Here is a 109812-nt window from a genome sequence, read left to right as displayed (position 1 = left end):
GCGTCAGCCAGAACAGCAGCACTCCGCCGGTCAGGGCGATCACAAGCCCGGCAACGATGTTGCTGCGGATCATCTCGTCGATGACGGTCAGGAAGTCCGATTGCTTGATGCCGACATAGAGAATGCCGATCACCGCATTGTTCGATGTCTGGACGATCGGCTCGTAGATGGTGAAATAGGGAATGCCGAGGATATCGGCGGCGCCCGAGTAAGTCCGGCGCTCCTTGAAGACGGCGTCATAGGCTGGACCTTGCGCGAGCTTCGTTCCAATCGCACGCGAGCCGTCCGGCTTCTGGACATTGGTCGAGACGCGAGTGTCGCCCATGAACACGGTCGCGGTGCCGCCCGAAAGCGCCTTGACCTTGTCGACGGCAGCAAAATTGCCGTTGATCAGCTCCGAGCCGAATTGAAGCTTTTCACCCTCCAGCCGGGGCTCACCCTTGGTGGTGAGAATATCCCGCAGCAGGTTGATGTTGACGTTCAGGCTGGCCTGGGCGCGCTCGCGCATCGCGCTGTCGGCAGCGCGGATCGAGACGATCACGGAGGCCGCGATCACGGCGGCGAAGATGGCGATGCCGACTATCGCGAGCCGGTTGGAGATGGGTAGCCAGAGGGAGGTGAGCTTCTTCACGGACGGCTCCTTGAGGCGGCCGAGATCGGCCAGCACTCAAGAACCCGTCTAAACTGGTAAATTTCGCTTTAAAAGACGTCGAATTCGACCCGAAACCGCTTGTTTCGGGCGGAGTTCGTTCCATTCTGTACGAATTGCACCACGATATGCGTGTACTTCGCAGGGCGCTCTTCTAGAGGTTGAAGACGCGGTGCGGGACGAATTCCCCCTGCGCGATCGAGCCAGTGGCGATGAGTACGCCGCCACTGACCGCGTAGACCGCCTCCGCCTCCAGCGGCGCGTCGCGGCCACGCAGCAGCACGCTTTGGCCGCGCTTGAGCCTTAGCGCCGCGTCGCGATGCACGGTGATCTCGGGGATCAGCGCCAGCGCGGCCGAGACCGGCAGCAGCGCCTGTGCGGCATCGTCGCCATCGCGCAGCGCCTCGACCGTCGCCGCCTCCGTGACCGCGAACGGCCCGACGCGGGTCCGGCGCAGATGCGCGACATGGCCGAGGCAGCCGAGCGCCAGGCCGAGATCCCTGGCGATGGCGCGGACATAGGTGCCCTTGCCGCATTCGGCTTCGAAGGTGGTGGTCGGGCCGTCATGCCGCACGATGCGCAGCGCGGTGATCTCGACCGGGCGCGCCTGCAGCGTCACCTCCTCGCCGTCGCGGGCGAGGTCATAGGCGCGCTCGCCGGCGATCTTGATCGCCGAGAACTTCGGCGGCACCTGCTGGATCGTCCCGGTGAAGCGCGGCAGCAGTGCCGCGATCGCGGCTTCGTCGGGACGATCCTCCGAGGTCGCGACGACGCGGCCCTCGGTGTCGTCGGTGTCGGTCTGCGAGCCCCAGGCGACGGTGAACTCATAGGCCTTGCGCCCGTCCATCACGAAGGGGACGGTCTTGGTCGCCTCGCCGAGCGCGATCGGCAGGAGGCCTGACGCCAGCGGATCGAGCGTACCGGCATGGCCGGCCTTCTTGGCGCAGAAGGCACGCTTCACCACGGCGACGGCGTGGGTCGAGGTCATGCCGACCGGCTTGTCGAGCACGATCCAGCCATGCACGTCGCGCTTCTTCGGGCGCGGGAGCCGGCCGCCATCGGTCTCGGCCGGGCGGTTCTCGTCAGTCATCGTCATGGTTCTTGTCTTGCTGGTCCGGTAGATCCTGATCGATGCGCAGTGGCTGCTTCAGGATGTCCTGGCGCACTTTCTCCGAATAGAGCAGCGCATCGACGCGCTCGGCCTCGGCGAAGCTCTCATCCTGCAGGAAGCGGACGTTCGGCGCGTATTTCAGGTTTACGCGATGGGCGATCTCGCCGCGGATATAGCGCGTATGCGAGGCCAGCGCCTTCAGCACCGGCGCGACGTCCTGGCCGCCGAGCGGCATGATGTAGCAGGTCGCGAGTTTGAGATCGGGCGAGAGCCGGACCTCCGGCACGGTGATGACGTATTTGGCCAGCACATCGTCATGGATGTCGCCGCGCGCCAGCATCTCCGCCAAGGCGTGGCGGATGAGCTCGCCGACGCGGAGCTGGCGTTGTGACGGGCCGGTTGATTTTATTGCCTTAGCCATTGGCGTCAGCCTTGCTTATTGGCGCCGACCCAAGTCGCTCTTGAAACAGCGCAAGGGCAGCAAAAGTCGCAGCAGCAACGGAATGAAGAATTACATCCGCTAGCGTGGTCGGGCGAACACAGCCCTCCCGCATCGCGGCCTGCCAGATCGGTTCCCCTGGAGTTTCAAACCAAAGAAGCACCAGGCTAAGCATCGCGAGAACGCAGAGAATCCCCGAAAGCCAAGAGCGTTTTGCCAGAATCGCTATTGCAGCCAGTCCGGCAAACCAAAACAGCTTGGCTTGGAGCGAAAGTCCCGCTGGCCCCTGATCTGGTGTCCACCCCTCACCGACGATCTTGTCGCAAACCTCTGCAAATGCGGGTGTAACTTGCGCGCACAGCCATAGGCCAGCGAACAAGGCCAAGCCTGCCGAAAACGGGATGGGAGTGTGCTTCGCCATAAATCTCGTTCTCCGGGATCGGACCGGACGGACGGGTTTGAAACGTCATGGCCGGGCGAAAGCCCGGCCATCTGGACTATCCGGGGAGCAAGCGAGCCGATCAGAGCGTCCGCTTGATCTCCTCGACGCGATAGCACTCGATCACGTCGCCCGCGCGCATGTCCTGGTAGTTCTCGAAGGACATGCCGCACTCCTGGCCCGCCACCACTTCCTTGGCGTCGTCCTTGAAGCGCTTGAGCTGGCCGAGCTTGCCCTCGTGGACCACGACGTTGTCGCGGATCAGGCGGACATTGGCGCCGCGCTCGATCGTGCCGTCGGTGACGCGGCAGCCGGCGATCTTGCCGACCTTCGAGACATTGAAGATCTCGAGGATCTGGGCATTGCCGAGCATGGTTTCGCGTAGGGTCGGGGCCAGCAGGCCCGACATCGCCGCCTTCACATCGTCCACGAGATTGTAGATGATGTTGTAGTAGCGGATTTCGACGCCGGCCCGTTCGGCCGCCTCGCGCGCTTCCTTGTGGGCACGGACGTTGAAGCCGATCACGGCAGCGCCCGAAGCCTGGGCGAGCGTGATGTCGGATTCCGTGATCCCGCCGACGCCGGACGAGAGCACGCGGGCGCGGACCTCGTCATTGCCGACCTTCTCGAGCGTGCCGACGATGGCCTCGACCGAACCCTGCACGTCGCCCTTGACGACGAGCGGGAATTCCTTGCGGCCAGCGCCTTCCTTGAGGTCGCGCATCATCTCGGCGAGCGAGCGGCCTGCGCCCGATCCGCCGCCGCGTGCGGCGATGCGGTCGCGCTTCTGGCGCTCGCGGTAATCGGTGATCTCGCGGGCGCGCGCCTCGGATTCGACGACCGCGACGCGGTCGCCGGCCTCGGGCGTGCCGTTGAAGCCGAGCACCTCGACCGGGAGCGACGGCAGCGCCTCCTTGATGTGGGCGCCGGTATCGCCGATCAGGGCGCGGACGCGGCCCCATTCCGAGCCGGCGACGATGATGTCGCCGGTGCGCAGCGTGCCGCGCTGGACGAGTACGGTCGCGACCGGGCCACGGCCGCGGTCGAGCTTGGCTTCGATCACGGTGCCTTCGGCGGCGCGCTCGGGATTGGCCCTCAGGTCGAGCAGCTCGGCCTGCAGGGCGATCGCCTCGAGCAGCTTGTCGAGGTTCTTGCCGGTCTTGGCCGAAACCTCGATCTCCAGCGTCTCGCCGCCGAGCGGCTCGACCTGGATCTCGTATTGCAGCAGCTCGGAGCGCACGCGATCGGGGTTGGCGTCCGCCTTGTCGATCTTGTTGATCGCCACGATCAGCGGCACCTTGGCCGCCTTGGCATGGTTGATGGCCTCAACCGTCTGCGGCATCACGCCGTCATCGGCCGCGACGACGAGCACCACGACGTCGGTCACCTTGGCGCCGCGGGCGCGCATCGCCGTGAAGGCGGCGTGGCCGGGCGTGTCGATGAAGGTCACCTTCGAACCATTCGGCGTCGTCACCTGATAGGCGCCGATATGCTGGGTGATGCCACCGGCTTCGCCGGTCACGACATGGGTCTGCCGGATCGCGTCGAGCAGCGAGGTCTTGCCGTGGTCGACATGGCCCATGATGGTCACGACCGGCGGACGCGAAACCAAAGCCTCGTCGGTGTCCGGCGTGTCGAACAGGCCTTCCTCGACGTCGGATTCGGCGACGCGCTTGACGGTGTGGCCCATTTCCTCGGCCACGAGCTGGGCGGTGTCGGCGTCGATCACATCGGTGATCTTGTGCATCGCGCCCTGCTTCATCAGCAGGCGGATGACGTCGACGCCCCGCTCGGTCATGCGGTTGGCGAGTTCCTGGATGGTGATCGTCTCCGGGATGATCACCTCACGCATCACGCGTTCCTTGGCGACGTCCGAAGCGCGATGGCCCGTCATGCGCTGCACGCGGCGGCGGAAGGAGGCGAGCGAGCGGGTCCGCTCATCGTCTCCGCCGGTCGCAGTCGACAGCGTCAGGCGGCCGCGGGGCTTTTCACCGACCTTCGGGGTCTTGGGCGCAGGGGCGGGCGCGCCTCGGGGCGCGCCGGGAGCGCCACCGGGACGGCGGAAAGCGGGACGCGCCTCGCCGTCATCGGGACGGCTGCGCGGTGCGCCGGCTGAAGAGGGGGCCTGCCGAGCGGGCCGCGCGACGAGCGGCTCGGCCGTTGCATTGGCGTCGGGGCGCGGCGGCCGCGGCGTGTCGGCGCGCGGACGGCGGACATCAAGGCTCGGCGGCCTTGCGCCGACATCGCGCATCGGCGGACGGGGCCCGCCGAATTCGCGCGATTCCCGCGGGCCCGAAGGAGCGGGGCGCGGCGTCTGTGCGTAGGTCGAGGCCGGGGGAGCGCTGGCAGATGCTGCATCGCGCACCGGCGCGGGCCGCGGCGGCGCAGCTTCCTCGTTCATGCGCTGGCGGGCTGCGCTTTCGGCCCGGCGCTTGTGCTCGTCTTCCTGCCGGCGGCGGTCTTCCTCCTCGCGCTGGCGGGCCTGGGCGGCGTCGCGCTCGGCGCGCTCACGCTGTTCGCGAGCGGCGCGCTGGCGCGCTTCCTCCTCGGCGTGGGAGCGGGCCTCGGCCTCGCTGGCGCGCGCATCGGAGAGGGCGCGCTGACGCGCATCCTTCTCGTCGTCCGAGAGCGTGCGCAAAAGCATGCCGCTGGCCGGCCGGTTGACCTGGGGGGCCGCCTGAGGCGGTTGTGGCCGCGTCGGCGCCGGAGCAGCCTGAGGCGGCTGGGGCGCGCGCGCTACCGGAGCCGGAGCCGGCTCGTGGCCGGCGGCGCGGCGCTTGACCTCGACGACGACCTGCTTCGAGCGCCCATGCGAGAAGCTCTGCCGGACCGTGCTCTGTTCGACAGGCCGCTTCAGCGACAACGTCTTGGGAGGCGTCACGCTCAAGGTCTTGTCGCCTGGGGTCTTGGTATCACTCATTCCGCGTTCGGTCCTACCGGTTCGGTCTTCGTCTGGTCACGTGCGTCGGATTCAGTCGGGTCCATGAACGCCGTTTCGCCAGCATCGTTCGTCCGATAGCGGACGAGCCGACGCCAGCGCGCGAGGAAACCCTCAGTCGCCGGACCCGGAGCAAGCGCTGCATGTATCACATGCTCACGCCCGAGCGCCAGTTCCAGTTCAGTCGCAGCGAAAATCGCTACGACCGGTATCTCTTTCGGCGTCGCCGCCCGCCGGAGTGCCTGGCCGATCTTGCGTCTGCCGTCCTCGGCGCCGTCGCTGGCGGCGATCACCGCAGCAGGGCGTCCAGATTCCGCCTGTGCCTCGACTTTGGCAAAGCCGGTCGAGACCAGTCCCGCCTTGTTCGCCATGGCCAGCGCCTGGATCGCATCCCTGGTCAGAAGGGCGTCGACCTCGGCGGCCAGATCAGGCGACACCGTCACCTTCGTCTTCAGCGAGCGCTCGAAGGCGCGCCGCTTCACCGCTTCGCCGACCGCAGCGGCGCTGAGCGAGACCCAGACGCCGCGCCCCGGAAGCTTGCGCCTGATGTCCGGCACCAGCACATCGCCAGGGCCGACCACGAAGCGGATCAGATCTTCCGGCGCCCGCGCCTGCCGCGTCAGCGCGCAGGTCCGCTCCGGACCCTCGCGCAGGCCGCGCCGGCTCATCTCGCGCCGTTCGGGGCTCAGGCCTGCGACTCCTCGGCCTCGGCTTCAATCTCGGCATCGGGCTCCGGTGCCTCGACCCAGCCCGCCTTGATGCGTGCCGCCATCACGATCGCCTCGGCGTCCTGCCGCGACAGGTCGAAGCCGTCGAGATAGCCGGCATGACGGGTGTTCTCGCCATCCTTGCGCTCGGTCCAGCCGACGAGGTCGTCGGTGGCACAGCCGGCGAGATCCTCGACGTTCTTCACATCGTTCTCGCCGAGCGCCACCATCATCGCGGTGGTGATACCCTCGATCTCACGCAGCTCGTCTTCGACACCGAGCGCCTTGCGCTTCTCGTCGAACTCGGCCTCGATCGCGGCAAGATACTCCTGGGCGCGATTCTGAATCTCGGCAGCGGTGTCCTCGTCGAAGCCCTCGATCGAGGACAATTCGGTCGGCTCGACATAGGCGACCTCCTCGACCGAGCGGAAGCCTTCCGAGGCGAGCAGCTGGCCGACCGTCTCGTCGACGTTGAGCGCGTTCATGAACAGCTCGGTGCGCTGCAGGAATTCCTTCTGGCGGCGCTCCGATTCCTCGGCCTCGGTCAGGATATCGATATCCCAGCCGGTGAGCTGCGAGGCGAGGCGGACGTTCTGGCCGCGGCGGCCGATGGCGAGCGAGAGCTGCTCGTCCGGCACCACGACTTCGATCTTGTCGGCTTCCTCGTCGAGCACGACCTTGGCGACCTCGGCCGGCTGCAGCGCGTTGACGACGAAGGTCGCGACATCGGGCGACCACGGGATGATGTCGATCTTCTCGCCCTGCAGCTCGCCGACCACGGCCTGCACGCGCGAGCCGCGCATGCCGACGCAGGCGCCGACCGGGTCGATCGAGGAATCACGGCTGATCACCGCGATCTTGGCGCGCGAGCCCGGGTCGCGGGCGACGGCCTTGACCTCGACGATCCCGTCATAGATCTCCGGCACTTCCTGGCCGAACAGCTTGGCCATGAACTGCGGATGGGTGCGCGACAGGAAGATCTGCGGGCCACGCGGCTCGCGGCGCACGTCGTAGACATAGGCGCGGGCGCGATCGCCGACCTTGAAGGTCTCGCGCGGGATCATCTCGTCGCGGCGGATGATCGCCTCGCCGCGGCCGAGATCGACAAAGACATTGCCGTATTCGACGCGCTTGACCGCGCCGTTGACGATCTCGCCGATGCGGTCCTTGTACTCGTCGTACTGCCGGTCGCGCTCGGCCTCGCGCACCTTCTGCACGATGACCTGCTTGGCCGATTGGGCGGCGATACGGCCGAAATCGAACGGCGGCAGCGGATCGGCGATCACGTCGCCGACCTGGGCGGCCGGGTTATGGCGCTTGGCTTCGTCGACCGTGATCTCGACGGCGCCGTTCTCGACGAGATCGACGACCTGGAGATGGCGCGCCAGCCTGAGCTCGCCTGATTTTGCGTTGATCTCGGCGTGGACGTCGGTCTCGGCGCCGTAGCGCGAGCGCGCCGCCTTGGCGATCGCGTCCTGCATCGCGTCGATCACGATCTGGCGGTCGATCGACTTCTCGCGGGCGACCGCCTCGGCGATCTGCAACAGCTCGAGCCGGTTGGCGCTAACAGCCATGGCGCTCACTCCTCTTCCTGTGTGTTCTGCACTGGCCCCTTGGCACCCTTGCCCGGCTTGCGGGCCTTGGGATCGCGGGGGCCGAGCGACTTGCCGCGCCCGGGCACGGGCTGGGCGATCTCGTCGGCAGGCGGCATATGCGGCGCCAGGCCGGACTTGCCGCGCCTGAGCGATTCGGTGATGAGCGCGTCCGTCAGCATCAGGCGCGCCTCGACGATCAGCCGCATCGGGATCGCGACGTCGCGTTCCTCTTCCGTCTTGGCATCGTCGCGCGTCAGCAGGGCATCGGTGCCACTGGCGCCGCGCAGGATGCCACGGAAGCGCTTGCGGCCGGCATGGGGCTCGCTGGTCTCGATCTTGGTCAGATGGCCGGCCCAGCGTTCGAAGTCGCTGGGCCTGACCAGCGGCCGGTCGATGCCTGGCGACGACACTTCGAGATGATACGCTGCCTGGATCGGATCGTCGACATCGAGCGCCGGAGAAACCGCCTGGCTCACGGCCTCGCAACCTTCGACGTTCATGGTGCCATCGGGCAGCTCGGCCATGATCTGGACCGTGCAGCCGTTTTGGGCGGTGACGCGGACGCGCACCAGCCGATAGCCGAGATCCATGATCGCCGGCTCGATGATCGTGGCGACGCGTGCGGCAACGCCGCTCTCGACGACGATCCGTGCTTCCTGGTCCTGGCCGTTCTGCTCGCCCATCCGTATGGCTCGCCCATCTCCCGCGGCGCGCGCGTTCTCTAGCAAAAAGTTTAGCGGCGGATTCGCCAATCAGATTGTTCCAACCTGATTGGATCCGGCTCCAGGCTCGTGGAAGGGTTCGGCCAATAAAAAAGAGCGGGCCGGTGGGCCCGCTCTTGATCGCCGGCTTACACCGAAACCAGAGCTGTTGGCCGCTATCTAGTCCTGTTTCGACGATCTTGCAAGCGTCTCCGCGATTGCGGCGATCCCGCTAACCCACTGGTCATTCTTCGCTGTTACGACAGGGGGATGGTGTGTCGCGAGGTTGCGTGATGAGTCCTGTCGGTACATTGCTGCGCGATCTCGAGACGACGATGGCGCGGGGCTCGAACAGCGAGCGCGCCGCGATCCTGGCGCGGCTGACGGATCTTTTCCTTAGCACGGCCGAAAATATGGGCGAGGACCAGGTCGGCGTCTTCGATGTGGTCATTGGCCGCCTCGCGCGTGCGATTGAGATCAGGGCGCGCATCGAACTGGCTGAGCGGCTGGCACCCGTCCCCAATGCGCCGAGCGGCGTCGTCCGCCAGCTCGCCCTCGACGAGATCGCGGTCGCCCGACCGGTTCTCGTCGGCTCGCCCCGCCTCAGTGACCATGATCTCGTCGCCGTCGCGGCGGCGAAGGGGCGCGACCACATGCTCGCCATCACCGAGCGCCCCGATCTCGGCGAGCCGGTCACCGATTTCCTGATCCTGCGGGGCGGTCGTGTCGTGACGCATGCGGTCGCTGCCAACCAGAGCGCCCGCTTCTCTCGGCATGGCATGGGCGTCTTGGTCATGCGGGCTGCTCAGGACGATGCCCTGCAGGCGACGCTCGGCGCCCGCGCCGATATTCCGGCCGATCTCGCCGAGCAGCTGATGGCTGCGGCCAAGACGTCGGTCCGCCGCCGGCTCGAAGCCTCGCTTGAACCGGCCCTGGCGGGTGCGGTCGCCGGCGCGGTCGAACGCGGTGCCGAGGCGGTCTCGGTCCAGGCGACCATCGGGGACGAGCTCGGCCGGTTCGGTAAAGCACTGGCCGACGTCAAGGCCCTCGACGAGGCCGCCAAGCTCGACGAATCCGTGATCGCGCAATATGCGACGTCCGGCGCGGTGGAGCATGCCATTTGCGGCGTCGCCACTCTGGCTCGCCTGACCCTGCCGGCGACCGAGCAGATCGTGTTCGGCCCGGATCGCGACGCCGTCCTGCTGGTCTCGCGCGGCATGGGCTGGTCCTGGGAGACGACCAAGGCGCTGATCGGCCTGCGCAAGGGTGATGGCAAGTCGGCGGCATTGCTTGAGCGGGCCCGTCAGAGCTTCCGCAACCTCACGCCGACGACGGCCCAGCGCGTGCTCGGCTTCCTCAGGATGCGCGACGGTGCGCAGTCAGATAGCTCGGCACCCGCCCGGCCTTGACCGCCTTGGCCTCGTAGCGCGTGCGGACCCAGCCGGGATAGGGCCGGCGCCAGTCCTCGGCGCTCTCGTCAGCCCAATCGAAATCGGGCGAAGCGATGAGCCGCGCCAGCGTCCAGCCGACATAGTCGTCGATATCGCTGGCGAAGCGGAAGCGGCCACCCGGCCGCAGCACCCTGGCGAGCAGCGCCAGTGTCCGCTCCGAGACGAAGCGGCGCTTGCGCTGACGGCGCTTGGGCCACGGATCCGGATAGAGCAGATCAGCCGCGTCGATGCTCCCGGCCGGTAGCAGCGGCAGGAGCAGTGCGGCATCGCCGTCCCAGAGCCGGATGTTGCGCAGACCCTCCTGTTCGATCACGGCCAGGAACTTGGCCATGCCGTTGACGAAGGGCTCGACGCCGATGAAGCCGATCTGCGGACTCTCCCGCATGCGCGACAGGAGATGCTCGCCGCCGCCGAAGCCGATCTCAAGTCGGACAGCCTCGACGGGAACGGGGAAAAGCGCCTTCAGGTCGAGGATCGGTCCTTCGGGCAGGCGAAGCGCCGGCAGGGTCTCGGCGATGCGCTCGGCCTGGCCCTGGCGCAGCCCCTTGCCCTTGCGCCGGCCGAAGAAGGCCCGCTCTGAATCGTGCTGGTCTGTTGTCATGAGGGACGCCTTTACGGCGCGCGGGCCAAAAGAAAAAGGCCGGGGTGTTGCCCCGGCCTCGATTCGTGCGGTGACGGCTGGATCAGGCGACGGCCTTCTTCAGCGCATCGACCAGATCGGTCTTCTCCCAGGAGAAGCTGCCGTCGCGGCCGGCCTTGCGGCCGAAATGGCCATAGGCTGCCGACTTGGCGTAGATCGGCTTGTTGAGGGCCAGATGGGTGCGGATGCCGCGCGGCGTCAGGTCCATGACCTTGCCGAGCACGGCTTCGAGCTTGGCTTCCTCGACCTTGCCGGTGCCGTGCAGGTCGACATAGATCGACAGCGGTTCGGCGACGCCGATCGCATAGGCGAGCTGGATCGTGCAGCGATCGGCGAGCTTGGCTGCGACGACGTTCTTGGCGAGATAGCGCGCCGCGTAAGCCGCCGAGCGGTCGACCTTGGTCGGATCCTTGCCCGAGAAGGCGCCGCCGCCATGGGGAGCTGCGCCGCCATAGGTGTCGACGATGATCTTGCGGCCGGTCAGGCCGGCGTCACCGTCAGGGCCGCCGATCACAAACTTGCCGGTTGGGTTGACGTGCCAGACAGTGTCCTTCGAGATCCATCCATCGGGCAGGGTCTGCCGGATATAGGGCTCGACGATCTTGCGGACATCGGCCGATGAGAGCGTCTCGTCGAGGTGCTGGGTCGAGAGCACGATCTGGGTGACGCCGACCGGCTTGCCGTTCTCGTACTTGACCGTGACCTGGCTCTTGGCGTCGGGGCCGAGCTTGGCCGCTGCGCCCTCGCCGGCATGGCGGGCTTTGGCGAGGACCTCGAGGATCTTGTGGGCGTAGTAGATCGGAGCCGGCAGCAGCTCCGGGGTCTCGCGGCAGGCATAGCCGAACATGATGCCCTGGTCGCCGGCGCCGACGTCCTTGTTGCTTGCCTCGTCGACACCCTGAGCGATGTCGGCCGACTGCGGATGCAGCAGCACGTCGATCTTCGCCTTCTTCCAGTGAAAGCCGTCCTGCTCGTAGCCGATGGTGCGGACCGCCTTGCGCGCCGCCGACTTCACCTTCGACTTGATCTGCTTCTCGTCGAGATGGGTGCGGACCTCGCCGGCGACAACGATGCGATTGGTGGTCGCGAGCGTCTCGGCGGCGACGCGCACCTGCGCCGGATCATGCCCCGCCTTGATCGCTTCCTTGAAGAACAGATCGACGATCTCGTCGGAGATCCGGTCGCAGACCTTGTCCGGATGGCCTTCGGAGACGGATTCGCTGGTGAAGAGATAGTTCTGGCGGGACACGGGTGGGGGATCCTTCCCAGGCTGCGATGCGACGCCGACGGATCGCCGGGTGCAAATAAAAAGCGCAGCGTCTTTTGCAGCGGAAAGGTTCGCCGTCAAGGCAAGAAATTCTTTTCATCGACATTTTGTTCGTCGAGGCGAACAAAAAAAGGCGGAATCAGGCAATTTCCTCGGAGTCATGTGCCAGAGCTTCGACCAGGTCGATGACCCGTCGACGTACGCGCGGGCTCTTGATGCGCACAAACGCCTTCGACAGCTGTATGCCCTCGCTCGTGGCCAGGAAGTCCGCGACATAGGCAGTAGCGGCAGTGTCGGTGAAGCCGCCTGCTATCGCCTCTCCGGCTGGGGCACCCTCGAAAAAGAAGGCGACGGGCACGCCCAGCATCTTGGCGATCTGCTGCAGTCGGCTGGCACTGATTCTATTGGTGCCCTTCTCGTATTTCTGCACCTGCTGAAAGGTCAGGCCGAGCGCATCGCCGAGTTTCTCCTGGCTGATTCCCGCCAGCATGCGTTGCATGCGCACACGGCTGCCGACATGGCGATCGATCGGGTTCGGGAGTTTCTTCAGCATGGGCCGTTCACCTCGTCACACAGTCAATCGCACTTCCGATCGCGCGTCTACCGCCGCCCCTTGAAGGAAATAGACGGGTATTCGTTGGTATGCGTTGATTCTTGGCCGCTCTGGGCCGAAGCTGGCATCGTCAGGGAAGGCGGGACATGTCGGGACGGCATTTCAACGCGGGACGGGACGCGCTCGATTTCATCGACCGGCTGAGCGGCCTCACCGATCCGACCACGGTCGTCGCCGCCCTGCGCGACAAGCTCGCAGGCTATGGCTTCCACGCCTTCCTGATCACCGGACTACCGGAGATCGGGGACCGGATCGATCCGCTCGTCCTCCTCAATGGCTGGCCGCCGGGCTGGTTCGAGCTCTATCTGGAGAAGTCTTTCTCGGACTGGGATCCGATCGCGGCCTATTGCAAGACAACGATCGATCCCTTCGCCTGGGGCGACGTTTATCACGAAGATGAAGCATCCTCTCGGCAGCGCGAGGTGATGCATCGGGCGCGCGACTTCAACATGATCGAAGGCTTCTGTGTTCCGATCCATGGTGAAGCGGGCTTCCAGGCCGTCGTCACCATGGCGGGCGATCGGCCCGACCTGTCGCGCCAGGCCCGCTCGGCCATCCACCTGATGTCGATCTACGCGCATGGCAAGGCGGCGGATTGCTTGCGACCGGCGCGGCTCGATCACGTCCTGACCGTCCGCGAGCGCGAGGTCCTGACCTGGTTTGCGACCGGCAAGACGACCGAGGGCGTCGCGGAACGCCTCGGTGTTTCGCCGGGGACCGCAGAAGCACATTTCGAGAACGCCGCCAGGAAGCTCGGTGTCCGCGGGCGCACGCGCACGGTCATCGAAGCCTACCGCCGCGGCGAAATCAGCATCTGAACTGAAATCCGACCGCATTCTTCCGGGATTCCGGAATACCCAGCCCTAGAAAAAGGCGGCAGCCTGCACTCCTTCAAGGGAGGGAAGGCGGCAATGATCCATATTGTCGATGCCGGCAATCGGCATCTCTACGGGGCAGAAATCGAGCAGCATTTCAGGATTCGGCACCAGATCTATGTCGGCGAGCGCAAATGGATGGCGCTCGAACGGCCCGATGGTCGGGAGATCGACCAATTCGACAACGAGGATGCGACTTATCTGCTCGCGCTCGAGAACGGGCGCGTGATCGGCGGCACGCGGCTGGTTCCGACGCTGTCCCCGCATCTGATGGCAGATGTGTTCCCGTTTCTGGCCGATGTGCGCGGGCTTCAACGCGGCAGCGACATCGTCGAGTGGACGCGCATCTTCGTCGTGCCGGACCGGCGCGGCGCCGACAGCAAGGTCCTGCACACCGTTCTGGCCGGCATGTTCGAGCATTGCCTCGCCAACGACGTCGCCGCGATCACGGTCGTGATGGAAACCTGGTGGATGCCGCGCTTTCTGGAGCTGGGCTGGGAGGTCCGGCCGCTCGGCCTGCCGGCGATGATCGACGGCATGAGCTGCGTCGGCACGATCATCACTGTGAGCGAAGAGGCGTACCGTCGCACGCTTGCGTTCAAGGATATTGCTGCACCGGTGATCCAGCCACGCCGCGAAGCAAAGCGGGCTCCGGGTGAGCGGAGGATTCCGCATGGCTAGTCAGCACGATGCCGACAGCAGCCGCGCCAAGATCGAATACGCGCTGGGACTACTCACAAACCTGCTTCGTAACCAACCGATGCATCAGGAGCTGGTGGATGTCGCCTACCGCATGGACTTGCCGGACGAGCTCTGGCTTGCGGTCCAGATCCTCTCAATGTCGGGGCCGGATCAGGTGAAGCTCCGGGATTTCCTGCTGGTGAATCCCAATCCACAGCTACAGCGGATCAGTCGGAGCACGCTTGTTCTGACTCAGGAGGCGGCGCCGGTTCTGCACTGAAGCGGCGCGAGAACAATTCTCATCCGCATATGCAAGGCAGATTTGCCGGTCAGGTCCTCCCAGCCTGACCGGTCCGCTACCGCGTTCCGAGTAACCGAGTGCTATTGCTCGATGGTCTCGGCCGGGAGGTCGGCGAGCGAATCGACCAGATCGACGATCCGGCGGCGCACGCGCGGGTTCTTGATGCGCACGAAAGCCTTGGTCAGCTGCACGCCCTCGCTGGTGGCGAGGAAATCGGCGACATAGGTCGTGGCCGACGCATCGGCGAAGCCGCTTTCCATGGTATCGTCGTTCGGAGCGCCGTCGAAGAAGAAGGCAACAGGAACGCCCAGCATCTTCGAGATCTGCTGCAGACGGCTGGCGCTGATCCGGTTGGTGCCCTTCTCGTACTTCTGCACCTGCTGGAAGGTCAGGCCGAGCGCTTCCCCGAGCCTTTCCTGGCTGACGCCGGCAAGCATGCGACGCATCCGGACGCGGCTGCCGACATGACGATCGATCGGGTTGGGTACTTTCTTCAACATGGCTCGCCGGTCCCCTTAGTTTTTCTTCGTCCAGACCTGTCGGCGGCCTATTGAAGGCCAGGCGCCACCGACCATTCGGCGGTCTTCCCGTAAGAAAGTTCCAAATGGGATCACCGTCGTCGCATTAATACTCCAGCGAGCATTAAGCTGGCAACTACACCTGCGAAGAAAAGGTCGCCGAAGCGTGAATAGGGCGTAGCCGGCCCTGCCCGCGGCAGTGAGGTGTCGAGGACGCCCGTCTCGCCGAGGGGCAGGGCCGCGCGGATTCGCCCATAGTGATCGAGGACCGCCGAGATTCCGGTATTGGCGACGCGTACCAGCGGCAGCCCTTCCTCGATGGTGCGCAGGCGCGCCTGGGCGAGATGCTGATAGGGCCCGCTCGTCTGCCCAAACCAGCCATCATTGGTCAGGTTGAGGATGAAGCCCGGCCGTGGACCGCTCGGCATCGCCTCGCCCGGAAAGATCACCTCGTAGCAGATCAGCGCCGCAGCGGGCGGCAGGCCGCGGATTGCCAACGGCGTGCGCCGGCTGCCCGAGGCGAAGCCGCCGGGAACCGAGACGAACTCCGACAGGCCCACGGTGCGGATCAGCCGTTCGAGGACGGGCGGCAGGTATTCGCCGAAGGGGACGAGATGCACCTTGTCGTAGCTGCCGGTGATCACCCCCTCGTCATTCACCACCTGGATCGAATTGTAGATCGGCGGCCGGCTCTCGCCCGGCAGGGTCTCGCCGGCGCGGGCGGCGCCCGTGATCAGCGTCGCGTTCGGCGGCAGCAGCGCAGCGATCCGTGCCAGTGCCTGCGGTGTGCGCCCGAGCAGGAAAGGGAAGGCCGATTCGGGCCAGATCAGATGCGTGGCGTCCTGCACGCCGGTCGTCGCCGGGCTGGTCGCGCGATCGCTCAGAGCGAGGTAGTGCGACAGGATCATCTCGCTGTTGCGTGGGCTGAACTTGGCGTCCTGCGGCAGGTTCGGCTGCATCAGGCGCAGCTTCACACCGCTGACCGCCGCGACCGGCTCGCCGGGAACCCGCCAGGCGCCCAAGCCGGCCATGGCGGCGAGCGCCAGGGCCGCCAGCGCCGGAGCCCGCCAGCGCGCCCCTCCGCCCTCGCCGGTGCCGAGCACTGCCGGCGCCGCGCCGATCGCGACCGCGAGCGCCGTCAGTCCGTAGAGCCCGATCAGGCTGGCGCTCTGGGCGAACCAGGTCGGTCCGGCCAGCATCATGCCGTAGACGTTCCAGGGGAAGCCGGTGAGGATATGGCCGCGCAGCCATTCGCTCAGGGCCAGCACGGCGGCCAATACCAAGATGCGGCCGGCCCCGGTGGGCCAGATCGCACGCGCCAGCATGAAGCCGAATGCCGGGAAGAGCGCCAGGAAGGCGGGCAGCGCCACGACGCCGAGCGGCATCGCCCAGGCGAATTTGTCGGCCTCGACCAGGAAGGCGGCGCCGAGCCACCACAAGCCGGCGAGGTGATAGCCGAAGCCCCACCACCAGCCCGCCGTGGCAGCCGCCCAGAGGCGACCGCGACGGCTTTCCGCGACGGAGCCGTCGATCAGCCAGATTGCGGCCGTCATCGGCACGGCCATCAGCGGCCAGAGGTCGAGCGGCGCCAGCGCTAGCGCTCCACAGGCCCCGCAAAGAAGCGCAATCAGTCTGCGCGGCCAGCCCCAGGCGAGGATGGCACGGTCGGCCAGCGCCGGCAGGCTTGTCATGCGGCGTCCGGCGTTGCTGGCGGTTCGGCGGTGACCGGGTCTCGGCGATGGATGCGCAGGCGCTTGACCCGGCGCGGATCGGCGTCGAGCACCTCGAATTCGAGCTCCTCGGGCCCCTGGATCAATTCGCCCCGCACTGGAACGCGGCCGGCCAGGGTCACGATCAGCCCGCCGAGCGTATCGACCTCTTCGGCGACCTCGGCGCTCGACAGATCGATCCCCGTCGCCTGCTTCAGCTCGTCGAGCGTAGCGCGAGCATCGGCGATGAAGCGGTTCTCGCCGGCGGGCGCGATCGCCGGGGCTTCGTCGAGGTCGTGCTCGTCCTCGATGTCGCCGACGACGATCTCGACCAGGTCCTCGATCGAGATCAGCCCGTCGGTGCCGCCATATTCGTCGATCACCAGGGCGATATGGGTGCGCGTCGCCTGCATCCTGACCAGGAGATCGACCGCCGGCATCGAGGGCGGGACATAAAGCACCGGCCGCAGAATCTTGGCCTGGGCCAGCGTCATCGACAGGTCGATGGCCCCCAGGCTCGGCCCAGCATTGACCTCCGCCTCACCGCGCGCGCGCCGGCCCGACTTGGCTCGGGCGGCGATGAAATCGAGGAAGTCGCGGATGTGGATCATTCCGCGCGGGTCGTCGAGCGTCTCGCCATAGACCGGCAGCCGCGAATGGCCGGCGGTGCGGAATAGCGCGAGCAGGTCGCCGAGCGTCGCCTCCGACGAGACGGCGATGATGTCGGCGCGCGGCACCATCACGTCGGCGACGCGGCGCTCGCGCAGGCTCAGCACGTTGGAGAGCATCGCCCGCTCTTGCGGGGAGAGGTCGGTGATCTGGCCGCTGTTCTGCGCCAGCGCCTCGGTGATGTCCTCGCGGATCGAGCCGCCTTGGCGCAGGCCGAGCTTGTCGAGGAACTGGCCGAGCCAGTGTGACAAGCCGCGGCCGCTTGGCTCCGACGGTGAGGAGGATCGAGACTCGTCGCTCATGGCGCTGTTTGGGTTTCCGGGTTCTTGGCCGCTGGACGGGGCTGCATGGGTTCCGGGTCCGAGCCGGCATAGGGGTCGGCGATGCCGAGCCGGGCGAGCGCCGCGGTTTCGAGCGACTCCATGCGCTCGGCCTGATCCTCGGTCTCGTGGTCTTCGCCGAGAAGGTGCAGCAGGCCGTGGATCACGAGATGGCTGAGATGATCGCCGAAGGACTTCTCCTCGGCTTCAGCCTCGCGGGCGACCGTCTCGAAGGCGAGCACGATGTCGCCGATGACCGGGCTTGCGGCGATCTTCTCCGGCGGCGCAGCCGGAAAGGAGAGCACGTTGGTCGCCTTGTCGAAGCCCCGCCAGTCGCGGTTGACGATGCGGATGCGCTTATCGTCGGTCAGGAGCAGGCTGAGCTCCGCTCCCGGCAAGGTCTTGACCGGGGCGAGCGCCAGCCCGGCCTCGACGGCGGCGACGATACGAGGCCGCAAGTCCGCGACCTCGCGCCAGCGTCGCGACTGGGTACGGATATCGAGCGAAGGCCCGCTTATGGCGGGCTCCGATGTCCCGGTTCGCGGCGCCGCGCGCCGCGATCGAGGTCGGTCCTTCATCGCGGACGCTCCCGCGACAGCATGCGCTTCAGCCCGTCGGCATCGCCCTCGACAGGCGCGTCCGGTGCAGGCAAGGCGGCGAGGCGGGCTTCGCGCTCGTCGCGCTCCCTTCGGGAGGCGTCCTCATAGGCCATGACGATGCGGCGCACGAGCTCGTGGCGCACCACGTCGCCTTCTTCGAAGCGGGCGTGCCCGACCCCCTCGACGCCGGACAGGAGCCTGACCGCTTCGACCAGGCCCGAGCGCTGGCCCGGCGGCAGGTCGACCTGCGACGGATCGCCGGTGATGATCATCCGCGAGCCCTCGCCCAGGCGGGTGAGGAACATCTTCATCTGCACCGAGGTGGCATTCTGCGCCTCGTCGAGCAGCACGACGGCGTTGGTCAGCGTCCGCCCGCGCATGAAGGCGAGCGGGGCGATCTCGATCATGCCGGTCTGCAAAGCGCGCTCGACATGGCGTGGCTCCATGAAGTCGTTGAGCGCATCGTAGATCGGCCGCAGATAGGGATCGACCTTCTCGCGCATGTCGCCGGGCAGGAAGCCGAGCCGCTCGCCGGCCTCGACGGCGGGCCGCGACAGCACCATGCGCTCGACCACGCCCTGCTCGATCAGCGAGACGGCATGGCCGACCGCGAGCCAGGTCTTGCCGGTGCCGGCCGGGCCCTCGGCGAGCACGAGCTCATGGCGCTTGAGCTGGCGCAGATAAGCATCCTGCGCCGCGTTGCGGGCCCGAACCGGCCCGCGCTTGCGTGTCACCACCGCGTCGAAGGCGGCCTTGCCGGCATTGTCGGAGGGAAAGAGCGAGCGCTGCACATTGCTCTCCTCGATCGCGCCGTCGACCTCACCGAGATTGACGGCGGCACCGGTCTTGGCGCGGGCATAGAGGGTCCGCAGCACGCGGCTCGCCTGCTCGGCGGTCTCGCGCGGGCCCTTGATGGTGACGTGATTGCCGTTCGGGCTGACGACGATACCGAGACGGCGCTCCAGATGCGCCAGATTCTGGTCGTAATGCCCGAAGACCAGGCCAGCGGTCTGGTTGTTGTCGAAGGTGAGCTCGACCTCGGCGCCGGGCAGACCCTCGCGCGTCAGCGGCTCGTCGCGGCGTGCGCCGCGCTCGGCTCTCGGGTTGAATTGATCGGCCTGGGCCAAAGCCATTGTCTCCATTCGGAATGAGTCGGACAGGCGCAGTCAGAAGCAATCATCGCAACGCCGACGCCATCGTACGCTACGTAACCCAACTCTCTCAGGCGGCCAGGTCCGGCCGCTCGACAGCGCGGCCGAACAGCGAATTCGACCCGGCGCGCTCGATCTCCACCATGATGCGGTCACCGATACGATGTGTCGTGCTTTCGATCTGCACGGCCTGCATATAGGGCGTCTTGCCGGCGAGCTGGCCGGGATGCCGGCCTGTGCGCTCGATCAGGATTTCGACCGTGCGCCCGACCATGGCGTGGTTGAAGGCCTGCCGGTGGTCCTCGACCAGCGCCTGCAACCGGTGCAGCCGCTCGTCCATCACGGCGAGCGGGATCTGCTCGGCGAGCTCGGCCGCAGGCGTTCCGGGGCGCGGCGAGTACTTGAACGAATAGGCCGAGGCGAAGCGCACATCGGCGATCAGCCGCAGCGTCTCCTCGAAATCCGCATCGCTCTCGCCTGGGAAGCCGACGATGAAGTCGGAGGAAAGCGCAATATCCGGCCGCGCGGCGCGGATCCTGTCGATCAGCCGGCGATACTCGTCGCCGGTATGCTTGCGGTTCATCGCTGCGAGGACCCGGTCGGAGCCCGCCTGTACCGGCAGATGCAGGAACGGCATCACCTGCGGCAGGTCGCGATGGCTGGCGATCAGCTCGTCGTCCATGTCGCGCGGGTGGCTGGTGGTGTAGCGGATGCGTGCGATGCCCGGCACCTCGGCGATGCGGTGCATCAATCGCGCCAGGGTCCAGACGCCGCCATCCGGCCCCTCGCCATGATAGGCGTTGACGTTTTGGCCGAGCAGCGAGACGTCCTGCACGCCGGCTTCCGCCAGCCGCTTGACCTCGGCGATCACCTGCGTGACGGGACGAGAAAACTCGGCGCCGCGGGTATAGGGCACGACGCAGAAGGCGCAGAACTTGTCGCAGCCTTCCTGCACGGTGACGAAGGCCGAGATGCCGCGCGCCAGGATCACCGCCGGCTTGGGCGCCGGCAAATGGCCGAACTTGTCCTCGGGCGGCAAATCGGTGTCGACGACGCGGCCGCTCTTTGCCTGTGCGAGCAGCGCCGGCAGGCGGTGATAGGTCTGCGGGCCGATGACGAGGTCGACCGCTGGCTGGCGCCGCTGGATCTCGGCCCCTTCCGCCTGCGCGACGCAGCCGGCGACGACGAGCGTGGTCTCGCGCCCCTGCGCCTTCCGCTCGCGCTTGAGGTCGCGCAGCTTGCCGAGTTCGGTATAGACCTTGTGCGCCGCCCGCTCGCGGATATGGCAGGTGTTGAGCAGGATGAGGTCGGCATCATCAGGCGTCGCAGTCTCGACATAGCCCTGCTGACCGAGGACGTCGGCCATGCGCTGGCCATCATAGACGTTCATCTGGCAGCCATAGGACTTGATGTGGACTTTCTTCATCAACGCTGATCCGGCCTCAACCGCGTCTCCTTATCCCAACCGCCGCAAGGATGGGAATCATATCGCCGCCGCTCGCAACTACGCAATATCCGGGCCGCAACAGTCCGCAGCCGATGCGAATCTGGCTCAGGTGCGTGACCGGCCGGTGACGGCCTCCTGACGCGCCCGCCGGATCGAAATCTCGGCGAGGCGGGTCGCCTCCTTGCGCGAGAGCTTGCGGCCCATCCGAATTGGCTCGCCCCAGGCGAGCTCGACATCGATGGCGCCGGAATTGATCATCGCCTGGAAATGCGGCGCGAGTTCGGTGTCGCCGTACCAGGATAGCGCCGAGCGCTCGGCCCGCCCGCCGCGCAGCCCGTGAAAACCCGTATAGGTGACGCAGAGCGGATAGACCGTGGTCTCGGCCTCGTCGGCACCGCGCACGGCTTCGTGAGCTGCCCCGAGCAGCGAGGAGCGAAGCGGCAGGACGCGTGTCCCGTCGCCGGTGGTGCCTTCGGCGAAAAGCACGACACACTGCCCGTCCTGTAGGCGGCGGCCCATCTCGCTGGCGACGCCGGCAGTGGCGCCGCGGCGCATCCGGTCGATGAAGACGGTGCGCTGCAGCGTCGAGAGCCAGCCGACTACCGGCCAGGTCGCGACCTCGGCCTTGGCGACGAAGGAGAGCGGACCGGTCGTGCCGATGACGGGGATGTCGAGCCAGGAAGTGTGGTTGGCGACGATCAACCCGCCCTGTCCGGTCGGCGGAGCCGCACCGCGCGTGCTGATGCGCACGCCGAAGCAGCGGCAGCCCAGTTTCTGGAACAAGCGGGTGAAATAGAACGGCCGCCCGAGGCGCATTGCGACGAGCTGCGGCGGAATCAGGATGAGCGTGCCGAGGACAAGCAGCGCGAGCCGAACCATGGCGCCGGGACGGAGGCCTTTCATGCTGAGCCGTTCATTCTCTGCGTTGGCGCCCCGCTAGTGCGGCACCGGCTATAGTCGCACCTCTGACGGCCGTCTACGCCGCCGGCGCGAGGAGACTCAACCGAGATCGCGCCGCATGACCAGCGCGGCGGTGCGGCTGCCGTCCGGCTTCGGATAATAGCCCTCGCGGCGACCGACGGTCTCGAAGCCCAGCCGGCGATAGAGGGCGATCGCCGGCGCATTGCCCTCCTCGACCTCGAGGAAGAGCCGTGTCGTGCCACGCGCCGCCAACTGCGCCAGATGGGCGGCGAGCAGCGCCTGCCCGAGTCCGGATCGGCGCCTGGCGCCGCCGACGACGATGCTGAGGATTTCTGCTTCGTCGGCTGCGATCCGCGACATCACGAAGCCGCAGGGCTCGCTGGCACTGCCGGTGAACACACCCTCGCTGACGACCGCGCGGTCGGCGAGCAGCGCCGCGCATTCACTGGGGTCCCAGTGCCTCGCGAAGCCACCCTGATGGTGCAGGGCTGCGACCTGCCTGGCATGACGGACGTCGAGCGGCCCGGTCCGACCCGTCGCTGGCCGGCGCCTGAACAGGGATTGGAGCCAGCTCATCGTGGTCTAGCGCCGCGGCAGCCGGGCGCGGTCCTGCGGCGTCGTTTCCGGCGCCTTAAGGTAGAGCGGGCGTGGCGGCGCGCTCTCGGGATCGGCGATCAGACCGAGCCGGGCCACCCAGATCACGTCCGGCGCCCTGGCATCGTCGACGACCAATGCGTCGAGCCCGATCGCCCAGGCCTCGTTGGCGACGGCGAGCGCGGCCGAGCCGACCAGCGAAACCGGACCCGCTCCGATGGCGCGGGCAGCGTCGCGATGGTTGACCTGGCGAATCGAAACCAGCTGCTTGCCGTGCGCATTCAGCGCTTGGAACCAGACTTGGCCGTGCCTGGCATCGACCGCAGCGGCGACGACGCGTCCGCCCTCGCGGCCGATGAAGGGCGCTGCACTCGCAGCTAGCGTCGAAATGCCGACTGCGGGGATGCCGGCAGCGAGCGCGATCGCCCGGGCGGCGCTGATGCCGACGCGCAGGCCGGTATAGCTCCCAGGGCCGATGGTCACGGCGACGCGGTCGAGCGAGGAGAAGCCGCCTTCCGCCTTGCCCATGACGCGCTCGATCATCGGCATCAGCGCCTCGGCATGGCCGCGCTCCATGGCGGTCTGCTCGATTGCCACCGGAGCAAGCTCGCCGGCGTCGAGGACGCAAGCCGAACAGGCGCCGAGCGCGGTGTCTATCGCGAGAATGCGCATCAGGGCTGGGTCCGGACGATTGCGGTGCGGCTATTTGCCAGTGTCATGCCCTGAATCTGACGGTGATCAAACCGCCTCGACCTCGCGAACCTGCGGCAGGAAATGGCGCAGCAGGTTCTGGATGCCGTGCTTCAGCGTCGCGGTCGAGGAGGGGCAGCCCGAGCATGAGCCCTTCATAACGAGGTAGACCGTGCCGTCCTTGTAGCCGCGGAAGGTGATGTCGCCGCCATCGCCGGCGACCGCCGGGCGGATGCGGGTCTCGAGCAGTTCCTTGATCGTCTCGACGGTCGCGGCGTCCTCGTCGGCGAAGAACTCCTCCTCGCTCTCGGCGAGTTCGTCGGTCGGGGCGCCCTCGCTCATCAGCGGCGCGCCCGACATGTAATGTTCCATGATCGCGCCGAGGATGGCGGGCTTGAGATGCGGCCACTCGCCCTCGGCCTTGGTCACGGTGATGAAGTCCGAGCCGAAGAACACGGCGGAGACGCCCTTGACGCCGAACAGGCGGGTGGCGAGCGGCGAGCGCTCGGCGAGGGCCGGGTCGCGCAATTCGACCGGGCCTTGCGGCGAGACGCTGCGGCCGGGCAGGAATTTCAACGTGGCGGGATTGGGTGTCGCTTCGGTCTGGATGAACATGTCTTTGTCTCCGGCGCCGGCGGGTCAAGGCCGCCGTTCCTGACACCGATATAGGCCTACAGCTGGAATCATTCCAGCGGTGGAGCATGTCCAGGCGAAGTGGAAACCGGTTCGCCGTCAGGACATGCGGCAACTCGACAGCATCCATCAGGCCAGCGCGTCAATCTCCTCGTCGGCGAGATGGCCGGGCACGATCGCGACCGGGATAGGGAAGCTGCCGGCGCCCTTGCCCGCGAGCGCGCTGACGAGCGGGCCGGGCCCATCGCGGCCGGTGCCGGCGGCGAGCACCAGCAGCGAGATGTCCTCGTCCGCCTCGATCAGCTTGACCATCTCGTCGGCCTTGATGCCGGTACGCACGACTTTTTCGGGCTCCAGCCCGGCGAGCGAGCGCACGGCGGCGGCTGCCACGTCGATCAGTTCCTCCGCTTCGGCTTCAGCGTCGGCTTGCACCATGTCGCCGACGCCGAGCCAGGTCTCATCCGGCGGCGGGGTCACCACGCCGAGCAGTACGATCGACGCGCCGAGGCGGGCGCAGCGCCGCGCCGCAAAGCGCACAGCCTTGGCGCATTCGGGACTGTCGTCGACGACAGCGAGGAATTTCGGGCGATGGCCCGTCTCGTAGGACCGCCGTCTCTTGACCATTGCTATCGCCTCGGCGCGCTTTCCGATCGACCGGTATCTGTCGATCGATCAGAATTCGCGCCCACTCTAGGGTCAGGGCATGTTCTCATCGCAAAAGCGGTCCCCACTTTTGCGGAACATGCCCGCCGATTTCAGGACGTCTCATGGTGACAGGCGTCGCAAGGTCAGCGCAAGCCTTCCCGCGTCACCTGCCGGATCAGCGCCGGCGGACGAAACCGGTGATGTCCTTGACGTCGCGCATGATCGGAGCGGCGATTGCGGCGGCGCTGTCGGCACCGTCGCTGAGAATGCCGTCGATATGGCTGGGGTCGGCCAGCAGGCGGCGCATCTCCTCGGCAATCGGCGCGAGCTTGGCGACGGCGAGTTCGACCAGAGCCGCCTTGAAGCCGGAAAACTGGCTGCCGCCGAACTCGGCCAGAACCTGGGCCTTGGTCTGCTCGGCGAGGCCGGCATAGATGCCGACCAGGTTTTCGGCCTCGGCCCGGCCCACCAGCCCCTTCTCCTCCGAGGGCAGCGCTTCGGGATCGGTCTTCGCTTTCCGGATTTTCTGGGCGATCATGTCGGCGTCATCGGTCAGGTTGATGCGCGAATAATCGGACGGATCCGATTTCGACATCTTCTTGGTGCCGTCGCGCAGGCTCATCACGCGTGGCGCCGGCCCCTGGATCATCGGCTCCGGCAGCGGGAAGAAGCCGAGCTCGCCGGTCCCGAGCCCGAGCTTGCCGATCTGCTCGGCGAAGTCGTTGTTGAACTTCTGGGCGATGTCGCGGGTCAGCTCAAGATGCTGCTTCTGGTCCTCGCCGACCGGGACGTGCGTCGCCTTGTAGAGCAGGATGTCGGCCGCCATCAGCACGGGATAGTCGTAGAGCCCGATCGAGGCGTTCTCGCGGTCCTTGCCGGCCTTCTCCTTGAACTGGGTCATGCGGTTGAGCCAGCCGAGGCGCGCGACCGTGTTGAACACCCAGGTGAGCTCGGCATGGCAGGCGACCTGGCTCTGGTTGAAGATGATGCTCTTCTTCGGATCGACGCCGGCGGCGATATAGGCGGCCGCGACCTCGCGCGTGGCGCGGGTCAGTTCGGCCGGGCCGCCCCAGACGTCGAAGCCCTGCGTGATCGCGTGCATGTCGACGACGCAATAGATGCAGTCATGGGTCTTCTGCATCGCGACCCAGTTCACCAGCGCGCCGAGATAATTGCCGAGATGGAGCGTCGAGGTCGGCTGCATGCCGGAGAAGACGCGGGGAGAGAAAGCGGCCATGGGCGCTCCGTCGTCAGGGCGAAAAATCTTAGAGCCGGGGGCGATCCGCTCCGGAACGCGGCGTTCTGACGGAAGCGCCGCGAAGGCGCAAGAGCCGTGGCGGCAGGACTGCGTCGAAGGCACCCAGCATGAAGCCTGCGGCGGCGTAAGTCGCGGCGCCTGCGCAACATAGGAGCGCCAGTGCGCCGGCCCGCCGCAATACCGGCTCGCCCGGGTTCAAAGCAGGAAGGAGCGGTCCGGTCGCGACGTTCAGCACCAGCACCATGAGCGCGGTGGCCAGCAGGATCGCAAGGATCGTCCTTGCATCCGCCCAGCGCGGCCGCCACAGCCCGGTTCGCAGGAGATCGATTGCGAGCAGCCCGGCTTGGACGATGAAAGCGAGGCTCGCGGCAAGAGCGCCGATAATCGCGGCATTGCGCCAGTCGAGCAGGAGGAACCCGGCCAGTGCCGCGATGGCGACCGCGGCGAAACCGGCGATCAGCGGCAACCGCGGCTGTCGGCGAACGAAATAAACCTGCCCGAAAACCTTGGCAGCAAGCGCGAAGGGCAATCCGAGCGCGAAGGCCGCGAGGGCAGCAGCGGTGCGCTGGCGATCGGCAACGCCGAACTGCCCGTTCTCGAACAGCACCGAGACGATCGGCTCGGCCAGCACGAACAGAGCCGTCGCGGCGGGGACCGCCAGCGCCAGCCCGAGCGCCAGCGCCCGGCCAAGCAGGGCGTCGTGATCAGCCTGCGATCGCTCACCCGCCATGGCAGAGAGCACGACCGTGCCCATGGCGACGCCGAAAAACGAGAGCGGCAGCTGGAAGACGCGGTCGGCGTAGTACAAGGCCGAGACGGAGCCGGGTTCGGTCGAGGCGATCTGCGTCGAAACCAGCAGGACAAGCTGTGCGGCGGAAGCGGCCAGCAGCGTCGCCCCACCGGTCTTGACCAGCCGCGTCATGTCCGGCGACCAGCGCAGGCTGGGGCGTGGCAGGCCGATGCCCCGCAAGCGCCACAGGATCATCGCCAGATGGGCGAGCCCAGTCAGGCTGAGGCAGGCGGCGAGCAATGTCGCGCTGGCATGGCTGTCGCTGCCACGGAAGAGCTCCATCAGCAGCGCTGCAAGCAAGATCGCATTCATCAGTGCCGGCGCCAGCGCCGCCACGGTGAAGCGGCCTTCGGCATTGAGCAGCGCAGCTAGCAGGGCGGCGAGCGTGGTCAGCAGTACGAAGGGCAGCATAAGCCGCGTGTAGAAGGCGGCGAGCGCCAGCGTCTGCGGTTCCTCGGCGAAGCCACCGGCGAGCCCAAGCACGACCCAGGGCGCAAAAATCTCCGCGAGGACGACGAACCCGATCAATAGCAGGCCAAGCTGGCTCGCTGCCGCGCCGGCGAAGCGTTTCGCGGCCTCCTCGCCGCGCTCGGTCTTGATGGCGAGGTAGAGCGGCACGAAGGGCGCGTTCAGCCCGCCTTCGCCGAGCACGCGCCGGACGAGGTTTGGTAGCCTCAACGCGGCCAGGAAAGCATCCGCCACGGGGCCGGTGCCGAGCAGGCGGGCGATCAAAACGTCGCGGGCAAAGCCGAGCAGGCGTGACAGGATCGTCGCCGCGCCGACAATGAGGGAATCGCGGGCGAGGCGGGAGGGTGGCTGGGAAGACGCGCCGCTCATGACCGCTCGTCCCCGGTCACAGCCCGAGGTCCTCACGAAGGCGGTCGATCTGGTGCATGCGCTGGTGCAGGATCGTGACGATACCGATGTCGTCATTCGCCAGCCGGCGCCAATAGATGACATGGCGCTCATGGCGCACCATGAAGCCGTCGACGCCGAATTCGGCCGGAACCGGACGCGACATCACCGCATGCGTTTCGATTCGGCTGAACGTTTCGAACAGGCCTTCGATATAGCGTTGCGCCTGCTCCTTGCCCCAGCGCTCACGCGTGTAACGATAGATCTCGTCGAGGCGGTGCGACGCCGCTTCCTGAATGCGGATCTCGGCCATGGGCCGTCAGGCTTCGTTGCGCGCGATCACTTCGGCCGCAGTGAGCGGCCGATAGGCGGAATCAGGGGCAGCGAAGGCACGTTGCAACTCAGCCTTCAGCCGTTCGAAGGTCACGCGCTCCGCCTGTTCCTTGTCGCGGCGGATGAGGTCGCGGACATATTCGCTGACATTCTCATAGTCGCCGTCCGGCCCGACATTCTCGGCGACGAAATCGCTGAGCGGGCCGCTGAGCCGGACAGTCATGGTGGTGGTGCGTGGCATTGGCTCGCTCCTTGTCTTCAACATGCACAAGAATGAAGACAAAATCCAGTGCGCGGCCGCGTCGCCTTACAGAATGAACCGGCTCAAATCCGCGTTCCGCGCCAGATCGCCGATGCGCGCTTCGACATAGGCCGCATCGATCGTCACGCTCTCGCCGCCACGGTCGGTCGCGGTGAACGAGATCTCATCGAGGATGCGCTCGATCACGGTCTGGAGCCGGCGCGCGCCGATGTTCTCGACGGTCGAATTGACCTCGACCGCGATGCGCGCGATCGCCGCGATCGCATCCGGTGTGAAGTCGATCGCGACCTGCTCGGTCGCCAGCATCGCCACGGACTGCTTGATCAGGCTCGCCTCGGTCTCGGTCAGGATGCGCTTGAAGTCCTCGACGTCGAGCGGCGAGAGCTCGACCCGGATCGGCAGGCGCCCTTGCAATTCCGGTAGCAGGTCGGACGGCTTCGAGACATGGAAGGCGCCAGACGCGATGAAGAGGATGTGGTCGCTCTTCACCGGCCCGTGCTTGGTCGCGACCGTGGTGCCCTCGATCAATGGCAGCAGGTCGCGCTGCACGCCCTCGCGCGAGACGTCGGCGCCGCCACGGCCTTCCCGGGCGCAGATCTTGTCGATCTCGTCGAGGAAGACGATGCCGCTGTTCTCGACCTCGCGGATCGCCGCCTGGATGATCGCATCCTGGTCGATCAGCTTGTCGCTCTCCTCGGCGAGGAGCGGGCCATAGGCGTCCTTGACCTGGACGCGCCGGGGCTTGCCCTTCTGGCCGAAGGCCTTGCCGAACATGTCGGAAAGGTTGATTGCACCGATTGAGGCGCCGGGCATGCCCGGCACCTCAAACATCGGCTGGGTGGAGCCGCCCGAGGCAACCTCGATCTCGATCTCCTTGTCGTCGAGCTCGTTGGCGCGCAGCTTGCGGCGGAAGGCGTCGCGCGTGGTTGCGCTCGCCGTCGGCCCGACCAGCGCGTCGAGCACGCGCTCCTCCGCGGCGACATGCGCCTTGGCCTGGACATCCTTGCGCCGGCTCTCGCGCACCAGCCCGATCGCGACCTCGACCAGATCGCGCACGATCGATTCGACGTCGCGGCCGACATAGCCGACCTCGGTGAACTTGGTCGCCTCGACCTTGAGGAAGGGCGCATTCGCCAGCTTGGCGAGGCGACGGGCGATCTCGGTCTTGCCGCAACCGGTCGGCCCGATCATCAGGATATTCTTCGGCGCGACTTCCTCGCGCAGCGGGCCCTCGAGCTGCTGCCGCCGCCAGCGATTGCGCAGCGCGATCGCGACGGCGCGCTTGGCGTCATTCTGGCCGACGATGAAGCGGTCGAGCTCGGAGACGATCTCGCGGGGAGAAAACGACGTCATCAAACAGGTTCCTGGATCATGATCAGCGCGGGACCGTCGCCGGTCTCGCGGATATCGAGGGCCATGAAGCCGGCCTTCTCATAGGCACGGATCGCGGCGGTATTCTCCGGATCGGGGTCGATCACCACCCGCGGCGCACCCTGCGCGAGCAAATGGCGGGCAAAGGCTCCGATGAAGCGCGTGCCATGGCCCTGGCCGAGCATGTCGGCCTCGCCGATGAACTGGTCGATGCCGCGCGTGCCAGCCGGCTGGTCCTGCAGCGGATAATCCGGCCAGAGCGCGGGATCCCAGCTCTGCTGGTGAGCGAAGGGGCGCCCGTCATGGCTGACGATCAGCGCCTCCATGCTCGGATCGCCGAAGATGCGCGCGATCTCGGCGAGTTCCTCGTCGGGATCGCCCCACCAGCGCCGGACATGGTCCTGTTCGAGCCAGCGCGCCAGCAGCGGAAAATCGTCGGGCGTCGCGGGCGCGAAAGCATAGCCGTCGGCGACGAAATTCATGCGCTCTCCAGGGTCTCGATGACGAGCGAGTGATTGGTGTAGACGCAGATGTCGCCGGCGATCTTCATCGCTTTCCGCACGATCGTCTCGGCATCGGCCTCGACATCGACCAGAGCGCGGGCCGCGGCGAGCGCGTAATTGCCGCCTGAGCCGATCGCCATCACCGAGCCATGCTCGGAAGCTTCCGGCTCGAGTACGTCACCGGTGCCGGAGATCAGCAGTGAGACCTCCTTGTCGGCGACGAGCAGCATTGCTTCCAGCCGGCGCAGATAGCGGTCGGTGCGCCAGTCCTTGGCGAGCTCGACGCAGGCGCGCAGCAATTGCGTCGGGAACTGCTCCAGCTTGGCTTCCAGCCGCTCGAACAGCGTGAAGGCGTCGGCGGTCGCGCCGGCAAAACCGGCGATCACCGCGCCCTTGGCGAGGCGGCGGACCTTCTTCGCATTGCCCTTCATGATCGTCGGGCCGAGCGAGACCTGGCCGTCGCCACCGATCACGACACGGCCGCCCTTGCGCACCATCAGGATGGTGGTCGCGTGCATGACGGGGGCATTGCTAGTCTCGGACATCGCGATTCGATCTCGATCAATGGCAGTCAGGAACCGCCAACATGTTCAGGCTGAAGCCCGGTATCAAGAGCGACCCGGTCAAACGCTGGAATCTGTCCGAGCGGGTCTTCTTCGCCTGCGGTGCCTGCCACATCCTCGCCTACGCCTTCCTGGAGGCCTATCCGGAGCATGGTTTCCACGCCGTCTGGATCAGGCCGGCCGAGGGCTTCACCGGAAACCATGTCTTCGTCACGGATGGTAAGACGGCCTTCGACTTTCACGGCTATCGCCGTGACGAGGCCCTGATCGCGCATCATTGGGCCAAGGGCCGGCTCTGGTGGCCGGGTTGGGATGGCACACTAGTGCCCCTGCCGCAGGATGTGCTGATCTCCAACGCCAAGTCGCAGCGATATGACGGGCTGTGGCTGCGCGAGCCCGGTCAGTTCCTCCACGACGCGATGCCGCGGGCGCAGGCGTTTTTGGCGCGCTTCGGGCCTCCGCCGTCAGGCGCCCGCCAGGCCGGCGGCACACTGCTCGACGAAACGGGCCTGCGCCGCCAGATAGGGTCCGGGGCCGTAGCTGATCCGTGACACGCCGAGCCCGATCAGGGTCTCGCGCTCGGGCGCGCCACCCATCACCATTACGTTCACGGGAAGCGTCAGCGCATCACAGATCGCCGCGATGCCACTCTCGTCGAGCAGTCCGGGAATGAAGAAGCCGCTGCAGCCGGCCTGCTGATAGGCCAGCGCCCGCTCGATCGCCGCATCGATCAGGTCCGGGTGGCGCGTCTTGTCAGCCTCCAGCAGGAAAAGATCCGTCCGGGCGTTGATGAACACGGCGATACCGAGACTATCCGCCGCGCTCCGGATCGCCTTGATCCGCTGCGCCTGGTCGGCGATGGCATAGAGCGCACCAGTCCCGACGATCTGGTCCTCGAAGTTCAGACCGACCGCGCCCGCTTTGATGATCCGTGCCGCATTCTTCGCGACGCCGTCCGGGTCTTTCGCGTAGCCGCCTTCGAAATCGACGGTCAACGGCAGCTCGACGGCGGAGGCGATGCGGCCGACGATCGTCTCGATGAGGTCGAGCGGGATCGCCTCGCCGTCGTCGAAGCCATGGGCCGCCGCCATCGACCAGCTCCCGGTGGCGATCGCCTGGCTGCCGGCCTTGGCGGCCGAGCGGGCGCTGCCGGCATCCCAGATATTGTAGAGGACCAGCGGTCGGCCTTTGACATGAAGTGCGGCGAGCTGGCCTGCTTTGTCAGCCTGTGTCATCGAACCTCTCCTTGCCTCGGCGCGCCGCTCGTAGCGGACCCTGCAGTCGCCTTCTGTCAGCAGGCCCGCCTCGATCGCCATGGCCTTCCGGCCGGTCGCCTGCTAAAGCGACGCGAAATTCCGCGAGCGACAGAGACGATCATGCGTTCTGGCGAAGTGAAGCGCCGCACCAACGAGACCGATATCGCGGTCAGGCTCGTGCTCGACGGCACGGGCAAAGCCGAGGTTTCGACCGGGGTCGGCTTTTTCGACCATATGCTCGATCTCTTCGCCCGCCATTCGCTGATCGACACCACCGTCAGCGTGAAGGGCGACACCCATATCGACGACCATCACTCGGTCGAGGATGCCGGCATCGCGCTTGGCGAGGCGCTGAAGCAGGCGCTCGGCGACAAGAAGGGCATCCGCCGCTATGCCGACGTCCACCTGCCGATGGACGAGACGCTGACCCGCGTCGCGATCGACGTCTCCGGCCGGCCCTTCCTGGTCTTCCGCACGCAGTTCAAGGCGGAAAAGATCGGGACGTTCGATACCGAGCTGGTGCGCGAGTTCTTCCAGGCTTTCGCCATGAATGCGGGCATCACGCTGCATGTCGAGACGCTCTATGGCGATAATGCCCACCATATCGCCGAGAGCTGCTTCAAGGGCCTGGCGCGGGCGCTGCGCAGGGCGATCGAGGTCGATCCGCGCGAGGGCGGCCGCGTGCCCTCGACCAAGGGCGCATTGTAAGGGATCGCTGCCATGGCGTTCTATCAGGCTCTGATCCCGCCGCCGGATGCGGGAGGCTTGCGCGAGGAGATCGAGCAGGCCCGTCTCTTGCCGGAGAGTTTCACCTGGCCCGCCCTGATCTTCGGCGGCTTCTGGCTGCTGTTCAAACGGCTCTGGCTCGCCTTCATCGTTTACGCCCTGATCTGGGCTGGGTTGATCTATCTCCAGCGTCAGATGGGCTTTTCCTTTCTCGCGGTGATGCTCTCGCATACCGCCCTTGCAGTTTTCCTCGGTCTCGAGGGCCAGAACCTGGTCGCGCGCAAGCTGTTGCGGAAGGGCTGGCGGCTGGTCGATGTGGTCGAGGCGCCCGACCTCTCCAGCGCCGAGCGCCGCTTTTTCGAGCGGGCGTTGCCGGCTGTCACGCCATCGCGCGTCGTCGAGGCGCCGTTGGCTCAAGCTCCCACCCGCTTCGCAGCCGGCCCCGCGCCGGTGATCGGCCTCTTTCCCGAGGCGAACGGACGATGAGCCAGACTGTCGCCATCGTCGATTACGGCTCGGGCAATCTGCATTCGGCCGCCAAGGCCTTCGAGCGCGCCGCCAGCGAAGCCGGCATTTCCTCGACCATCCGCGTCACCAGCGATCCCACCGAAGTCCGTGCGGCCGACCGCATCGTCTTGCCCGGTGTCGGCGCCTTCGCCGATTGCCGGCGCGGGCTCGACGCCGTCCCCGGCATGGTCGAGGCGCTGGAGGAGACGGTGCGGGGCAAGGGCCGGCCCTTCCTCGGCATCTGCGTCGGCATGCAATTGATGGCGAGCCGTGGGCTCGAATACGTCACAACCCAAGGCCTCGGCTGGATCGCCGGCGACGTCGCGCTGATCCGGCCGCAGGACGACGCCCTGAAGATCCCGCATATGGGCTGGAACACGCTGCATCCGCAGGACGAGCATCCGCTGCTCGAAGGCATCGAGACCGGTCCGTCCGGCTGGCACGCCTATTTCGTCCACTCCTATGCACTGACCGCCGAGAACCCGCAGGAGGTGCTGGCGCTGACCGATTATGGCGGCCCGGTCACCGCGATCGTGGCAAAGGGCAACATCGCCGGCACGCAGTTCCACCCGGAGAAGAGCCAGAAGCTCGGCCTGAAGCTGATCGGCAATTTCCTGAGGTGGGCGCCGTGATCCTCTTTCCTGCGATCGACCTGAAGGAAGGCCGGTGCGTGCGCCTCAAGCAGGGCGACATGGAGCAGGCGACGATCTTCAACGACGATCCCGCCGCTCAGGCCGCGACCTTCGAGACACAGGGCTTTAAGTGGCTGCACGTCGTCGATCTCGACGGTGCCTTTGCCGGCAAGCCGATGAACGCGGCCGCCGTCGAGGCGATCTTGCAGCGCGTCCGCTTTCCCGTGCAGCTCGGCGGCGGCATCCGCGATATGAAGACCGTCGAGGGCTGGCTCGCCAAGGGCGTCGCTCGCGTCATCATCGGCACGGCGGCGGTGCGCGATCCCGGCTTCGTGCGCGAGGCGGCCAAGGCCTTTCCGGGCAAGGTTGCGGTCGGCATCGACGCGCGCGACGGCTTCGTCGCGGTCGAAGGCTGGGCCGAGACTTCGGCATTGGCTGCCGACGATCTCGGCCGGCGCTTCGAGGACGCCGGCGTCGCCGCGATCGTCTACACCGACATCGCCCGCGACGGCATGCTCCAGGGCATCAACTGGGACGGCACGATCGCGCTGGCGCATGCGCTCTCGATCCCGGTGATCGCCTCGGGCGGCCTCGCTTCAATGGCCGATATCGAGCGGCTCATGGCGCCCGACGCGGCGATCCTCGAAGGCGCGATCACCGGCCGCGCCCTCTATGACGGCCGGATCGACCCGGCAGCGGCATTGGCGAGGCTCGCGGCGGCCTGAGCGAAGGCCGCCAGCCAGCATGGTCAAAGCAGCTAGGCCAGCTCGACCTTGCCGGTTGCCAGATCGTAGATGCCGCCGACCACGGAAAGCTGCTTCTGCGCCAGACGCTGCGACAGGATCGGCGTGGCCTTCCTCAGCTTGGCGACGTTGAGCCGGACATTGGCGATGGTCGCCGCCTTCAGCAGATCGGCAGCCCCTTCTTTCTGCGCCGCGAGCACGGCCGGCCTGATTGCGTTGATCAGCGCGGGCAGGTGCCCCGGCAGCTGCGTCTTCTCCTTGACGACATTGATCGTGGCCGAGACGGCGCCGCAATTGCTGTGGCCGAGGACCAGGATGAGCTGCGAGCCCAGCACCTGCGCGCCGTACTCGAGGCTCGCCAGCACGTCTTCGTTGACGAAGTTGCCGGCGACGCGGGTGACGAAGAGTTGGCCGGGCCCCTGGTCGAAGGCGAGTTCCGGCGCGATGCGCGAATCGGCGCAGCTCAGGATCGAGGCGAAGGGAGCCTGCGAGGCGGCGCGCGCTGCCCGGCCGGCCGAGAAGTCGCGCTCGTTCAGAGTGCCCGCGACATAGCGGGCATTGCCGTCCACCAGTCGCTTCAGAGCTTCATCGGCGCCGACCGCGGTCGATTGCGCCCGCACGGGCGCAGGCAGCGCGCCAGCCAGGGCCAGGCCGGCGCCGGCCGCAAACAGCCCGCGGCGCGAGAGCCCGGTCTTGCCGGCGGCCGAGACACAGTGATCGCACATCGTTGCAATCCTCGCAGGGGGCAGGATGTGTTCCGGCGCAGCCGGCCTGACGGATCAGCGCACGAACTGATTGTAGATCGTGGCGAACTCGCCGGTCGCCTTGGCGAGATGCAGCCATTGGTCGACGAAGGCCTTGAAGACGACGTCGCCGCGCGGCAGCAGATAGCCCATCTCGCCATATTGCAGCGGCTCGTCCGGGTTGATCGCGCACAGGCCCGGCTTGCTCTTCTCCTGAACCTTGGTCTCGATCGATTCGGCGATCATGATGTCGGCCTTTCCGGCCAGGATCTGGTCGAAGATCGTGACGTTGTCCGGATAGACCTCGATCTTGGCCTGCTTGAAGTTGGCGCGCACGAAGCGTTCGTTGGTGCCGCCGGGATTGACGATCACCCGGGTCTCCGGCTTGTCGATGTCGGCGACGGTCTGGAATTTCGCCTTGTCGGCGCAGCGTGCGATCGGCGCCTTGCCGTTGATCAGGTAGGGCGCGGAGAAGAAGGCGCGCTTTTGCCGGTCGAGCGTCACCGAGATCCCACCCATGGCGATATCGCATTTGCCGGCGGTGAAATCGTTCATCAGCTCGGCCCATTTCGTCTGCACGAACTTGGCTTCGACGCCGATGGCCTTCGCCAGCGATTTCGCGAGCTCGATGTCGATGCCTTCGAAGCTGCTGTCCTTGGCCAGCGTGAACGGCTTGTAGTCGCCGGTGGTGCAGACCTGCAGGGCGCCGCGGCTCTGGATCGCCTCGAGCTGGCTGGCGGGGGCCTGCGCCAGTGCGGCGGCGGTGAGGCCGAGCCCGGCAGCGGCGCTCAGCGCCGCGAGCTTCAGGACCTTGAAGGACGATGTGATCGTCATGGAATTCCCCTCGATTTTGCTTATGGCGCGCAAGAGAGCAGGGATCGTGCCGGCGATCAATCCAGCCAATGCGCGCTGCGTTTGCGTGCAGTGCAGCGGCAGCGCTATATGCGCCCGATCGCTTTTGTCGTTCCGCTCCGGGCAGGCCGCCGATGACCCTGAAGACCCGCATCATCCCCTGCCTCGACGTCAAGGACGGCCGTGTCGTCAAGGGTGTGCAATTCCTCGATCTCGTCGATGCCGGCGATCCGGTCGAGGCGGCCAAGGCCTATGACGCGGCCGGCGCCGACGAGCTCTGCTTCCTCGACATCACCGCCAGCAGCGAGGACCGCGGCATCCTGTTCGATGTGGTGACGCGCACGGCCGAGGCTTGCTTCATGCCGCTCACAGTCGGTGGCGGCGTGCGCTCGGTCGAGGATATCAGGCAATTGCTGCTGGCCGGGGCCGACAAGGTCTCGATCATGACCGAGGCGGTGAAGCGCCGCGAGTTCGTGCGTGAAGCGGCGCAGAAATACGGCGCGCAATGCATCGTCGTCGCGATCGACGCCAAGCAGGTTTCGCCCGAGCGCTGGGAAGTCTTCACCCATGGCGGGCGCAATCCGACCGGGCTCGATGCCGTCGCCTATGCCCGCGAGGTCGCCTCATTGGGAGCAGGCGAGATCCTGCTCACCTCGATGGATCGCGACGGCGCCAAGACCGGCTTCGACCTCGATCTGACCCGCCGCGTCGCCGATGCGGTCTCGATCCCGGTTGTGGCCTCGGGCGGCGTCGGCACGCTCGACCATCTCGTCGAGGGCGTGCGCGAGGGCCGCGCCTCGGCCGTGCTCGCCGCCTCGATCTTTCATTTCGGCACCTTCACCATCCCGCAGGCTAAGGCGCATATGGCGGCGGCCGGGCTGGCGATGCGGCTGGATTGACGTGATGACCAGCTTCACCCTCGCCGATCTCGAACGCATCGTCGCCGAGCGCGCCAGCGCTCCGCCGGAGGAATCCTGGACGGCGAAGCTCCTCGCCGCCGGTCCCGAGCGCGCCGCCAAGAAGCTTGGCGAGGAAGCCGTCGAGGCGGTGATCGCCGCTGTGAAGGGCGATCGCGACGAGCTTATCGCCGAGAGCGCTGATCTGCTTTATCATCTTTTGGTCGTGCTCAAGGCCCGTGATGTTGCATTGCGGGACGTCTTGAGCCAGCTTGAGGCCCGTACCGCGCGCTCCGGCCTGGCCGAGAAGGCGGCGCGGCCCCGTTGAAGTCGAGGCGAGTGTCGCGTTGAACCTCGAAGCCTGGAATACGGGGGGCATCATGGACCAGCGTCCGATTGCGGCGCCGCCTGGCCCCGACCTCGTCTCGCCCTATCGCAGCTTCACGCGCGACGAGTGGGCGCATCTGCGCGCCGATGCGCCGCTGACGCTCTCGGTCGACGACCTCACCAAGCTGCAGTCGATCAACGACCCGATCTCGCTCGACGAGATCGTCGCGATCTACCTGCCGCTCTCGCGCCTGCTTTCGCTCTACGTCGCCGCGACGCAAGGGCTGTTCAAGGCGACACAGCGCTTCCTCATGGCCGAGGCCGAGGTCAAGGTCCCCTATGTCATCGGCGTCGCCGGCTCGGTCGCGGTCGGCAAGTCGACCACCGCGCGCGTCCTGAAGGCGCTGCTTTCGCGCTGGCCGAACACCCCCAAGGTCGAACTCGTCACCACCGACGGCTTCCTTCTGCCCAATGCCGAGCTCGAGCGCCGCGGCCTGATGCAGCGCAAGGGCTTCCCCGAGAGCTATGACAGCGCCGCGATCCTGCGCTTCCTCTCGGAGGTTAAGGCCGGCAAGCGCGCCGTCAGCGCGCCTGTCTATTCGCATCTGGTCTATGACGTAGTGCCGGGCGAGCAGGTCACGGTCGAGCGGCCGGACATCCTGATCCTCGAAGGTCTGAATGTGCTGCAGCCGAGCCGGATGCCGCGCGACGGCACGATCATCCCGTTCGTCTCGGACTTCTTCGATTTCTCGGTCTATCTCGACGCCGACGAGAACGACCTGCACCGCTGGTACGTCAACCGCTTCATGACGCTGCGCCAGACCGCCTTCCGCGATCCGCGCTCCTTCTTCCGTAAATATGCCGAGATCGGCGAGGACGAGGCGCTCTCGATCGCCGAGAACCTCTGGACCGGCATCAATCTGCCCAATCTGCGCGAGAACATCGTCCCAACCCGCCAGCGCGCCGGCCTGATCCTGACCAAGGGCGCCAGCCACCGCATCCAGCAGGTCGCTTTGAGGCGGTTGTAGTGCGGGTGTGAGACGCCGGTTCTGAAAACCGCGATGACGACCTATGTCGCCCTGCTGCACTCGATCGTGCTCGGCCCCGGCAAGCGCCTGGTGATGGCGGATCTGAAGGCCATGGCGGCTGAACTCGGCTTTGGCGATCCGCGCACCTGGGTCGCCACCGGCAATCTGATCTTCGAGGGCGACGATACGCCCCTCCCAGCGATCGAGAGCCGCTTGGAAGCGGCTTTCCGCGCCCGGTTCGGCAAGCATGTCGACATCATCCTGCGCACGGCGCAGGATTGGCGGCGGGTCGCCGCTCAAAATCCCTTTCCGGACGGGAACGGTGCCGATATCGGCATCCGCGTCATGCGAAAGCCGCTCGGCCCGGATGCCCTGTCCATGCTCGGCAGGATCGCCGCGCCCGGCATCTCGCTTGCCCTTGCAGACGGCGATCTCTGGATCGATTTCAGCGCCAAACCGAGCGAGACGAAGCTGCTCTCGCACCTGACGACCAGGAAACTCGGCATCGGCACGCTGCGCAACGCCAATACCGTCAATGCCCTTGCCGCGATGCTGGGCTGATGTCCCAGTCCGCGCATTCGGTACGATAGGAATCTCTGACGGTGCTGGAGCAGCTCGATCTTTCCGCTCTCGGCCTGATGGCCGGTGCCGCCTTCGTCGCCGCGACGCTGCTGCCGGCACAGTCGGAGGTCGTCTTCGTCGGGCTGCTGGCGGCAAAATCAGTCGATCCAACGCTCCTCTTCATCGTCGCCGCGCTCGCCAATACGGCCGGCTCGGTGGTCAACTGGTGGCTCGGCCGTCTGATCGCGACGGGTGGCATCGAGCGCCTGCCGGCGCGGCTGCGGCCCGACCCGGTCCGCTTCGCCAAGGCGCAGGGCTGGTTCGCCCGCTTCGGTTGGCCGTCGCTGCTCTTCGCCTGGTTGCCGATCGGTGGCGATCCGCTGACCTTCGTGGCGGGATCGCTGAACTATCCGCTTCTGCGTTTCGTCCTGCTGGTGTTCGCCGGCAAAGCAGCCCGCTATGCCCTGCTCTGGGCCGGTTGGGTGGCTGCGTCATAAGCATTTGCGCGCCTTCGCCTATCGGGCTACCAGCAAAGCCCATTTTGATGGAGACCAGATCATGAGCATTAAGCGCATTGCCCCCGGCCCCCGCATGTCGAAGGCCGTCGTGCATGGCAACACGGTCTATCTCGCCGGTCAGGTCGCCGGTGCGGCGGCCGGCAAGAGCGTCGGTGAGCAGACCAAGGACATCCTCTCGATCATCGACGGGCTTCTCGCCGAGGCCGGCACCGACAAGTCGAAGCTGCTGATGGTCAACATCTGGCTCTCCGACATGTCGACCTTCGCCGAGATGAACGCAGTCTGGGACGGCTGGGTCTCGGCGGGCAACACGCCTGGCCGCGCCACCGTCGAGGCCAAGCTCGCCGGCCCGCAATACACCGTCGAGATCGCGGTCATCGCCGCGGTCTGACCGCTATTGCGCAGAGGTGGCGGGCTCGAAACGTGAATCCGGAACTCGCCACCATCCTGGCACGGGTCTCGCAGCGCGAGGGCGTCCCCCCCGCGCTGCTGCTGGGCGTCCTCGCCTCGATGGCAGCGCCCGGCAAGACTGATTTCAGCCGCATCGAGCACGATCTCATCCGCAAGGCGGGTGATTACAAGGCCCTGCATGCCCGGCTGCTGAAGCCGTCCGGTGTCGATCCTGAACTTGACCGCCTGCGCGCGGAGGCGGCGCGTCAGCTGGCCGAAGGGCGTCTTGCGGACGTGGATCGCATCCTGGCTCAGGCGGAGCAGCGAAATCTCGACGGCACGGTCGCGCTCGACAAGATGTCGAAGGAGCGGCTTCTGGCGGCTGCGGCTGGCCGCGGCGATCGCGCCGCCGCCGCGATACTTCAGCTCAATCCCAAGGCCTATAGCGAGGCGGCCGAGCGCTTCGCGGAAGCTGCGCTGATCGCGGCGTCGGCCGACGCCGAGAGCGGGCGCGGCTATGCCTGGATGCAGGCCGATGCGCTGGCCCGCAAGGGCGCCGACTTTTCCGACAGGTCCGCTTTCGTCGCGGCGATCGAGCAATTGCGTGGTATTCTCGCCAAGCTCGATAATTTCGATGAGACCGTGCCCTGGGCCGAGACGCAGCTCAGGCTGGCGCGCTCGCTCACCGGCCTCTCGCATTTCGACGATGGTGGCAGGCTGCTGCGGCAGGTGGCCGAGATCTATCGCACCACCCTCGACGATCTGACCCGCGCCAAGGCGCCGCGGCTCTGGGCCACCTTGCAGACCAGGCTCGGCGAGGCTTTGCTGCGCCTTGGCGAGACCGAGGACGATGCGGCACTGCTCGATGAGAGCGTCGCCGCCTTTCGCGCCGGGCTGTCCGGCCTGACGCGTGCGGACATGCCGCGCGAATGGGCGAGGCTGCAATGGGAACTCGGCAAGGCGCATGTCGCGCTCGGCTTGCGTGCCAGCGGGGGCGCCGCCTTCGAAGCCGCCGTGAACTGTTTCAAGCTCGTGCTCGAGGACCGTCCCCGCGAGAGCGTTCCGCTCGACTGGGCCGAGGTGCAGGATCGAATCGGCGCCGCGCTGGTCGGCCTCGCCGCCTATTATCGCGAGCCGGTCGTGCTGGAGGAGGCGATCGCTGCCTTCGACGCGGCGCTGGAGGTCCGGCGCCGCGAGATCGTGCCCTCGCTCTGGGCGCAAAGTGCCGCCAATCGGGCCGAGGCGCGGCTGGAACTCGCCGATCGCACGCGTGATCGCATCGAGGCCGAGAAAGCGACCACGGAACTCGTCATGGCGATCGAGACGCTGCGCGGTCATGGCCTCGCCGCCGAAGCCAAGCGACGCGAACCGAAGCTGATGCGGGCCGCAGCCCTGGTCGAGATCCTCCGGAAGGGTTGATCAGGCCTTAGAGCATTTTCGAGCGAAGTGGGTACCGGTTCGCGTGAAGAAAATGCGATAAAACAAAGAGATAGAGCATTTCAGCGATTCGGAGAAACGCGGAAATGCTCTAGATCCGCAATGCGGCGAGCCGCTCCAGCGCCTTGTCCAGCGTCGCGTCGTGCTTGGCGAAGCAGAAGCGCACGACATTGCGCACCGCGCCCTCGGCATAGAAGGCGCTGACCGGGATCGCCGCGACGCCGTGCTCGCTCACCAGCCGCTGGCAGAAGGCGACGTCGTCGGCTTCACCGAGCGGGCCGATATCGACATTGAGGAAATAGGTGCCGGCGCTCGGCAGTACGCTGAAGCCGAGATCGCTGAGGCCGCCGGCGAAGCGGTCGCGCGAGCGCTGGAAATCGGCGCGCATCCCCTCGAAATAGGCGTCGTCCTTGCCGAGGCCATAGGCGACGGCGGCCTGCAGGTTCGGCGGCGTCGTGAAGGTGATGTATTGATGCGCCTTGGCCAGCACGCGCATCAGCTCGGGCGCCGCCATAACCATGCCGACCTTCCAGCCGGTCAGCGAAAAGATCTTGCCGGCCGAGGAGATCTTGACCGTGCGCTCGCGCATGCCGGGCCGGCTCATCAGCGGGGTATGGCGGTGGCTGTCGAAGACGACGTGCTCCCAGACATCGTCGCAGATCGCGACCGCGTCGTGCCGGACGCAGAACGATGCCAGCAGGTCGAGATCGGCTTCGCTGAAATTGGTCGCCGTCGGGTTGAGCGGGTTGTTGAACAGCACCACCTTGGTCTTCGGCGAGAAGGCCCGCGCCAGGGCGTCTTCGCTGAGCCCGAAGGCGGGCGGCGTCAGCGTCACGAATTTCGGGATGCCGCCGGCGCGGCGCACCAGCGGCAGATAGGCGTCGTACATCGGCTCGAACAGCACGACCTCATCGCCGGGCGAGACGAGTGCCATCAGCGCGCCGGCGATCGCCTCGGTCGCGCCGGAGGTCACCATCACCTCGGCTTCCGGATCGAGTTCGAGGTCCTGCCAATGGCGAAAATGCGTGGCCGTCGCCTGGCGCAATTCGGGCAGGCCCATCATCGGCGGGTACTGGTTCCAGCCGTCGATCACCGCCTCGGCCGCCTTGCGGCGCACATCCTCCGGACCGGGGTCATCGGGAAAGCCCTGGCCGAGATTGACGGCCTGGTGCTCGCGCGCGAGCCGCGACATGGTTTCGAAGATCGTCGTCGGAAGAGCGGAGAAGATCGGATTCATCGCAGCTTGCTTCAGGTCCGGAAGGTGGGAACGCCGCCCATAACACGCGCAACGCCGAGGCGCATCGGTTCAGAAAAGCGGCAGAATCTGCGGAGTGATGAATATTGACATTCGTCAGCAGTCAGTATTGTCTATGGCTCAGCCGGTTCACGCCAGCTTCTGCTGCTTCTTCGCCCCTTTGGAGCAGTGGGACGCTGACGTGGATCGGTGAGCTTTTTCAGGAGGCGGAAGCGCGGTCGATCACGCTGCGTTTGGGCGGAACCGCCCAAACGCAGATAACGTGATCGATTCTAATAGTTTAGAGCATGCTTGGCGCGAAAAACCGGTGCCACTTTTTCGCAGCATGCTCTAGGCAGGACCCATGTGTTCCTCCCGCCCAACCCCTGCGCTGATGCTGCTTGGCACCGGCTCCAATGTCGGCAAGTCGCTGCTCGTCGCCGGCCTGTGTCGGCTCTTCGCCGACCGCGGCCTGAAGGTGCGTCCGTTCAAGCCGCAGAACATGTCGAACAATGCCGCCGCGACCGCGCAAGGCGAGATCGGCCGGGCCCAGGCGCTACAGGCGCGCGCCGCGCGCGTAGCGCCTGACGTCGATATGAATCCGGTGCTGCTCAAGCCCGAAAGCGAACGCGGTAGCCAGATCATCCTGCAGGGCCGCGTCGCCGGCCATCTCGCCTCCGGCGATTTCAGTCGCCGCGGCGATTTTCTGCCCAAGGTACTGGAAAGCTTCGCGCGTTTAAGCGACGGCGCCGACCTGATTCTGGTCGAGGGAGCGGGCTCGCCGGCGGAAACCAATCTGCGCGCCCGCGACATCGCCAATCTCGGCTTCGCCCGTGCGGCAGGCGTTCCCGCCGTGCTGATCGGTGACATCGACCGCGGCGGCGTCATAGCGAGCCTGATCGGCACGCATGCTGTGCTCGATGCAGATGATCGCGCCATGATCCGCGGCTTCGCGATCAATCGCTTTCGCGGCGATGTCGGATTGTTCACGCCGGCGCTCGACACGATCACTAGGGCGACCGGCTGGCCGAGTTTCGGCGTCGTGCCGTGGTTCGCCGATGCCGCTCGCCTGCCGGCCGAGGACGGGCTTGACCTGATGCAGGGTGTGCCGGTGCGCGATGGTGCGCTGAAGATCGTCGTCCCGGTCCTGCCCGGCATCGCCAATTTCGACGACCTCGACCCGCTGAAGCTCGAGCCGGGCGTGGAGCTCGTCTTCGTCGGCCCCGGCACGCCGCTGCCGGGTGACGCCGCCCTGGTGATCCTCCCGGGCTCGAAGACGACGCTGCGCGATCTCGCCCGGCTGCGGGAAGAAGGTTGGGATATCGACATCATCGCTCATCGCCGCCGCGGCGGTCATGTGCTCGGCCTCTGCGGCGGCTATCAGATGCTCGGAACGGTTGTGCGCGATCCGCTCGGCCTGGAAGGGCCGGTCGGTTGGGCTCCCGGGCTCGGCCTGCTCGACATCGAGACCGAGCTGACGCCGGACAAGACCGTGCGGGAGGTCGCGGTCGAGCATCCCGGCAGCGGCAGCATTGGCCGCGCCTACGAAATCCATCTCGGCGCCAGCGACGGGCCGGACCGGCGCTGCGCGCCTTTTCGCGTCGAAGGGCGGCCGGAAGGCGCTTGCAGCGCTGATGGCAGGGTCATCGGGACCTATCTCCATGGCGTGCTGACCTCGGATCCGCTGCGCCGTGCCTGGCTCGAAAACCTCGCAGGAAAACCGCTCGCGGTCGGAGAAGCCTATGAGCCCGCCGTGGAGGCGACGCTCGACCGGCTGGCAGAGCATCTGGAACGCCATCTCGACACCGCCGCACTGCTCGAACTGGCGCGATCGCGATCGCAATTTTGACGAGCGTTCGGCGAAAAATTGTCAGGAGCGGACAAATAAAGCTTTGCCGTTCAATTTGTTGACGACTGACGAAATTCGTCATACTCAACAATGGCGTCCGCAGACGGCCTATGGGAACAAGTCACCAGACCGGGAAGTTGCCCCTGGCATGAGCACAATAGAGCGCGATACACGGCACGAGATCATCGACGTCGCCGAGCGGTTCTTCCGCCAGATCGGCTACCAGAAGACCACTGTCGCCGACATCGCGAAGTCGCTGCGCATGAGCCCGGCGAATGTCTATCGTTTCTTCGACTCCAAGAAGGCGATCAACGAGGCTGTCGCAGAGCGCTCGATGACCGAGCTCGAGGCGACCGTTGCCGCGATCGCGGCCGAAAAGCGCCCCGCCGCCGAGCGTTTGCGCGACATTCTGGCTGCGACCTGTCGCATCAACGCCGCCCGCTATCTCGACAATCACCGCCTGCACGAGATGGTCGCCTGTGCCATGGAGGAGAGTTGGGACGTCATCCGTGGCCATATCGAGCGCTATGACTCGATCCTGCGCGCCGTCGTCACCGATGGCATCGCCAAGGGCGAATTCACCGCTCGCGATCCGGTCACTGCGACCCACTGCGTGCGCATGGCGATGTTGCGCTTCTGTCACCCGCTTCTGCTCGGCCAGTGCGCCGAATTGCCGGGTCCGAGCATCGAAGAGATGATCGACTTCATCCTCGCCGGGCTAGGTGCCAGGCGCCTGGCAGCCTGACCCACCGCCTCCGCCTGCGTTGACAAGGCGGCGAGGGAGCGGGATACCCCGCCGCACATGCTGACCCTCACCAAACAGAGCGCCAAGAAGCTTGCCGTCATCCTCCACGACCTGGCGATGACCGCGCTTGCGATCGTCTTCGTCTTCGCCGTGCGCTTCGAGGGATCGCTGTTCGACGAGCGGATGCGGCAATTGCCGAGGATCCTGCCCTTATTCGTCGCCTATGCCGGGGTGGTCTACTGGTTTTTCCAGCTCTATCGCTCGAAATGGCGCTTCGCCTCGTTGCCGGACCTGTCGAACATCGTCCGGGCGGTCACGGTGCTGACCCTGACCTTGCTGGTCGTCGACTATGTGCTCGTCGCGCCCAACCTCTATGGGTATTTCTTCTTCGGCAAGATCACCATCATCCTCTATTGGCTGGTGCAGATCGCACTGCTCGGCGGCCCGCGCCTGGCCTATCGCTACTTCAAATACTCGCGCTCCAGGAACCAGGCGGCGCGCGAAGCGACGCTGCCGGCCCTGCTCCTTGGCCGTGGTGTCGATATCGAGATGGTGATCCGCGCCATGGAATCGGGCGCGATGGGCAAGATGCGCCCGGCGGGCATCCTGTCGCCGCGGAGTGACGATCTCGGGCAATCCATCCGGGGCATCCCCGTGCTTGGTCTGCTCTCGCAGATGGAGACGGTCGCGGCTGACGCCAGCGAGCGCGGCGAGCCGTTCCGCCGCATCGTCGCGACACCGAGCGCCCTGGCGCCGGAGGCCGAGCCGGACAAATGGCTCGCCCGCACGCGCAAGCTCGCCATCCCGATCTCGCGCCTCGATACGCTCGGCGACGGCATGCGCGGCAACGAGCTGGCGCCGCTCGAGATCGAGGACCTGTTGGTACGCCCTTCGGTCAAGATCGACCGCGAGCGGCTCGAGGGCTTCCTCAAGGGCAAGCGCGTCATCGTCACCGGCGGCGGCGGTTCGATCGGCTCAGAGATCTGCCTGCGCTGCGCGGTCTTCGGTGCGACTGAGCTGCTCGTCGTCGAGAATTCCGAACCGGCGCTGTTCCACGTCACCGAGGCGCTGGCGGTGCAGGACCTGCCGATGCGGGTTACCGGCGCACTCGCCGACGTCCGCGACGAGGCCCGCATCGGCCCGCTGTTCAAGGCGTTCGCACCCGACATCGTCATCCACGCCGCCGCGCTGAAGCACGTGCCCTATCTCGAGGCCGATTGGGACGAAGGCATCAAGACCAACATCTTCGGCTCGGTCGTCGCCATCGAGGCGACGGTCGCCGCCGGCGCCGGCATCTTCGTGATGATCTCGACCGACAAGGCGATCGAGCCGGTCTCGATGCTGGGTGCGACCAAGCGTTTCGCCGAGATGTATGCCCAGGCCCGCGACGCCGAGTTCGCCGCCGGCAATCGCGGCACGCGTCTCGTCGCGGTCCGCTTCGGCAACGTGCTCGGATCAGTCGGCTCGGTGGTGCCGAAGTTCAAGGCGCAGATCGAGCGCGGCGGACCGGTCACCGTGACCAGCCCGGACATGATCCGCTACTTCATGACCATTCGCGAGGCCTGCGACCTCGTCCTGACCTCTGCCTCGCACGCGCCCGAGCACGAGGCGCAGGACGAACGCGCCGCCGTCTATGTGCTGAAGATGGGCCAGCCGCTCAAGATCCTCGACCTCGCCGAACGCATGATCCGCCTCGCCGGTTATGAGCCCGGTGTCGACATCGAGGTCGCGATCACCGGTGTCAGGCCGGGCGAGCGCATGAACGAGATTCTTTTCGCCAAGGATGAGCCAATGGCCGAGACCGGGCTCGACGGCGTCATGGCGGCCAAGCCGATCTTCGCCGGCCGCGCCCGCATGCAGGGCTGGCTCGATGAGCTGGAACGGGCGCTGGCGGCGCAGGACCGGCTCGGCGCCGAGGCCGTGCTCGAAACGGCGATCCCCGATTTCAGCCGGCGCCAGTCGGTCTCGCCGCCAGTCGCGCCAGAGCGGCCTTCGTCTCCGCAGGCGGTCGCCAGCCAGCGCTGAGCAAGGCGCCGGGTGAAGCTGCGAGGCCCTTGGCCAGGCGCTCATAGGCGGCCGAACGCCCGGAGAGCTGCGCCGCCAGCGCGAGCAGGGAAGGCGGAACCGCGATCAGCCCTGGCCCGCGTGCGAGGCCGGCCCGCATCGCGGCGAGCATCTCGGCGACCGATAGAGGCCCCGGATCAGCGACGATGTAGCTGCGCCTTGCCGGGCAGGCTTCGCTCAGCGCGAAGGCGACCGCCTCTGCGAGATTCTCGATCGCCAGCAGCGAGCGCTTTGCCGAAAGTGCGCCGAGCGGTAGTGGCACGGGCAGGCGCGCCAGCTTCAGCAGCGCCGCCATATTGGCCTTCACGCCCGGCCCATAGACCAGTACCGGCCGCAGCGCGACCCAGTCGAGATCGAGCTCGGCCAAACCCTGTTCGGCCGCCAGCTTGGAGCGGCCATAGGCGTCGGTGGGCGAAGGTGCATCGGCCTCGCTCAGCAGATGGTCGCCGACCGGCCCGCTTTGCGCGCGGATCGAAGACAGGAAGACGAAACGCGGGACGCCCGCTGCCCGCGCGGCCCGCGCCAATGCCAGCGTCGCGTCGGTGTTGACGGCCCGGTAGCGCTCTTCGGGGATCGCGCCATCGGCATGGGCTAATCCGGCGCTGTGGACGACGAGATCGACACCGTCGAGCATCGGCTGCCAGTCGACTGGCGCGCCGAGATCGCCGATCGCCGCATGCTCGACATCGGGAATGGCGGAGACCGTACTTCTGCCTGCTGTCCGCAAGCGGTAGCCGCGGGCGATGAGGTCGTGAACCAGATGCTGGCCGACGAAGCCGCGGGACCCGGTGAGCAGGACGCGTTTGCCGCTCAAGGCTGCGCTCGCTTACGTGAAAAGCGGCGGAGCAGGCCGCCGGTCAGCGTCAATGCAGCCAACAGGCAGCCGAACTGGGCCCAGAATGCAGGCAGGGCGATGCTGACCGCCGCGAGCGCGATCAGGCAAAGATTGAGCAAGGCGACCTGAGCGACGATCTCGATCACTCGGAAGCCGTTATCGGTCGCCTGCTGGTAGAAATGCGAGCGGTGCGCCTGCCAGACTTTCTCGCCGCGCGCGAGACGGCGGAAGAGCGTGATGGTCGAATCCATGACGTGATAGAGCGGCAGGATCAGCGCTGCCGTCAGCGCGCCGGTGCCCGCCAAGCGGTAAAGCAGATAGGCGGCCAACAGGCCCAGCGGCAGCGAGCCGACATCGCCGAGGAAGATCCGCGCCACCGGCTTGTTGAACGGCGCGAAGCCGAGGAGCCCGCCGAACAGCGCCGCGGCGAGGAGGCCGGTGGCAGGGTCGACGATACCGCTGTTGCCGGCGAGCGCGATCGCACCGATCAGCGGTACCAGCCCCGCGAGCGTGATCCAGTCGATCCCGTCCATGAAGTTGACGAGATTGACGAACCAGACGCCGGCGATCAAAGCGAGCCCACGCTCCGCCCAGAGCGGCAGCGCTTCGGGCAGGAGGCGGACCTCAGGTGCGGCGTAGAAGACGACGATCCCGACACAGAGAAATTGCAGCGGCAGGCGCAGGGCCGGCGAGAGCGGCCTGATGTCGTCCCAGGCGCCGACGAGGGCGAGCAGGGTGGTTGCCGCCATGACCAGGACGAGGCCTTGCTTTGCGCTCGCTTCCATCGGGATGAGAGCCAGCGCGAGCCCCAGTTCAAGGAAAGCACCGGCCAGAACGGCGATGCCGCCGCCCTGCGGCGTCGGTATGCGGTGGCTGGAGCGGGCGTTCGGCCGTGCCAGCGCATAGCGCATCATCAGGGGCCGCAAGCCCAGGCACAGCGCAAAGGCGAGGCCGGCCGCGAGGGCGATCAGCAGGAGGGGAGCGAAGCGTTCCAAGGCGCGCGGACCATAGCCATACCGGGCCTTGCTGCAAGCGGCACTTGCGTCGGTGAGCACAAAAAGAGAACATGGTAGGCATGGCCATCGCCGATTCCGTCCTCAATCCGCCACCTGCCCGGCCGGAGATTACCCGTGCTGTCTGCCGCGGCGCCTCGCGCCATCTGCGCGCGCGAGGCTATGCCATCGTCAAGGAGATGACCTTCGCCAATGGCAGGCGCGGCGACATCGTCGCGCTCTCGCCATCGGGCGAACTGTTGGTCGTCGAGGTCAAGTCGGGGATCGAAGACTACCGGGTCGACGGCAAATGGCCTGATTATCGCGATTATTGCGACGGCCTCCTCTTCGCAGTCGCGCCCGAATTTCCGCTGGAAATCCTGCCCGAGGATGTCGGTCTGATCATCGCCGACGCCTTCGGCGGCGAGATGCTGCGCGAGCCGCCGCGCCATCCACTGGCGCCGCCACGCCGAAAGATGCTGACCATCGCCTTCGCCAGGCTGGCGGCGGGCCGACTGGCGGCCATAGAGGATCCAGGCCTGGGTTGAGGTGACGGGAAACGGATTACCTCGTCAGACAGCATGACCTAGGGGAAGAGGCGGGCTAACAGTTTCGATCTCCCAACCGTTTTGCGGGTGCCGAAATGGTCAAGCTCTGGCTTCATGTCGCCATCCTGATCCATCTTGCTGCGAGCGCCGCTTCCGCGGAAACGCCAGAGGCGCTCGTGCGTGGCATTTATGCCGGTGGTTTGACGCAGGGCTCGTTTTCGCGACTCCGTTCGCCCGCACAGCGCGCGCAGTACTTCCAGCCGGGTCTCGTCAAATTGTTTGCCGCCGACGATCGGAGCGAGAACCTCTGCATCGACTTCGCCATCACGAGCAGCGGACAGGATTACGACGAGAAGGAAATCACGCGCACGCTGCGGATCGAAACCAAGGCTGGCGATAACCGCGCCGCGGTGGACGTCCGTTTCCGAAATTTCGGCGAGGCCAATCATATCCGCTATGATTTCGTTCGCGCAGGCGACCGCTGGAAGATCGCCGACATCGCCTCGCTGAGCCATCGCTGGCGCTTGTCCAAACTCCGCTGTTGAGCAGCTCAGCTCGCCTGGCGGCGCTCCGGCAGGTTGAGCGCCTTCGGCCCGATGTTCAGGCTGATCTGCAGGCTGTCGGCGATGCGATGGGCGCGGTCGAGGAACAGGAAGGCGGCCGGGCCGGTGCAGAGTTCGGTGACCGTCGCCTCAAACAGGGTGAGCCAGCGCTCGAAATGCAGCATCTCGAGCGGGAGCGGCATATGGACCTGCTGCGGCTTGCCACGATAGCGCCCGCTCATCAGCGTCACCGACGACCAGAAGGCGCACAGCTTGGCAAGATGCGGGCCCCAGTCGTCGCCAAGCTTGGCGACGAAGATCGGGCCGATCAGCGGATCCTGGCGGACGCGGCCGTAGAAGGTCCCGACCAGCTCCGCGATCAACTCTTCCGAAATCCGCTCCGGAAGTGGAGCCCCGCTCATCGCGGGGCGCGCTTGGCGAGGATGCGCTGGAGGGTACGCCGGTGCATGCCGAGCCGGCGTGCCGTCTCGGAGACGTTGCGGCTGCACAGTTCGTAGACGCGCTGGATGTGCTCCCAGCGGACGCGATCGGCCGACATCGGGTTCTCCGGCGGCACCGGGCGTGCATTGGGACCCGCGGCCAGTGCCGAATGGATTTCGTCGGCATCGGCGGGCTTGGCCAGGAAGTCGAAGGCGCCGAGCTTCACCGCACTCACCGCGGTCGCGATGTTGCCGTAGCCGGTCAGGACGACGCCGCGCGCATCCGGGCGCTTTTCCTTGAGGCGGGCGATCACGTCGAGCCCATTGCCGTCGCCGAGGCGCAGGTCGATCACCGCAAAGGCCGGCGCTTCCTCCTCGACGGCCGCGAGCCCGGCTTCGACAGATTCGGCTATGCGCACCGAATAGCCGCGTCCTTCCATGGCGCGGGCGAGGCGATTCAGGAACGGCTTGTCGTCGTCGACGAGCAGGAGGGACATGTCCCTGCCGGCATTGTCGGTGAGTTCGCCTGTCGTCGGCGCCGTGTCCATCGCCATCATCTCCTCCGAGCGACCTGCCCGGCTCACTATCCACTGTACCGATTGCGCGACGCGTTGAAACGCCGCAACGCCTCATTCTGTCGCATATGGGGCCAAAAGCTCCGGGTTTGAAGGTCCGGCCGGGCGATCGTCGCGCTCGAAGACCGCGCGCAGCCAGGTAATCCGGACGCTGGCGCCCGTCGCCGGCAGCGGCAGGTTGGAGAATTCGAGCGTCGCGCCGCTGCGCTCCAGCAGGGTCTTGGCGATGAACAGGCCGAGCCCGAGTCCGCCGCCGGCGCGCGACTCCTTGGCATGCGAGCGCGAGAGATAAGGGTCGCCCGCCCGCATCAGCACCTCGGGCGTGAAGCCCGGCCCGTCATCGGCGATGGTCAGGAGGACGGCGCCTTCCGTCCACTGCGCCGTGATCGTCACCTTCGAGCCGGCGAAGTCGACGGCATTGTCGACGATGTTGCCGAGCCCGTAGATCATGCCGGGATTGCGCCGGCAGATTGGCTCGGGCTTTTCGCCGACGAGCGCGATCTCGAACGGCACGCCGAAGGGGCGTTGCGGCCCGGCCGCTTCCTCGATCAGCAGGCTGAGCGAGAGCTGGTCGAGCGGGCCGGCATCGTCGTCCTGCAGCGAGGCGAGCTTGCCCAAAATGCCGCGGCAGCGCTCGACCTGCTCGCGCAGCAAGGTGATGTCCTCCGCCATCTCGCCCTCGGGCGGGGCGAGCCGGGAGAGCTCGCGAGCGACCAGCGCGATGGTGGCGAGCGGCGTGCCGAGCTCGTGTGCTGCTGCTGCAGCGAGGCCGTCGAGCTGCGAGAGGTGCTGCTCGCGCGCCAGCACCAGCTCGGTCGCGGCCAGCGCTTCCGAGAGGTCGCGCGCTTCCTTGGCGACGCGCCAGGCATAGATGCCGGTGAAGCCGAGCCCGAGCAGCAGCGCGATCCAGTTGCCGAGCTGGTATTGCGGCGGCAGCACCGGCCGTCCCGTTCCGGCCCAGGGCAGGGGCCAGTGCAGGATGGTGAGCAGCGTGGCGAGCCCGGCAGCGAGCAGGCCCAGCGCCAGCGTGTGCCGCGGCGGCAGCGCCGTCGCCGAGATCATCACCGGCGCCAGAAACAGGATCGCGAAGGGATTCTGCAGGCCGCCCGTGAGATAGAGCAGCGCCGCGAGCTGGAGAATGTCGAAGCCGAGCAGCGCCGTTGCTGCGCCCTCGCGCAGCCTGTGGCTGAGCGGAAAGCGGATGCGCAGCGCGATGTTGAGCCAGGCCGAGACTGCGATGACCAGGAAGCACCAGCCGAAGGGCAAGGAAAAGCCGAGGCCGAAATGGACGCCGGCGACGGCGACGCTCTGGCCGGCGATCGCCAGCCAGCGCAAACGTACCAGCGTGTCCAGCCGCAGATGCCGCGGCATGCCTCCGGGTGCGGATGGAATGAGGTCGGAGATCGTCACGGCGCGCAATCTTCGCAAAGTGCCGGGCGAATGGGGAGTAAGAAGCTGTGGCTAATTGGCATCACAAGGAAATCTTAGCCTTTTGAACGATTGAATGAGAACAAATTCTACTTAGGCTGCGTTCTCTTGTTGCGGTGCATCGTGAATGCGGCGCTGCGAAGAGCGAAAGGGCCACCATGTCGTTCGCCTACCACGCCTATGAAGCGGTTCACATGATGGTCAGCCCGGCGCGGGCTATGTCAGACGCCATGCAGCTCGCCTTCAAGAACCCGGCGAATCCGCTGACCTATACCCCGCTTGGCCGTTCTATCGCCGCCTCCTGCGAACTGTTCGAGCGCAGCACGCGCCGTTATGGCAAGCCGGCCTTCGGGCTCGACACCACCACGATGAACGGCGTCAAGGTGGCGGTCGAGGAGCGCATCGTCTGGCAGCGCCCCTTCTGCAACCTGATCTATTTCGACCGGCAGGTCGGCGCGCGCCGCAAGCCGCAGCCCAAGGTGCTGCTGGTCGCGCCGATGTCGGGCCACTACGCGACGCTGCTGCGCGGTACGGTCGAGACCATGCTGCCCGACCATGAGATCTACATCACCGACTGGATCGATGCCCGCCTCGTGCCGCTCGCGGCCGGCAGCTTCAATCTCGATGATTATATCGACTACGTCATCGCCATGCTGCAGAAGCTCGGCCCCGACACTCATGTCATGGCCGTCTGCCAGCCTTCCGTGCCGGTGCTCGCCGCGATCGCGCGCATGGAGGCCGAGGGCGATCCGTCGTCGCCGCGCTCGATGACGCTGATGGGCGGTCCGATCGACACCCGCCGCTCGCCAACCGCGGTCAACCAGCTCGCCATGGAGCGCGGCACCGACTGGTTCCGCCGCAATTGCATCACCCGCGTGCCCTTCCCGCATCTCGGCGCCTTCCGCGAGGTTTATCCCGGCTTCCTGCAGCTCTCGGGCTTCATGGCGATGAACTTCGACAAGCACCTGACCGCCCATTACGACATGTACAAGCATCTCATCGAAGGTGACGGCGATTCGGCCGAGAAGCATCGCGACTTCTATGACGAGTACATGGCGGTGATGGACCTGACCGCCGAGTTCTACCTGCAGACGGTCGACACTGTCTTCGTCAAGCATGCTCTGCCCAAGGGCGAGATGATGCATCGCGGCAATCCGGTCGACCTCAAGGCGATCCGTGGCGTCGCGTTGATGACGGTCGAGGGCGAGAACGACGACATCTCCGGCGTCGGCCAGACCAAGGCGGCCCACGATCTCTGCGTCAACATCCCTGCCGAGATGCGAGTCGAGTATATGCAGAAGGGCGTCGGCCATTACGGCGTCTTCAACGGCTCGCGCTTCCGCTCCGAGATTGCGCCGCGCATTGCGGACTTCATGCTCAGCCTCGACATGAAGGCAGCCAGTGAGCGCCGCAACGAGACGGCAGCGACGGCGCGCAAGGCCCTGAAGGTCGCGAGCTGAGTTAAGCTCGCCCCTCTTCCGCTTCCGCTGCGAATCCCGCACAATCGCCGGGATGCGGTTCTCCCTGTTCAGGCGCAAGCCCGATCCCGACCGGATCGAGGTCGGCCATGCCGGCCTGCTCTATCCGGTCACTGTCAGGCGGCGCTCGACGGCGCGGCGGCTGACGCTGCGCGTCTCGCAGGCGACCGGCGAGATCACCCTGACGTTGCCCGAGCGTGTCGATTTCGCGACGGGGCGCATCTTCGCTGAGAAGCATGGCGGCTGGATCGCGGCCCGCCTCGCCAAGCGACCGCAAGGCGTGCCCTTCGAGCCCGGTGCCGTCGTGCCGCTGCGCGGCGTGCCGCACCGCATCGTGCACTGGACCAAGGTGCGCGGGCTGACCCGCGCCGCGCTCTCCGCCGAGGGCGAGCCGATCATCGCGGTCTGCGGCGAGGCGGGCCATGTCGCGCGCCGGGTCAAGGACTTCCTGCGCCGCGAGGCTCTCGCCGATCTTGAGAAATCGGTGCGCACGCATACCGCCGTGCTCGGGATTCCTGCGCGCAAGATCACGTTGCGGGATACGACGAGCCGCTGGGGCTCATGCTCCTCGAAGGGCCATCTCAGCTTCTCCTGGCGGCTGATTCTCGCTCCGGCGTCGGTGCTCGACTATCTCGCCGCCCATGAGGTCGCGCATCTCAAGGAGATGAACCATTCGCATCGCTTCTGGGCACTGACGAACAGGCTCTGCCCGCGCACTGAGGAGGCGGAGGTTTGGCTCAAGCGCCATGGCGCGAGCCTGCACGGCTATGGCTGATCATCCGCCCTCATTGCGCCTGGCATGACACCGCGTTCTTGGGCGCTGAGGCCCGGGCGAAGACGATGAGGCTCGCCGCTGCAAGCAGCCACACGCCGATCCCGCCATAGAGCATGACCGCCCCGAAGCCGTCGGCGAGTGCCTGGCGTGCCAGCGTTGCCGAGAGGCCGGTCTCGGCCGGGACGGGAGCGCCCGCGGCCAGCTTCTCCGCCAGGCTGCGCAACGCCGCTGCATCGATACCGGTCGCGAGCTTGGTCGCGAGCGAGGCGCGCACGCCTTCGACGAGAATGAAGCCCATCAGCGCGATGTTGACGGCGAGCGAGATCATCCGGGCGCTGAGATCGATGCCCGAGGCCATGCCGGCACGCTCGGCCGGCACAGCGGCGGTCGAGGTGTTGGTGACCGGGGTGTTGGCGAGGCCGATGCCGATGCCGGAGAGCAGGCAGCCCGGCAGCATGGTCAGCCAGCTTGGCGCGGCGACGGATGTACCGAGCTTCATCGCCATGAAGCCGAGCCCGATGGTGAAGAGCCCTGCGGGGATGACGATGCCCGCCCGATAGCGCCGCGCCAGGTGTTCGGCCAATGGCGGCACGGCCAAGGTTGGCAGCGTATAGGCGAGCAGCACCAGCCCGGCGGTGAGGCCGTCATAGCCGAGCCCGGCCTCGAACCAGATCGGCAGATAGATCATGAACGGCCAATAGCTGACGTTCATCGCAGCCGCGCCGATGATCGCCCCGGAGAAGGCGCGGATCTGGAAGACCGAGACGTCGATCATCGGACGGCTGACCGTCCGTTCGACGAGGAGGAAGGCGATGAAGCTCGCCACCGCAATGGCGAGGATGGTCAAGGCCTGCGGGCTGGCAAAGCCGAGATCGGGGCCCTGCGTGATGAAGTAAGCCAGGCAGAACACCGATAGCGACAAGGTTGCGATGCCGCCGATATCGAGGCGCTCCGCTGCGGGGTCACGTGATTCCCGGATCGAAGCCAGCGCCAGGAGCGCCGTCCCCACAGCGACCGGCGCGTGGACGAGGAAGACCCACTGCCAGCCGGAGAGCGCGACGATGGCACTGCCGATGATCGGCCCGAAGCCGAGGCCGATGCCGAAGACGACCCCCCAGACGCTGAAGGCCATCGCCCGTTCGGCCGGCTCGCGGAACTGCTGCGACAGGATGGCGACACTGCAGATGAGACCCGCCCCGCCGCTCAGGCCCTGAAATACGCGGGCGACGATGAGCACCGTTGCGTTGGGCGCCAGGCCGCAGGCCAGCGAAGCGATGGCAAAAGCCAGGATCGCGATCAGGAAGACCCGCTTGCGACCATAGCGATCGGCCAATGTGCCGGCAGCCATCAGCACGCCCGTCACCGCGATGGTGTAGGCGTTCATGATCCACTGCATCTCCTTGAAGTTGGCCGGCAGCGCCTTTTCGAGCGTCGGCAGGATCGCCGGCACGCTGGAGATCTCGAGGCCGAACATCAGCGCCGTCAGGCAGGCGGCAATGAGGGCCGGCATGCCGCGCGAGCGCGGCGCTGGCAGCGTATGAGTGACGTCCATGCTGTCGGGTCTTTCCTGTCGGCGGGCGCACAAGCGGCCTTGCGGCGAGTCGCGGGCAAGCTAGCGGGCGCTCTGCAACAACAGAACCGAATGCATTGCTATTTCAGCAATAATGATTTGATATGCTTGGTACTATGACACTCGATGTCGATGCCGTCAGAGCCTTCGTCGCGATCGCGGAGCAGCGCAGCTTCACCCGTGCCGCCACGGCGCTGGGCAGCCACCAGGCGGCCGTCAGCCTCAGGCTGAAGCGGCTGGAGGAGCGGCTCGGCCACCGCTTGATCGAACGGACGCCGCGGCTCGTGCGCCTGTCTGCACAGGGCGCGATGTTTCTCGAAGAAGCCCGCGCCTTCCTCGCCGCGCATGACCGCGCGTTGTCGGCGCTTAGCAATGCGCGCCGCCGTTTCTGTCTTGGCATCGCCGCGCATGTCTTCGGGCCGGAGGTGCCGACGCTGCTGGCGCGGCTCAACGCGCACGACCCCGGCCTGATGATCGAGGTACAGCTCGGTCATTCCCGATCTCTGATCGAGGCGTTCGACAAGGGCGAGCTCGACGCAGCGATCGTCCGCCGCGACGATGATCGCCGGCCGGCCGAGGTGCTGGCGCCGGAGCTGTTCGGCTGGTTCGCCGCCCCAGGCTTTGAATACCGCCAGGGCGAGCCGCTACGGCTCGCGACGCTCTCGTCGACCTGTGGCGTGCGCGACATTGCCACCAAGGCGCTGGACGCCGCCGGCATCCCCTGGGTCGAGGTCTTCATCGGTGGCGGCTCGATTGCGGTCGATGCGGCCGTCGCCGCGGGCCTCGCCGTCTCCGCCTTCTCCTGTCGGCTCGCGCCTGCGGGCACGGTCGAGGTCAGTCGCCGTTTTGGCCTGCCTGACCTGCCGATGTCGGAGATCGTCATGGTCTCGACTCTCACCGACGCAAGATCGCGCGCCGCCCTGCGCACGCTCGCCGCCGCGTTCCGCGAGCATCGGCCGATCTCATGCTGAGGGCGTGAGCCTCAGTTCCGTGCTGTCGGCACGCCCACGCGGATCACCCGCGAGAAATCCGGGCTGTCGGGCGCAAGGCCACGCGCCTTCTCACCGATCCGGCCGAGCTTGACGAGCTCGTCGAGCGGCAGGTCCTGGCGTATCGCCCGGATATCCTTGAGATAGCCTGCCAGGTAGCCCGAAAGCAGCACGCGCGGGTCCAGGGGCAGCGAGAACTTCCAGCCGGGCGCGACCTGGCCGACGAGGTGATAGACCACGGTGGTGCAGTTGGTCGTCAGCGTATTGTACCAGCGCGGCTTCTGCGCCAGCTCGTTGATATCCTTGGCATAGGCGAGCAGCAGGTCGCGTGCCTGCGAGGGCGAGGCATTGAGCCGGAACAGGCGGGTGTCCTCGCCACGCGCCTGGGTCCTGAGGCCGATCAGGTCGCGCTCGTCGGCTGCGACATAGGCCATCTCATAGCTGCGGAAGAAGCCGGCCAGCGCCGACCATTCCTCGCCTTGCTCGCGCCGGACCTCGATCGACATGGTCAGCGGTTGCCTGTCGGCGAAGGTAAAGCTGACCAGGAGATGCGCGATCGCCTCGCCCGACCAGTAGGATAGGAAGAGATCGGCGCCCTGGATCCGTGAGAGGTCGTAGCTGCGGGTTTCCCAGCGCTGGTCGTAGTCGCTCTCGGTGCGCCAGATGAAATGGCGCAGATTGGTCACCGTGAGGCGCCCGTCAGCCACGCTCATCTGCGGCAGGCGCGCCAGTTCGGGAATCCAGTTCCGCTCATGCGAGGGCTTCAGGCTGCCCCACCAGCCGAGCAGGCTGACGAAGAGCACGGCGAAGGCGAACGGCAGGCGCGGCGCGCCGGTCCAGAGCCCGATGGCGCCGGCGAGACCGGCAAGGCCGAAGCCGATTGCAGCGGCGCTGCCGATCGCGCCCGGCAGCCGGAACACGAGCAGCCCGACGCCCCAGCTGGCGGCGCCGAGAACGACGAGGGTCAGGAGAAGCTGGAGCAAAACGAGAAGGAGGCGGCGCATCGCCGCCTCCCATAGCACGCTTCCGTGCCGATTGCGCTCAAGCTGCGAGCGAGCTCGTCGGCGCGGCGGCCTTCACTGCATCGTCGACATGAGGCTCGAACTTCGCGAAGTTCTCGGCGAACATGCCGATCAGCTTCTTCGCGGTTTCGGCGAAGGCGGCTTTGTCAGCCCAAGTCTTGACCGGATAGAGGATGTGCGGCTCGACGCCGGGCACCGAAGTGGGAACGGCGAAACCGAAATAAGGATCCCGGCGGAAATCGGCGCGGTTCAGTGAGCCATCGAGCGCCGCGGTCAGGAGGCGGCGCGTCACGCGGATCGGCATGCGACGGCCGGTGCCGTAGCCGCCGCCGGTCCAGCCGGTATTCACCAGCCAGCAGTCGACATGATGCTTGGCGATGAAGTCGCGCAGCAGGTTGGCGTATTCCGACGGGTGGCGCGGCAGGAAGGGCGAGCCGAAGCAGGTCGAGAACTCCGGTTGGACGCCGACCAGCCCGCGCTCGGTGCCGGCGACCTTGGCGGTGTAGCCGGAGAGGAAGTGGTACATCGCCTCGGCCGGGGTCAGCTTGGCGATCGGCGGCATCACGCCGAAAGCGTCGGCGGTCAGCATCACGATGTTCTTAGGCGTGCCGGCGCGGCCCGAGCGCGAAGCGTTCGGGATGGCGTCGAGCGGATAGGCCGAGCGGGTGTTCTCGGTCTTGCTCTCGTCGTCGAAATCGACCTCGCGCGAGATCGGATCCATGACGATGTTCTCGAGCACGGTGCCGAAGCGCTGCGACGCCGCGAAGATCTGCGGCTCGGCCTCGGCCGAGAGGCGGATGGTCTTGGCGTAGCAGCCGCCCTCGAAGTTGAAGATACCGTCCTTCGACCAGCCATGCTCGTCATCGCCGATCAAAGTGCGGTCGGGATCGGCCGAGAGGGTGGTCTTGCCGGTGCCCGACAGGCCGAAGAAGATCGCGGGGTCGTTCTTGGAGCCGACATTGGCCGAGCAGTGCATCGGCACCACGCCCTTGGCCGGCAGCGTGTAGTTCAAATAGGTGAAGACCGATTTCTTCATCTCGCCGGCATAGGCGGAGCCGCCGATCAGCACGATCTTGCGGGAGAAGTCGATCGCGATGACGGTCTCGCTGCGGCAGCCATGGCGGTTCGGATCGGCCTTGAAGCTCGGCAGGTCGACGATCGTCAGCTCCGGCACGTAACCTCCGATCTCGCTCGCCTCGGGCCGGATCAGCAGGTTGCGGATGAAGAGCGAGTGCCAGGCGAGTTCGGTGAAGACCCGTGCCTTGACCCGGTGGACCGGGTCGGCGCCGCCATAGAGGTCCTGCGCAAACAGCTCCTTGCCTTCGGCGTGCTTGATGAAGTCGCCGAGCAGGGTCTCGAACTGCTCCGATGAGATCGCGCCGTTATTCTCCCACCAGACGCTCTTCTCGGTCAGCGCGTCCTTGACGACGAACTTGTCCTTGGGCGAGCGGCCGGTATGGGTGCCGGTATCGGCGCAGAGCGCGCCGCCGCGGGCGAGCTGGGATTCGCCACGCCGCAGCGATTCCTCATAGAGGCGCGCCGCCTCGAAATTCCAGTAGACCGCCTTGAGCCCGCGGAAGCCGAATTTGTCGGCACCGCTGTTCGGGTTGACGTGACCGATGGTCTCCACTGGCAATTCCTCCTGCCGAGAAGCCGCCGCCTGACGATGCCGGCGCCGTGATTGGTAGCGGGGTGAACCCCCACTATGGGCCCGATGGGCCGGTGAAGTGGAGGGCTCTTTAGGCGGATGACGACGCCGGCTCAAGTCATGACGTCAGCCCGCCAATGACGATCGCAAATCTAAATCGTTTAAAATTCAATTGTGGTGAATGACGGTGCTCACGCGGCGCTGCGCGCCTTTCCGGCAAGCGCGACCAGGGTGTTGCGAAGCCCGTCCGGTGTCGTCACCGGTTCGTCAAAGGCAAGGCGCAGGGCCTTGTCGCCGAACATCAGGTCGGCACCGTCCGGATCGAGCCCGGAAAGGCGCCAGGCTCCATCCTCGCCGCCGAGGAGGTTCGTCGCATAGAGCTGAATGGCGTCGGCATGGTCCTCGTTCATATGCTCGACCGCGCCTTCCTCGGCTTCGATCAGAGCCCCAGCCTGCGAGCAATCACTGAGCACGTCGGTAGCTTCGAGCTCATAGGCCCGGCCGAAGCCGCCATTGAGGCTGGCGCGCTGGAGTTTGAGCGCGAAGAAGGAGAAGTCGGGGAAATCGACATAGAGCGAGGCTTTTGGCTGGCGCGCCAGGAAGCGGCGGCGCACACGCTGGCCGAAATCCGTGTCGCGCTCGACCTTTTCGGCTGTCGCCAGCAACGTGATCCGTGCGTGGGCGAGCGGGTCGCCCTTGCCGCCGGGCGCGATCAGCAGCGAGCAGCGCGGATCGGCGATGAGGTTGCCCGTGTGCCCCGACAGCGAAGAGACGAGGATCAGCGGCGTTCCGTCGATATCGGTCGCCAGGCTGGTCAGACTGGCGAAGGGGTGTCCGTCCGGCGTCAGCGTCGCAAGGGAAGCCGAGCGTGCGCTGCGCAGCAGTCCTCGTGCGAGTCCGCGCGCACTGGCATCGGTCGGCCTGATCGGATCGGTCGCCATGGCACTTTTCGCTGTCTTAAGTGTTTTCGAAGGCAAGACGTAGCGAAACCGCCTTGGCTTGGCTAGATTGCAGCCATGCTTTGGCCGCTCTCGCGAGAGAGTGACCCCTTTGATTGCAACGCCAGAACACAAAGAGCTGGAAAAGCTTATGCCAACCATTGCGCTGGTCGACGACGACCGCAACATCCTGACCTCGGTTTCGATAGCATTGGAAGCCGAGGGCTATCGCATCCAGACCTATACGGATGGTGCCTCGGCCCTCGACGGGCTAAAGCAGAATCCACCCGACCTTGCCATCTTCGACATCAAGATGCCGCGCATGGACGGGATGGAGCTGCTGCGCCGGCTGCGCCAGAAATCCGACCTGCCGGTGATCTTCCTGACCTCCAAGGACGAGGAGATCGACGAGCTCTTCGGCCTGAAGATGGGTGCCGACGATTTCATCCGGAAGCCGTTCTCGCAGCGCCTGCTGGTCGAGCGCGTCAAGGCGATCCTGCGCCGCGCCGGTGGCAAGGACGCGAGCGCGCCTGCCCGCACCGAGGACGCCAAGGCGCTGGAGCGCGGCCTGCTGCGTATGGACCCCGAGCGGCACACCTGCACCTGGAAGGGCGAGCCGGTGACGCTCACCGTCACCGAGTTCCTGATCCTGCAGTCGCTGGCGCAGCGGCCGGGCGTGGTCAAGAGCCGCAATGCGCTGATGGACGCGGCTTATGATGACGAGGTCTATGTCGACGATCGCACCATCGACAGCCACATCAAGCGCCTGCGCAAGAAGTTCAACCAGGTCGATGTCGAGTTCGACATGATCGAGACGCTGTACGGCGTCGGTTATCGCTTCAAGGAAGGCTGAGAAGCGTCCCGGCGCGGCCCAAGACCGCGTTTTCGCGGGCGCCGGGACAGGGTATGAGCCGCTCATGGCTACGATCGAACAGGAAGGGGCTCGCGCCGGCGGGCCGCGGACGGGGCTGACGCTGCGCCGCCGCGCCGCGCTGGTCGGTCGCCGCGTGTGGCGCGCCATCTCCGGGCGGGCTGCCTCGAGCCTGACCCGGCGCATCGTCGTCCTGAATCTCGCCGGCCTCGTCGCCCTCCTCGTCGGGTTCCTCTATCTCAACCAGTTCCGCGAGGGCCTGATCGAGGCTCGCGTGCAGAGCCTGCTGACGCAGGGTGAGATCATCGCCGGGGCCATTGCCGCCTCCGCCACGGTCGAGACCGACACGATCGCGATCGACCCGGACAAGCTCCTGCAGATGCAGGCGGGAGAGAGCGGTGCGATCGCCGAGGACCCGCTCGATTTCTCGATCAACCCTGAGAAGGTCGCGCCGCTGCTGCGTCGGCTGGTGACGCCGACCAAGACCCGCGCCCGCATCTACGACAAGGACGGGATGCTGACGCTCGATTCGCGCAACCTCTATTCGCGCGGCGATATCTTGCGGCTCGATCTGCCGCGCATCGGCGAGAGCGACGAGCCGCCGCTGCTCGAGCGCACCTGGAACCTGTTCCGCAACCGGCTCGGCCGCGCCGATGTGCCGGCCTATGACGATTTCGCCAACGCCAACGGCCGATCCTACACGGAGGTCGCCCGCGCCCTTGCCGGCTCGCCAGCCAGCGTGGTGCGGGTCAACACCCGTGGCGAGACGATCGTTTCGGTCGCCGTGCCGGTGCAGCGCTTCCGAGCCGTGCGTGGTGCGCTGCTGCTGTCGACGCAAGGCGGCGACATCGACACCGTCATCGCCTCCGAGCGCTATGCCATCTTCCAGGTCTTCGTGGTCGCGGCAGGGGTGATGATCGTGCTCTCGGTGCTGCTCGCCGGCACCATTGCCGAGCCGATCCGCAAGCTGGCCGATGCCGCCCAGCGCGTCCGCCGTGGCGTCAAGTCGCGCGAGGAGGTCCCGGACTTCTCGAGCCGCCATGACGAGATCGGCCATCTCTCCGGCTCGTTCCGCGAGATGACCCAGGCCCTGTACAATCGGATGGAGGCGATCGAGCGCTTCGCTGCCGACGTCGCCCATGAGCTCAAGAACCCGCTGACCTCGCTGCGCAGTGCCGTCGAAACCTTGCCGTTGGCGAAGAACGACGACTCGCGCAGCCGCCTGCTCGCGGTGATCCGCCACGACGTGAAACGCCTCGATCGGTTGATCACCGACATCTCGGAGGCGTCGCGCCTCGATGCCGAGCTCGCACGCGACGATGCTGCTCCGCTGGACGTGGCCCAGCTCGTCGAAGCGGTGGTCTCGGTCCAGAACGAGATTCGCCGGGAAGGCCAGCCAGCCGTCGAACTCTCGGTCGATCGGCGCGGCCAACGGCCCGGCAGCGATCTTTTCCGGGTGCTTGGCCACGATTCCCGCCTCGGCCAGGTCTTCGTCAACCTGATCGAGAACGCCCGTTCCTTTTCGCCGGCGGACAAGCCGGTCAGGGTCAAGCTATCGCGCGTCGCCGGCGATGTGCTGATCGCGGTCGAGGACGACGGTCCAGGCATTCCACCACATGCGCTGGAACGGATTTTCGAGCGCTTCTATACCGACCGGCCGGAAAGCGGCTTTGGCCAGAATTCCGGCCTCGGCCTCTCGATCTCGCGTCAGATCGTCGAAGCCCATCGCGGCATGATCCGGGCCGAGAACCGCTACGCCTCCGAGCAGTCGGAGGGCGAGGACAAGCGGTTGGGCGCGCGCTTCGTCGTGCATCTGCCGGTGGCGGCGCAGCCGGTATGAGCGCCGCTCCCCCACTTCGCCTGCATGCTGGCGCCGTCGTCGTCGGCGAGGCCGGTATCCTGATCCGCGGCGCCTCTGGCACCGGCAAGTCGAGCCTGGCCTTGGCGCTGATCGGCCAAGCCCAGCTCCAGGGCCGCTTCGCCAGGCTGGTCGCCGATGACCGCACCGAAATCACCGTCCGCGCCGGCCGCGTCATCGCCGGGCCGGTATCGCCGCTCGAAGGGCTGGTCGAGCGGCGCGGCCTTGGCCTGACCCCGGAACCGCATCTCGCCGCTGCGGTGGTCCGGCTTGTGATCGATTGCGGCACCGAGCCGGAGCGCATGCCGGAGCCGGAGGCGCTGGTCGAGACCATCGCTGGCGTCGCCCTGCCGCGGCTCTTCCTGCTTCCGAGGGCGGGCGACGAACGTCTAGTGCTCGCGGCGCTTGCGCTCTTTGCCGGAGCGGAGTGAATTGGTTTCGAGGAGTTCGAGACAAGCCTTGCCTATCTTTCGCACCTGCCGCATAAACCGCGACCTTGTCCGGGCGCCGTTGGCGCTCTCCGGTGGTACTGAATGATCGGACTCGTGCTTGTCACGCATGGGCACTTGGCGACGGAATTCCGCGCCGCGCTCGAACATGTCGTCGGCCCTCAGGCCAATCTCGCCACCATCGCCATCGCCCCCGATGACGATATGGAGGGCCGCCGACGCGACATCATCGCGGCGGTGGAGCAGGTCGAGAACGGCAAGGGCGTCATCGTCCTGACCGACATGTTCGGCGGTACGCCCTCTAACCTCGCCATCTCCGTGATGGAGCCGGGCCGGATCGACGTCGTCGCCGGCGTCAACCTGCCGATGCTGATCAAGCTCGCCAGCGTGCGTGAGGAGAAGACCCTCGACGAAGCTGTCAGCAGCGCGCAGGATGCCGGCCGCAAGTACATCACGGTCGCCAGCCGCGTACTGGCGGGCAAATGAGGTCCGGCGTGCAGGACATGCGCGAAGAAGACGTCCGCGACGAGGATTGCGATTGCTCCGAGGTCGAGGTTCCGGCCGGCGCCGTCTATGGCGAGTTCCAGATCATCAACAAGAAGGGCCTGCACGCCCGCGCCACGGCCAAATTCGTGCAATGCGCCAGCCAGTTCGACGCCGACATCACCGTCAGCCGCTGCGGCGAGACGGTCGGCGCCACCTCGATCATGGGCATCCTGACGCTAGGGGCCGGTATCGGCTCGACCATCACTGTGGTTGCCAAGGGGCCGGAGGCGAAGGACGCGCTGCAGGCGCTCGGCGCGCTCGTCGCCGACAGGTTCGGCGAGGGCGAGTAAGTGTCGATCCTACGCCAAGACTGGCGGAGGACTCACATCGACCGGCTCGCACCGGCCTCAGAATTCTTCAGTGTAACCATTGCGCCGTATCGTTCGAGACAGCCGCATCAGCGGGCATGTTTTTGAACGACGGGGCTTCCGATGATCGAGCCGGAAAGACGCTTCAGCTATACAAACCATGCCAATTCTATGCTGGTGGAGCGTGACATCCGGCGCGAGTGGGTCGAGCGGACAATTCTCAGTCCTGATGCAATCGAAACCGATCCGAAACACCTCGATCGGACAAGGGCATACAAAGCCTTGCCTGAGCGCGACGGAAGAGTTCTGCGTGTGGTATATGTCCAGTCAGGTCAGACATGTCGCGTGATCACGCTCTTCCTCGACCGGAGCCGCAGACGATGAAGACCCACTACGATGCTGAGGCTGACGCCCTTTATCTCCGCTTTGCCGATACCCCGGTGAGCGAGAGCGAGGAAGTGCGCCCCGGCATCGTCTTCGACTTTGACGCTGACGGCAAAATTGTCGCGGTGGAAATCCTGGACGCCACCGAGCATCTCGCAAATGGCGCGGATTTGACGAAGCTGGCGGCAGCCTGAGTCCACAATCGCAGAATCAAGCCGCAGCGCAGCATGGCTGCGTCATGGGCGCTCCAATCCGATCTCGGAGCGGATATAAAGACATCTTTATATCTTTGATTGCCTTCTGGCGGGCACCCTGCTAGAGAGCCGCCGTCATTCAAAGCACGATCGATTGGAGCGCCCCCGTGTCGAAGCAGGATTACGTCGTCAAGGACATCAGCCTCGCGGATTACGGCCGCAAGGAAATCAACATGGCCCAGGACGAGATGCCGGGCCTGATGGCGATCCGCGCCGAGCACAAGGGCAAGAACCCACTCAAGGGCGCCCGCATCGCCGGCTGCCTGCACATGACCATCCAGACCGCCGTGCTGATCGAGACGCTGACCGAGCTCGGCGCCGATGTGCGCTGGTCCTCCTGCAACATCTTCTCGACCCAGGATCACGCCGCCGCCGCGATCGCCGCTTCCGGCGTGCCGGTCTTCGCCATCAAGGGCGAGACGCTGGAGGAGTACTGGGAATACGTGCTGCGCACCGCAACCTGGGGTGACGGCGGCACGCCGAACATGATCCTCGACGATGGCGGCGACCTGACCATGCTGGTCATCCTCGGCGCCGAGGCCGAGGCTGGCAACGCCGCTTTCCTCGACAAGCCGGGCAATGAGGAAGAGACGATCTTCTTCAAGCTGATCAAGCGCGAGCTCAAGGCCAATCCGGGCTGGTTCACCAAGACCCGGGCCGCGATCAAGGGCGTCTCCGAAGAGACCACCACCGGCGTGCATCGCCTCTACGATCTCGCCAAGGCCGGCCGCCTGCCCTTCCCGGCGATCAACGTCAACGACTCCGTCACCAAGTCGAAGTTCGATAATCTCTATGGCTGCCGCGAGTCGCTGGTCGACGCCATCCGCCGCGGCACCGACGTGATGATGTCGGGCAAGGTCGCGCTCGTCGCCGGCTATGGCGACGTCGGCAAGGGTTCGGCCGCTTCGCTGCGCCAGGCCGGCTGCCGCGTCATGGTCACCGAAATCGATCCGATCTGCGCGCTGCAGGCGGCGATGGAGGGCTACGAGGTCGTCACCATGGAGGACGCCGCTCCGCGCGCCGACATCTTCGTGACCGCCACCGGCAATCTCGACGTCATCACCGTCGACCATATGCGCGCGATGAAGCACCGCGCCATCGTCTGCAATATCGGCCATTTCGACTCGGAGATTCAGGTCGCCGGCCTGAAGAACTTCAAGTGGGACAACGTCAAGCCGCAGGTCGACGAGGTCGAGTTCCCCGACGGCAAGCGCATCATCCTGCTCTCGGAAGGCCGCCTGGTGAACCTCGGCAACGCCACCGGTCACCCGTCCTTCGTGATGTCCTGCTCGTTCTCGAACCAGACGCTGGCCCAGGTCGAACTCTGGAACCACCACAGCAAGTACGAGAACAAGGTCTACACCTTGCCGAAGCATCTCGACGAGAAGGTCGCGGCGCTGCATCTCGCCAAGGTCGGCGCCAAGCTGACCGTGCTGAACGATGCGCAGGCGAAGTATCTCGGCCTGGCGCCGACCGGCCCGTTCAAGCCGGAACTCTATCGCTACTGATCATTCTGGTCGGCAGCGGCCGGCCGAGTGACGCCGTACCGCATGGAGCCTGCCTTCGGGCGGCGGCTGCAATGATGAGAAAGCCCGGCCTCGTGCCGGGCTTTGTCGTATTCGAGGCACAATAGGGCACGTCTGGCACTACTAATAGACGTCGAATGTTGGGTGGCCTCTACTTGTTGTTTGCCGCCAGAATGCGTCGGCCGCGGCTGTCGCCATTCGGCCTTTACTATCGATTAAGCACTTCCTGACGGAGTCCTGCGGTGATTACAGTGGCACTGATTCGGGCTGTCGGCAGGCTTCGCACGCGGCGTCCGGTTTCGTGCAGCGGTGGCTTTGCGCAGGTTGCGGGCGTGGATCCTTCAAGGGGAGCCATGGCGGGCGGCCATGCCGACGGCACCTCGCCAATTGCGGCCACAGGCTGGCCTGGGACAGGACGGACGCAGGAATGAGACGGGTAAGGCAGGTCGGACAGGAGATGAACGGAGCGGTCCGCTTTCTCCTGCCTGGTCTTGCCGGCGTGGCGCCGGTCCCCGCCTTCGCTCAGGTCGAGGCCATCCTGCCCGTGCGGGCCGAGTGGTTCAACGCCGGCGGCCTCTCGCTGATCTTCGTCGGGCTCGTCGTCTTCGCCACGACCACCTCGGTTCTTTATGTCCGTGAACGCTCGCGCTGGACCCGGCGGGAAGGCGAGCTCGCTGCAGGCCTGGAGGCGACGCGTGGCCATCAGGAGCGCCTCAGCGCTCTGCTCGCGGCGGATCGGCAGGTCGTGCTGAGCTGGAACGGACCGAAGGCGAGCCCGGTGGTCGAGGGCGATAGCGGCTTTCTCGGCATTGGCGGTTCTGCGCCGGCGCTGGCCTATGGCACCTGGGCTCCGCCGGCCGACGCAAAGCGACTCGAACTCGCGACGGAAGCTCTCAAGGAACATGGCGAAGCCTTCGCCTTCACCTTTAAGGCCAAGACCGGACGCTATGTCGACGCCGAGGGCCGGCCCGTGGTTGGCCGCGCCGTGATCCGGCTGCGCGAAGTCGATGGTGAGCGCGCCCGGGCGCTGGCGCTGGAGGATGAACTCGGCAAGCTCGCCAGTGACCATGCCGCGCTGACGAGCTTGCTCGCGGGCGTGCCGCAGCCGGTCTGGACGCGCGCCACCGATGGTCGCCTGACCTGGGTCAACGGGGCTTATGCCCGGGCCGTCGAGGCTGCAGATGGTCAGCAGGTGGTCAAGGCCGGGCTTGAACTCTTCGATCGCAGCGAGCGCGAGGCGGCCACGAAGGCCCGCAAGGATGGCCGCGTCTTCCAGCTGCGCGCACCCGTCGTCATGGCTGGCCAGCGCCGGATCGTCGATATCCTGGAAACACCGACGCCCTCGGGCTATGCCGGCATCGCTACCGATATGAGCGAGCTGGAGGCGGTCCGCGCTGATCTGCAGCGTCAGATGGATGCGCATGTGCGCACCCTCGACCGGCTGAAGACCGGTGTCGCCGTCTTCGATGCCTCGCAGCGCCTGGTCTATCGCAATAGCGGCTACGAGGCGCTCTGGTCGCTCGACCCCGGCTTCCTCGACAGTGCGCCGGGCGACGGCGAGATCCTCGATCGCCTGCGCACCGAGCGCCGCCTGCCCGAGCTTGGCGACTACCGCACCTGGAAGGCCTCAGTGCACGCCGCCTACACCGCGACACGCGCCAGCGAGGATTGGTGGTACCTGCCCGACGGGCGCACCGTCCATGTCGTTGCCAGCCCGAATCCCCAGGGCGGCGTCACCTATCTCTTCGATGACGAGACCGAGCGCTTCACGCTGGAATCGCGCTTCAATGCGCTCTCGCGCACCCAGCGCGAGACGCTCGATTCATTGCGTGAAGGCGTTGCCGTGTTCGGCTCGGATGGCCGCCTCAAGCTCTCCAACCCGGCCTTCGCCCAGCTCTGGAAGCTCCCGCCCGAGCGCGCCGCGTCTGCGCCGCATATCGACGAGGTCGTGACCTTATGCCGCCCGCTCTTCCCGGACGATGCCGTCTGGACCGAGATCCGCAGCGCGGTCGCCGGCGTGCGCGATGCGCGCGAGGATTATCGCTGCCATATGGAGCGTCGCGATGGCATGGTGCTCGACTGTACCGCCGCGCCGCTGCCTGATGGCGCAACGCTGATCACCTTCGCCGACGTCACGGCCGGCGTGAATGTCGAACGGGCGCTGACCGAGCGCAACGACGCCTTGGAGCGCGCCTCGCGGCTGCGCGAAGAGTTTGTCCATCACGTCTCCTACGAATTGCGCTCGCCGCTGACCAACATTATCGGCTTCGCGCAATTGCTCGGCGAGGAGACGGTCGGCCCGCTGAACGACAAGCAGCGTGACTATTCCGGCCATATCGTCCGCTCCTCTGGCGCGCTGCTCGCCATCATCAACGACATTCTCGACCTCGCCTCGATCGACAATGGTGCGCTTGCGCTCGATCTCGAGGAGGTCGACGTCGCCGAGAGCATCGCCCAGGCTGCGACTGGCCTGCAGGACCGCCTCACCGACAGCAAGCTCAGGCTCCAGGTCGACATCGCCCCGCAGACCGGTCCGCTCCGTGCCGATCCCAAGCGCCTGCGCCAGATCCTGTTCAACCTGCTTTCGAACGCGATCGGCTTCTCCCAGCCCGGCCAGACAATCCGCGTCAGCGCCGGCCGGATCGGCGGCGAGATCCGAATCACCGTCGCCGACGAGGGCCGCGGCATCCCGGACGAGGTCAAGGAGAAGGTGTTCGACCGTTTCGAGAGCCATTCGCTTGGCTCGCGCCATCGCGGCGTCGGGCTCGGCCTGTCGATGGTGCGCTCGATCGTCGAATTGCATGGCGGCCGCGTCGAGCTCGACTCCGCCCTCGGCCAGGGCACCCGTGTCACCGCGGTCTTTCCGCCTGAAGGCATGCGCATCTCGGACGCGGCGGAATGAGCGACGAAGCCGCGCGGACGGGCAGCCATGTCGTCGTCCTGTCGACCGAGGCCGCGACGGTGCGGCTGGCGCAGGACATCGCCGATATTCTCAAGACCGGTGACATCGTCGCGCTTTCAGGCCATCTCGGTGCCGGCAAGTCGCTATTGGCCCGCGCCATGCTGCGCCGCCTCACCGACGATCCCGCACTGGAAGCGCCGAGCCCGACCTTTACCCTGGTGCAGAGCTATGACAGCCCGCGCGGGCTCCTGCTGCACGCCGATCTCTACCGCGTCCGCAATCCCGACGAGCTCGACGATATCGGCTTGGTCGAGGATCTCGATCTCGCGATTACTATCGTCGAATGGCCGGACCGGGCCGGCACGCGTCTGCCGGCCGGCCGGCGGCTCGACATCGTGCTCGATGTCGACCCTGAGAACCCCGAGCAGGGCAGGATCGCGACGCTCTCCGGCGGGGTGCTCTGGCGCCAGCGGCTGTCGCTCGCGATCGGCGCGCGACAGCTGATCGACGAGGCCGGCTGGAGCGAGGCGCGGCGCGAATTCATGCTCGGTGACGCCTCGAGCCGTGCCTATGAGCGCCTGATCAGGCCCTCGGGCGAGACCGCGATCCTGATGATCTCGCCGCCACGGGCCGACGGGCCGGCGATCCGCCAGGGCAAGCCCTACAGCGCCATCGCCCATCTCGCCGAATCCGTCGATGCTTTCGTCGCCATGGACAAGGGTTTGCGTTCGCTCGGCCTCTCCGCGCCGGCGATCCTGGCGCAGGACCTCGTTACCGGCCTTCTGATCATCGAGGACCTTGGCTCCGAGCCGGTGGTCAATGAGGACGGGCCGATCCCCGAGCGTTACGAGGCCGCGGCCCGCCTGCTCGCCGAGCTGCACCGGCACGCTCTGCCAACGATTCTTCCGGTCGCCGAAGGGCGCGACCACGTCCTGCCGGACTATGACCGCGAGGCGCTCGCCATCGAGACCGAGCTGGTGCTCGACTGGTATGCCCCGCATATCGCTGGCGTCACCTTGCCGGCGGTGACGCGGGCGGAGTTCAGCCGCATCTGGGACAAGCTGTTCGACGAGCTCTTCGAGACGCCGGCGACCTGGACGCTGCGCGACTATCACTCGCCGAACCTGCTCTGGCTGGCGGATCGTGTCGGTCATGCAAGGCTCGGCCTGATCGATTTCCAGGACGCGGTGCTCGGCCATCCCGGCTATGACCTCGTCGCGCTCGGGCAGGATGCCCGGGTCGACGTGCCGGCAGCGCTGGAATTGCGTCTGCTTGCAGCCTATGCCGGAGCACGGCGCGGCACCGATCCGAGCTTCGACCTGCCGGGCTTTGCCCGCGCCTATGCGATCCTCGGCGCGCAGCGCAACACCAAGATCGCCGGCATCTTCGCCAGGCTCGACCGGCGCGACGGCAAGCCGGGCTATCTCAAGCACCTGCCCCGGATTGAAGCCTATCTGCGCCGCAATCTCGAACATCCGGCGCTGGCCGAGCTGAAAGCCTGGTACGAGACCTACCTGCCCAAGCTCTATGCGGATCAGCCGAAGCCGGAAGCGAAGGCCGACCCCGCGGAGCAGGATCGGCCCGAGCAGGATGAGGGCTGAGCCGGGCGCTTCTCAGCCCGGCGCGGCGCCTTGCGTGCCGAGATAGACCGCGTAGAGCGACTGGCTCGCGGCCATGAACAGCCGGTTGCGCTTCGGCCCGCCGAAGCAGACGTTTCCGCACACTTCCGGCAGGCGGATGCGGCCGATCAGCTTGCCGTCCGGGCTGAAGCAGAGCACGCCATTGTAGCCGACGGCGCGGCCGGCATTGGATGAGGCCCAGAGATTGCCCTGCACGTCGCAGCGCAACCCGTCCGGCCCGCATTTCACCCCGTCGACCATGCAGTCCGAGAACAGCTTGCCGTTCGAGAGCTTGTTGTCGGCACCGACATCGAAGACATGGATGTCGCCCTTGCCGCCGGGACCGGTGTCGCCCGGGCCCTTGCCGGTCGAGGCGACGTAGAGCTTCTTGAAGTCGGGCGAGAAGCACAGGCCGTTCGGGTCGGGCACCTGTTGTTCGGTGACGACGAGATCGACGCGGCCGCTCGGATCGATGCGGTAGCAATTCGTCGGCAATTCGCGCTTGTAAGAGCCGATCTCGGGCGGCTGGCCGAGGCGAGGGTTGAGCTTGCCGCTCGCATTGCTCGGCCCGCCTGCCGCATCGGGCGCGCCTTCATAGAGTTGGCCGCCATAGGGCGGGTCGGTGAACCAGTAGCTGCCGTCGGGATGCTGAACGACGTCGTTGGGCGAGTTCAGCCGCTTGCCGTCAAACTTGTCGGCGAGGATCGTCACCGAGCCGTCGAGCTCGTAGCGGACGACGCGGCGGTTCAGATGCTCGCAGGAGAGTTGCCGGCCCTGGAAGTCGAAGCTGTTGCCATTGCTGTTGCCCGAGGGCGTACGGAAGACACTGACGCGGCCATCATCCTCAAGCCAGCGCATCTGCCGGTTGTTCGGGATGTCGCTCCAGACGAGGTAGCGCCCCTGCGCGTTCCAGGCTGGCCCTTCCGCCCAGAGCGCGCCGGTCCAGAGCCGCTGGATCGGCGCATTGGGCTGGGCCAGGCCCTCGAAGGCCGGATCGACGGCGATGACGTCAGGGTCCCAGAAATAGGTGGTGGGCGCGCCGCCACGGCTGAAATCGCGTGGCGGGCTGGTGATCGTGCTCGGCGGCCCGGGGCGGGCGGCCGGGGCCTGCGCCAAGGCCGTGTCGGCGGCGGCTGCAAGCGCGCCCGCTCCAGCGACCTGCAACAAGCGGCGGCGCGACAGCGCCGTGCGCGTTTCGTCGATCTTGCTCTGCTGCATCTTGACCTCCCTGAGCCGGACTGTCCCGTCCTTGCGGGTGACATCGGGGGCGCCGATTGCGGCGGTGACGTGGCGGAAGGTGGCTGCTTCGTCATGGCGAGCCTTGCTCCAGCAGGGCTTCTCATCAACTTAAATCGGTTTAATGATACCGAGTCCGGAGATCGTTGCCGCGATCTGTCCTCAGGCCGCCAGATCGGCGACGAGCGCGTCGAGCAGCAGGGCGCCTTCCGGCGTCGCGGCGAGGCGGCCATTCGGCGTGCGGATGAGGAAGCCCTCGCCGATCAGGCTGCCGATCCGGTTTCCGTTGAGCTTTCGGCCAGCGAGTCCCTCGAAGACGTCGAGATCGATGCCTTCAACCAGTCTGAGACCCATCAGCAGGTATTCGTCGCCCTGCGCCTCGGCCGAGAGACGCTCGTTCTCGACCAGTGCGTCAGTGCCGGCCTCGATCCGATCCAGCCAGGTTTCGGGGCGCTTCTCGGTCGATTGGGCAAAGCGACCATCGGTGGTCACCAGCCGGCCATGGGCGCCGGGGCCGACGCCGGCATATTCGCCATAGTGCCAGTAGACCAGGTTGTGCCGGCACTCGGCGCCCGGCCGGGCATGGTTCGAGATCTCGTAGACCGGCAAGCCATGCTTGGCGGTGATCTCCTGCGTCAGCTCGTAGAGCGCGGCGCCGGCATCGGGCTCGGGAATGGCGAGCTTGCCGGCCTTGTAGAGCTGCTCGAAGGCGGTGCCGGGCTCGATGGTGAGCTGGTAGAGCGAGAGATGCTCGGCGGCATGGCTGATCGCGAGTTCGAGCTCTGCCTGCCAGAGCGCCGGCGTCTGGTTCGGGGAGCGGGCATAGATCAGGTCGAAGGAGTAGCGCTCGAAATAGCGCCGCGCGATCGCGACCGCGTCGAGCGCTTCCTGCGCCGAATGCATCCGGCCGAGTGCTTTCAGGTCGGTATCGTTCAGCGCCTGGACGCCGAGCGAGACGCGGTTGACGCCCGCCGCCCGGAAATCGCGGAAGCGCCCGGCCTCGACGCTGGTCGGATTGGCCTCTAGCGACACCTCGCAGTCCGAGGCGATGGCCCAGTGCTCGCCGATCGCATCGAGGATCGCGCCGACTGTGGCGCCCTCCATCAGCGAGGGCGTGCCGCCGCCGAAGAAGATCGAGTTGACCGTGCGACCCGGCGCGAGTTCGGCGCGCTGGGCGATCTCGCGGCGGAAGGCGGCGATGTAGCGCGCCTGGTCCGGCGGCTGATGCCGGACATGGGAGTTGAAGTCGCAATAGGGGCATTTGGCCAGGCAGAACGGCCAGTGCACATAGACGGCGAAGCCGGCATCCGCGGTCGGGTGTGCCGGCACGCCGGGTTGCCGCGCCAAGGCGGCTGCGGACGTCAAGCGGGCGTCCTCAGGCAGGCGGCGGCCAGGACATGGAAGGCGCGGGCCCGGTGCGACAGGCCGGGCGAGCCGTCCTGCGGAATGCCGTGCTTTTCCTCCGCCGTCATCTCGCCGAAGGTCTTGGCATGGCCGGCCGGCTGGAAGATCGGGTCGTAGCCGAAGCCGGAAAGCCCGCGCGGTGAGTTGACGATCTCGCCGAAGACGCGGCCCTCGAACAGCTCCTGATGTCCGTCCGGCCAGGCGATCACCAGCGCCGAGACGAAATGCGCCTTGCGCTGCTCGGGTGTGGTCGCGCCGCGCTTGGCCAGTTCCACCTGGACGCGGGCCAGTGCCGGGGCGAAATCCTTGCCCGGCCCGGCCCAATTGGCCGAGAACAGGCCGGGCGCGCCGTCGAGCGCATCGATGCAGACGCCGGAATCGTCGGCCAGCGCCGGCAGGCCGGAGGCTTCCGCTGCCGCGACCGCCTTGATCGCGGCGTTCTCGGCGAACATGTGGCCGTTCTCCTCGGGCTCGGGCAGGCCAAGCTCGCCGGCCGAGACCAGCTCGACTCCATAGGGCGCCAGAAGCTCGCGCATCTCGCGCAATTTGCCCTGGTTGTGGGTCGCGATCACAACCTTGCCGGTGAGGAGGCGTTGTTCGGTCATCGGATTGGTTTCAGTGATCTGAGGGCGAGGAGGGGGAATCGTGCGAGGTCAGGGGCTGGTTACCGTCGCCGTCATCGTAGCGGCCGGAGGGCGGCGCGAGGCGAGATCGTTTCCGGCCCGGCCAGGTTTCGGCCCGGAAGGCGAAGATAATCACTCCGCCGACCAAGAGAAGACCGATGAGCACGCCCAGGACGACGGTCAGCCAATCCATCGCACCCCCCAGTCTAGGAAACCGTAGCCTTCTGCAGGGCGACCAGTTTGCCGATGCCGCCCTTGGCGAGCTTGAGCAGCGCCATCAGCTCTTCCTCGCTGAAGGGAGCGCCTTCGGCCGTGCCCTGTACCTCGACGAGGCCGCCTGAGCCGGTGATGACGAAATTCGCATCGGTCTGCGCGCCGGAATCCTCGACATAGTCGAGGTCGATCACGGGATTGCCGGCGACGATGCCGCAGGAGACCGCTGCGACATGGTCCTTCAGCGGGTTGGCGCCTTTCAGCATGCCACGGCCTTCCATCCATTTCAGCGCATCGTGCAGCGCGACCCAGGCGCCGGTGATCGAGGCGGTGCGGGTGCCGCCATCGGCCTGCAGCACGTCGCAGTCGACGACGATCTGGCGCTCGCCGATCGCGGTCAGGTCGACCACGGCGCGAAGCGAGCGTCCGACGAGACGCTGGATCTCCTGCGTCCGCCCCGACGGCTTGCCCGAAGTGACCTCACGGCGGGTGCGCTCATGCGTGGCGCGCGGCAGCATCGAATATTCGGCGGTGACCCAGCCCTTGCCGGTGCCGCGCAGCCAGGGCGGCCCCTTTTCCTCGACGGTCGCGGCACAGAGCACCTTGGTCTCGCCGAAGGTGACCATGCACGACCCTTCCGCGTAGCGGACCACGCCACGTTCCAGCGTGACCTTGCGCATCTCGTCGGCTGCGCGCTTCGAGGGTCTCATCGTGCCATCCTGTCTTCTGAATTCGCGGCTTGTAGGCGTTTAACCGGAGAGCGGCAAGGCGAGCCGGTCATGAGGGCTTGATCCTGCCGCCCGCGCCGGGGACAATGGGCCATGGTCACGAGGCTGTTCACGAGGCGATGAGCGCCCATACCCGCCCGGATTCGCCCGGCGGCCTGGTCGAGATCGACCAGCGCTCGCGCGAAATCTTTCGCCAGATCGTCGACGGTTACCTCACCACCGGCGAGCCGGTAGGCTCGCGCAACATCGCCCGCCTGCTGCCGATCGCGCTGTCGCCGGCGACGGTGCGCAACGTCATGACCGATCTGGAGATGGCCGGGCTGATCTATGCGCCGCACACCTCGGCCGGGCGTCTGCCAACCGAGCGGGGCCTGCGCTTCTTCGTCGACGGCATGATGGAGGTCGGCAACCTCACCTCGGACGAGCGGGCCCGCATCGAGGCGCAGATCAGGGCGGCCGCCAGCAACCGCTCGCTCGATCAGACGCTGACCGAGGCTTCGGCGCTGCTGTCGGGGCTGTCGCGCGGCGCCGGCGTCGTCGTCACCACCAAGGCCAATGCAAGGCTGCGCCATATCGAGTTCGTCCGGCTCGATGCTGGCCGCGCGCTCGTCGTCCTCGTCGCCGATGACGGTACGGTCGAGAACCGCATCCTGGCGCTGCCGCCGGGACTGCCGGCTTCGGCGCTGGTCGAGGCCGGCAATTTCCTCAATGCCCGCATCGTCGGCAAGACGCTGGACGAGCTGCGGCGTGAGATCGCCGACAGCCGCACGCAGATGGAGCGCGAGCTCGACGAACTGACCGCCCGGCTGGTCGAGACGGGCATCGCCACGAGCTCCGGTCCCTCCAGCGACCGGCACCTGATCGTGCGCGGCCAGGCCAATCTGCTCGAGGATCTGAAGGCGCAGGAGGATCTCGAGCGCATCCGCCTGCTCTTCGCCGATCTGGAGACGCAGACCGAATTGATCGACCTGCTCTCGCGCGCCGAGGCCGGCGACGGGGTGCGTATCTTCATCGGCTCGGAGAACAACCTGTTCTCGATGTCGGGCTCGTCGATCATCGCGGCGCCCTTCCGCGATGTCGGCCAGCGCATCGTCGGCGTCGTCGGCATCATCGGCCCGACGCGCTTGAACTATGCCCGGATCGTGCCGATGGTCGACTATACCGCCAAGGTGGTCGGGCGTCTGCTCGACAGCGGGCGATGAGGCGGCTGCTGCGCGCTGCCGCGATCCTGGCGGGAGTGTTGCTGATGGCGGGGACAAGCGAGGCCCAGACCGGGCTGCTCGACGCGGCCGGTCGTGGCGATCTTGCGGCGGTGAACGGCCTGATCACAGCCGGCGCCGATCTCGAAGCGCTCGACGGCCAGAGGCAGACGCCGCTCCTGCTCGCCGTCGCCGGCAACCATGTCGCTATCGCCAAGGCGTTGCTCGCCGCGGGAGCGAGCCCCAACGCCCAGGCCGCGAACCAGGACACGCCCTGGCTGCTCGCCGGCGCCAGTGGCCGCACCGAGATCATCGCGGCGATGCTGCCGCTCAAGCCCGACCTGTCGCTGCGCAACCGCTATGGCGGCAATGCGCTGATTCCGGCCTGCGAGCGCGCCCATGTCGAGACCGCCAAGCTGCTCCTGACCAGTGGCATCGACGTGAACCACATCAACAATCTCGGCTGGACCTGTCTTCTGGAGATCGTGATCCTCGGCGATGGCGGCCCGCGCCATCGAGAGGTGGCGAGGCTCGTGCTCGACGCCGGCGCCAATCCCAACCTTGCCGACCGCGATGGCGTCACTCCGCTTGCGCATGCCAAAAAGCGCGGCCAGAGCGAGGTCGCCAAACTGATCACGGCCGCGGGCGGGCGCTGAGACCAGCCTACTCCAGCCAATCGGTGGCGAAGCGCTCGCTGGCGTGGATGTCGATCGATTCCAGCACCTCCGGCCCGAGGCTGCGGAACTTGTGCGGCACGCCGGCCGGCACGACCAGGATTTCTCCCGGCCCGGCCTCGATCTCCTGATCGCCTATCGTGTAGAGCGCCCGACCGGCACGCACGATGAAGGTCTCGGGATAGGGGTGGCTGTGCAGCCTTGGCCCCTTGCCCGGCTCGGCCCGAACGAAGATCAGCGAGACCTCACCGCCGAAGCCCTGCACCTCGCCATGCCATTCGCCGGGGGTCTCGGACCAGTCCTCACGGCGAATGGCACGGGGCTCTGCGCTCGTGTCAGCCATCTCAGCCACGCGTCGCGATCGCCGCCGCGGCGCCCGCCATCACCCCGCCGGTGACGCGGTTGATCCGGCGCAGGGTGCGCGGGCTTGCCACCAGCCGGCGTGCCCGGTCGGCGGCAAAGGCATAGCCGAGCAGGGTGGTGTTGATAATCAGCATGGTCAGCACCGCGACCTCGACGAAGGCGAGCGGCGTCAGTGCGTGCAGGTCGACGACGAGCGGCAGGATCGAGACGAAGAACACCATCACCTTGGGGTTGCCGAGCGTCAGCGCGATGCCGCCGAGGAAGAGGCGGATGCCCTCGCCGCGCATCGCCGGCTGGTCTTCGAGGCTCTTCACCGGCGCGGTCCAGAGCTTCCAGGCGAGATAGATGAGATAGGCGCAGCCGGCGTATTTGATTGCCAGGAACAGGCCGTGGAAGCTCTGCATCAGCACGGACAGGCCGAGCGCCGAGAAGGCCAGCCAGACGAGGTCGCCGGCCGCGATGCCGAGCACGAAGGGCACCGCCCGCCGGAAGCCGGTCGACAGCGAACGCGCCACGATCGCGGCGATGCCGGGCCCGGGCGAGGCGACGGCGAGAAAATAGACACCGGCGAAAACCAGAAGTCCGGCGAGATCCATCGGCGCTCATCCCTGATGATTGACGTTCTTCACGCCATGCTAGCAGCAAGCAAGCCCAGCGTCCCATCGGCATGCGTGATGAGGTCGATCAGCCGGGCTGACCGATCATGGGCGACCGCCGCTGTCAGGATACGGCACGAACCTCGCCCGGCGTGACCAGGAAGCGCTGCGCCCCATCAGGAAGATCGCCGAACAGAGCCGGGTCGGCGCCGGTCATCCAGACCTGGCAGCCGAGCTCGGCCAGCGCCGCATAGAGCGCCGCGCGCCGGCGCGGATCGAGATGGGCGGCGACCTCGTCGAGCAGGACGAGCGGCGGCAGGTCGCTCATCGTCGCGACGAGGCGGGCATGAGCGAGCACGAGCCCGATCAGCAGCGCTTTCTGCTCACCGGTCGAGCCTTGTCCGGCGGGGATGTCCTTGGCGGCATGGCGCACGGCGAGATCGGAGGCCTGCGGTCCGGTGAGCGTGCGGCCGGCCGCCTTGTCACGCGGGCGCATCCCGGCCAGCAAGTCGCGATAGCGATCCTCGGCATCGAGCGCCGGCAGGCTCGCAACCAGCGCGTCGATCTCCCCCTCAAGCGCGATATCAGCCTGCGGGAAGGGCGAGGCGTCATCGTGGTTCTGGGCGATGATGGCGGAGAGCCGCGCCACGGTCTCGGCCCGGGCGGCAGCGACGGCGACGCCGAGTTCGGCGATCTCGCGCTCGACGGCGTCGAGCCAGCGCTGCTGGTGCGGGCTTTCCTCGAGGATACGGTTGCGCGAGCGCAGCGCCTTTTCGAGCGCGTTCGAGCGAGTGCCATGGCCGGGATCGACCGCGAGTACCAGCCGGTCGAGGAAGCGGCGGCGCTCGCCGGCCGAGCCACGGAACAGCCCGTCGAGATCGGGCGTCAGCCAGACCAGGCGGAGATAATCGCTGAAGGCGAGCGCCGAGCCGGCCGAGACGCCGTCGATGCGGGCGATCCGGGCCCGGCGCCCTTCGGCATCCGGCGGCTCCAGTCCGATCCCGAGTCTCGCCCCGTCATCGGCGAGCGCGATCGAGACGGCAAAGCCGCCATCGCCGGGCTGGCGCGCCATATCCGAGAGATCGGAGCGTCGGAGGCCGCGGCCGGGGGCGAACAGCGAGAGCGCTTCGAGCAGGTTTGTCTTGCCGGCGCCGTTCTCGCCGCACAGCGCAACGAGCCGGCCCTCGATCGCGAGATCGAGGGCCGGATAGGAGCGGAAATTCTGCAAAGTGAGGTGGGCGACCGCGGTCAAGAAGCGCTCGCGGGCTTAGATCACGTCGCATTTTGACGATTCCGTCAAAATGCGAAAACCGTGATCGATTCTAAAAGGTTAGAGCATTGCTCTTGCGAAAAACCGGTTCCCACTTTTTCGCGCAATGCTCTAAACCCGCATCGGCATCAGCACATAGAGGGCCGAAGCGCCTTCGCGGTCCTGGATCACCGTCGGCGAGCCCGGATCGGCGAGCTTGAGCAAAGCGGTGTCGCCGTCGAGCTGGGCGGCGATATCCATCAGGTAGCGCGCGTTGAAGCCGATATCGAGCGGGCCGGCATCGTAGTCGACCTCGATCTCCTCGGTTGCCGAACCGGAATCGGGATTGGTCACCGAGAGCGTCATGCGGCCATCGGCCATGGAGAGCTTCACGGCGCGGCCGCGCTCGGACGAGATCGTCGAGACGCGATCGACGGAGGCCGCGAAATCGCCCCGGTCGACGGTGAGCAGCTTGTCGTTGCCGGATGGGATGACGCGCTGATAGTCCGGGAAGGTGCCGTCGATCAGCTTCGAGGTCAGCACGACCTCGGCCGTGGCGACCCGGATCTTCGTGGCCGAGAGCTCGATCTGGACCTCGCTCTCGCCATCCTCGAGCAGCTTCTGGATCTCGGACACCGCCTTGCGCGGCACGATCACGCCCGGCATGCCGAGCGAGCCCTGCGGGGCGGGAGTGTCGACGCGGGCGAGGCGATGGCCGTCGGTCGCGACCGCGCGCAGGACGGGGCGCCCGTCGACGTCGATGGCGTGTAGATAGATGCCGTTGAGATAATAGCGCGTCTCCTCGGTCGAGATCGCGAACTGGGTCTTGTCGATCAGGCGCTTGAATTCGCCGGCCGGCAGCACGAAGCGATGCGCCATCTCGCCGGCGGTGATGTCCGGGAAGTCGCTCTCCGGCAAGGTCTGCAGGGTAAAGCGCGAGCGGCCCGAGCGCAGCAGCATCTGGCCGGTTTCGCCGGTGGTCTCGAGCGAGACCTGGGAGCCGTCCGGCAGCTTGCGCACGATGTCGTAGAGCGTGTGGGCAGGCACCGTCGTCGCGCCGGGCTCGATCACGTCGGCCGGCACGGTCTCGACGACCTCGATGTCAAGGTCGGTCGCCTTCAGCTTCAGCCCATCCTCGCTGCCGCGCAGCAGCAGGTTGGACAGGATCGGGATCGTGTTGCGCCGCTCGACCACACGATGGACATGCCCGAGCGACTTCAGGAGCGTGGAGCGTTCGACCGTAACCTTCATGGGCGTCTTCTGGCGTGCTGGCGCCCGCGCGGCAAGGCGCGCGGGCGAGAGAATGGCCCGCGACATTGCCGGAGGGCCGGTTCCCGCGCAAGGGCGGGAATGCCTGCAATCACAGCTAACACGAGAGACAGGCTCACTCCTGCAGCATGCGCTTCAGCAGGTCGACCTCGTCGTGCAACAGCCGGTCCTCGACGATCGCCTTCTCGATCTTGCGCACGGCGTGCAGCACGGTGGTGTGGTCGCGCCCGCCGAAGCGGCGGCCGATCTCGGGCAGGGAACGCGGCGTCAGCGCCTTGGCGAGATACATCGCGATCTGGCGCGGCTTGACCACCGCTGCGGTGCGTCGCTCCGACAGGATATCGGCGCGGCTGACATTGTAGCGGGTCGCGACCAGCTTCTGGATGTCCTCGATCTTGACCCGGCGCGGCTCGCGCGTCCGCACCAGGTCGCGGATCGCCGCCTCGGCGGTTTCCATCGTCACCGTCGCGCCCGTGAGCGTCGCATGCGCCAGGATGCGGTTGGCGGCGCCGTCGAGGTCGCGGCCATTGGTGGCGACCGCCCGGGCGACATAGGCGATCACATCCGGGTTGACGAGGAAGCTCGGATGGGCGGCCTTCAGCCCGTCGAGGCGGATCGTCAGGATCTTGACCCGCAGCGCTTCGTCGAGCTCGCCGATCTCGACGACGAGCCCACCTGCGAGCCGCGAGCGGATGCGCTCATCGAGCGCCTCCAGATCGGTAGGCAGCCGGTCGGCGGCGACGACGATCTGCTTGCCGGCGTCGATCAGCGCATTGATCGTGTGGCCGAACTCCTGCTGGATCGAGCGGCCCTGGATGAACTGGACGTCATCGACGATCAGGAGGTCGATGCCGCGCAGCTTCTCCTTGAAGGCGAGCGCCGTCTGCGACTTCAGCGCCGCGACGAAGCCGTACATGAAGCGATCGGCGGTGAAATAGGCGACGCGCTTGCCGTGTTGGCGTGCATCCTGGGCGATAGCCTGGATCAGATGGGTTTTGCCGAGGCCGACGCCGGCATGGAGGTAGAGCGGGTTGTAAGGCGTCGAGCCGGCAGGCGCTGCCGAGATCCGTTCGGCCGCGGCGAAGGCGAGCGCGTTCGACTTGCCGACGACGAAGCTCTGGAAGGTCATGCGCCGGTCGAGCAGCGTGCCGTTGGCGTCCATGGCATCGCGTTCGCCGGGCTGATGGGTCGCCGAGGCGGGAGCAATCTCTGCGACGGGAGCTGTGGCACGGGGTTGAGCCATGCGTGCGCTCTGTGCCGGGGTGTCCCGGCAGGGCTCGGAGCTATCCCGCGACACCTGGCGCACCGCGAGGGCGATCCCGTTGGGAGCGTCGAGCTCTGCCACGCAATGCGTCCGCAGACGCTCGGCATAGTGCGCTTCGAGCCAGCTCTTCAGGAAGCGGGTCGGGACGGTGAGATGGGCGACGCCGTCGACGATCGCACCAATCTCGACGCGGGCGAACCAGCTGGAGAAAACGTCTTCGCCGAGCTCGGCACGCAGGCGTCGGCGGACCCTATCCCAGCGATCCTTGATCCCGGCAGCACCCCTCGGCTCGCTCAGGACAAGTCCCGTCAGCACTGTGGTGGTGGTTGCGTCGGTCAAGTTGCCAGTCTCCATCCGCTCGAACATTCCAATTGCCCCGTTTCAGTGCCCTGCACTTGACCACCCCGTTCTGGGGTTGGCTGTGCAATATTTTCGGTTTTAGAAAAAATGTCGCTCTCCTCGTCGGCGAAAAAACGCCGCGAAGCGAGGTCATCCCAACGCTTTTTCCGGGTAGTGCCGCGCGCTCTGAAAGTTCAGTTGCGGCTGCGCTTGATTTCAAAACGTTTAAATCTTTGAGACATAGAAACTCATTCTTCCAACCCCGCCTGGTTGTAAGCAGAAACCATCAACAATTCTTAGGAGAGCCGGTCAAACATCGCTGTCCGCCCGGCGATGAAAAGACCTTACAGGGCGGCCTCGAACGGGGGCAATATCCCCCTCAGCCGGCTTCACGGATTGAGGGCTAATGGCCCCCTCCCTGACCTATCGGTAAGTGCCTCGCAATCAGTTGGGGAAGTTAAGCTTTTCTTTACCGGGAGAGTCTCGCGCCGGCTCCGAATCTTTTTTTTTGAAGGGGGTGGTCTACCCCTTCCGGGGGAGGGTGATTCCTCGGGGCGAATTGCTTTGCCCACTAAGGTCATGAAAAATATGGAGGAATTTTGTGCGATCAAAACCTTAAAACAATGCGGTTTCCGACCTCTAAAACCAACCCGAAGTCAAGCTGGTAAAGCAGTGGAAAGATTGCGGAATCCGCGTTGACAGCGGGTGTTGCGCCGCAGCATCGAAGCCCGCCTCAGGCGGTAGGCCGGCAAACAAAAAACCCGGCCTTTCGGCCGGGTTGTAAACGCCATGGAATCCGTTCTGCTGAACGGTGATCAGGAAGCGAGCGCGCTCACGCGGTGAGCCAGACGCGAAACCTTGCGCGAAGCGGTGTTCTTGTGAACCACGCCCTTCTGCGCGGCCCTCATGAGTTCCGGCTGAGCGGCCTTCAGCGCAGCTGCGGCGGCGGTCTTGTCACCGGAGGCGATCGCCTCCTCGACCTTGCGCAGATAGGTGCGCATGCGGCTGCGGCGCGCCTTGTTCACTTCGGTGCGCCGCACGATCTTGCGCGCGGCCTTCTTGGCCGAAGTCGTGTTGGCCATGGTCTGTCCTCGTCCTCATCGTGGTGAGCGCCTGGCTATCGCCGGCTGGCACGACCACGAACCTTCAGTTGAAAATGCGAGCGACGGTCCTGCCGGAGCAAGACCGCCGCGAGGCCCGACCCTATAGTTCCTGCCGCGCGTGGCGTCAACGGTGGAATCGCCGCCGCTTTCAACCCGCCTTGCGGCGGACCGCCACGGCCTCGATCTCGATGAGATAGCCATGGTGCAGTTCCGGCACCGGAACGACGGCGCGCGCCGGTCGATGCGGCCCGAAGGCCTCGGCATAGATCGCATTGAACTGCGGCCAGTGCGCGGCGCCGACCAGATAGGCGGTAACCTTCAGCACGTCGGCCGGGCCACAGCCGGCGGCGGCGAGCACGGCAAGGAGATTGTCGAGAGCCTGCCGCGCCTGCACGGCGAAAGGCTCGTCGGCGGTGTGGCTGCCGTCGGGGCGCGGCGCGAGCTGGCCCGAGACGAAGACCAGGTCCTTATAGGCCACGGCTTGCGAGTAATGTCCCGCCGGCGCCGGAACCTGCGGCGAGAGGATCGTCTCGATTTCGCTCATGCGCCTTCGCCGATGAAGCGCGCGAAGCTGGCGAGATCGACATTGCCGCCGCTGAGGATGACGCCGACGCGCTTGCCCTCGACCGGAACCGCCCCGGTGAAGGCAGCCGCGGCGGCAAGGCATCCGGTCGGCTCGACCACGAGCTTCATCCGCTCGGCGAAGAAGCGCATCGTCGCGACAAGCGCCGCATCCGGCACGGTGACGATGTCCTCGACGAGGTCGCGGATGATCGGGAAGGTGTAGTCGCCGAGAAAGGCGGTCTGGGCGCCGTCGGCGATGGTCTTGGGCACGTCGATCTTGACGATCTCGCCCTTGCGCAGCGATTGCTGGCCATCATTGCCGGCTTCGGGCTCGACGCCGTAGACCTTGCAGCCAGGGTTGAGCGCCCGCGCGGCGAGCAGAGCGCCGGCCAGGAGACCGCCGCCGCCGAGGCAGACCAGGAGGACGTCGAGCTCGCCCGCTTCCTCGATCAGCTCCTTTGTCGCCGTGCCCTGGCCGGCGATCACCTCGGGATGGTCGTAGGGCGGGATCAGCGTCAGGCCGCGTTCGGCCGCCAGCCGGTCGCCGAGCTCGAGCCGATCCTGACTATAGCGATCATAGGTCACGATCTCGGCGCCGTAGCCCTTGGTCGCCGCGACCTTCGCCGCGGGGGCATCGAGAGGCATGATGATCGTCGCCGGCGCACCGAGCAGCTTGCTGGCATAGGCGATCGCCTGGGCATGGTTGCCGGAGGAATAGGTCAGCACGCCGGCCTTGCGCTGTTCGGGGCTGAGTGCTGCGATGGCGTTGTAGCCGCCGCGGAACTTGAAGGCGCCCATGCGCTGCAGGTTCTCGGCCTTGAAGACGAGATTGGCGCCGATGCGCTCATTGGCCGTGCGCGAGGTCAATGCCGGCGTGCGGTGCGCCACGCCGGCGATGCGCTTCGCCGCCGCCTCGACATCGGCATAGGTCGGCAGTGCGATGCCGTCGGTGAGGGAGCGGGCTGCGGCGGTCATGGCAAATCCTGCGTACTCTTAAGAGTGAGCAGCCATGGTCCAGCAGCGCCGTCGGCCTTTCAAGTGAAAGAAATTGGCCCCGGCCATGCGTGGCGCTGATCGGCCGGGGTCTCCCGTCTCAGCGGTTCTTGAATTCCGGCTTCCGCTTCTCGATGAAGGCGGCCATGCCTTCTTTCTGGTCGTGCGTGCCGAACAGCGCCGAGAAGACGCGGCGCTCAAAGCGCAGGCCTTCGGCCAGCGTCGTCTCGAAGGCGCGATTGATCGATTCCTTGGCTGACAGCAGCGAGGGCAGCGACTTCGAGGCAATCTGCTCGGCCGCCTTCAGCGTCTCGGTCATCAACTCGGCGAGCGGGACGATACGGGCAACCAGCCCGGCGCGCTCGGCTTCGTTCACGTCCATGAAGCGGCCGGTGAGGCAAAGGTCCATCGCCTTGGCCTTGCCGATCGCATGGGTCAGGCGCTGGGTACCGCCCGCGCCGGGGATGACGGCGAGATTGATCTCGGGCTGGCCGAACTTGGCGTTGTCGGCGGCGATGATGAAATCGGCCATCATGGCGAGCTCGCAGCCGCCGCCGAGCGCAAAGCCCGCGACCGCGGCGATGATGGGCTTGCGGCGCTGGCCGATCCGGTCCCAGTCGGCGAACTTGTCGTCGAGATAGGTGCCGGGATAGCTGCGCTCCTGCATCTGTTTGATGTCGGCGCCGGCGGCGAAGGCCTTCTCCGAGCCGGTCATGACGATGCAGCCGATGCCGTCGTCGCGCTCAAAGCCGTCGAGCGCCGCGTTGATGTCGGCGATCAGCTGGACGTTCAGCGCGTTCAGGGCCTGCGGCCGGTTCAGCGTGATGACGCCGACCTTGCCCTTCACCTCGACGAGAATGGTCTCATAAGCCATGGCGGCCTCCCGGATGCGCTGTATCTCGGCCACGAATAGCGACGCCTAGGGCCGCGGTCCATGCGCGCGGGCGCACGGCGCGATGCGAGCCTGGGCGCAAGCAGCTCGACTCAGTGCTCTAGATCGGCGGGCCGTCCTGCGATTCGACGTGGAATCCCTTCGACGTGACCAGCCAGGTGCCGTCGATCCGGTGCCAGGTCAGATGATCCACGAACACCATCGTATTGACCCTCAGCCGCACCTTCGTCATGGCCTGAGTCGTGGAAGCGAAGTCGATGAGCAGGATCTCGTCCTTGCGCGCGGAGTTCACCGATTTCGGCGATTGACGCTTGTCGAGAATGTCGCGGTAGGTCCGGGTGGGCCATGCCATCATCTTGCCGTCGCGAAAGCCGTGCAACTGGGCCGTTGGCGCGAACGTCTGCTCGAAGCGAGACGTGTCGCAGTCGTACATGAGGTCGAAGTATTTCAGGATCGCCTCGGTCAATTCCAGCACCGATGACCGGTCGACCGTTGGTTGGGCCGATGCCGCCTTCTCGGGGCGATCGTGCATTGCGGGCTCCTTGGTCATCACCGTCATCGCAAGCTCCCATTGTCAGGCCCACGGTCGGCGCAGGCGTCACGAAAAGCGTTCGAGCAGGTTCGACGGTAGAGAGCGCATCGTGATTTTGATATGCTATTGAAATCGATATCAGTAATAACGAACGAAAATGATGAAGCCTCCGCTCGATCTCGATTCCGTCCAGGCTTTCGTCCGCATCGCCGATCTCGGCAGCTTCACGCGGGCGGCCGAGTCGATGCGGACGACGCAGGCTGCCGTCAGCCTGAAGCTGAAGCGCCTCGAAGAGCGGCTGGATTGCCGGCTCGTCGAGCGGACGCCGCGGCATGTCGAGCTTTCGGCGCGTGGCGCGGCTTTCCTCGATCATGCCCGTGAGCTTCTGGAGGTGCACGATCGCGCGCTGTCCGCCTTCGTCCCGGCCCGGGAGCGCCTGACCATCGGCATCAGCGATCATGTTGCGGGGCCCGAGCTGCCGGCGCTGATCGCGCGCATGAATGCGCAGGACCCGCAGCTGGTGATCGAGATCCGGATCGGCACATCCAGCGAATTGCTCCAGAGCTTCGACAGGCGCGAGCTCGACACGGTGATTGTGCGGCTGCATGCCGGGCGCAGCGATGGCGAGCATCTTGCGGACGAGAAATTCGGCTGGTTCGCGGCGCCGGCCTGGCAGCATCGTCCGGGCGAGCCGTTGCCGGTCGCCACCATGGCCGAACCTTGCGGCGTGCGGGTGATGGCCGGGCAGCTCCTCGACGCGGCAGGCGTGCCCTGGACGGAAATCTTCGTCGGAGGCGGGGTTACCGCGGTTGTGGCTGCCGTCACCGCCGGGCTCGGCGTCGCGGCCCTGGCACCGCGCATGCTGCCCTTCGGCGCGGTCGATGTCGGGCCGAGGCTCGGGCTGCCCGATTTGCCGCGCCTGCCGATCCTGCTTCACACGCGGATCAGGGACGGGCGCCCGCGCGACGCGCTCGCCGCGCTTTCGGCGGCATTCAGGAGCGTGGTGCGAAGCTAACCGCGCCGTTGGTCCCCTGGGGCCATTTTGCGCGTTGATCAGGGATGGCGGCCGAAGAGGAGGTGCGCATGACCGGTAAAACTCGAATTGATACGGCCTCGCGCCTCGTCAAGGCCTCGCCCGGCGCGGTCTACAACGCCTTCGCCGATTCCGCCGCACTCAGCAAATGGCTGCCTCCCAAGGGGATGCGGGCGAAGATCGAGCGCTTCGAGCCGCATCCCGGTGGCAGCTACCGCATGGTCCTGACCTATGACGATCCGGCTGGTGCGCCCGGCAAGGCCAGTGCCGACAGCGATATCGTCGAGGGTCGCTTCGTCGCGCTGGTGCCGGGCGAGCGCATCGTCTGGGAAGTCGGCTTCGTCTCGGACGATCCCGCCCTCGCCGGCACGATGACGATGACCTGGCGCTTCAAAGAAGTCCGCGACGGGACCGAGGTGACGATCCTCTGCGAGAACGTACCGGCCGGCATCGCCAAGGAGGATCACGATGCCGGCCTGCGCTCGACGCTGGAGAACCTCGCACGCTTCATCGAAACGGCGTGATTCCTGACGCGTCAACGCGACGGCTCGGTGCCGGCGAGCAGGCGATGAAACGCAGAAGGCGTCGCGCGCGAGCGCCAGGCGGCGATCAGCCTGTCAGCATTGACCTCGGGCCGAGACGCCGAATCCAGCTCGGCATCGTAGAGGCAGTAGCTGTGGATCTGGTGATAGTAGCGCCGGGCGTCGCCGACCTTCCGGTCGCCGCGCGCGATCTCGCGACGCTCCAGCTCGGCGAGATCGCAATGCAGGCCGACGAAGAAGACATCCTGCTCCGCGAGCAGATGCACCAGCCGCAACAGCCAGTCGCGGTTTTCCATGATGTGCTCGACGATCAGGTTGTTGCCGCAGTGGACATAGGCCAGCACCGACTGTTCGAAGCCTTCGAAGAAGGCGTCGCGCATCGTGGCCCACTGGAACTCGCCGCTACGGATGCGCGCCGTCGGCAGCACGCCGGCATCGCGTAGATGATCGATCGAGATGTGCCAGAACGGCTCCTCGATCCGGGCCTGGACGGCGCGCGCCAGCGAGGACTTGCCGCTGCTCGAGGCACCGTTGAGGAGGATGATCTTTCCTGGCGGGCGAACGGCGTCGGGCATGTCGATCCTCGGAAGAAGCGCTCAGCCGCGCTTCTGGCAGCTCTCGCAATAGAAGGTCGAGCGGCCCGACTGGACGAGCCGCTTGACCGGATGCCCGCAGCCTGGCGTGACGCAAGGGTCGCCCTCGCGGTCATAGACCTTGAAGCGATGCTGGAAATAGCCGAGCGAGCCGTCGGCATGGGCGAAGTCGCGCAGTGTCGAGCCGCCGGCGGCGATCGCCTCCTCCAGCACATCGCGGATGATCTGCGCCAGGAGATACGCCTTTTCGCGCGGCTTGCCGGTCGGCGTCGCCAGCGACCCAGCCTCGGCCTCCGGATGCAGGCCGGCGCGGAACAGCGCCTCGCAGACATAGATGTTGCCGAGGCCCGCGATCAGCCGCTGGTCGAGCAGGGCGGCCTTCAGCGGCGCGATCTTTCTGGAGAACAGCTTCGCCAGCAGCTCGCCGGAAAGCTCGTTGCCGAGCGGCTCGATGCCCATTCCGGCAAAGTGTTTGGAGGTTTCGAGGGCGGCGCGCGGTACGAGGTCCATGAAGCCGAAGCGGCGGACGTCGTTGTAGGTGACGCGCGCGCCCGAGCCGAGATGGAAGACGACATGATCGTGGATGAGGTGCCGGCCGATCTCGTTGTAATAGGCGCCGGGCTCGGTCGGTGGCGTGCCGGGCGCTTCGACGATGAAGCGCCCGCTCATGCCGAGATGCATCACGAGCGCCTGCCCATCGTCGAGATCGGCGATCAGGTACTTCGCCCGCCGCGACAGGGCTTCGATCCGCCGCCCGGTCAGGCGCTCGGTAAAGCGCTCGGGCAGGGGGAAGCGCAGATCGGGCCGGTTCTGCTCGATCCTGGCGAAGCGCTCGCCGAGCATGGCGGGTTCGAGCCCGCGCCGGACGGTTTCGACCTCGGGAAGTTCAGGCATGGCATCGGCTCTTCAGCATGCGTCGAGAGGGCCCGCGACAACGGCCCAGCCTTTCGCTATTCATCGCCTCACCCGAACACAAGAGCGGCCCAACCGTGACAGCAGCCTCCGACACCACCCATTTCGGCTTCGAGAACGTGCCGCTCGGCGAGAAGCAGGCCAAGGTGGACGATGTCTTCCACAAGGTCGCCGGCCGCTACGACCTGATGAACGACCTGATGTCGGCGGGCCTGCACCGCGCCTGGAAGGAGGCGCTGCTCACCGCGCTGAAGCCGCCGCGGGACCGGCCTTTCCACCATCTCGACGTTGCCGGAGGGACCGGCGACGTCGCCTTCAAGGTGTTGGAGGAGGGCGGACCGCAGACGCAGGTCACCGTGCTCGACATCAATGCCGAGATGCTGGCCGTTGGGCGCGAGCGGGCGCAGAAGCGCTTTCGCGACGACGACCGCATCCGTTTCGTCCAGGGCAATGCCGAGGAGCTGGCGCTACCGGACGCGTCCTTTGACGCCTATACGATCGCCTTTGGCATCCGGAACGTGCCGCGCATCGAGAAGGCGCTGGCCGAGGCCTATCGCGTGCTGAAGCGCGGCGGCCGCTTCCTCTGCCTCGAATTCAGCCATGTCGATGTGCCGCTGCTCGACAAGGTCTACGAGGCCTATTCCTTCAACGTCATCCCGCCGATGGGCCGGATGGTGACGGGGGAGGCCGAGCCCTACCAGTATCTCGTCGAGTCGATCCGCAAATTCCCGCGCCCGCAGGTCTTCGCCAACATGATCGCCGAGGCGGGTTTCCGCCGCGCCAGCTTCACGCCGATGACCGGCGGCGTCGTGGCGCTGCATTCCGGCTGGAAGCTGTGACTGCACCAGCCATGTCGACCAGCCGCCTCCCCGCATGATCTCTGCCCTCGCCCATCTCGCCCGCTCGGCACGGGTCGGCTTCGTGCTGGCGCGCGAAGGTGCGCTCGCCTTGGTCGATCCGTCCGTGCTGCCGCCGGCGGCGCGGGCGCTGATCGCGCTCGGCCGGCTGATCGAGCGCCGCGGCGCCGGCTCCTCCGCGACACGTCTTGCCGCGGCGTTGACGCGGCTCGGCCCGTCCTATGTCAAGTTCGGCCAGTTCCTGGCGACCCGGCCCGACGTCGTCGGCATGAAGATCGCCGAGGACCTCTCGGCGCTGCAGGACCGGATGGCGCCGTTCCCGATGGCGCAGGCGCGCGCCGCGATCGAGGCGGCCCATGGCAAGCCGGTCGAGGCGATCTTCGTCGACTTCAGCGAGCCGGTCGCGGCCGCCTCGATCGCGCAGGTTCACCGCGCGCGCCTCAAGGACGGCTCCGAGGTCGCCGTCAAGATTCTCCGGCCCGGCATCCGCGACCGCTTCCATCGCGACCTCGCTTCCATGCGCTTCGGCGCGCAATTGGCGGAAGCGCGTTCGCCCGAGGCGCGCCGCCTGCGCTTCGTCGCCATCGTCGAGACGCTGGCGCGGTCCGTCACCATGGAGATGGACCTGCGGCTGGAGGCGGCGGCGCTCTCGGAGTTCACCGAGAACACCAGGGAGGACGCCGATTTCCGCGTACCGGCGCCGGACTGGCAGCTGACCGCGCGCGAGATGTTGGTCGACGAATGGATCGACGGCATCCGCCTCTCCGATGTTGAGGCGCTGCGCGCCGCCGGTCACGACTTGGCCGGGCTCGGCCGCAACGTCATCCAGTCCTTCCTGAAGCATGCGATCCGCGACGGCTTCTTCCACGCCGACATGCATCCCGGAAATCTGTTCGTCGATGCGCAGGGCCGGCTGGTCGCGGTCGATGGCGGCATCATGGGCCGGCTCGGCCACAAGGAGCGGCGCTTCCTCGCCGAGATCCTGTTCGGTTTCATCACGCGCGATTACCGGCGCGTCGCCGAGGTGCATTTCGAGGCCGGGTATGTCCCGGCCCATCATTCGGTCGACGATTTCGCCCAGGCGATCCGCGCCGTCGGCGAGCCGATCCACGACAAGCGCGCCGACGAGATCTCGATGGCGAAGGTGCTGACGCTCCTGTTCGAGATCACCGGCCTGTTCGACATGGCGACGCGCACCGAGCTCGTCATGCTGCAGAAGACCATGGTGGTCGTCGAAGGCGTTGCCCGCACCCTCGATCCCCATCTCGACATGTGGACCACGGCCGAGCCGGTGGTGCGCGACTGGCTGACCCGCAATCTCGGCCCGATCGGCAAGCTCGAGGATGCCGGCCGCAGCGTGCGGACCCTGGCGGCGAGCCTCGCCAACCTGCCGGAAACGGTGGGCCGGGCCGAGCGTGTCCTCGGCCAGCTCGAGGATTCCTCGCGCCACGGCTTCTCGCTCGACGAGGCCAGCGTGCAGGCGATTGGCCGGGCGGAAGCAGCGCGCAATCGCTGGGGCAACTGGGCGCTCTGGCTGATCGCGGCGCTGTTGGCCTGGATGGTGTTTGTCGACTAGCGAGTCGGCAGCGCCGCAGCCGGCGATTGGAAACCATTTTAGCGGTTTCAGCTTTACAAGCGCCGACCCCTCGGGATTCCTTTAGGGCAAGGCCGGGGCTGACTTCGCATGATGGGCGCACGCGCCCGAGCGGCAGCAACCAAAGAGCCGATTCTTCAGGTTGCGTCGTTCAGGAGTCGCGTCATGTATCGCCTTCTCGGCATTCTGGCCTTTCTATGCGCGTCACTTGCTGGGCTTGCCTCGGCTCAGGCCAAGCTCGACGTCCGCGTCGATATCGTCGCCCAGCGCATGAGCGTTGCCACCAGTGATGGCGAGGTCCATAGCTGGGCGATCTCGTCTGGCCGCAAGGGCTTCCACTCGCCCAATGGCGTCTATCGCCCGACGCGGCTCGAGCGCAGCTGGTATTCCCGCAAATATGGTGGCGCGATGCCCCATGCGGTGTTCTTCCGCGGCGGCTATGCCATCCACGGCACCACTGCCGTCGGCGCACTTGGCCGCCCGGCCTCGCATGGCTGCATTCGCCTGCATCCCGCCAACGCCGCCAAGCTCTTTGCGTTGGTCAAGAAACACGGCGCCGGCAGCACCCGCATCGCGTTGAACGGCGCTGCGCCGGACAATCTCTCGCGCTTCGCCAAGGCGTCCTCCGGCTCCAAGCACAAGATCGCCAAGGCCAAGATCAAGACGCAAAAGGCGGTGCTGACCGCCAAGCAGCAGCGCCAGGGACCGGCCTGGGGCGAGGCGCGGGAGCAGATGCTGCTCAGGCCGGCGATCCCGGCCGGCGCGATCGGCTTCCAGCCGGTGACGGGGCCGGGCTGGCGCTAGATCGCGCCCGCCGCGATCCGCACCCAGCCTTTGAGCGTTTCGCCCGGCTGAAGCCGGGCGAGCGGCGAGACTTCGCGCACGATCTTTTCGCTCGGTGCGCCGGAGGCGTGGCTCTGTGGCTCGACGCAGAGGAAATCGGCGCCGGCCGGCGCCCAGACGACCGGGCAGCGCAGGCTCTCGCTCGCGCTCACGGTAATGGCGAGCCCGGTCGAGGGCGTCTCGATCCGGGCCGTCCCGCCCCAGCCCAGAAAGCTCCAGGCGCTCTCCGCGCCGGTGGCGAAGACGGGATTGTCGGCATAGGGGCCGCCATCGGCGAAGGCCTGCGTGCCGCTGGCGCGGAACAAGTCGCCGAAGATCAGCGCGCCCGTGGCGCTCATGCGCAGGCGCGTGTCGGCGGCGGAGGGAAACCAGGGATGCAGGCCCATGCCGAAGGGCAGGGCCTGGTCGGCCTCATTGGTCAGCGAGAGCACGACGGTCATACCGTTCTCGTCGAGCCGGATCTCCTGTTTTGCCAGGTAGCGATAGGGATCGGGGCCGGTATTACGCCGGTGCACCAGCACGGTATGGCCGGCGTCCTGCTGCTCGACCTGCCAGACGGACTGCCAGCCGAAGCCATGGATCGTGCCGGCAGGATTGTTGGGCGGTACGGTGAACCGGGTATGGCCGTCGTCGACCAGGCTGTCGAAGGCGCGGTTGGCGAAGGGCAGCATCGCCCAGGCGCCGAACTTGTTGGGTGTTTCTGTCTGTGGCGCGAGCCCGGCCGGTACGTGCAGGAGCGGGTGCGTTTCGCCGTCCGGCCCCTGCCAGTCGAGCGCGGCGATCATGCCGCCGGCTTCCGGGGCGACACAGGCCGAATAGCGGCCCGCCGAGAGAGTAAGCATTGTGGTGTCCTTCAGGCGATCTACGCTTTGCGGCGCCAGCGAGCGCCATGCTGACGCCGGAAGGCCGCGTTCTGCCTTCTTCGTCTCGATTGCGCTCGCCGACGCCATCGTCAAGAGCCTCGCGCTCAATGCAATCAGATCAGCCGCCGCCGGGCTTGACCCGGGGGCGCTGGCCGGGGAGATTCCCGGCCCCTTCGCTTCGCCTCGGCCGGGATATCGGATGAGGCATGCATCCCGCCGGAGCCTGCCATGCCGAAACCCCTGATCGCGCTCGACTGGGGCACGACGCGCGCTCGCGCCTTCCTGATCGGTGAGGATGGTACGGTGCAGGGCAAGCGCAGCGCCGATCGTGGCATCCAGTCGGTGCCGGCCGGCGGCTTTCCGGCTGCCTTCGCCGAGATTGCCGGAGAATTCCGCCGGGCGCGCCCGGATGCGACGGTGCTGCTCGCCGGCATGGTTGGCAGCCGCAATGGCTGGGTCGAGGCGCCCTATGTCGCTTGCCCGGCGAGCCCCGAGGCGATCGCCGCAGCCGGCTTGGCCGTCACGCTCGACGACGGCACGCAAGCGACCGTCCTGCCCGGCCTATCCTGTGATGAGGGCGCCTCTGACGTGATGCGCGGCGAGGAGACGCTGATCGTCGGCCTTGGCCTCACCGATGGCATCGCCTGCCTGCCCGGCACCCATTCGAAATGGGCGCAGGTTGAGGGCGGCCGCATCACCCGCTTCGCCAGCTTCATGACCGGCGAGGTCTATGGCCTCTTACGCGAGCATTCGATCCTGGCGCGGCTGGCGAGCGAGCCTGCGGGTGATGACGCGGCCGAAGGCGCTCGACGCGGGCTCGCCGCTGCGAAGCGGCCGGGAGGCCTGCTCAACGCCGCATTCCACGCGCGCAGCGATGTCCTCGGCGGGCGCATGGCTGGCGGCGCGGTCGGCTCCTATCTCTCCGCTTTGCTGGTGGCGCAGGAGATCGAAGGCGCCCGCGCCTTGTTCGGCGGCCTCGCCAATCTCCATCTCGTCGCCGATGGCGTTCTGGCACAGAGCTATGGCCGGGCGCTCGCGGCTGCCGGGCTGGATCATGCGCTGACTACGCCCGAGGACGCCTTCGTCGCTGGCGTGACCCGGCTCGCCACCGGGCTGCAGGCATGATCATCGTTTTTGGCTCGCTCAATGTCGATCTGGTGACGCCGGTCGATCGGTTGCCGGGTGCGGGCGAGACCGTCATGGGCCCCGGCTATGCCCTGCATCCCGGCGGCAAGGGCGCCAACCAGGCCTTGGCGGCCCGCCGTGCCGGCGCCGAGGTTACGCTGGTCGGCGCGGTCGGCCGCGACGGTTTCGCCGAGATCGCGCTCGGGCTCCTGGTCGAGGATGGTGTGGATCTTTCCAACGTCGTACGCACCGACGCGCCGACCGGCGCGGCCTTCATCGCCGTCGATGCCGATGGTGCCAACCAGATCGTGGTCGCGGCCGGCGCCAATGCGCTGGCGAAGGCCGATGCCGTCGAGGAGTTGAAGCCCGGCGAGGGCGATCTGCTGCTGCTCCAGCGCGAGGTACCCGAGAGCGAGTGCTTGCGCGCCGCGCAGGCGATGCGGACCGGCGGCGGCCGGGTGATCCTCAATCTTGCGCCGGCCGGGGAGCCGGCACCGGAGCTGCTGGCACTCACCGACATCCTGATCGTCAACGAGCACGAGGCCCTGGTCCTGGCTCGCTCGCTCGGCTGGGCCGAGAACGAGCCCGATGCGATCGCGCAGCGGATCGACGGCGAGCGTGGCATCGCCTGCATCGTCACCCTCGGCGCGGCCGGCGCCGTTGGCTGGTATGGCGGCGTCCGGCGTCGGCTCGAAGCGCCCGCCGTCGCGGCCGTCGACACCGTCGCGGCCGGTGACAGCTTCGTCGGGGCCTTCGCCGCGGCGCTGCAGGCCGGCTTGGGCTTCTCCGGAGCACTGCAACGCGGGCTCGCCGCCGGCTCGCTCGCCTGCACCGTTACCGGCGCCCAACCGAGCGTGCCGCGCCGCGAGGCGATCGAGGCGCTGGCCAGCAAGAGCTTTCTGTAGAATGCGGTTGGTTCGATTGACCGTCAGCTAAGCCTGATTTCGATCCGCGTAGCGGAACGTTGCCTGTAGTGGCTGTTTCGGTTCACGGATTTACGCTTGGTCAGCATCTTCGCCTGCAGCGTAGCCAACAGGGACACGCGAAGGGGAAGCCGGTCATGGCTCGGCCGATTGTCTGGTTCTTGGGCGTTGGCGGGCTGGCCTGCCTGCTCGCGCTAGGCTCTGCTGGCACCCTCGATAGGATGGCGCGGCAGGCGCCGGCTCTTGCCAATACCGGTGGTGCAAGCGAGCGCGCGCTAGCGAACGCTGAACGCGTGCTGACGGTGCATGCCGACTATCGCGGCCACTATGTCGTCCATCCGTCGATCGACAATTACCGTGTGAAGATGATGGTCGATACCGGCGCGAGCCTCATCGTGCTGACGGATGCCGATGCCCGGGCGCTCGGAGTCAGGCCTGATCGCGCCGCCTATTCAGTCGGGCTCAGCACCGCCAACGGGGTGGTACAAGGTGCGAGGACGACGCTGCGCGAGGTGCGGCTCGGCGACATCTCGGTGCGCGATGTCGAGGCCGTCGTGCTGCCCGCCGGCGCCCTGTCGATCAGTCTGCTGGGCACATCCTTCCTGCGCCGGCTGCGTGGCTACGAGGTCCAGGGCGGTCGCATGGTCCTGCGCGGCTGAGCCGCCTGCCCTCGGTTCCCAACCTCATGCCGATGAGCTATGCCCGCCTTGCGTCCTTGCCCTGTCATGCTCAGGCTGCATTCATGTAGCCTGTGGCCTGTCCGTTCCGCACGCGTCAGCTGCATGGTTTCCGCGCAGGCCTCATTGCCTGCGCTCCTCGAAAATGGATGGCCCGATGTTTCCGAAGCCCCTGCCCGAGCTCTTCCCGAACACCTTCGAGTATGAATCGCTGCCGATGGTGAAGCCGACCGGCTTTCGCGAATACGATGCGCGCTGGTTCTTCGGGAAAGAGCTCAACCTGATGGGCGTACAGGCCGTCGGCATGGGCCTGGGCACGCTGATCAAGCGCATGGGCGTCAAGCCCGAGATCGTCACCGCCCATGACTTCCGCAGCTATTCCTCCTCGATCAAGATGGCGCTGGTCACCGGCCTGATGGCGGCCGGCTGCAAGGTCCACGACATCGGGCTCGCAATGTCGCCCATGGCCTATTTCGCCCAGTTCGAACTCGACGTGCCTTGCGTCGCGATGGTTACCGCCTCGCACAACGACAATGGCTGGACCGGGATCAAGATGGGTGCGCAGCGCCCAGTCACCTTCGGCCCGGACGAGATGGGGCAGTTGCGCGATCTCGTGCTCGCCGGCGATTTCGACCTCTCCGGCGGCGGCTCTTATCAGTTCGTGCCCGACTTCCCGGCGCGCTACATCGCCGACCTGACCAACCGCCCGAAGATCAAGCGCAAGCTCAAGGTCATCGCCGCCTGCGGCAACGGCACGGCCGGCGCCTTCGCGCCGCAGATCCTGGAGGCGCTGGGCTGCGAGGTGATCCCGATGGATGCCGAGCTCGACCATACCTTCCCGCGCTATAATCCGAACCCCGAAGACATGAAGATGCTGCACGCCATGGCCGACGCCGTGAAGCAGCACGGCGCCGACGTCGCGCTCGGCTTTGACGGCGACGGCGACCGTTGCGGTGTCGTCGACAATCACGGCGAGGAGATCTTCGCCGACAAGATCGGTGTGATGCTGGCCCGCGACCTCGGCAGGCTCAATCCGGGCGCGCAGTTCGTCGTCGACGTCAAGTCGACCGGCCTGTTCTCGACCGATCCCGAATTGCAGCGGCTCGGCGTCAAGACCGACTACTGGAAGACCGGCCACTCCTATATCAAGCGCCGGGTCCGTGACCTCAACGCCCTTGCCGGCTTCGAGAAGTCCGGCCACTTCTTCTTCAACGCGCCGGTCGGCCGCGGCTATGACGATGGCGTCGTCACCGCGATCGCCGTGATCGACATGCTCGACCGCAATCCGGATAAGTCGATGGCCGAGCTCTACGCCGCCGTGCCCAAGACCTGGGGCACGCCGACCATGGCGGCCAAATGTGCCGACGAGATCAAATACGGCGTCAGCGACAAGATCACCAAGCGCATCGAGGCGATGAAGGCGGCGGGCGACAAGATCGCCGGCCAGGCGATCCGCGACGTCATCACCGTCAACGGCGTGCGCGTCGTCAACGAGGACGGCACCTGGGGCCTGGTCCGCGCTTCCTCGAACAAGCCGGAGCTAGTCGTGGTCTGCGAGAGCCCGGTCTCAGAGGCGCGCATGCGCGAGATGTTCAAGGCAATCGACGACGTGCTGCGCGAGAACCCGGAGGTTGGCGCCTACAACCAGACGATCTGATCGATGGCATTGCGGCCGGGGAGAAGATTTACTTCTTCACCGCCCCGGTCGCCGCGGCACTGCGGGCGCCCGCTTGTCCGCCAACCTCGCTGAAATAGCGCTGAGAGTCCCCGAGCTGGGCGCTTGGCTGGCAATCGGGCGTGCAGGAATAGCTCTCGCGCTCGAGGCCGCGCTGCACGGTCAGGATCGAGTCGCTTGCGGCGCCAACGCGCACGCTGGATTCCGCCAGCAGGGCGCCCGTGGCGTCGAGCGCGATCAGGTTGGTGACTCCGTAGCTTTTGCCGGTGACGACCATGACGCCGTTGGGCTGGACCGTGACATCGGCGATCGCCGGATTGCCGATGATCACCGTCTGGGCCCGCTCGGGCAACCGCAGCACTTTGGCATGATCGACCGTCACCGTAACGGCGTCGATTTTCGCGTCCCTGCCGACGTCGCCCTGGTTCTCCGGTCCTGGCGCCGGGACGAGCCTAGCCTGCGCGTGTGCGAGCTCGGCTGAAAAGCTCAAGCCTGCAGCGCCCGCAAATCCGGCGAAGACGAGCGCCAGGAAGGATTTGGAGAGCCGCGATCCCGGCATCGCAATGGACATGGTCCGCGCCCCAAGGTTTCGAATGGGGTGAGGTAAGCCGAAAATGATGAATGCATTCCTAAGATGGCGATTTGAGCGAGGTGCCCGCCGGCCCGACGGTCATTGAAGGTCGTTGGTGTGCAGTGAAAAACACAGATGTATGGCGGCATCGCTTCACCTGACGCAGCGTAATATTTTGGAGTTCCACGAAGTTATTTCAGATAAATTGGCAGTGTAGAAAGTTTTATACCGGTCGTTAACTACCGTTCCGCGATAAAAGCTCATTAACCATCAGGTGAAGGCCTATAAAATTCGGCGAATTATTCAGTCGCCTTAACCGATCTGCAAGGGGGGCTCTGTAGTGTCACTCCTGTCGCTGACCGAAGCCACCTAGAGCGAAGGCAGCAGTCAAACGTGGTGCAAAGGAGACTACCATGAAGAACCTGTTTGCGCGTTTCGCCAAGGACGAGTCGGGCGCCACTGCCATCGAGTACGGTCTGATCGCCGCTCTGATCGCGGTCGTCTGCATCACCGTCTGGGGCAGCATCGGCGGAAGCCTCAACACGAAGTTCACCGCGATCGACACGGCGCTCAAGAAGTAAGCGCTGGCTCGGCCGGTCATTTTTCAAACGGCACGAAGCGCCCTGGAGGCAATCCAGGGCGCTTCACGTTTTCCGATTGCAGTATCTGCTCTGCGCTCGAGTTGGTAAGCCTTTGGTGAGGCACCTGCAGCAAGATCGCGCGACTCCGCATGGGATCCCCGTGATGACGATACCGCTGCTTCTGATTCTCGTCGTCTTCCCGGCTGTCATGGCCTATGCCGCGGCCAGTGATATCGTGTCGATGACGATCTCGAACCGCCTTTGCCTGGTATTGGTTGCCAGCTTCGCCCTTTGTGCCGTCAGCGTAGGTCTAACATGGAACCAGCTGGGTTGGCATCTGGCTTCCGGCTTTCTCGTGCTGGCCGTTTGTTTTGGCTTCTTTGCGGCCGGCTGGATCGGCGGCGGCGACGCCAAGCTTGCCGCCGCGACTGCGCTTTGGTTCGGTTTCGATCAGTTGCTGCCCTACATTCTGATTTCTTCGTTCGCAGGCGGAGCACTTACTCTGGGGTTGCTCCAACTGAGAAAAATGCCGCTGCCGCGGCCTGCAATGAATTGGGATTGGGCGCAGCGCCTGCACGATAAGGATGAGGGCGTGCCCTATGGTGTGGCGCTTGCTTTCGCCGCGCTCATCGTGCTGCCGGATACGGCGATCTGGCGTGCCGCGATCGGTGCCTGAGAGGTTCGATCCTGCCCCGAAATGGCTGATCTGCGCAAAAAGATACCTCCGGTTAACCATAAGTTGACGATTCGAAGGTCACGATCCGGCTGAGGGTCGGCGTATGCCGGCCAAGGATCGTGTGCCATGAGTCCCGCCCGCATCATCATTTTAGCTGTAGCGGTCGTCGCCGGTCTCGGCGCTGCCTTGCTGATCAGTCAGCCGCCGAAGGTCACGACCCCGTCGGAGACCACGTACGCGCCTGCTCCCACGGTCGAGGTGCTGGTCGCGGCCGCTGATGTCCCGCTCGGCAACAAGCTGGCCGCGGGCGATCTCAAATGGCTGGCCTGGCCGCTGGCGAGCCTGCCGACCGAAGTGATCCGTCGTCAGGACCTTCCCGGAGGCGAGGGCGAATTCGTCGGACAGATCGCCCGCGCGCAGCTCTACAGTTCGGAGCCGATCCGGCGGGAGAAGTTGCTCAAGGCCGATTCCGGTTTCCTGTCGGCGATCCTGCCGCCCGGCAAGCGCGCGGTCGCGATCACCACCGATAATCGCGGAGCCAATACCGCTGGCGGCTTCATCCTGCCCAATGATCGCGTCGATATCATCCGCACCACCCGTGACGACAGCAACTCGAGGGATGGCGCGCCGGCGGCGAGCGAGACCCTGGTCGCCAATGTCCGCGTGCTCGCCATCGGCCAGAACATCCAGGAAAAAAACGGCGAGAAGGTCGTCATCGGCGAGACCGCGACACTCGAGCTCGATCCGAAGCATGTCGAAGCGGTGACGCTGGCGCAGAAGACCAGCACCCTCTCTCTGGCGCTGCGCAGCCTGCAGGATGCCGGCGACAAGAGCCCGCCGAGCGACGAGGGCGGGCTCACGCTCGTGCGCTTCGGCGTCGTCACCAAGGCGGTGAAGCCATGATCCCCATGCCGAATTCCACTCCGCTGTTCCGCTGTGCCTACAAGCGCTGGCTTGCCCCGACGCTGGCGATCGTACCGATCATCACATCGCTGGCCGTTGCTCCGGCCCTGGCGCAGAGCAAGGGCGCTGCGCCGGTCCTGAATGTCGGTGCCAGCGAGCATGCGATTTCACGCCGGCTCGATCTCTCGATCGGCCGCTCGCTGATCGTCGAGCTGCCGCGCGACGCCAAGGAAGTCTTCGTCGCCAATCCCAAGGTGGCGAACGCCGTGGTGCGCTCGGCCCGCAAGCTCTTCGTCATCGGCATGGCCGATGGCTCGACTTCGATGTTCGTGATGGACGCCGAGGGCAGGCAGATCACGGCCCTGGAGATCGAGGTCGGCCGCGACCTCAACGTGCTGCGCCAGACTCTGCGCGCGGCGATGCCGGGCGCGGACATCCAGGTCAAGCCCGCCGGGGATTCGATCCTCCTCGTAGGCACCGTCGCGAATGCGTCGGAGGCGACGCAGGCGGTGGATATCGCCAGTGCCTTCGTCGGCAGCTCCACCACTGGCGGCGTTGTCCAAAGCACCTCCAAGGGCGCCGTTATCAACTCGCTGACCATTCGGGGGCGTGACCAGGTGATGGTCAAGGTCACCGTTTCCGAGATCGCCCGCAAGGCGATCAAGCAACTCGGCATCAACTCGACTGGCGAGTGGAAGCTGGGCAAGCTCAACATTACGCCAACGATCGACAATCCGTTCTCGGTGCAACCGCAAACGCTCGCGGCGACCTCGATCGCCGCCGGGATCGGCAACTCGACCAACGTCACCCTGCGCGCGCTTGAGCGGGCCGGCATGTCACGCATTCTCGCCGAACCCACCGTCACGGCAATATCGGGCGAGAGCGCCAAGTTCACTGCGGGCGGCGAGATTCCCGTGCCGAGCGGCTACAGCTGCGATCTCACCGGACGCTGTAATCTCAGCATCGTCTACAAGACGATCGGCGTTTCTTTGAACTTTACACCGATCGTGCTGTCCGATGGCAGGATCTCGATGCGGATCGGGACAGAGGTCACCGAGCTTGACGCTGAAAATCAGCTGCTCCTCGCCGATACCAGGCAGACCGGTGCGGTCAACGCACCGGGGTTCCGGACACGCAAGTCGGATACGACAGTGGAGCTGCCCTCTGGCGGAACGCTGGCGACGGCTGGCCTGATTCAGCGCGTCTCGCGTCAAGCGATCAACGGCATGCCGGCGCTGATGAACATTCCGATCATCGGCACGCTGTTCCGGTCGCGTGACTATCAGCGCGAAGAGACCGAGCTGATGATCGCGGTGACGCCCTATATCGTGAAGCCGGTGGGGCCGAACGGACTGCAGCGGCCCGATGACGGCTTCGTCGAGGCGCACGATGCCCAGACGATCCTGATGGGGCGTTTGAACAAGATGTACGGGTCGACGAGCGGAGGGCCGATCCCGCAGGCCTATAAGGGCCGCGTCGGTTTCATCGCTGATTGAAGACGGGCCGTGACAAGGATGGCGATCATGGTCGTAGACAGGAAACCGCACCCGAAGCGCGCTCGGCACGCGGCATTGCCGGTCGCCCTCGGCGCCGCGCTCCTGCTCGGAGCTTGTGCCAAGGGCGATATTTCAACCTCCGGTATCCCGATTGACACCCGCGAGCGCCATCCGATCGTGCTGCGCGATGCGCCGAATTCGCTGGATGTCTTCGTCGGTCGGGCCGGTGGTGGGTTGGATCCGCGCCAGGCCGACGACGTCGCCCGTTTCGGCGAGGATTATCGTCGCAGCGGCAAGGGCGGTCTCGTCGCGGAGGTGCCGACGGGAACCGGGCGTGACCTTGCCGCCCGGGACACGCTCGACGGTATTCGACGCTCGCTCGCCCGGGCCGGTGTCTCGCCCGGCGCTCTTTCGGTCAGAACTTATCCGATCACCGACCCCGGGCTCGCATCGCCGATCCGCCTGACCTATGCCTCATTGCAGGCTGGATTACCGCATTCCTGCGGACAATGGCCGACTGATCTGGGCGCTTCCAGCTACAAGACGAGCGCAACGAACGAACCCTACTGGAACTTCGGTTGCGCCACCCAGGCCAATCTCGCGGCGCAGATCGCCGATCCGCTCGATTTGGTGCGCGCGCGCAGCGAAGGTCGCCTCGATACCCAAAAGCGTATGGAAGCGATCAAGAAGCTGCGCGAGGGCAAGGATCCTTCCACGCAGTATCGCCAGGAACAAACCAAGGTCAGTGACGCCGTCGGAGGCAAATGATGGCGAACATGCCGGGATTTGAGCCGGATACCGGCGGCGAGGAGATCATCGCCCCGCTGCCGCGCGTCACCTTGCAGGCCTTCTGCGAGACACGGGAGGTCGCGGACTCGATGCAGGCGGTCGCCGCCGACCGCCGAATGGACAAGGTCCAGGCCCGGGTTCAGATGGGGGGGCCGGCCGCGGCGGTCGAGGCTTTCCGCGGCGCGCCGACACCGAATGTGATCGTCCTGGAAACGGTCAGCGAGCCGTCGGGCCTGATCATGAATCTCGATGCGCTCGCTGCGAGCTGCGATCCGGGCACCAAGGTCGTCGTCATCGGGCATGTCAACGACATCCAACTCTATCGCGAGTTGATCCGGCGCGGCGTCAGCGACTATCTCGTCGCCCCGTTCGGCGTTCTCGACCTGCTGCGTACCCTGTCCGAGCTCTATGCCGCGTCGGGCTCTGCGACGCTCGGGCGTACCATGGCCATCGTTGGCGCCAAGGGCGGCGTCGGCGCTTCCACTGTTGCACACAATGTCGCTTGGGCGGTGGCCCGCGATCTCGGCGCTTCGACTGTGATCGCCGATCTCGATATCGCCTTCGGCACGGCAGGACTGGATTTCAATCAGGATCCGCCGCAAGGCATCGCCGATGCTGTGTTCGCACCGGAGCGGCTCGACGCCAACATGCTCGACCGGCTTCTGTCGCGCTGCAGCGATAACCTTTCCCTGCTCGCAGCTCCGGCCATGCTGGACCGGACCATCGATCTCGGCGACGACGCGTTCGAGCTCTTGTTCGATCTGCTGCGCGCAAGCGTGCCCTGCATCGTGCTGGACGTGCCCCATCTGTGGTCGGGCTGGGCGAAGCGCGCGCTCGTCGGCGCCGATGAGGTGGCGATCGTCGCCGCGCCGGAGCTCGCCTCGCTGCGCAACGCCAAGAATCTGGTCGATCTCCTGCGCGCGGCCCGGCCCAACGATTCCGTCCCGCGCCTGATCCTGAACCAGGTCGGCCTGCCCAAGCGGCCTGAGATCGAGGCCAGCGAGTTCGCCAAAGCCCTCGGGATCGAGGTGCTGAGCTCCATCCCGTTCGATGCGCAGCTCTTTGGCACGGCAGCCAACAATGGGCAGATGATCGCCGAGGTCCAGTCGGGCGGAAAGGCAGCGGAGGCCTTCGTCCAGATTGCAACTGCTCTCACCGGCCGCGGCGAGCAGAAGCGCGGCAAGCGCGGCCTGTTCGAGCCCTTGGCCAAGCTGATGCGTCGGAAGGCCTGAAGATGTTCGGCAAGCGACAGGCGACTGCCCCGGCTCCGACGACTCAGCCGAACGCAGCGCCGCTCTCGTCGGTGCGCCCGGTCGAATCGCGTTCCACAGTCGCCGAGGCACGGCGTCTGCCGCCGCCTGCGCCCGTCGAGGCGCAAAAATCCGACGAATACTATCAGATGAAGAGCATGATCTTCGGTGCTCTCATCGAAGCGATCGACCTCTCCCAGCTGGCCAAGCTCGACGGCGAATCGGCCCGCGAGGAAATCCGCGACATCATCAACGAGATCATCTCGCTGAAGAACGTCGTACTCTCGATCTCCGAGCAGGAGGAACTGCTCGACGACATCTGCAACGATGTGCTCGGCTACGGACCGCTGGAGCCGTTGCTCGCCCGCGACGACATCGCCGACATCATGGTCAACGGCGCCGGCCGGACCTTTATCGAGACCGGCGGCAAGATCCAGCTCACCAGCATCCGCTTTCGTGACAACGCGCAGCTGATGAATATCTGCCAGCGCATCGTCAGTCAGGTCGGTCGCCGCGTCGACGAGGCCTCGCCGATCTGCGACGCACGTCTTGCCGACGGCTCGCGTGTCAACGTCATTGCTCCGCCGCTCGCGATCGACGGGCCGGCGCTGACCATCCGCAAGTTCAAGAAGGACAAGCTGACGCTCGACCAACTCGTCCGTTTCGGCGCGATCTCGCCGCCCGGCGCAGAGATCCTGAAGATCATCGGCAGGGTCCGCTGCAATATCGTGATCTCGGGCGGCACCGGTTCGGGCAAGACGACGCTGCTCAACTGCCTGACCAACTATATCGAAAACGATGAGCGTGTGATCACCTGTGAGGACGCGGCCGAGCTGCAACTGCAACAGCCGCACGTGGTCCGTCTCGAAACCCGCCCGCCCAATCTCGAAGGGTTGGGTGCAATCACGATGCGCGATCTCGTCAAGAACTGCCTGCGCATGCGGCCCGAACGCATCATCGTCGGCGAGGTGCGCGGCCCGGAGGCCTTCGACCTGCTCCAGGCGATGAACACCGGCCATGACGGCTCGATGGGCACGTTGCACGCCAATACGCCGCGCGAATGCCTGAGCCGCATCGAATCGATGATCACCATGGGCGGCTTCAGCCTGCCCTCGAAGACCCTGCGGGAGATGATCTGCTCCTCGGTCGATGTGATCATCCAGGCTCAGCGCATGCGCGATGGCTCGCGCCGCATCACCCACATCACCGAGGTGATGGGCATGGAGGGCGATGTGATCATCACCCAGGACCTGATGCTCTACGACGTGCTCGGCGAGGATCCCAACGGCAGGCTCATCGGTCGGCATCGTTCGACGGGTATTGGCCGGCCGCGCCTCTGGGAACGCGCGCGCTATTTCGGCGACGAGCAGCGGCTGGCGACCGCGCTCGACCAGCTCGAGCTCGAAGGCCGGGCCGACGCCTAGGTGCGGGAGGAAGGCACGTCATGGACTATGGCCAGATCGCCGCCGCCATCCTCGCCGCTGTCTCGGCGGGCGGGATCGCCTATGCCCTGTTCTACCCTCGGCTCAGCGGCCAGGCGCGCGCCGAGCAGCGCCGCCGCGAGTTCGCCGCGCCGGCCGCGGTCCGCGCCGCGGCGGATCGCGAGGCGCAGAGCCAGGCCAGGCGCGGGCAGGTCGCGCAAAGCCTGAAGGATATCGAAAACCGCGAGAAGGCACGCCACAAGCTCACGTTGGAAGGGAAAATTGAGCAGGCAGGGCTGTCTTGGTCGCGCAAGCAGTACTGGCTGCTCGGCGTCGCGCTGGGTGTTGCCCTGGCTGTTGTGCTCCTCATCGTCTCGGGCAACTGGGGCGTCGTGCTGGTCAGCTTCCTCGTCGGCCTTTTCGGCCTGCCGCGCTGGTATCTGGGCTATCTCGGCAAGAGGCGGATGCTGCGCTTCACCAACGAATTTCCCAACGCGCTCGATGTCATTGTGCGCGGCATCAAGTCGGGCCTGCCGCTGAATGATTGCCTGCGCATCATCGCCAGCGAGGCTCAGGAGCCGGTCAAGACCGAGTTCCGCCTGATCGTCGAAGCGCAGACGCTCGGCCTGTCGTTGACGGACGCTGTCGCCAAGCTGTTCCAACGTATGCCCTGCGCCGAGGCCAATTTCTTCGGCATCGTCCTGGCGATCCAGCAGAAGACCGGCGGCAATCTCGCCGAAACCCTGGCCAATCTCTCGCGCGTGATCCGCGAGCGTCGCAAGATGCGCGACAAGATCCAGGCCGTATCGATGGAGGCGAAGGCCTCCGCCTCGATCATCGGCGCCTTGCCTCCCGTCGTCGCAATCCTCGTCTACCTGACGAGCCCAGGCTACATGGACGCACTCTGGACGACCGATGCGGGACGAGCGGCGCTCGTCGGCTGCGCCGTCTGGATGGCAACCGGCGTGCTGGTGATGCGCAAGATGATCAATTTCGAGATCTGAGGAGCCTTCGGCATGCTCGCGCTCCTGATCGAGAAGCTCACCGATATGACAGTGCTGCTCGCCCTGGTCGGCGGGGTGGCCGTCGCGGTCACGATCATGACCCTGGCGGCGCCCTTGTTCGAAGGCAATGTGTTGGGCAAGCGCATGAAATCCGTCGCCACCGAACGCGACAAGATTCGCGCACGCGAGCGCGATCGGCTGGCGCGGCAGAACGAGCGGGTCTCGCTCCGGCAGGAGCCGAAGGTCTTCATGCGCGACATCGTCGAGCGCTTCAAGCTCAGCGACTGGCTCGGTACCGAGAATGCCAAGAAGCAGCTCACCATGGCTGGCTTCCGGGGTCAGCAGGCCGAAGTGGGTTTCCTCTTCTTCAGACTGATCACCCCGATCGCCCTCTTCCTGTTCGCCCTGTTTTACCTCTTCGTGATCAATAGCTTCGGCCAGACCTCTATCGTGCGGGTCGGCATCGTGATCGGCGCTGCCTATCTCGGCATCAAGGCGCCCGAGATCTACCTGTCCAATGTCACGACAAAGCGCCAGCACTCGATGCGGCGCGCTTTCCCGGACGCGCTCGACCTGATGCTGATCTGTGTCGAATCGGGCATGTCGATCGAACTGGCGTTCCGCAAGGTTTCGACCGAGATCGGCAGCCAGTCGGTGCCGCTGGCCGAGGAGTTCTCCCTTTGCACGGCGGAGCTATCCTATCTCTCCGAACGTCGGCAGGCCTACGAGAACCTCGCCATACGAACCGGGCTCGAATCGGTGAAGGCGGTGTGTACGGCGCTGATCCAGGCCGAGCGTTACGGCACGCCACTCGGAACAGCGTTGCGGACGCTCGCGCAAGAGAGCCGTGATCAGCGGATGAACGAGGCGGAAAAGAAGGCTGCGGCCCTGCCGCCAAAGCTGACAGTGCCTATGATCCTGTTCTTTCTGCCGGTGCTGTTCGTGGTGATCATGACCCCGGCGCTGATCAAAGCCTTTGCCAACTTCTAGAGCCGGATGATTTCAGTTGGAATCGCAAGGCGATGCCAACTGAAATCTGAATCCGTCTCTCATCAAAGGGTTAGAGCAGGATCGATGCGAAAAACCGGTTCCCACTTTTTCGCATCCTGCTCTAAGCAGTGATCCTGCCCGCCCTCGCGGAACGAGGCGGCACCGATTCAGCAGGGCCTCAGAGGTCGACGAGAACCCAGAGGACCACGGCGTCGGTGGGCCCTCTCGACGTCCAGGTGTGTTCGGTGGTGGCGTCGTAATAGACCGAGTCACCCTTGTTCAGCTCGAGTGGTTCATATAGCCGGCTGTGCACGACGAGCGTGCCTTCCAGCACCGTCACGAAGATCTCCGCCTCCGATTTCGCCCAGGCCGCGTATTCGTCGGGCGAGCGCGCCGTCACCGTCGTCAGGATCGGGGTCGCGCGCTTGTTCTTGAGATCGGCGCAGAGCAGGACGTTGTTGCAGGTTCCGGTGGTGTGCTTGCTGCCGCTTCCCGCCCGGCTGATGCTGCGGCGTCCGGCAAAGCTCACCGGATTGACCTCATCCTCGGCCGAGAGGAGCGTCACCAGCTCGACCTCCAGCCCGTGCGCGATGCGCTGGATCGTCGAGATCGTCGGCGACAGCTCATTGCGCTCGATCTTCGAGAAGGCCGAGGCCGACACGCCTGTCATGGCGCTGACGTCCTGAAGCGTCAGGCGGCGGCTCTTGCGCAGCTTGAGCAGGCGCGCGCCGATATCGACCCCGCGCGCTTCGTCGCCATTGCGCGAGGCCTCCGGCGCCTCAGGCGTATCGCCTCGCTCCGCCAATGAGATCTCCGGCATGCGACTTCTCTCCACCAAGGGCTTGGGGCGTCCCTGCTCTGTCATAGTCATGCGCGGCAGGGATGAAAAGGGAGAGGCAGTATCTTCATGCGCGAAATTTCTTATCCGACATTTTTTGTACCTTTGTGTTGACAATGCTGGATTCGTGAAACACGCTTCGTTTCAAGGACGCGCCGGCCGTGGACCGAGCGTGATTGACGGGACGATGCGCGAGACGGCGCATCGCGGCAGGGATGCTTCGATGACACTGACCCAGGACAAGCTGAGCGGCCTCTACACCGCGATCGTCACGCCGCTCACCGCGGACGGCGCCGTCGACATCAAGGGCCTGCAGGAGCTCGTCCGCTTCCAGCTCCGCGCCGGCGCAGCCGGCATCGTGCCGATCGGCGGCACCGGCGAGTATCCGGCCTTCTCCCGCGACGAGCGCCGCACGATCGTCGCCGCCTGCGTCGAGGCCGCGGACGGCAAGCCGGTCATTCCCGGCGTGCTCTCCACCGGTTTCGAGGATGCGCTCGAAGCCGGCCGCGACTTCGCCGCCGCCGGCGCGGCCGCCGTCATGACCGTGACGCCCTATTACGCCCCCGGCACGCAGGACGGCATGCGCGCCTATTTCCGGCGCTATCGCGATGCGCTCGACCTGCCGGTGATGCTCTACCAGATCCCGCGCCGCACGACGGTCTCTGCCTTCGCCGACACCGTGCAGGGGATGGCCGAGGATGGCTCGATCATCGGCATGAAGTATTCTTCCTACGACATGCCCGACTTCATCCGCACGGTGAAATACACCGGCGACAAGATCGCGATCCTCTCCGGCGAGGAACCACTCTTTGCGACCCATGTCGCGCTCGGCGCCCGCGGCGGCGTGCTCGCCTCGGCCACGATCTACCCGAAGATCTGGATCGAGATCTTCGAGCTCGCCCGCCAGGGCAAGCTGAAGGAGGCGTTGAAGCTGCAGGACAAGATCGATCCGGTCGTCGATTCGATCTATGTCGAGACCAATCCCGGACCGCTGAAGGAATACATGGCGCTCGCCGGCATGCCCGTCGGCGGCGTGCGGCTGCCACTGCTGGGACCGAGCGCCGAGACGATGGCCAAGCTCAAGGTCGCCGCGGCGCAGGCCAAAGCCATCAGCCTCGCCTGAGGAGACGGGACCGTGCTCGAAGCGCTTCGCGGCATCGTCGGCAACAAGG

The 109812-nt window shown here is 66.4% G+C and carries 118 protein-coding genes (2 of these 118 only partly in view); 56 read left to right on the top strand and 62 right to left on the bottom strand.

Features of this window, described 5'->3' with window-relative positions:
• The 8 genes from B6S44_RS28565 to rimP all read right to left on the bottom strand — a co-directional run.
• A protein-coding gene (locus B6S44_RS28565; RefSeq protein ID WP_129160397.1) for a methyl-accepting chemotaxis protein crosses the window boundary here: on the bottom strand, window positions 1–631 show its 5' portion. 1439 nt of this gene lie to the left of the window's left edge; only the first 631 of its 2070 coding nucleotides appear in the window; it begins with the start codon at window positions 629–631; its stop codon lies off the left edge, out of view.
• 172 nt (window positions 632–803) lie between these two features.
• Entirely contained in the window at window positions 804–1745 is a 942-nt protein-coding gene (gene truB / locus B6S44_RS28560; RefSeq protein ID WP_129160396.1) for a tRNA pseudouridine(55) synthase TruB, read from the bottom strand.
• Window positions 1732–2181 (bottom strand): 30S ribosome-binding factor RbfA, encoded by a 450-nt coding sequence (gene rbfA / locus B6S44_RS28555; RefSeq protein ID WP_129160395.1) that lies wholly within the window; start codon window positions 2179–2181, stop codon window positions 1732–1734. The genes truB and rbfA overlap by 14 nt, the downstream gene beginning before the upstream one ends.
• Window positions 2174–2620, bottom strand: a complete 447-nt coding sequence (locus B6S44_RS28550) for a hypothetical protein (protein ID WP_129160394.1) — start codon at window positions 2618–2620, stop codon at window positions 2174–2176. Before B6S44_RS28550 ends, rbfA begins: the two co-directional genes overlap by 8 nt.
• A gap of 100 nt (window positions 2621–2720) precedes the next feature.
• Entirely contained in the window at window positions 2721–5558 is a 2838-nt protein-coding gene (gene infB, locus B6S44_RS28545) for a translation initiation factor IF-2 (protein ID WP_129160393.1), read from the bottom strand.
• The gene (locus tag B6S44_RS28540) at window positions 5555–6244 is read right to left on the bottom strand and encodes an RNA-binding protein (protein WP_129160392.1); all 690 of its coding nucleotides are present in this window, start codon (window positions 6242–6244) and stop codon (window positions 5555–5557) included. Before B6S44_RS28540 ends, infB begins: the two co-directional genes overlap by 4 nt.
• Before the next feature lie 17 nt (window positions 6245–6261).
• Window positions 6262–7857 (bottom strand): transcription termination factor NusA, encoded by a 1596-nt coding sequence (gene nusA, locus B6S44_RS28535; protein ID WP_129160391.1) that lies wholly within the window; start codon window positions 7855–7857, stop codon window positions 6262–6264.
• A gap of 5 nt (window positions 7858–7862) precedes the next feature.
• The gene (gene rimP / locus B6S44_RS28530; protein ID WP_129160390.1) at window positions 7863–8561 is read right to left on the bottom strand and encodes a ribosome maturation factor RimP; all 699 of its coding nucleotides are present in this window, start codon (window positions 8559–8561) and stop codon (window positions 7863–7865) included.
• Between the two features lie 311 nt (window positions 8562–8872).
• On the opposite strand from rimP, the gene B6S44_RS28525 reads away from it, so the two are divergent.
• A complete protein-coding gene (locus B6S44_RS28525; RefSeq protein ID WP_129160389.1) occupies window positions 8873–9988 on the top strand; it encodes a DUF2336 domain-containing protein in 1116 nt (371 codons plus the stop codon).
• Here B6S44_RS28525 and trmB read toward each other — a convergent pair.
• From trmB to B6S44_RS28510, 3 genes are all read right to left on the bottom strand, one after another.
• On the bottom strand, window positions 9936–10631 hold the full coding sequence (gene trmB, locus B6S44_RS28520; protein WP_129160388.1) for a tRNA (guanine(46)-N(7))-methyltransferase TrmB: 696 nt from the start codon (window positions 10629–10631) through the stop codon (window positions 9936–9938). The genes B6S44_RS28525 and trmB overlap by 53 nt on opposite strands.
• An 82-nt stretch (window positions 10632–10713) precedes the next feature.
• Entirely contained in the window at window positions 10714–11919 is a 1206-nt protein-coding gene (gene metK / locus B6S44_RS28515; RefSeq protein ID WP_129160387.1) for a methionine adenosyltransferase, read from the bottom strand.
• A 157-nt stretch (window positions 11920–12076) separates the two neighbouring features.
• Window positions 12077–12490, bottom strand: a complete 414-nt coding sequence (locus B6S44_RS28510; RefSeq protein ID WP_129160386.1) for a helix-turn-helix domain-containing protein — start codon at window positions 12488–12490, stop codon at window positions 12077–12079.
• 146 nt (window positions 12491–12636) lie between these two features.
• Here B6S44_RS28510 and B6S44_RS28505 point away from each other — a divergent pair, with 146 nt between their 5' ends.
• From B6S44_RS28505 to B6S44_RS28495, 3 genes are all read left to right on the top strand, one after another.
• Entirely contained in the window at window positions 12637–13368 is a 732-nt protein-coding gene (locus B6S44_RS28505) for a LuxR family transcriptional regulator (protein ID WP_129160385.1), read from the top strand.
• A gap of 93 nt (window positions 13369–13461) precedes the next feature.
• A complete protein-coding gene (locus B6S44_RS28500; protein ID WP_129160384.1) occupies window positions 13462–14106 on the top strand; it encodes an acyl-homoserine-lactone synthase in 645 nt (214 codons plus the stop codon).
• On the top strand, window positions 14099–14386 hold the full coding sequence (locus B6S44_RS28495; protein ID WP_129160383.1) for a hypothetical protein: 288 nt from the start codon (window positions 14099–14101) through the stop codon (window positions 14384–14386). The genes B6S44_RS28500 and B6S44_RS28495 overlap by 8 nt, the downstream gene beginning before the upstream one ends.
• Window positions 14387–14487: 101 nt before the next feature.
• Here the strand turns inward: B6S44_RS28495 and B6S44_RS28490 are convergent, their stop codons facing one another.
• The 18 genes from B6S44_RS28490 to hslV form a co-directional block, all read right to left on the bottom strand.
• Complete coding sequence (locus tag B6S44_RS28490) at window positions 14488–14907, bottom strand: helix-turn-helix domain-containing protein (protein ID WP_129160382.1); 420 nt, start codon at window positions 14905–14907, stop codon at window positions 14488–14490.
• A gap of 110 nt (window positions 14908–15017) precedes the next feature.
• Complete coding sequence (gene lnt, locus B6S44_RS28485) at window positions 15018–16616, bottom strand: apolipoprotein N-acyltransferase (RefSeq protein ID WP_129160381.1); 1599 nt, start codon at window positions 16614–16616, stop codon at window positions 15018–15020.
• Window positions 16613–17605, bottom strand: a complete 993-nt coding sequence (locus B6S44_RS28480) for a hemolysin family protein (RefSeq protein ID WP_129160380.1) — start codon at window positions 17603–17605, stop codon at window positions 16613–16615. The genes lnt and B6S44_RS28480 overlap by 4 nt, the downstream gene beginning before the upstream one ends.
• A complete protein-coding gene (ybeY, locus tag B6S44_RS28475; RefSeq protein WP_248309811.1) occupies window positions 17602–18081 on the bottom strand; it encodes an rRNA maturation RNase YbeY in 480 nt (159 codons plus the stop codon). The genes B6S44_RS28480 and ybeY overlap by 4 nt, the downstream gene beginning before the upstream one ends.
• A gap of 116 nt (window positions 18082–18197) precedes the next feature.
• Window positions 18198–19355, bottom strand: a complete 1158-nt coding sequence (locus B6S44_RS28470; protein ID WP_129160378.1) for a PhoH family protein — start codon at window positions 19353–19355, stop codon at window positions 18198–18200.
• A gap of 88 nt (window positions 19356–19443) precedes the next feature.
• Complete coding sequence (gene miaB / locus B6S44_RS28465; RefSeq protein WP_129160377.1) at window positions 19444–20799, bottom strand: tRNA (N6-isopentenyl adenosine(37)-C2)-methylthiotransferase MiaB; 1356 nt, start codon at window positions 20797–20799, stop codon at window positions 19444–19446.
• A 126-nt stretch (window positions 20800–20925) separates the two neighbouring features.
• The gene (locus B6S44_RS28460) at window positions 20926–21723 is read right to left on the bottom strand and encodes a lysophospholipid acyltransferase family protein (protein ID WP_129160376.1); all 798 of its coding nucleotides are present in this window, start codon (window positions 21721–21723) and stop codon (window positions 20926–20928) included.
• Between the two features lie 96 nt (window positions 21724–21819).
• Complete coding sequence (locus B6S44_RS28455; protein ID WP_129160375.1) at window positions 21820–22317, bottom strand: GNAT family N-acetyltransferase; 498 nt, start codon at window positions 22315–22317, stop codon at window positions 21820–21822.
• A 6-nt stretch (window positions 22318–22323) separates the two neighbouring features.
• Window positions 22324–23007 (bottom strand): tRNA (adenosine(37)-N6)-threonylcarbamoyltransferase complex dimerization subunit type 1 TsaB, encoded by a 684-nt coding sequence (gene tsaB, locus B6S44_RS28450; protein ID WP_129160374.1) that lies wholly within the window; start codon window positions 23005–23007, stop codon window positions 22324–22326.
• Window positions 23008–23073: 66 nt separating this feature from the next.
• The gene (locus B6S44_RS28445; protein WP_129160373.1) at window positions 23074–23640 is read right to left on the bottom strand and encodes a NifU family protein; all 567 of its coding nucleotides are present in this window, start codon (window positions 23638–23640) and stop codon (window positions 23074–23076) included.
• 147 nt (window positions 23641–23787) lie between these two features.
• On the bottom strand, window positions 23788–24282 hold the full coding sequence (locus tag B6S44_RS28440) for a universal stress protein (protein ID WP_110491809.1): 495 nt from the start codon (window positions 24280–24282) through the stop codon (window positions 23788–23790).
• Window positions 24283–24478: 196 nt separating this feature from the next.
• Window positions 24479–25540: a tryptophan--tRNA ligase gene (gene trpS / locus B6S44_RS28435; protein ID WP_129160372.1), complete on the bottom strand. Its 1062-nt coding sequence runs from the start codon at window positions 25538–25540 to the stop codon at window positions 24479–24481.
• A 28-nt stretch (window positions 25541–25568) separates the two neighbouring features.
• Window positions 25569–27188, bottom strand: a complete 1620-nt coding sequence (murJ, locus tag B6S44_RS28430; protein ID WP_164985999.1) for a murein biosynthesis integral membrane protein MurJ — start codon at window positions 27186–27188, stop codon at window positions 25569–25571.
• Window positions 27189–27204: 16 nt separating this feature from the next.
• On the bottom strand, window positions 27205–27519 hold the full coding sequence (locus B6S44_RS28425) for a type II toxin-antitoxin system RelE/ParE family toxin (protein ID WP_129160368.1): 315 nt from the start codon (window positions 27517–27519) through the stop codon (window positions 27205–27207).
• Between the two features lie 6 nt (window positions 27520–27525).
• Window positions 27526–27780 (bottom strand): ribbon-helix-helix domain-containing protein, encoded by a 255-nt coding sequence (locus B6S44_RS28420; protein WP_129160366.1) that lies wholly within the window; start codon window positions 27778–27780, stop codon window positions 27526–27528.
• 66 nt (window positions 27781–27846) lie between these two features.
• Complete coding sequence (gene hslU / locus B6S44_RS28415; protein WP_129160364.1) at window positions 27847–29154, bottom strand: ATP-dependent protease ATPase subunit HslU; 1308 nt, start codon at window positions 29152–29154, stop codon at window positions 27847–27849.
• Window positions 29154–29654 (bottom strand): GNAT family N-acetyltransferase, encoded by a 501-nt coding sequence (locus B6S44_RS28410; RefSeq protein ID WP_129160362.1) that lies wholly within the window; start codon window positions 29652–29654, stop codon window positions 29154–29156. The genes hslU and B6S44_RS28410 overlap by 1 nt, the downstream gene beginning before the upstream one ends.
• Window positions 29651–30220 carry an ATP-dependent protease subunit HslV gene (gene hslV, locus B6S44_RS28405; RefSeq protein ID WP_206735267.1) on the bottom strand — a complete coding sequence of 190 codons (570 nt, stop codon included), beginning with the start codon at window positions 30218–30220 and terminating at the stop codon, window positions 29651–29653. Before hslV ends, B6S44_RS28410 begins: the two co-directional genes overlap by 4 nt.
• A 41-nt stretch (window positions 30221–30261) precedes the next feature.
• On the opposite strand from hslV, the gene B6S44_RS28400 reads away from it, so the two are divergent.
• A complete protein-coding gene (locus B6S44_RS28400) occupies window positions 30262–30789 on the top strand; it encodes a hypothetical protein (RefSeq protein ID WP_206735266.1) in 528 nt (175 codons plus the stop codon).
• On the opposite strand, the gene B6S44_RS28395 is transcribed toward B6S44_RS28400, so the two are convergent.
• Window positions 30703–31473, bottom strand: a complete 771-nt coding sequence (locus B6S44_RS28395) for an isocitrate lyase/PEP mutase family protein (protein WP_129160360.1) — start codon at window positions 31471–31473, stop codon at window positions 30703–30705. The genes B6S44_RS28400 and B6S44_RS28395 overlap by 87 nt on opposite strands.
• A gap of 141 nt (window positions 31474–31614) precedes the next feature.
• On the opposite strand from B6S44_RS28395, the gene hisB reads away from it, so the two are divergent.
• The 4 genes from hisB to hisA are packed head-to-tail and all read left to right on the top strand — an operon-like array spanning window position 31615 to window position 34084.
• Window positions 31615–32202 (top strand): imidazoleglycerol-phosphate dehydratase HisB, encoded by a 588-nt coding sequence (hisB, locus tag B6S44_RS28390; protein WP_129160358.1) that lies wholly within the window; start codon window positions 31615–31617, stop codon window positions 32200–32202.
• 12 nt (window positions 32203–32214) lie between these two features.
• Window positions 32215–32706: a DUF2628 domain-containing protein gene (locus B6S44_RS28385; protein ID WP_129160356.1), complete on the top strand. Its 492-nt coding sequence runs from the start codon at window positions 32215–32217 to the stop codon at window positions 32704–32706.
• Window positions 32703–33359, top strand: a complete 657-nt coding sequence (gene hisH, locus B6S44_RS28380; protein WP_129160354.1) for an imidazole glycerol phosphate synthase subunit HisH — start codon at window positions 32703–32705, stop codon at window positions 33357–33359. The genes B6S44_RS28385 and hisH overlap by 4 nt, the downstream gene beginning before the upstream one ends.
• Complete coding sequence (gene hisA, locus B6S44_RS28375) at window positions 33347–34084, top strand: 1-(5-phosphoribosyl)-5-[(5-phosphoribosylamino)methylideneamino]imidazole-4-carboxamide isomerase (protein ID WP_129160352.1); 738 nt, start codon at window positions 33347–33349, stop codon at window positions 34082–34084. Before hisH ends, hisA begins: the two co-directional genes overlap by 13 nt.
• Before the next feature lie 32 nt (window positions 34085–34116).
• Here hisA and B6S44_RS28370 read toward each other — a convergent pair whose 3' ends face one another.
• Together B6S44_RS28370 and B6S44_RS28365 are read right to left on the bottom strand one after the other, a co-directional pair.
• The gene (locus B6S44_RS28370; protein WP_129160350.1) at window positions 34117–34827 is read right to left on the bottom strand and encodes a carbonic anhydrase; all 711 of its coding nucleotides are present in this window, start codon (window positions 34825–34827) and stop codon (window positions 34117–34119) included.
• A gap of 54 nt (window positions 34828–34881) precedes the next feature.
• Window positions 34882–35679 (bottom strand): transporter substrate-binding domain-containing protein, encoded by a 798-nt coding sequence (locus tag B6S44_RS28365; protein ID WP_129160347.1) that lies wholly within the window; start codon window positions 35677–35679, stop codon window positions 34882–34884.
• A gap of 152 nt (window positions 35680–35831) precedes the next feature.
• Here B6S44_RS28365 and hisF point away from each other — a divergent pair, with 152 nt between their 5' ends.
• The 7 genes from hisF to B6S44_RS28330 all read left to right on the top strand — a co-directional run bounded on the left by hisF (window position 35832) and on the right by B6S44_RS28330 (window position 40836).
• Window positions 35832–36596 (top strand): imidazole glycerol phosphate synthase subunit HisF, encoded by a 765-nt coding sequence (hisF, locus tag B6S44_RS28360; protein ID WP_129160345.1) that lies wholly within the window; start codon window positions 35832–35834, stop codon window positions 36594–36596.
• A 4-nt stretch (window positions 36597–36600) separates the two neighbouring features.
• Complete coding sequence (locus B6S44_RS28355) at window positions 36601–36921, top strand: phosphoribosyl-ATP diphosphatase (RefSeq protein WP_129160343.1); 321 nt, start codon at window positions 36601–36603, stop codon at window positions 36919–36921.
• A 52-nt stretch (window positions 36922–36973) separates the two neighbouring features.
• A complete protein-coding gene (gene coaA / locus B6S44_RS28350; protein ID WP_129160341.1) occupies window positions 36974–37948 on the top strand; it encodes a type I pantothenate kinase in 975 nt (324 codons plus the stop codon).
• A 33-nt stretch (window positions 37949–37981) separates the two neighbouring features.
• Complete coding sequence (locus B6S44_RS28345; RefSeq protein WP_129160339.1) at window positions 37982–38509, top strand: DUF1697 domain-containing protein; 528 nt, start codon at window positions 37982–37984, stop codon at window positions 38507–38509.
• Window positions 38510–38550: 41 nt separating this feature from the next.
• Window positions 38551–39006, top strand: coding sequence for a YqaA family protein (locus B6S44_RS28340; RefSeq protein WP_248309810.1), 456 nt, complete (start codon window positions 38551–38553; stop codon window positions 39004–39006).
• A gap of 61 nt (window positions 39007–39067) precedes the next feature.
• A complete protein-coding gene (locus tag B6S44_RS28335; protein WP_129160337.1) occupies window positions 39068–39418 on the top strand; it encodes a RidA family protein in 351 nt (116 codons plus the stop codon).
• Window positions 39419–39450: 32 nt separating this feature from the next.
• Window positions 39451–40836 (top strand): hypothetical protein, encoded by a 1386-nt coding sequence (locus B6S44_RS28330; protein ID WP_129160336.1) that lies wholly within the window; start codon window positions 39451–39453, stop codon window positions 40834–40836.
• Window positions 40837–40945: 109 nt separating this feature from the next.
• Here B6S44_RS28330 and B6S44_RS28325 read toward each other — a convergent pair whose 3' ends face one another.
• Entirely contained in the window at window positions 40946–42091 is a 1146-nt protein-coding gene (locus tag B6S44_RS28325; protein WP_129160333.1) for an aminotransferase, read from the bottom strand.
• 361 nt (window positions 42092–42452) lie between these two features.
• On the opposite strand from B6S44_RS28325, the gene B6S44_RS28320 reads away from it, so the two are divergent.
• The 3 genes from B6S44_RS28320 to B6S44_RS28310 all read left to right on the top strand — a co-directional run bounded on the left by B6S44_RS28320 (window position 42453) and on the right by B6S44_RS28310 (window position 46707).
• Window positions 42453–43937 (top strand): cobyric acid synthase, encoded by a 1485-nt coding sequence (locus tag B6S44_RS28320; RefSeq protein WP_129160331.1) that lies wholly within the window; start codon window positions 42453–42455, stop codon window positions 43935–43937.
• Window positions 43938–44085: 148 nt separating this feature from the next.
• Window positions 44086–44682 (top strand): TetR/AcrR family transcriptional regulator, encoded by a 597-nt coding sequence (locus B6S44_RS28315; protein ID WP_129160329.1) that lies wholly within the window; start codon window positions 44086–44088, stop codon window positions 44680–44682.
• A gap of 57 nt (window positions 44683–44739) precedes the next feature.
• Window positions 44740–46707 carry an SDR family NAD(P)-dependent oxidoreductase gene (locus tag B6S44_RS28310; RefSeq protein ID WP_129160327.1) on the top strand — a complete coding sequence of 656 codons (1968 nt, stop codon included), beginning with the start codon at window positions 44740–44742 and terminating at the stop codon, window positions 46705–46707.
• Here B6S44_RS28310 and B6S44_RS28305 read toward each other — a convergent pair.
• Together B6S44_RS28305 and B6S44_RS28300 are read right to left on the bottom strand one after the other, a co-directional pair.
• Window positions 46628–47560: an NAD-dependent epimerase/dehydratase family protein gene (locus B6S44_RS28305; RefSeq protein WP_129160325.1), complete on the bottom strand. Its 933-nt coding sequence runs from the start codon at window positions 47558–47560 to the stop codon at window positions 46628–46630. The two genes, B6S44_RS28310 and B6S44_RS28305, sit on opposite strands and share 80 nt — an antisense overlap.
• Entirely contained in the window at window positions 47557–48576 is a 1020-nt protein-coding gene (locus B6S44_RS28300; protein WP_248309809.1) for an MraY family glycosyltransferase, read from the bottom strand. The genes B6S44_RS28305 and B6S44_RS28300 overlap by 4 nt, the downstream gene beginning before the upstream one ends.
• 80 nt (window positions 48577–48656) lie before the next feature.
• Between B6S44_RS28300 and B6S44_RS28295 the strand changes: the two genes are divergently transcribed.
• Window positions 48657–49121, top strand: a complete 465-nt coding sequence (locus B6S44_RS28295) for an MmcB family DNA repair protein (RefSeq protein WP_129160323.1) — start codon at window positions 48657–48659, stop codon at window positions 49119–49121.
• Between the two features lie 95 nt (window positions 49122–49216).
• Window positions 49217–49666, top strand: a complete 450-nt coding sequence (locus B6S44_RS28290; protein WP_129160321.1) for a YqhG/Tai3 family protein — start codon at window positions 49217–49219, stop codon at window positions 49664–49666.
• 5 nt (window positions 49667–49671) lie between these two features.
• Here the strand turns inward: B6S44_RS28290 and B6S44_RS28285 are convergent, their stop codons facing one another.
• From B6S44_RS28285 to B6S44_RS28275, 3 genes are all read right to left on the bottom strand, one after another.
• Window positions 49672–50085, bottom strand: coding sequence for a group III truncated hemoglobin (locus tag B6S44_RS28285; protein WP_129160319.1), 414 nt, complete (start codon window positions 50083–50085; stop codon window positions 49672–49674).
• Window positions 50082–50657: an ActR/PrrA/RegA family redox response regulator transcription factor gene (locus B6S44_RS28280; protein WP_129160317.1), complete on the bottom strand. Its 576-nt coding sequence runs from the start codon at window positions 50655–50657 to the stop codon at window positions 50082–50084. The genes B6S44_RS28285 and B6S44_RS28280 overlap by 4 nt, the downstream gene beginning before the upstream one ends.
• A gap of 75 nt (window positions 50658–50732) precedes the next feature.
• Window positions 50733–52049 carry an ActS/PrrB/RegB family redox-sensitive histidine kinase gene (locus tag B6S44_RS28275; protein ID WP_129160315.1) on the bottom strand — a complete coding sequence of 439 codons (1317 nt, stop codon included), beginning with the start codon at window positions 52047–52049 and terminating at the stop codon, window positions 50733–50735.
• A 215-nt stretch (window positions 52050–52264) separates the two neighbouring features.
• Between B6S44_RS28275 and B6S44_RS28270 the strand changes: the two genes are divergently transcribed.
• A complete protein-coding gene (locus B6S44_RS28270) occupies window positions 52265–53566 on the top strand; it encodes a polyhydroxyalkanoate depolymerase (RefSeq protein ID WP_129160313.1) in 1302 nt (433 codons plus the stop codon).
• A 52-nt stretch (window positions 53567–53618) separates the two neighbouring features.
• Window positions 53619–54359, top strand: coding sequence for a M48 family metallopeptidase (locus B6S44_RS28265; RefSeq protein WP_129160311.1), 741 nt, complete (start codon window positions 53619–53621; stop codon window positions 54357–54359).
• A 10-nt stretch (window positions 54360–54369) separates the two neighbouring features.
• Here the strand turns inward: B6S44_RS28265 and B6S44_RS28260 are convergent, their stop codons facing one another.
• On the bottom strand, window positions 54370–55911 hold the full coding sequence (locus B6S44_RS28260) for an MFS transporter (RefSeq protein ID WP_129160309.1): 1542 nt from the start codon (window positions 55909–55911) through the stop codon (window positions 54370–54372).
• 122 nt (window positions 55912–56033) lie between these two features.
• On the opposite strand from B6S44_RS28260, the gene B6S44_RS28255 reads away from it, so the two are divergent.
• Complete coding sequence (locus B6S44_RS28255) at window positions 56034–56900, top strand: LysR family transcriptional regulator (protein WP_465246146.1); 867 nt, start codon at window positions 56034–56036, stop codon at window positions 56898–56900.
• Between the two features lie 11 nt (window positions 56901–56911).
• On the opposite strand, the gene B6S44_RS28250 is transcribed toward B6S44_RS28255, so the two are convergent.
• The 3 genes from B6S44_RS28250 to B6S44_RS28240 all read right to left on the bottom strand — a co-directional run bounded on the left by B6S44_RS28250 (window position 56912) and on the right by B6S44_RS28240 (window position 60529).
• Entirely contained in the window at window positions 56912–57922 is a 1011-nt protein-coding gene (locus tag B6S44_RS28250; protein WP_129160305.1) for an Lnb N-terminal periplasmic domain-containing protein, read from the bottom strand.
• Between the two features lie 37 nt (window positions 57923–57959).
• A complete protein-coding gene (locus tag B6S44_RS28245) occupies window positions 57960–59570 on the bottom strand; it encodes a phosphoenolpyruvate carboxykinase (protein WP_129160303.1) in 1611 nt (536 codons plus the stop codon).
• Window positions 59571–59779: 209 nt separating this feature from the next.
• The gene (locus B6S44_RS28240) at window positions 59780–60529 is read right to left on the bottom strand and encodes a HugZ family pyridoxamine 5'-phosphate oxidase (RefSeq protein ID WP_129160301.1); all 750 of its coding nucleotides are present in this window, start codon (window positions 60527–60529) and stop codon (window positions 59780–59782) included.
• A gap of 148 nt (window positions 60530–60677) precedes the next feature.
• Here B6S44_RS28240 and B6S44_RS28235 point away from each other — a divergent pair, with 148 nt between their 5' ends.
• The 10 genes from B6S44_RS28235 to tsaE all read left to right on the top strand — a co-directional run bounded on the left by B6S44_RS28235 (window position 60678) and on the right by tsaE (window position 71225).
• On the top strand, window positions 60678–61379 hold the full coding sequence (locus B6S44_RS28235; RefSeq protein ID WP_129160299.1) for a response regulator transcription factor: 702 nt from the start codon (window positions 60678–60680) through the stop codon (window positions 61377–61379).
• Window positions 61380–61443: 64 nt separating this feature from the next.
• Window positions 61444–63237, top strand: coding sequence for a sensor histidine kinase (locus B6S44_RS28230; protein WP_129160297.1), 1794 nt, complete (start codon window positions 61444–61446; stop codon window positions 63235–63237).
• The gene (locus B6S44_RS28225) at window positions 63234–63686 is read left to right on the top strand and encodes an HPr kinase/phosphorylase (protein WP_129160295.1); all 453 of its coding nucleotides are present in this window, start codon (window positions 63234–63236) and stop codon (window positions 63684–63686) included. The genes B6S44_RS28230 and B6S44_RS28225 overlap by 4 nt, the downstream gene beginning before the upstream one ends.
• Window positions 63687–63788: 102 nt before the next feature.
• Complete coding sequence (locus tag B6S44_RS28220) at window positions 63789–64190, top strand: PTS sugar transporter subunit IIA (protein ID WP_129160293.1); 402 nt, start codon at window positions 63789–63791, stop codon at window positions 64188–64190.
• A 17-nt stretch (window positions 64191–64207) separates the two neighbouring features.
• A complete protein-coding gene (locus B6S44_RS28215) occupies window positions 64208–64540 on the top strand; it encodes an HPr family phosphocarrier protein (RefSeq protein WP_129160291.1) in 333 nt (110 codons plus the stop codon).
• A gap of 141 nt (window positions 64541–64681) precedes the next feature.
• Window positions 64682–64942, top strand: coding sequence for a DUF4258 domain-containing protein (locus B6S44_RS28210; protein WP_129160289.1), 261 nt, complete (start codon window positions 64682–64684; stop codon window positions 64940–64942).
• Window positions 64939–65136: a DUF2283 domain-containing protein gene (locus tag B6S44_RS28205; RefSeq protein ID WP_129160287.1), complete on the top strand. Its 198-nt coding sequence runs from the start codon at window positions 64939–64941 to the stop codon at window positions 65134–65136. Before B6S44_RS28210 ends, B6S44_RS28205 begins: the two co-directional genes overlap by 4 nt.
• Before the next feature lie 167 nt (window positions 65137–65303).
• The gene (gene ahcY, locus B6S44_RS28200) at window positions 65304–66704 is read left to right on the top strand and encodes an adenosylhomocysteinase (protein ID WP_129160286.1); all 1401 of its coding nucleotides are present in this window, start codon (window positions 65304–65306) and stop codon (window positions 66702–66704) included.
• A 475-nt stretch (window positions 66705–67179) separates the two neighbouring features.
• Window positions 67180–69624 (top strand): sensor histidine kinase, encoded by a 2445-nt coding sequence (locus B6S44_RS28195; RefSeq protein ID WP_164985998.1) that lies wholly within the window; start codon window positions 67180–67182, stop codon window positions 69622–69624.
• A complete protein-coding gene (gene tsaE, locus B6S44_RS28190; RefSeq protein ID WP_129160282.1) occupies window positions 69621–71225 on the top strand; it encodes a tRNA (adenosine(37)-N6)-threonylcarbamoyltransferase complex ATPase subunit type 1 TsaE in 1605 nt (534 codons plus the stop codon). Before B6S44_RS28195 ends, tsaE begins: the two co-directional genes overlap by 4 nt.
• A 12-nt stretch (window positions 71226–71237) precedes the next feature.
• On the opposite strand, the gene B6S44_RS28185 is transcribed toward tsaE, so the two are convergent.
• From B6S44_RS28185 to rph, 5 genes are all read right to left on the bottom strand, one after another.
• Window positions 71238–72461 (bottom strand): SMP-30/gluconolactonase/LRE family protein, encoded by a 1224-nt coding sequence (locus B6S44_RS28185; protein ID WP_129160280.1) that lies wholly within the window; start codon window positions 72459–72461, stop codon window positions 71238–71240.
• 180 nt (window positions 72462–72641) lie between these two features.
• Complete coding sequence (gene hemW / locus B6S44_RS28180) at window positions 72642–73844, bottom strand: radical SAM family heme chaperone HemW (protein ID WP_248309807.1); 1203 nt, start codon at window positions 73842–73844, stop codon at window positions 72642–72644.
• Window positions 73841–74488: an RdgB/HAM1 family non-canonical purine NTP pyrophosphatase gene (rdgB, locus tag B6S44_RS28175; protein WP_129160278.1), complete on the bottom strand. Its 648-nt coding sequence runs from the start codon at window positions 74486–74488 to the stop codon at window positions 73841–73843. The genes hemW and rdgB overlap by 4 nt, the downstream gene beginning before the upstream one ends.
• Before the next feature lie 10 nt (window positions 74489–74498).
• Window positions 74499–74699 carry a hypothetical protein gene (locus tag B6S44_RS28170; RefSeq protein ID WP_129160276.1) on the bottom strand — a complete coding sequence of 67 codons (201 nt, stop codon included), beginning with the start codon at window positions 74697–74699 and terminating at the stop codon, window positions 74499–74501.
• Between the two features lie 13 nt (window positions 74700–74712).
• The gene (gene rph / locus B6S44_RS28165) at window positions 74713–75429 is read right to left on the bottom strand and encodes a ribonuclease PH (RefSeq protein WP_129160274.1); all 717 of its coding nucleotides are present in this window, start codon (window positions 75427–75429) and stop codon (window positions 74713–74715) included.
• A 137-nt stretch (window positions 75430–75566) separates the two neighbouring features.
• Between rph and hrcA the strand changes: the two genes are divergently transcribed.
• Both hrcA and B6S44_RS28155 read left to right on the top strand, forming a co-directional pair.
• Window positions 75567–76649: a heat-inducible transcriptional repressor HrcA gene (hrcA, locus tag B6S44_RS28160; protein WP_129160272.1), complete on the top strand. Its 1083-nt coding sequence runs from the start codon at window positions 75567–75569 to the stop codon at window positions 76647–76649.
• Complete coding sequence (locus tag B6S44_RS28155) at window positions 76646–77302, top strand: ankyrin repeat domain-containing protein (RefSeq protein WP_129160270.1); 657 nt, start codon at window positions 76646–76648, stop codon at window positions 77300–77302. Before hrcA ends, B6S44_RS28155 begins: the two co-directional genes overlap by 4 nt.
• Before the next feature lie 7 nt (window positions 77303–77309).
• Here the strand turns inward: B6S44_RS28155 and B6S44_RS28150 are convergent, their stop codons facing one another.
• The 10 genes from B6S44_RS28150 to B6S44_RS28105 all read right to left on the bottom strand — a co-directional run bounded on the left by B6S44_RS28150 (window position 77310) and on the right by B6S44_RS28105 (window position 86511).
• A complete protein-coding gene (locus tag B6S44_RS28150) occupies window positions 77310–77663 on the bottom strand; it encodes a cupin domain-containing protein (protein ID WP_129160268.1) in 354 nt (117 codons plus the stop codon).
• A 1-nt stretch (window position 77664) separates the two neighbouring features.
• A complete protein-coding gene (locus B6S44_RS28145) occupies window positions 77665–78279 on the bottom strand; it encodes a LysE family translocator (protein ID WP_129160266.1) in 615 nt (204 codons plus the stop codon).
• A gap of 124 nt (window positions 78280–78403) precedes the next feature.
• On the bottom strand, window positions 78404–79531 hold the full coding sequence (recF, locus tag B6S44_RS28140) for a DNA replication/repair protein RecF (protein ID WP_129160264.1): 1128 nt from the start codon (window positions 79529–79531) through the stop codon (window positions 78404–78406).
• Window positions 79532–79660: 129 nt separating this feature from the next.
• Window positions 79661–80779, bottom strand: a complete 1119-nt coding sequence (gene dnaN / locus B6S44_RS28135) for a DNA polymerase III subunit beta (RefSeq protein ID WP_129160262.1) — start codon at window positions 80777–80779, stop codon at window positions 79661–79663.
• Between the two features lie 133 nt (window positions 80780–80912).
• A complete protein-coding gene (gene dnaA / locus B6S44_RS28130; RefSeq protein WP_465246145.1) occupies window positions 80913–82415 on the bottom strand; it encodes a chromosomal replication initiator protein DnaA in 1503 nt (500 codons plus the stop codon).
• Window positions 82416–83215: 800 nt separating this feature from the next.
• Window positions 83216–83482, bottom strand: coding sequence for a 30S ribosomal protein S20 (rpsT, locus tag B6S44_RS28125; protein WP_129160258.1), 267 nt, complete (start codon window positions 83480–83482; stop codon window positions 83216–83218).
• Window positions 83483–83651: 169 nt separating this feature from the next.
• Window positions 83652–84047 (bottom strand): RidA family protein, encoded by a 396-nt coding sequence (locus B6S44_RS28120; RefSeq protein WP_129160256.1) that lies wholly within the window; start codon window positions 84045–84047, stop codon window positions 83652–83654.
• A complete protein-coding gene (locus tag B6S44_RS28115; protein ID WP_129160254.1) occupies window positions 84044–85042 on the bottom strand; it encodes a threo-3-hydroxy-L-aspartate ammonia-lyase in 999 nt (332 codons plus the stop codon). Before B6S44_RS28115 ends, B6S44_RS28120 begins: the two co-directional genes overlap by 4 nt.
• A gap of 118 nt (window positions 85043–85160) precedes the next feature.
• Window positions 85161–85934 carry an enoyl-CoA hydratase gene (locus B6S44_RS28110; RefSeq protein ID WP_129160251.1) on the bottom strand — a complete coding sequence of 258 codons (774 nt, stop codon included), beginning with the start codon at window positions 85932–85934 and terminating at the stop codon, window positions 85161–85163.
• 118 nt (window positions 85935–86052) lie between these two features.
• The gene (locus B6S44_RS28105) at window positions 86053–86511 is read right to left on the bottom strand and encodes a nuclear transport factor 2 family protein (protein WP_248309806.1); all 459 of its coding nucleotides are present in this window, start codon (window positions 86509–86511) and stop codon (window positions 86053–86055) included.
• Window positions 86512–86641: 130 nt separating this feature from the next.
• Here B6S44_RS28105 and B6S44_RS28100 point away from each other — a divergent pair, with 130 nt between their 5' ends.
• Both B6S44_RS28100 and B6S44_RS28095 read left to right on the top strand, forming a co-directional pair.
• Window positions 86642–87499: a LysR family transcriptional regulator gene (locus tag B6S44_RS28100; protein ID WP_129160249.1), complete on the top strand. Its 858-nt coding sequence runs from the start codon at window positions 86642–86644 to the stop codon at window positions 87497–87499.
• Between the two features lie 68 nt (window positions 87500–87567).
• The gene (locus B6S44_RS28095; RefSeq protein WP_129160247.1) at window positions 87568–88041 is read left to right on the top strand and encodes an SRPBCC family protein; all 474 of its coding nucleotides are present in this window, start codon (window positions 87568–87570) and stop codon (window positions 88039–88041) included.
• Between the two features lie 11 nt (window positions 88042–88052).
• On the opposite strand, the gene B6S44_RS28090 is transcribed toward B6S44_RS28095, so the two are convergent.
• Together B6S44_RS28090 and mutM are read right to left on the bottom strand one after the other, a co-directional pair.
• Window positions 88053–88634, bottom strand: a complete 582-nt coding sequence (locus B6S44_RS28090; protein ID WP_129160245.1) for a chloramphenicol phosphotransferase CPT family protein — start codon at window positions 88632–88634, stop codon at window positions 88053–88055.
• Between the two features lie 21 nt (window positions 88635–88655).
• A complete protein-coding gene (mutM, locus tag B6S44_RS28085; protein WP_129160243.1) occupies window positions 88656–89546 on the bottom strand; it encodes a bifunctional DNA-formamidopyrimidine glycosylase/DNA-(apurinic or apyrimidinic site) lyase in 891 nt (296 codons plus the stop codon).
• A 95-nt stretch (window positions 89547–89641) separates the two neighbouring features.
• On the opposite strand from mutM, the gene ubiE reads away from it, so the two are divergent.
• The 3 genes from ubiE to B6S44_RS28070 all read left to right on the top strand — a co-directional run bounded on the left by ubiE (window position 89642) and on the right by B6S44_RS28070 (window position 92819).
• Window positions 89642–90403, top strand: coding sequence for a bifunctional demethylmenaquinone methyltransferase/2-methoxy-6-polyprenyl-1,4-benzoquinol methylase UbiE (gene ubiE, locus B6S44_RS28080; RefSeq protein ID WP_248309805.1), 762 nt, complete (start codon window positions 89642–89644; stop codon window positions 90401–90403).
• Between the two features lie 34 nt (window positions 90404–90437).
• Complete coding sequence (gene ubiB, locus B6S44_RS28075) at window positions 90438–91997, top strand: 2-polyprenylphenol 6-hydroxylase (RefSeq protein WP_129160239.1); 1560 nt, start codon at window positions 90438–90440, stop codon at window positions 91995–91997.
• A gap of 183 nt (window positions 91998–92180) precedes the next feature.
• Window positions 92181–92819, top strand: coding sequence for a L,D-transpeptidase (locus tag B6S44_RS28070; RefSeq protein ID WP_164985997.1), 639 nt, complete (start codon window positions 92181–92183; stop codon window positions 92817–92819).
• Here the strand turns inward: B6S44_RS28070 and B6S44_RS28065 are convergent.
• Window positions 92816–93700, bottom strand: coding sequence for an aldose epimerase family protein (locus B6S44_RS28065; RefSeq protein ID WP_164985996.1), 885 nt, complete (start codon window positions 93698–93700; stop codon window positions 92816–92818). The genes B6S44_RS28070 and B6S44_RS28065 overlap by 4 nt on opposite strands.
• A 249-nt stretch (window positions 93701–93949) precedes the next feature.
• Between B6S44_RS28065 and B6S44_RS28060 the strand changes: the two genes are divergently transcribed.
• From B6S44_RS28060 to B6S44_RS28045, 4 genes are all read left to right on the top strand, one after another.
• On the top strand, window positions 93950–94846 hold the full coding sequence (locus B6S44_RS28060) for a 2-dehydro-3-deoxygalactonokinase (RefSeq protein ID WP_129160233.1): 897 nt from the start codon (window positions 93950–93952) through the stop codon (window positions 94844–94846).
• Window positions 94843–95751 (top strand): ribokinase, encoded by a 909-nt coding sequence (locus B6S44_RS28055; protein WP_129160231.1) that lies wholly within the window; start codon window positions 94843–94845, stop codon window positions 95749–95751. Before B6S44_RS28060 ends, B6S44_RS28055 begins: the two co-directional genes overlap by 4 nt.
• 155 nt (window positions 95752–95906) lie before the next feature.
• On the top strand, window positions 95907–96428 hold the full coding sequence (locus B6S44_RS28050) for a retropepsin-like aspartic protease family protein (RefSeq protein ID WP_129160229.1): 522 nt from the start codon (window positions 95907–95909) through the stop codon (window positions 96426–96428).
• 175 nt (window positions 96429–96603) lie between these two features.
• Complete coding sequence (locus B6S44_RS28045; protein ID WP_129160227.1) at window positions 96604–98103, top strand: phosphomannomutase/phosphoglucomutase; 1500 nt, start codon at window positions 96604–96606, stop codon at window positions 98101–98103.
• 28 nt (window positions 98104–98131) lie between these two features.
• Here the strand turns inward: B6S44_RS28045 and B6S44_RS28040 are convergent, their stop codons facing one another.
• The gene (locus tag B6S44_RS28040; protein WP_248309804.1) at window positions 98132–98692 is read right to left on the bottom strand and encodes a pilus assembly protein N-terminal domain-containing protein; all 561 of its coding nucleotides are present in this window, start codon (window positions 98690–98692) and stop codon (window positions 98132–98134) included.
• Between the two features lie 413 nt (window positions 98693–99105).
• Here B6S44_RS28040 and B6S44_RS28035 point away from each other — a divergent pair, with 413 nt between their 5' ends.
• The 9 genes from B6S44_RS28035 to B6S44_RS27995 all read left to right on the top strand — a co-directional run bounded on the left by B6S44_RS28035 (window position 99106) and on the right by B6S44_RS27995 (window position 107802).
• On the top strand, window positions 99106–99273 hold the full coding sequence (locus tag B6S44_RS28035) for a Flp family type IVb pilin (protein ID WP_129160225.1): 168 nt from the start codon (window positions 99106–99108) through the stop codon (window positions 99271–99273).
• A gap of 163 nt (window positions 99274–99436) precedes the next feature.
• The gene (locus B6S44_RS28030; RefSeq protein ID WP_129160223.1) at window positions 99437–99949 is read left to right on the top strand and encodes an A24 family peptidase; all 513 of its coding nucleotides are present in this window, start codon (window positions 99437–99439) and stop codon (window positions 99947–99949) included.
• Between the two features lie 126 nt (window positions 99950–100075).
• Entirely contained in the window at window positions 100076–100852 is a 777-nt protein-coding gene (gene cpaB / locus B6S44_RS28025) for a Flp pilus assembly protein CpaB (RefSeq protein WP_129160221.1), read from the top strand.
• Window positions 100853–100857: 5 nt separating this feature from the next.
• Window positions 100858–102348: a type II and III secretion system protein family protein gene (locus tag B6S44_RS28020; RefSeq protein WP_129160219.1), complete on the top strand. Its 1491-nt coding sequence runs from the start codon at window positions 100858–100860 to the stop codon at window positions 102346–102348.
• 18 nt (window positions 102349–102366) lie between these two features.
• A complete protein-coding gene (locus B6S44_RS28015) occupies window positions 102367–103116 on the top strand; it encodes a CpaD family pilus assembly protein (RefSeq protein ID WP_248309803.1) in 750 nt (249 codons plus the stop codon).
• A gap of 8 nt (window positions 103117–103124) precedes the next feature.
• Complete coding sequence (locus B6S44_RS28010; RefSeq protein WP_129160215.1) at window positions 103125–104369, top strand: CpaE/TadZ family protein; 1245 nt, start codon at window positions 103125–103127, stop codon at window positions 104367–104369.
• 2 nt (window positions 104370–104371) lie between these two features.
• The gene (locus B6S44_RS28005; RefSeq protein WP_129160213.1) at window positions 104372–105811 is read left to right on the top strand and encodes a CpaF family protein; all 1440 of its coding nucleotides are present in this window, start codon (window positions 104372–104374) and stop codon (window positions 105809–105811) included.
• Window positions 105812–105831: 20 nt separating this feature from the next.
• Complete coding sequence (locus tag B6S44_RS28000; protein WP_129160211.1) at window positions 105832–106812, top strand: type II secretion system F family protein; 981 nt, start codon at window positions 105832–105834, stop codon at window positions 106810–106812.
• A gap of 12 nt (window positions 106813–106824) precedes the next feature.
• The gene (locus B6S44_RS27995; RefSeq protein WP_129160209.1) at window positions 106825–107802 is read left to right on the top strand and encodes a type II secretion system F family protein; all 978 of its coding nucleotides are present in this window, start codon (window positions 106825–106827) and stop codon (window positions 107800–107802) included.
• A 178-nt stretch (window positions 107803–107980) separates the two neighbouring features.
• Here the strand turns inward: B6S44_RS27995 and B6S44_RS27990 are convergent, their stop codons facing one another.
• Window positions 107981–108622: a helix-turn-helix domain-containing protein gene (locus B6S44_RS27990; RefSeq protein ID WP_129160207.1), complete on the bottom strand. Its 642-nt coding sequence runs from the start codon at window positions 108620–108622 to the stop codon at window positions 107981–107983.
• Window positions 108623–108863: 241 nt separating this feature from the next.
• On the opposite strand from B6S44_RS27990, the gene dapA reads away from it, so the two are divergent.
• Window positions 108864–109763 carry a 4-hydroxy-tetrahydrodipicolinate synthase gene (gene dapA, locus B6S44_RS27985; protein WP_129160204.1) on the top strand — a complete coding sequence of 300 codons (900 nt, stop codon included), beginning with the start codon at window positions 108864–108866 and terminating at the stop codon, window positions 109761–109763.
• A 12-nt stretch (window positions 109764–109775) separates the two neighbouring features.
• Window positions 109776–109812: the 5' portion of an FAD-binding oxidoreductase gene (locus tag B6S44_RS27980; protein WP_129160202.1), read on the top strand. Its footprint extends 1391 nt past the window's final position; 37 of the gene's 1428 nt are visible here — the first part of the coding sequence; it begins with the start codon at window positions 109776–109778; its stop codon lies beyond the right edge, outside the window.

This window comes from Allobosea sp. Tri-44, from assembly GCF_004123845.1.
GTDB lineage: Bacteria > Pseudomonadota > Alphaproteobacteria > Rhizobiales > Beijerinckiaceae > Allobosea.
This window is presented reverse-complemented; position numbering and strand designations above follow the sequence as displayed.

Bases quoted from the DNA above. Each gene is read 5' to 3' on its own strand.
- truB (WP_129160396.1), bottom strand. From the start codon at position 1,745: ATGACGATGACTGACGAGAACCGCCCGGCCGAGACCGATGGCGGCCGG.
- rbfA (WP_129160395.1), bottom strand. From the start codon at position 2,181: ATGGCTAAGGCAATAAAATCAACCGGCCCGTCACAACGCCAGCTCCGC.
- B6S44_RS28550 (WP_129160394.1), bottom strand. From the start codon at position 2,620: ATGGCGAAGCACACTCCCATCCCGTTTTCGGCAGGCTTGGCCTTGTTC.
- infB (WP_129160393.1), bottom strand. From the start codon at position 5,558: ATGAGTGATACCAAGACCCCAGGCGACAAGACCTTGAGCGTGACGCCT.
- B6S44_RS28540 (WP_129160392.1), bottom strand. From the start codon at position 6,244: ATGAGCCGGCGCGGCCTGCGCGAGGGTCCGGAGCGGACCTGCGCGCTG.
- nusA (WP_129160391.1), bottom strand. From the start codon at position 7,857: ATGGCTGTTAGCGCCAACCGGCTCGAGCTGTTGCAGATCGCCGAGGCG.
- rimP (WP_129160390.1), bottom strand. From the start codon at position 8,561: ATGGGCGAGCAGAACGGCCAGGACCAGGAAGCACGGATCGTCGTCGAG.
- B6S44_RS28525 (WP_129160389.1), top strand. From the start codon at position 8,873: ATGAGTCCTGTCGGTACATTGCTGCGCGATCTCGAGACGACGATGGCG.
- trmB (WP_129160388.1), bottom strand. From the start codon at position 10,631: ATGACAACAGACCAGCACGATTCAGAGCGGGCCTTCTTCGGCCGGCGC.
- B6S44_RS28510 (WP_129160386.1), bottom strand. From the start codon at position 12,490: ATGCTGAAGAAACTCCCGAACCCGATCGATCGCCATGTCGGCAGCCGT.
- B6S44_RS28505 (WP_129160385.1), top strand. From the start codon at position 12,637: ATGTCGGGACGGCATTTCAACGCGGGACGGGACGCGCTCGATTTCATC.
- B6S44_RS28500 (WP_129160384.1), top strand. From the start codon at position 13,462: ATGATCCATATTGTCGATGCCGGCAATCGGCATCTCTACGGGGCAGAA.
- B6S44_RS28495 (WP_129160383.1), top strand. From the start codon at position 14,099: ATGGCTAGTCAGCACGATGCCGACAGCAGCCGCGCCAAGATCGAATAC.
- B6S44_RS28490 (WP_129160382.1), bottom strand. From the start codon at position 14,907: ATGTTGAAGAAAGTACCCAACCCGATCGATCGTCATGTCGGCAGCCGC.
- lnt (WP_129160381.1), bottom strand. From the start codon at position 16,616: ATGACAAGCCTGCCGGCGCTGGCCGACCGTGCCATCCTCGCCTGGGGC.
- B6S44_RS28480 (WP_129160380.1), bottom strand. From the start codon at position 17,605: ATGAGCGACGAGTCTCGATCCTCCTCACCGTCGGAGCCAAGCGGCCGC.
- B6S44_RS28470 (WP_129160378.1), bottom strand. From the start codon at position 19,355: ATGGCTTTGGCCCAGGCCGATCAATTCAACCCGAGAGCCGAGCGCGGC.
- miaB (WP_129160377.1), bottom strand. From the start codon at position 20,799: ATGAAGAAAGTCCACATCAAGTCCTATGGCTGCCAGATGAACGTCTAT.
- B6S44_RS28460 (WP_129160376.1), bottom strand. From the start codon at position 21,723: ATGAAAGGCCTCCGTCCCGGCGCCATGGTTCGGCTCGCGCTGCTTGTC.
- B6S44_RS28455 (WP_129160375.1), bottom strand. From the start codon at position 22,317: ATGAGCTGGCTCCAATCCCTGTTCAGGCGCCGGCCAGCGACGGGTCGG.
- tsaB (WP_129160374.1), bottom strand. From the start codon at position 23,007: ATGCGCATTCTCGCGATAGACACCGCGCTCGGCGCCTGTTCGGCTTGC.
- B6S44_RS28445 (WP_129160373.1), bottom strand. From the start codon at position 23,640: ATGTTCATCCAGACCGAAGCGACACCCAATCCCGCCACGTTGAAATTC.
- B6S44_RS28440 (WP_110491809.1), bottom strand. From the start codon at position 24,282: ATGGTCAAGAGACGGCGGTCCTACGAGACGGGCCATCGCCCGAAATTC.
- trpS (WP_129160372.1), bottom strand. From the start codon at position 25,540: ATGGCCGCTTTCTCTCCCCGCGTCTTCTCCGGCATGCAGCCGACCTCG.
- murJ (WP_164985999.1), bottom strand. From the start codon at position 27,188: ATGAGCGGCGCGTCTTCCCAGCCACCCTCCCGCCTCGCCCGCGATTCC.
- B6S44_RS28425 (WP_129160368.1), bottom strand. From the start codon at position 27,519: ATGGCCGAGATCCGCATTCAGGAAGCGGCGTCGCACCGCCTCGACGAG.
- B6S44_RS28420 (WP_129160366.1), bottom strand. From the start codon at position 27,780: ATGCCACGCACCACCACCATGACTGTCCGGCTCAGCGGCCCGCTCAGC.
- hslU (WP_129160364.1), bottom strand. From the start codon at position 29,154: ATGACGTCGTTTTCTCCCCGCGAGATCGTCTCCGAGCTCGACCGCTTC.
- B6S44_RS28410 (WP_129160362.1), bottom strand. From the start codon at position 29,654: ATGAATTTCGTCGCCGACGGCTATGCTTTCGCGCCCGCGACGCCCGAC.
- hslV (WP_206735267.1), bottom strand. From the start codon at position 30,220: ATGTCCGAGACTAGCAATGCCCCCGTCATGCACGCGACCACCATCCTG.
- B6S44_RS28400 (WP_206735266.1), top strand. From the start codon at position 30,262: ATGTTCAGGCTGAAGCCCGGTATCAAGAGCGACCCGGTCAAACGCTGG.
- B6S44_RS28395 (WP_129160360.1), bottom strand. From the start codon at position 31,473: ATGACACAGGCTGACAAAGCAGGCCAGCTCGCCGCACTTCATGTCAAA.
- hisB (WP_129160358.1), top strand. From the start codon at position 31,615: ATGCGTTCTGGCGAAGTGAAGCGCCGCACCAACGAGACCGATATCGCG.
- B6S44_RS28385 (WP_129160356.1), top strand. From the start codon at position 32,215: ATGGCGTTCTATCAGGCTCTGATCCCGCCGCCGGATGCGGGAGGCTTG.
- hisH (WP_129160354.1), top strand. From the start codon at position 32,703: ATGAGCCAGACTGTCGCCATCGTCGATTACGGCTCGGGCAATCTGCAT.
- B6S44_RS28370 (WP_129160350.1), bottom strand. From the start codon at position 34,827: ATGTGCGATCACTGTGTCTCGGCCGCCGGCAAGACCGGGCTCTCGCGC.
- B6S44_RS28365 (WP_129160347.1), bottom strand. From the start codon at position 35,679: ATGACGATCACATCGTCCTTCAAGGTCCTGAAGCTCGCGGCGCTGAGC.
- hisF (WP_129160345.1), top strand. From the start codon at position 35,832: ATGACCCTGAAGACCCGCATCATCCCCTGCCTCGACGTCAAGGACGGC.
- B6S44_RS28355 (WP_129160343.1), top strand. From the start codon at position 36,601: ATGACCAGCTTCACCCTCGCCGATCTCGAACGCATCGTCGCCGAGCGC.
- coaA (WP_129160341.1), top strand. From the start codon at position 36,974: ATGGACCAGCGTCCGATTGCGGCGCCGCCTGGCCCCGACCTCGTCTCG.
- B6S44_RS28345 (WP_129160339.1), top strand. From the start codon at position 37,982: ATGACGACCTATGTCGCCCTGCTGCACTCGATCGTGCTCGGCCCCGGC.
- B6S44_RS28335 (WP_129160337.1), top strand. From the start codon at position 39,068: ATGAGCATTAAGCGCATTGCCCCCGGCCCCCGCATGTCGAAGGCCGTC.
- B6S44_RS28325 (WP_129160333.1), bottom strand. From the start codon at position 42,091: ATGAATCCGATCTTCTCCGCTCTTCCGACGACGATCTTCGAAACCATG.
- B6S44_RS28320 (WP_129160331.1), top strand. From the start codon at position 42,453: ATGTGTTCCTCCCGCCCAACCCCTGCGCTGATGCTGCTTGGCACCGGC.
- B6S44_RS28315 (WP_129160329.1), top strand. From the start codon at position 44,086: ATGAGCACAATAGAGCGCGATACACGGCACGAGATCATCGACGTCGCC.
- B6S44_RS28310 (WP_129160327.1), top strand. From the start codon at position 44,740: ATGCTGACCCTCACCAAACAGAGCGCCAAGAAGCTTGCCGTCATCCTC.
- B6S44_RS28295 (WP_129160323.1), top strand. From the start codon at position 48,657: ATGGCCATCGCCGATTCCGTCCTCAATCCGCCACCTGCCCGGCCGGAG.
- B6S44_RS28290 (WP_129160321.1), top strand. From the start codon at position 49,217: ATGGTCAAGCTCTGGCTTCATGTCGCCATCCTGATCCATCTTGCTGCG.
- B6S44_RS28285 (WP_129160319.1), bottom strand. From the start codon at position 50,085: ATGAGCGGGGCTCCACTTCCGGAGCGGATTTCGGAAGAGTTGATCGCG.
- B6S44_RS28280 (WP_129160317.1), bottom strand. From the start codon at position 50,657: ATGGCGATGGACACGGCGCCGACGACAGGCGAACTCACCGACAATGCC.
- B6S44_RS28275 (WP_129160315.1), bottom strand. From the start codon at position 52,049: ATGCCGCGGCATCTGCGGCTGGACACGCTGGTACGTTTGCGCTGGCTG.
- B6S44_RS28270 (WP_129160313.1), top strand. From the start codon at position 52,265: ATGTCGTTCGCCTACCACGCCTATGAAGCGGTTCACATGATGGTCAGC.
- B6S44_RS28265 (WP_129160311.1), top strand. From the start codon at position 53,619: ATGCGGTTCTCCCTGTTCAGGCGCAAGCCCGATCCCGACCGGATCGAG.
- B6S44_RS28260 (WP_129160309.1), bottom strand. From the start codon at position 55,911: ATGGACGTCACTCATACGCTGCCAGCGCCGCGCTCGCGCGGCATGCCG.
- B6S44_RS28255 (WP_465246146.1), top strand. From the start codon at position 56,034: ATGCTTGGTACTATGACACTCGATGTCGATGCCGTCAGAGCCTTCGTC.
- B6S44_RS28250 (WP_129160305.1), bottom strand. From the start codon at position 57,922: ATGCGCCGCCTCCTTCTCGTTTTGCTCCAGCTTCTCCTGACCCTCGTC.
- B6S44_RS28240 (WP_129160301.1), bottom strand. From the start codon at position 60,529: ATGGCGACCGATCCGATCAGGCCGACCGATGCCAGTGCGCGCGGACTC.
- B6S44_RS28235 (WP_129160299.1), top strand. From the start codon at position 60,678: ATGCCAACCATTGCGCTGGTCGACGACGACCGCAACATCCTGACCTCG.
- B6S44_RS28230 (WP_129160297.1), top strand. From the start codon at position 61,444: ATGGCTACGATCGAACAGGAAGGGGCTCGCGCCGGCGGGCCGCGGACG.
- B6S44_RS28225 (WP_129160295.1), top strand. From the start codon at position 63,234: ATGAGCGCCGCTCCCCCACTTCGCCTGCATGCTGGCGCCGTCGTCGTC.
- B6S44_RS28220 (WP_129160293.1), top strand. From the start codon at position 63,789: ATGATCGGACTCGTGCTTGTCACGCATGGGCACTTGGCGACGGAATTC.
- B6S44_RS28215 (WP_129160291.1), top strand. From the start codon at position 64,208: ATGCGCGAAGAAGACGTCCGCGACGAGGATTGCGATTGCTCCGAGGTC.
- B6S44_RS28210 (WP_129160289.1), top strand. From the start codon at position 64,682: ATGATCGAGCCGGAAAGACGCTTCAGCTATACAAACCATGCCAATTCT.
- B6S44_RS28205 (WP_129160287.1), top strand. From the start codon at position 64,939: ATGAAGACCCACTACGATGCTGAGGCTGACGCCCTTTATCTCCGCTTT.
- B6S44_RS28195 (WP_164985998.1), top strand. From the start codon at position 67,180: ATGAACGGAGCGGTCCGCTTTCTCCTGCCTGGTCTTGCCGGCGTGGCG.
- tsaE (WP_129160282.1), top strand. From the start codon at position 69,621: ATGAGCGACGAAGCCGCGCGGACGGGCAGCCATGTCGTCGTCCTGTCG.
- B6S44_RS28185 (WP_129160280.1), bottom strand. From the start codon at position 72,461: ATGCAGCAGAGCAAGATCGACGAAACGCGCACGGCGCTGTCGCGCCGC.
- rdgB (WP_129160278.1), bottom strand. From the start codon at position 74,488: ATGACCGAACAACGCCTCCTCACCGGCAAGGTTGTGATCGCGACCCAC.
- B6S44_RS28170 (WP_129160276.1), bottom strand. From the start codon at position 74,699: ATGGATTGGCTGACCGTCGTCCTGGGCGTGCTCATCGGTCTTCTCTTG.
- rph (WP_129160274.1), bottom strand. From the start codon at position 75,429: ATGAGACCCTCGAAGCGCGCAGCCGACGAGATGCGCAAGGTCACGCTG.
- hrcA (WP_129160272.1), top strand. From the start codon at position 75,567: ATGAGCGCCCATACCCGCCCGGATTCGCCCGGCGGCCTGGTCGAGATC.
- B6S44_RS28155 (WP_129160270.1), top strand. From the start codon at position 76,646: ATGAGGCGGCTGCTGCGCGCTGCCGCGATCCTGGCGGGAGTGTTGCTG.
- B6S44_RS28150 (WP_129160268.1), bottom strand. From the start codon at position 77,663: ATGGCTGACACGAGCGCAGAGCCCCGTGCCATTCGCCGTGAGGACTGG.
- B6S44_RS28145 (WP_129160266.1), bottom strand. From the start codon at position 78,279: ATGGATCTCGCCGGACTTCTGGTTTTCGCCGGTGTCTATTTTCTCGCC.
- dnaN (WP_129160262.1), bottom strand. From the start codon at position 80,779: ATGAAGGTTACGGTCGAACGCTCCACGCTCCTGAAGTCGCTCGGGCAT.
- dnaA (WP_465246145.1), bottom strand. From the start codon at position 82,415: ATGGAGACTGGCAACTTGACCGACGCAACCACCACCACAGTGCTGACG.
- rpsT (WP_129160258.1), bottom strand. From the start codon at position 83,482: ATGGCCAACACGACTTCGGCCAAGAAGGCCGCGCGCAAGATCGTGCGG.
- B6S44_RS28120 (WP_129160256.1), bottom strand. From the start codon at position 84,047: ATGAGCGAAATCGAGACGATCCTCTCGCCGCAGGTTCCGGCGCCGGCG.
- B6S44_RS28115 (WP_129160254.1), bottom strand. From the start codon at position 85,042: ATGACCGCCGCAGCCCGCTCCCTCACCGACGGCATCGCACTGCCGACC.
- B6S44_RS28110 (WP_129160251.1), bottom strand. From the start codon at position 85,934: ATGGCTTATGAGACCATTCTCGTCGAGGTGAAGGGCAAGGTCGGCGTC.
- B6S44_RS28105 (WP_248309806.1), bottom strand. From the start codon at position 86,511: ATGACGGTGATGACCAAGGAGCCCGCAATGCACGATCGCCCCGAGAAG.
- B6S44_RS28100 (WP_129160249.1), top strand. From the start codon at position 86,642: ATGATGAAGCCTCCGCTCGATCTCGATTCCGTCCAGGCTTTCGTCCGC.
- B6S44_RS28095 (WP_129160247.1), top strand. From the start codon at position 87,568: ATGACCGGTAAAACTCGAATTGATACGGCCTCGCGCCTCGTCAAGGCC.
- B6S44_RS28090 (WP_129160245.1), bottom strand. From the start codon at position 88,634: ATGCCCGACGCCGTTCGCCCGCCAGGAAAGATCATCCTCCTCAACGGT.
- mutM (WP_129160243.1), bottom strand. From the start codon at position 89,546: ATGCCTGAACTTCCCGAGGTCGAAACCGTCCGGCGCGGGCTCGAACCC.
- ubiB (WP_129160239.1), top strand. From the start codon at position 90,438: ATGATCTCTGCCCTCGCCCATCTCGCCCGCTCGGCACGGGTCGGCTTC.
- B6S44_RS28070 (WP_164985997.1), top strand. From the start codon at position 92,181: ATGTATCGCCTTCTCGGCATTCTGGCCTTTCTATGCGCGTCACTTGCT.
- B6S44_RS28065 (WP_164985996.1), bottom strand. From the start codon at position 93,700: ATGCTTACTCTCTCGGCGGGCCGCTATTCGGCCTGTGTCGCCCCGGAA.
- B6S44_RS28060 (WP_129160233.1), top strand. From the start codon at position 93,950: ATGCCGAAACCCCTGATCGCGCTCGACTGGGGCACGACGCGCGCTCGC.
- B6S44_RS28055 (WP_129160231.1), top strand. From the start codon at position 94,843: ATGATCATCGTTTTTGGCTCGCTCAATGTCGATCTGGTGACGCCGGTC.
- B6S44_RS28050 (WP_129160229.1), top strand. From the start codon at position 95,907: ATGGCTCGGCCGATTGTCTGGTTCTTGGGCGTTGGCGGGCTGGCCTGC.
- B6S44_RS28045 (WP_129160227.1), top strand. From the start codon at position 96,604: ATGTTTCCGAAGCCCCTGCCCGAGCTCTTCCCGAACACCTTCGAGTAT.
- B6S44_RS28040 (WP_248309804.1), bottom strand. From the start codon at position 98,692: ATGTCCATTGCGATGCCGGGATCGCGGCTCTCCAAATCCTTCCTGGCG.
- B6S44_RS28035 (WP_129160225.1), top strand. From the start codon at position 99,106: ATGAAGAACCTGTTTGCGCGTTTCGCCAAGGACGAGTCGGGCGCCACT.
- B6S44_RS28030 (WP_129160223.1), top strand. From the start codon at position 99,437: ATGACGATACCGCTGCTTCTGATTCTCGTCGTCTTCCCGGCTGTCATG.
- cpaB (WP_129160221.1), top strand. From the start codon at position 100,076: ATGAGTCCCGCCCGCATCATCATTTTAGCTGTAGCGGTCGTCGCCGGT.
- B6S44_RS28020 (WP_129160219.1), top strand. From the start codon at position 100,858: ATGCCGAATTCCACTCCGCTGTTCCGCTGTGCCTACAAGCGCTGGCTT.
- B6S44_RS28015 (WP_248309803.1), top strand. From the start codon at position 102,367: ATGGCGATCATGGTCGTAGACAGGAAACCGCACCCGAAGCGCGCTCGG.
- B6S44_RS28010 (WP_129160215.1), top strand. From the start codon at position 103,125: ATGCCGGGATTTGAGCCGGATACCGGCGGCGAGGAGATCATCGCCCCG.
- B6S44_RS28005 (WP_129160213.1), top strand. From the start codon at position 104,372: ATGTTCGGCAAGCGACAGGCGACTGCCCCGGCTCCGACGACTCAGCCG.
- B6S44_RS28000 (WP_129160211.1), top strand. From the start codon at position 105,832: ATGGACTATGGCCAGATCGCCGCCGCCATCCTCGCCGCTGTCTCGGCG.
- B6S44_RS27995 (WP_129160209.1), top strand. From the start codon at position 106,825: ATGCTCGCGCTCCTGATCGAGAAGCTCACCGATATGACAGTGCTGCTC.
- B6S44_RS27990 (WP_129160207.1), bottom strand. From the start codon at position 108,622: ATGCCGGAGATCTCATTGGCGGAGCGAGGCGATACGCCTGAGGCGCCG.
- dapA (WP_129160204.1), top strand. From the start codon at position 108,864: ATGACACTGACCCAGGACAAGCTGAGCGGCCTCTACACCGCGATCGTC.